The 113,385-nt window shown below is 68.0% G+C and carries 102 protein-coding genes, 1 tRNA gene and 4 pseudogenes (1 of these 107 only partly in view); 57 read left to right on the top strand and 50 right to left on the bottom strand.

Annotated elements, in window-relative coordinates; translation table 11 throughout:
• Positions 1-242: the 3' portion of a phosphotransferase gene (locus ABZW96_RS23925; RefSeq protein ID WP_355077858.1), read on the top strand. Its footprint begins 649 nt before the window's first position; the window shows 242 of its 891 coding nt (coding positions 650-891); the start codon falls outside the window, past its left edge; it ends in the stop codon at positions 240-242.
• A gap of 389 nt (positions 243-631) precedes the next feature.
• On the opposite strand, the gene ABZW96_RS23920 is transcribed toward ABZW96_RS23925, so the two are convergent.
• Positions 632-1,384, bottom strand: coding sequence for an SDR family oxidoreductase (locus tag ABZW96_RS23920; protein WP_355077857.1), 753 nt, complete (start codon positions 1,382-1,384; stop codon positions 632-634).
• Between the two features lie 101 nt (positions 1,385-1,485).
• Between ABZW96_RS23920 and ABZW96_RS23915 the strand changes: the two genes are divergently transcribed.
• A complete protein-coding gene (locus tag ABZW96_RS23915; protein ID WP_355077856.1) occupies positions 1,486-2,373 on the top strand; it encodes a helix-turn-helix transcriptional regulator in 888 nt (295 codons plus the stop codon).
• 14 nt (positions 2,374-2,387) lie between these two features.
• Here ABZW96_RS23915 and ABZW96_RS23910 read toward each other — a convergent pair whose 3' ends face one another.
• On the bottom strand, positions 2,388-3,293 hold the full coding sequence (locus tag ABZW96_RS23910; protein WP_355077855.1) for an EamA family transporter: 906 nt from the start codon (positions 3,291-3,293) through the stop codon (positions 2,388-2,390).
• 206 nt (positions 3,294-3,499) lie between these two features.
• On the opposite strand from ABZW96_RS23910, the gene ABZW96_RS23905 reads away from it, so the two are divergent.
• Positions 3,500-3,898 (top strand): hypothetical protein, encoded by a 399-nt coding sequence (locus tag ABZW96_RS23905; protein ID WP_355077854.1) that lies wholly within the window; start codon positions 3,500-3,502, stop codon positions 3,896-3,898.
• A gap of 73 nt (positions 3,899-3,971) precedes the next feature.
• The gene (locus ABZW96_RS23900; RefSeq protein ID WP_355077853.1) at positions 3,972-4,877 is read left to right on the top strand and encodes a universal stress protein; all 906 of its coding nucleotides are present in this window, start codon (positions 3,972-3,974) and stop codon (positions 4,875-4,877) included.
• 3 nt (positions 4,878-4,880) lie between these two features.
• Here the strand turns inward: ABZW96_RS23900 and ABZW96_RS23895 are convergent, their stop codons facing one another.
• Positions 4,881-5,336: a hypothetical protein gene (locus tag ABZW96_RS23895; RefSeq protein ID WP_355077852.1), complete on the bottom strand. Its 456-nt coding sequence runs from the start codon at positions 5,334-5,336 to the stop codon at positions 4,881-4,883.
• 153 nt (positions 5,337-5,489) lie between these two features.
• Between ABZW96_RS23895 and ABZW96_RS23890 the strand changes: the two genes are divergently transcribed.
• On the top strand, positions 5,490-6,437 hold the full coding sequence (locus ABZW96_RS23890) for a helix-turn-helix domain-containing protein (RefSeq protein WP_355077851.1): 948 nt from the start codon (positions 5,490-5,492) through the stop codon (positions 6,435-6,437).
• 66 nt (positions 6,438-6,503) lie between these two features.
• Positions 6,504-7,118 (top strand): dihydrofolate reductase family protein, encoded by a 615-nt coding sequence (locus ABZW96_RS23885; protein ID WP_355077850.1) that lies wholly within the window; start codon positions 6,504-6,506, stop codon positions 7,116-7,118.
• A gap of 86 nt (positions 7,119-7,204) precedes the next feature.
• Here the strand turns inward: ABZW96_RS23885 and ABZW96_RS23880 are convergent, their stop codons facing one another.
• On the bottom strand, positions 7,205-8,131 hold the full coding sequence (locus ABZW96_RS23880) for a hypothetical protein (protein WP_355077849.1): 927 nt from the start codon (positions 8,129-8,131) through the stop codon (positions 7,205-7,207).
• 70 nt (positions 8,132-8,201) lie between these two features.
• On the bottom strand, positions 8,202-8,717 hold the full coding sequence (locus ABZW96_RS23875) for an ester cyclase (RefSeq protein WP_355077848.1): 516 nt from the start codon (positions 8,715-8,717) through the stop codon (positions 8,202-8,204).
• 300 nt (positions 8,718-9,017) lie between these two features.
• Between ABZW96_RS23875 and ABZW96_RS23870 the strand changes: the two genes are divergently transcribed.
• Complete coding sequence (locus tag ABZW96_RS23870) at positions 9,018-9,245, top strand: hypothetical protein (RefSeq protein ID WP_355077847.1); 228 nt, start codon at positions 9,018-9,020, stop codon at positions 9,243-9,245.
• Here ABZW96_RS23870 and ABZW96_RS23865 read toward each other — a convergent pair.
• From ABZW96_RS23865 to ABZW96_RS23855, 3 genes are all read right to left on the bottom strand, one after another.
• Positions 9,226-9,774 (bottom strand): thioredoxin family protein, encoded by a 549-nt coding sequence (locus tag ABZW96_RS23865; RefSeq protein WP_355077846.1) that lies wholly within the window; start codon positions 9,772-9,774, stop codon positions 9,226-9,228. The genes ABZW96_RS23870 and ABZW96_RS23865 overlap by 20 nt on opposite strands.
• A gap of 105 nt (positions 9,775-9,879) precedes the next feature.
• Complete coding sequence (locus ABZW96_RS23860; RefSeq protein WP_355077845.1) at positions 9,880-10,818, bottom strand: threonine/serine dehydratase; 939 nt, start codon at positions 10,816-10,818, stop codon at positions 9,880-9,882.
• A gap of 23 nt (positions 10,819-10,841) precedes the next feature.
• Entirely contained in the window at positions 10,842-12,236 is a 1,395-nt protein-coding gene (locus ABZW96_RS23855) for a phosphatidylglycerol lysyltransferase domain-containing protein (RefSeq protein ID WP_355077844.1), read from the bottom strand.
• 707 nt (positions 12,237-12,943) lie between these two features.
• Here ABZW96_RS23855 and ABZW96_RS23850 point away from each other — a divergent pair.
• Positions 12,944-13,438: a hypothetical protein gene (locus tag ABZW96_RS23850; protein ID WP_355077843.1), complete on the top strand. Its 495-nt coding sequence runs from the start codon at positions 12,944-12,946 to the stop codon at positions 13,436-13,438.
• A gap of 25 nt (positions 13,439-13,463) precedes the next feature.
• Here ABZW96_RS23850 and ABZW96_RS23845 read toward each other — a convergent pair whose 3' ends face one another.
• Complete coding sequence (locus ABZW96_RS23845; protein ID WP_355077842.1) at positions 13,464-14,633, bottom strand: FAD-dependent monooxygenase; 1,170 nt, start codon at positions 14,631-14,633, stop codon at positions 13,464-13,466.
• Positions 14,634-14,718: 85 nt separating this feature from the next.
• Here ABZW96_RS23845 and ABZW96_RS23840 point away from each other — a divergent pair, with 85 nt between their 5' ends.
• Positions 14,719-15,420, top strand: coding sequence for a TetR family transcriptional regulator (locus ABZW96_RS23840; RefSeq protein WP_355077841.1), 702 nt, complete (start codon positions 14,719-14,721; stop codon positions 15,418-15,420).
• Positions 15,421-15,493: 73 nt separating this feature from the next.
• A complete protein-coding gene (locus tag ABZW96_RS23835) occupies positions 15,494-16,198 on the top strand; it encodes a helix-turn-helix transcriptional regulator (protein ID WP_355077840.1) in 705 nt (234 codons plus the stop codon).
• Here ABZW96_RS23835 and ABZW96_RS23830 read toward each other — a convergent pair.
• The 3 genes from ABZW96_RS23830 to ABZW96_RS23820 form a co-directional block, all read right to left on the bottom strand.
• Positions 16,195-16,584, bottom strand: a complete 390-nt coding sequence (locus tag ABZW96_RS23830; RefSeq protein ID WP_355077839.1) for a VOC family protein — start codon at positions 16,582-16,584, stop codon at positions 16,195-16,197. The genes ABZW96_RS23835 and ABZW96_RS23830 overlap by 4 nt on opposite strands.
• Before the next feature lie 54 nt (positions 16,585-16,638).
• A complete protein-coding gene (locus tag ABZW96_RS23825; RefSeq protein WP_355077838.1) occupies positions 16,639-17,052 on the bottom strand; it encodes an arsenate reductase ArsC in 414 nt (137 codons plus the stop codon).
• A gap of 602 nt (positions 17,053-17,654) precedes the next feature.
• The gene (locus tag ABZW96_RS23820; RefSeq protein WP_355077837.1) at positions 17,655-18,566 is read right to left on the bottom strand and encodes an oxygenase MpaB family protein; all 912 of its coding nucleotides are present in this window, start codon (positions 18,564-18,566) and stop codon (positions 17,655-17,657) included.
• Positions 18,567-18,673: 107 nt separating this feature from the next.
• Here ABZW96_RS23820 and ABZW96_RS23815 point away from each other — a divergent pair, with 107 nt between their 5' ends.
• Positions 18,674-19,429: a Sir2 family NAD-dependent protein deacetylase gene (locus ABZW96_RS23815; RefSeq protein ID WP_355077836.1), complete on the top strand. Its 756-nt coding sequence runs from the start codon at positions 18,674-18,676 to the stop codon at positions 19,427-19,429.
• Between the two features lie 19 nt (positions 19,430-19,448).
• Here the strand turns inward: ABZW96_RS23815 and ABZW96_RS23810 are convergent, their stop codons facing one another.
• Both ABZW96_RS23810 and ABZW96_RS23805 read right to left on the bottom strand, forming a co-directional pair.
• Complete coding sequence (locus tag ABZW96_RS23810; RefSeq protein ID WP_355077835.1) at positions 19,449-20,747, bottom strand: D-arabinono-1,4-lactone oxidase; 1,299 nt, start codon at positions 20,745-20,747, stop codon at positions 19,449-19,451.
• Between the two features lie 54 nt (positions 20,748-20,801).
• On the bottom strand, positions 20,802-21,482 hold the full coding sequence (locus tag ABZW96_RS23805; RefSeq protein WP_355077834.1) for a TetR/AcrR family transcriptional regulator: 681 nt from the start codon (positions 21,480-21,482) through the stop codon (positions 20,802-20,804).
• A 117-nt stretch (positions 21,483-21,599) separates the two neighbouring features.
• Here ABZW96_RS23805 and ABZW96_RS23800 point away from each other — a divergent pair, with 117 nt between their 5' ends.
• The 7 genes and pseudogenes from ABZW96_RS23800 to ABZW96_RS23770 all read left to right on the top strand — a co-directional run bounded on the left by ABZW96_RS23800 (position 21,600) and on the right by ABZW96_RS23770 (position 29,740).
• A complete protein-coding gene (locus ABZW96_RS23800; RefSeq protein ID WP_355077833.1) occupies positions 21,600-23,099 on the top strand; it encodes an MFS transporter in 1,500 nt (499 codons plus the stop codon).
• Between the two features lie 742 nt (positions 23,100-23,841).
• A complete protein-coding gene (locus ABZW96_RS23795) occupies positions 23,842-24,204 on the top strand; it encodes a DUF190 domain-containing protein (protein WP_355077832.1) in 363 nt (120 codons plus the stop codon).
• Positions 24,201-24,500, top strand: coding sequence for a hypothetical protein (locus tag ABZW96_RS23790; RefSeq protein ID WP_355077831.1), 300 nt, complete (start codon positions 24,201-24,203; stop codon positions 24,498-24,500). Before ABZW96_RS23795 ends, ABZW96_RS23790 begins: the two co-directional genes overlap by 4 nt.
• A gap of 47 nt (positions 24,501-24,547) precedes the next feature.
• Positions 24,548-26,191, top strand: coding sequence for a phosphoglucomutase (alpha-D-glucose-1,6-bisphosphate-dependent) (pgm, locus tag ABZW96_RS23785; RefSeq protein ID WP_355077830.1), 1,644 nt, complete (start codon positions 24,548-24,550; stop codon positions 26,189-26,191).
• Positions 26,181-27,356: pseudogene (locus tag ABZW96_RS23780) on the top strand (MFS transporter); the annotation flags it as partial. The gene pgm and the pseudogene ABZW96_RS23780, both read left to right, overlap by 11 nt.
• Positions 27,357-28,283: 927 nt before the next feature.
• A complete protein-coding gene (locus tag ABZW96_RS23775; RefSeq protein ID WP_355077829.1) occupies positions 28,284-28,985 on the top strand; it encodes a thioredoxin domain-containing protein in 702 nt (233 codons plus the stop codon).
• Between the two features lie 682 nt (positions 28,986-29,667).
• Positions 29,668-29,740, top strand: a tRNA-Ala gene (locus ABZW96_RS23770).
• Positions 29,741-30,222: 482 nt separating this feature from the next.
• On the opposite strand, the gene ABZW96_RS23765 is transcribed toward ABZW96_RS23770, so the two are convergent.
• From ABZW96_RS23765 to ABZW96_RS23755, 3 genes are all read right to left on the bottom strand, one after another.
• Positions 30,223-30,486 (bottom strand): hypothetical protein, encoded by a 264-nt coding sequence (locus ABZW96_RS23765; RefSeq protein ID WP_355077929.1) that lies wholly within the window; start codon positions 30,484-30,486, stop codon positions 30,223-30,225.
• Positions 30,487-30,547: 61 nt separating this feature from the next.
• Positions 30,548-31,042, bottom strand: coding sequence for a hypothetical protein (locus ABZW96_RS23760; RefSeq protein WP_355077828.1), 495 nt, complete (start codon positions 31,040-31,042; stop codon positions 30,548-30,550).
• Between the two features lie 331 nt (positions 31,043-31,373).
• Positions 31,374-32,255 (bottom strand): SDR family NAD(P)-dependent oxidoreductase, encoded by an 882-nt coding sequence (locus tag ABZW96_RS23755; RefSeq protein WP_355077826.1) that lies wholly within the window; start codon positions 32,253-32,255, stop codon positions 31,374-31,376.
• Positions 32,256-32,317: 62 nt separating this feature from the next.
• Here ABZW96_RS23755 and ABZW96_RS23750 point away from each other — a divergent pair, with 62 nt between their 5' ends.
• The gene (locus ABZW96_RS23750) at positions 32,318-32,935 is read left to right on the top strand and encodes a helix-turn-helix domain-containing protein (RefSeq protein ID WP_355077824.1); all 618 of its coding nucleotides are present in this window, start codon (positions 32,318-32,320) and stop codon (positions 32,933-32,935) included.
• A 377-nt stretch (positions 32,936-33,312) separates the two neighbouring features.
• Positions 33,313-34,128 (top strand): hypothetical protein, encoded by an 816-nt coding sequence (locus ABZW96_RS23745; RefSeq protein ID WP_355077822.1) that lies wholly within the window; start codon positions 33,313-33,315, stop codon positions 34,126-34,128.
• Between the two features lie 460 nt (positions 34,129-34,588).
• Here the strand turns inward: ABZW96_RS23745 and ABZW96_RS23740 are convergent, their stop codons facing one another.
• Positions 34,589-35,164, bottom strand: coding sequence for a helix-turn-helix domain-containing protein (locus tag ABZW96_RS23740; protein WP_355077820.1), 576 nt, complete (start codon positions 35,162-35,164; stop codon positions 34,589-34,591).
• 95 nt (positions 35,165-35,259) lie between these two features.
• On the opposite strand from ABZW96_RS23740, the gene ABZW96_RS23735 reads away from it, so the two are divergent.
• The 3 genes from ABZW96_RS23735 (at position 35,260) to ABZW96_RS23725 (ending at position 38,847) form a co-directional block, all read left to right on the top strand.
• On the top strand, positions 35,260-36,402 hold the full coding sequence (locus tag ABZW96_RS23735; RefSeq protein ID WP_355077819.1) for an FAD-dependent monooxygenase: 1,143 nt from the start codon (positions 35,260-35,262) through the stop codon (positions 36,400-36,402).
• Positions 36,403-36,848: 446 nt separating this feature from the next.
• The gene (locus ABZW96_RS23730; RefSeq protein ID WP_355077817.1) at positions 36,849-37,433 is read left to right on the top strand and encodes a GNAT family N-acetyltransferase; all 585 of its coding nucleotides are present in this window, start codon (positions 36,849-36,851) and stop codon (positions 37,431-37,433) included.
• 235 nt (positions 37,434-37,668) lie between these two features.
• Positions 37,669-38,847, top strand: a complete 1,179-nt coding sequence (locus ABZW96_RS23725; RefSeq protein WP_355077815.1) for a cytochrome P450 — start codon at positions 37,669-37,671, stop codon at positions 38,845-38,847.
• 175 nt (positions 38,848-39,022) lie between these two features.
• On the opposite strand, the gene ABZW96_RS23720 is transcribed toward ABZW96_RS23725, so the two are convergent.
• On the bottom strand, positions 39,023-40,225 hold the full coding sequence (locus ABZW96_RS23720) for an epoxide hydrolase (RefSeq protein ID WP_355077813.1): 1,203 nt from the start codon (positions 40,223-40,225) through the stop codon (positions 39,023-39,025).
• 103 nt (positions 40,226-40,328) lie between these two features.
• Between ABZW96_RS23720 and ABZW96_RS23715 the strand changes: the two genes are divergently transcribed.
• From ABZW96_RS23715 to ABZW96_RS23685, 7 genes are all read left to right on the top strand, one after another.
• Positions 40,329-40,898, top strand: coding sequence for a CGNR zinc finger domain-containing protein (locus ABZW96_RS23715; RefSeq protein ID WP_355077811.1), 570 nt, complete (start codon positions 40,329-40,331; stop codon positions 40,896-40,898).
• Between the two features lie 231 nt (positions 40,899-41,129).
• A complete protein-coding gene (locus ABZW96_RS23710) occupies positions 41,130-42,920 on the top strand; it encodes a choline/carnitine O-acyltransferase (RefSeq protein WP_355077809.1) in 1,791 nt (596 codons plus the stop codon).
• A gap of 66 nt (positions 42,921-42,986) precedes the next feature.
• Positions 42,987-44,459 (top strand): MFS transporter, encoded by a 1,473-nt coding sequence (locus ABZW96_RS23705; protein WP_355077807.1) that lies wholly within the window; start codon positions 42,987-42,989, stop codon positions 44,457-44,459.
• 79 nt (positions 44,460-44,538) lie between these two features.
• Entirely contained in the window at positions 44,539-45,720 is a 1,182-nt protein-coding gene (locus ABZW96_RS23700; RefSeq protein WP_355077805.1) for a pyridoxal phosphate-dependent aminotransferase, read from the top strand.
• Positions 45,717-46,754, top strand: coding sequence for an NAD(P)-dependent oxidoreductase (locus ABZW96_RS23695; RefSeq protein ID WP_355077803.1), 1,038 nt, complete (start codon positions 45,717-45,719; stop codon positions 46,752-46,754). The genes ABZW96_RS23700 and ABZW96_RS23695 overlap by 4 nt, the downstream gene beginning before the upstream one ends.
• Positions 46,755-47,357: 603 nt before the next feature.
• Entirely contained in the window at positions 47,358-47,954 is a 597-nt protein-coding gene (locus ABZW96_RS23690; protein WP_355077801.1) for an MAB_1171c family putative transporter, read from the top strand.
• A gap of 222 nt (positions 47,955-48,176) precedes the next feature.
• Complete coding sequence (locus tag ABZW96_RS23685; RefSeq protein ID WP_355077800.1) at positions 48,177-48,998, top strand: DUF1206 domain-containing protein; 822 nt, start codon at positions 48,177-48,179, stop codon at positions 48,996-48,998.
• Positions 48,999-49,001: 3 nt separating this feature from the next.
• On the opposite strand, the gene ABZW96_RS23680 is transcribed toward ABZW96_RS23685, so the two are convergent.
• Together ABZW96_RS23680 and ABZW96_RS23675 are read right to left on the bottom strand one after the other, a co-directional pair.
• On the bottom strand, positions 49,002-49,892 hold the full coding sequence (locus ABZW96_RS23680; RefSeq protein ID WP_355077798.1) for a class I SAM-dependent methyltransferase: 891 nt from the start codon (positions 49,890-49,892) through the stop codon (positions 49,002-49,004).
• Between the two features lie 3 nt (positions 49,893-49,895).
• Positions 49,896-51,260: an FAD-dependent oxidoreductase gene (locus ABZW96_RS23675; protein ID WP_355077797.1), complete on the bottom strand. Its 1,365-nt coding sequence runs from the start codon at positions 51,258-51,260 to the stop codon at positions 49,896-49,898.
• Positions 51,261-51,493: 233 nt separating this feature from the next.
• On the opposite strand from ABZW96_RS23675, the gene ABZW96_RS23670 reads away from it, so the two are divergent.
• A complete protein-coding gene (locus ABZW96_RS23670) occupies positions 51,494-52,741 on the top strand; it encodes a cytochrome P450 (protein WP_355077795.1) in 1,248 nt (415 codons plus the stop codon).
• Positions 52,742-52,943: 202 nt separating this feature from the next.
• Here ABZW96_RS23670 and ABZW96_RS23665 read toward each other — a convergent pair whose 3' ends face one another.
• Complete coding sequence (locus ABZW96_RS23665; RefSeq protein WP_355077793.1) at positions 52,944-53,594, bottom strand: TetR/AcrR family transcriptional regulator C-terminal domain-containing protein; 651 nt, start codon at positions 53,592-53,594, stop codon at positions 52,944-52,946.
• A gap of 138 nt (positions 53,595-53,732) precedes the next feature.
• Here ABZW96_RS23665 and ABZW96_RS23660 point away from each other — a divergent pair.
• The 4 genes and pseudogenes from ABZW96_RS23660 to ABZW96_RS23645 form a co-directional block, all read left to right on the top strand.
• Positions 53,733-53,897, top strand: a pseudogene (locus tag ABZW96_RS23660) (AMP-binding protein); the annotation flags it as partial.
• 77 nt (positions 53,898-53,974) lie between these two features.
• Positions 53,975-55,222, top strand: coding sequence for an AMP-binding protein (locus ABZW96_RS23655; protein ID WP_355077791.1), 1,248 nt, complete (start codon positions 53,975-53,977; stop codon positions 55,220-55,222).
• 163 nt (positions 55,223-55,385) lie between these two features.
• Positions 55,386-56,516, top strand: coding sequence for an alpha/beta fold hydrolase (locus tag ABZW96_RS23650; RefSeq protein ID WP_355077789.1), 1,131 nt, complete (start codon positions 55,386-55,388; stop codon positions 56,514-56,516).
• A 26-nt stretch (positions 56,517-56,542) separates the two neighbouring features.
• Entirely contained in the window at positions 56,543-57,622 is a 1,080-nt protein-coding gene (locus ABZW96_RS23645; RefSeq protein ID WP_355077787.1) for an ADP-ribosylglycohydrolase family protein, read from the top strand.
• 45 nt (positions 57,623-57,667) lie between these two features.
• Here the strand turns inward: ABZW96_RS23645 and ABZW96_RS23640 are convergent, their stop codons facing one another.
• Positions 57,668-58,570, bottom strand: coding sequence for a LysR family transcriptional regulator (locus tag ABZW96_RS23640; protein ID WP_355077786.1), 903 nt, complete (start codon positions 58,568-58,570; stop codon positions 57,668-57,670).
• A gap of 48 nt (positions 58,571-58,618) precedes the next feature.
• Between ABZW96_RS23640 and ABZW96_RS23635 the strand changes: the two genes are divergently transcribed.
• Positions 58,619-60,124, top strand: coding sequence for an MFS transporter (locus ABZW96_RS23635; RefSeq protein WP_355077785.1), 1,506 nt, complete (start codon positions 58,619-58,621; stop codon positions 60,122-60,124).
• A gap of 87 nt (positions 60,125-60,211) precedes the next feature.
• Here the strand turns inward: ABZW96_RS23635 and ABZW96_RS23630 are convergent, their stop codons facing one another.
• From ABZW96_RS23630 to ABZW96_RS23615, 4 genes are all read right to left on the bottom strand, one after another.
• Positions 60,212-61,165 carry an alpha/beta hydrolase family protein gene (locus tag ABZW96_RS23630; protein WP_355077783.1) on the bottom strand — a complete coding sequence of 318 codons (954 nt, stop codon included), beginning with the start codon at positions 61,163-61,165 and terminating at the stop codon, positions 60,212-60,214.
• A 328-nt stretch (positions 61,166-61,493) separates the two neighbouring features.
• Positions 61,494-62,027, bottom strand: a complete 534-nt coding sequence (locus ABZW96_RS23625) for a hypothetical protein (protein ID WP_355077781.1) — start codon at positions 62,025-62,027, stop codon at positions 61,494-61,496.
• Entirely contained in the window at positions 62,024-62,470 is a 447-nt protein-coding gene (locus ABZW96_RS23620) for an ABA4-like family protein (protein ID WP_355077779.1), read from the bottom strand. The genes ABZW96_RS23625 and ABZW96_RS23620 overlap by 4 nt, the downstream gene beginning before the upstream one ends.
• Positions 62,467-63,429 carry a hypothetical protein gene (locus ABZW96_RS23615; RefSeq protein ID WP_355077777.1) on the bottom strand — a complete coding sequence of 321 codons (963 nt, stop codon included), beginning with the start codon at positions 63,427-63,429 and terminating at the stop codon, positions 62,467-62,469. Before ABZW96_RS23615 ends, ABZW96_RS23620 begins: the two co-directional genes overlap by 4 nt.
• A 37-nt stretch (positions 63,430-63,466) precedes the next feature.
• Here ABZW96_RS23615 and ABZW96_RS23610 point away from each other — a divergent pair, with 37 nt between their 5' ends.
• Together ABZW96_RS23610 and ABZW96_RS23605 are read left to right on the top strand one after the other, a co-directional pair.
• A complete protein-coding gene (locus ABZW96_RS23610) occupies positions 63,467-64,198 on the top strand; it encodes a MerR family transcriptional regulator (protein WP_355077775.1) in 732 nt (243 codons plus the stop codon).
• 60 nt (positions 64,199-64,258) lie between these two features.
• Positions 64,259-64,825: a type 1 glutamine amidotransferase domain-containing protein gene (locus tag ABZW96_RS23605; RefSeq protein ID WP_355077773.1), complete on the top strand. Its 567-nt coding sequence runs from the start codon at positions 64,259-64,261 to the stop codon at positions 64,823-64,825.
• 17 nt (positions 64,826-64,842) lie between these two features.
• On the opposite strand, the gene ABZW96_RS23600 is transcribed toward ABZW96_RS23605, so the two are convergent.
• Positions 64,843-65,514, bottom strand: coding sequence for a TetR/AcrR family transcriptional regulator (locus ABZW96_RS23600; protein WP_355077771.1), 672 nt, complete (start codon positions 65,512-65,514; stop codon positions 64,843-64,845).
• Between the two features lie 110 nt (positions 65,515-65,624).
• Between ABZW96_RS23600 and ABZW96_RS23595 the strand changes: the two genes are divergently transcribed.
• The 3 genes from ABZW96_RS23595 (at position 65,625) to ABZW96_RS23585 (ending at position 68,304) form a co-directional block, all read left to right on the top strand.
• Complete coding sequence (locus ABZW96_RS23595; RefSeq protein ID WP_355077770.1) at positions 65,625-66,770, top strand: acyl-CoA dehydrogenase family protein; 1,146 nt, start codon at positions 65,625-65,627, stop codon at positions 66,768-66,770.
• Between the two features lie 144 nt (positions 66,771-66,914).
• Entirely contained in the window at positions 66,915-67,379 is a 465-nt protein-coding gene (locus tag ABZW96_RS23590) for a YiiD C-terminal domain-containing protein (RefSeq protein ID WP_355077768.1), read from the top strand.
• Between the two features lie 595 nt (positions 67,380-67,974).
• Positions 67,975-68,304 (top strand): transglycosylase family protein, encoded by a 330-nt coding sequence (locus ABZW96_RS23585; RefSeq protein ID WP_355077766.1) that lies wholly within the window; start codon positions 67,975-67,977, stop codon positions 68,302-68,304.
• Positions 68,305-68,511: 207 nt separating this feature from the next.
• On the opposite strand, the gene ABZW96_RS23580 is transcribed toward ABZW96_RS23585, so the two are convergent.
• The 3 genes from ABZW96_RS23580 to ABZW96_RS23570 all read right to left on the bottom strand — a co-directional run bounded on the left by ABZW96_RS23580 (position 68,512) and on the right by ABZW96_RS23570 (position 71,785).
• Complete coding sequence (locus ABZW96_RS23580) at positions 68,512-69,252, bottom strand: SDR family oxidoreductase (RefSeq protein WP_355077765.1); 741 nt, start codon at positions 69,250-69,252, stop codon at positions 68,512-68,514.
• Positions 69,249-70,418 (bottom strand): thiolase family protein, encoded by a 1,170-nt coding sequence (locus tag ABZW96_RS23575; RefSeq protein ID WP_355077763.1) that lies wholly within the window; start codon positions 70,416-70,418, stop codon positions 69,249-69,251. Before ABZW96_RS23575 ends, ABZW96_RS23580 begins: the two co-directional genes overlap by 4 nt.
• Positions 70,419-70,537: 119 nt before the next feature.
• On the bottom strand, positions 70,538-71,785 hold the full coding sequence (locus ABZW96_RS23570; RefSeq protein WP_355077761.1) for a helix-turn-helix domain-containing protein: 1,248 nt from the start codon (positions 71,783-71,785) through the stop codon (positions 70,538-70,540).
• 275 nt (positions 71,786-72,060) lie between these two features.
• Here ABZW96_RS23570 and ABZW96_RS23565 point away from each other — a divergent pair, with 275 nt between their 5' ends.
• The 6 genes from ABZW96_RS23565 to ABZW96_RS23540 all read left to right on the top strand — a co-directional run bounded on the left by ABZW96_RS23565 (position 72,061) and on the right by ABZW96_RS23540 (position 79,124).
• Positions 72,061-73,200 (top strand): alpha/beta fold hydrolase, encoded by a 1,140-nt coding sequence (locus tag ABZW96_RS23565; protein ID WP_355077759.1) that lies wholly within the window; start codon positions 72,061-72,063, stop codon positions 73,198-73,200.
• A gap of 152 nt (positions 73,201-73,352) precedes the next feature.
• The gene (locus ABZW96_RS23560; RefSeq protein WP_355077757.1) at positions 73,353-74,741 is read left to right on the top strand and encodes a lipase family protein; all 1,389 of its coding nucleotides are present in this window, start codon (positions 73,353-73,355) and stop codon (positions 74,739-74,741) included.
• Positions 74,742-74,883: 142 nt separating this feature from the next.
• The gene (locus tag ABZW96_RS23555) at positions 74,884-76,248 is read left to right on the top strand and encodes a glutamine synthetase family protein (RefSeq protein ID WP_355077756.1); all 1,365 of its coding nucleotides are present in this window, start codon (positions 74,884-74,886) and stop codon (positions 76,246-76,248) included.
• Positions 76,229-76,975: a gamma-glutamyl-gamma-aminobutyrate hydrolase family protein gene (locus tag ABZW96_RS23550; protein ID WP_355077754.1), complete on the top strand. Its 747-nt coding sequence runs from the start codon at positions 76,229-76,231 to the stop codon at positions 76,973-76,975. Before ABZW96_RS23555 ends, ABZW96_RS23550 begins: the two co-directional genes overlap by 20 nt.
• On the top strand, positions 76,972-78,330 hold the full coding sequence (locus tag ABZW96_RS23545) for an aldehyde dehydrogenase family protein (protein ID WP_355077752.1): 1,359 nt from the start codon (positions 76,972-76,974) through the stop codon (positions 78,328-78,330). The genes ABZW96_RS23550 and ABZW96_RS23545 overlap by 4 nt, the downstream gene beginning before the upstream one ends.
• 29 nt (positions 78,331-78,359) lie before the next feature.
• Positions 78,360-79,124, top strand: a complete 765-nt coding sequence (locus ABZW96_RS23540; RefSeq protein ID WP_355077750.1) for a 3-oxoacyl-ACP reductase — start codon at positions 78,360-78,362, stop codon at positions 79,122-79,124.
• Between the two features lie 3 nt (positions 79,125-79,127).
• Here ABZW96_RS23540 and ABZW96_RS23535 read toward each other — a convergent pair whose 3' ends face one another.
• Positions 79,128-79,847, bottom strand: coding sequence for an SDR family oxidoreductase (locus ABZW96_RS23535; RefSeq protein WP_355077749.1), 720 nt, complete (start codon positions 79,845-79,847; stop codon positions 79,128-79,130).
• Between the two features lie 72 nt (positions 79,848-79,919).
• Between ABZW96_RS23535 and ABZW96_RS23530 the strand changes: the two genes are divergently transcribed.
• Positions 79,920-80,507 (top strand): TetR/AcrR family transcriptional regulator, encoded by a 588-nt coding sequence (locus ABZW96_RS23530; RefSeq protein ID WP_355077747.1) that lies wholly within the window; start codon positions 79,920-79,922, stop codon positions 80,505-80,507.
• A gap of 305 nt (positions 80,508-80,812) precedes the next feature.
• Positions 80,813-82,096 (top strand): MFS transporter, encoded by a 1,284-nt coding sequence (locus tag ABZW96_RS23525; RefSeq protein WP_355077923.1) that lies wholly within the window; start codon positions 80,813-80,815, stop codon positions 82,094-82,096.
• A gap of 107 nt (positions 82,097-82,203) precedes the next feature.
• Here ABZW96_RS23525 and ABZW96_RS23520 read toward each other — a convergent pair whose 3' ends face one another.
• From ABZW96_RS23520 to ABZW96_RS23510, 3 genes are all read right to left on the bottom strand, one after another.
• Positions 82,204-84,735, bottom strand: coding sequence for a tetratricopeptide repeat protein (locus tag ABZW96_RS23520; protein WP_355077745.1), 2,532 nt, complete (start codon positions 84,733-84,735; stop codon positions 82,204-82,206).
• 134 nt (positions 84,736-84,869) lie between these two features.
• Positions 84,870-85,241: a hypothetical protein gene (locus ABZW96_RS23515; protein ID WP_355077744.1), complete on the bottom strand. Its 372-nt coding sequence runs from the start codon at positions 85,239-85,241 to the stop codon at positions 84,870-84,872.
• 86 nt (positions 85,242-85,327) lie between these two features.
• The gene (locus tag ABZW96_RS23510; protein ID WP_355077742.1) at positions 85,328-85,897 is read right to left on the bottom strand and encodes a WHG domain-containing protein; all 570 of its coding nucleotides are present in this window, start codon (positions 85,895-85,897) and stop codon (positions 85,328-85,330) included.
• A 99-nt stretch (positions 85,898-85,996) separates the two neighbouring features.
• Here ABZW96_RS23510 and ABZW96_RS23505 point away from each other — a divergent pair, with 99 nt between their 5' ends.
• A complete protein-coding gene (locus ABZW96_RS23505; RefSeq protein WP_355077740.1) occupies positions 85,997-86,434 on the top strand; it encodes a hypothetical protein in 438 nt (145 codons plus the stop codon).
• Between the two features lie 65 nt (positions 86,435-86,499).
• Here ABZW96_RS23505 and ABZW96_RS23500 read toward each other — a convergent pair whose 3' ends face one another.
• The 7 genes from ABZW96_RS23500 to ABZW96_RS23470 are packed head-to-tail and all read right to left on the bottom strand — an operon-like array spanning position 86,500 to position 99,735.
• Entirely contained in the window at positions 86,500-87,303 is an 804-nt protein-coding gene (locus tag ABZW96_RS23500; RefSeq protein WP_355077738.1) for an SDR family oxidoreductase, read from the bottom strand.
• A 9-nt stretch (positions 87,304-87,312) separates the two neighbouring features.
• A complete protein-coding gene (locus tag ABZW96_RS23495) occupies positions 87,313-88,275 on the bottom strand; it encodes a DUF1702 family protein (RefSeq protein WP_355077736.1) in 963 nt (320 codons plus the stop codon).
• 34 nt (positions 88,276-88,309) lie between these two features.
• Positions 88,310-88,804 (bottom strand): flavin reductase family protein, encoded by a 495-nt coding sequence (locus tag ABZW96_RS23490; RefSeq protein ID WP_355077734.1) that lies wholly within the window; start codon positions 88,802-88,804, stop codon positions 88,310-88,312.
• Entirely contained in the window at positions 88,801-89,991 is a 1,191-nt protein-coding gene (locus ABZW96_RS23485; protein ID WP_355077732.1) for an enediyne biosynthesis protein, read from the bottom strand. Before ABZW96_RS23485 ends, ABZW96_RS23490 begins: the two co-directional genes overlap by 4 nt.
• The gene (locus ABZW96_RS23480) at positions 89,988-91,949 is read right to left on the bottom strand and encodes a CRTAC1 family protein (protein WP_355077730.1); all 1,962 of its coding nucleotides are present in this window, start codon (positions 91,947-91,949) and stop codon (positions 89,988-89,990) included. The genes ABZW96_RS23485 and ABZW96_RS23480 overlap by 4 nt, the downstream gene beginning before the upstream one ends.
• 47 nt (positions 91,950-91,996) lie before the next feature.
• Complete coding sequence (locus ABZW96_RS23475) at positions 91,997-93,415, bottom strand: aminotransferase class I/II-fold pyridoxal phosphate-dependent enzyme (RefSeq protein ID WP_355077728.1); 1,419 nt, start codon at positions 93,413-93,415, stop codon at positions 91,997-91,999.
• A complete protein-coding gene (locus ABZW96_RS23470; protein ID WP_355077726.1) occupies positions 93,412-99,735 on the bottom strand; it encodes an SDR family NAD(P)-dependent oxidoreductase in 6,324 nt (2,107 codons plus the stop codon). The genes ABZW96_RS23475 and ABZW96_RS23470 overlap by 4 nt, the downstream gene beginning before the upstream one ends.
• A gap of 454 nt (positions 99,736-100,189) precedes the next feature.
• On the opposite strand from ABZW96_RS23470, the gene ABZW96_RS23465 reads away from it, so the two are divergent.
• Positions 100,190-100,738: a nuclear transport factor 2 family protein gene (locus tag ABZW96_RS23465; protein ID WP_355077724.1), complete on the top strand. Its 549-nt coding sequence runs from the start codon at positions 100,190-100,192 to the stop codon at positions 100,736-100,738.
• Positions 100,739-100,751: 13 nt separating this feature from the next.
• Here ABZW96_RS23465 and ABZW96_RS23460 read toward each other — a convergent pair whose 3' ends face one another.
• Entirely contained in the window at positions 100,752-101,480 is a 729-nt protein-coding gene (locus ABZW96_RS23460) for a TetR/AcrR family transcriptional regulator (RefSeq protein WP_355077722.1), read from the bottom strand.
• 636 nt (positions 101,481-102,116) lie between these two features.
• Between ABZW96_RS23460 and ABZW96_RS23455 the strand changes: the two genes are divergently transcribed.
• Complete coding sequence (locus ABZW96_RS23455; protein WP_355077721.1) at positions 102,117-103,241, top strand: MAB_1171c family putative transporter; 1,125 nt, start codon at positions 102,117-102,119, stop codon at positions 103,239-103,241.
• Here ABZW96_RS23455 and ABZW96_RS23450 read toward each other — a convergent pair.
• The gene (locus ABZW96_RS23450; protein WP_355077719.1) at positions 103,238-103,639 is read right to left on the bottom strand and encodes a PaaI family thioesterase; all 402 of its coding nucleotides are present in this window, start codon (positions 103,637-103,639) and stop codon (positions 103,238-103,240) included. The genes ABZW96_RS23455 and ABZW96_RS23450 overlap by 4 nt on opposite strands.
• 179 nt (positions 103,640-103,818) lie before the next feature.
• Here ABZW96_RS23450 and ABZW96_RS23445 point away from each other — a divergent pair, with 179 nt between their 5' ends.
• Positions 103,819-104,676: a cyclopropane mycolic acid synthase family methyltransferase gene (locus ABZW96_RS23445; RefSeq protein ID WP_355077717.1), complete on the top strand. Its 858-nt coding sequence runs from the start codon at positions 103,819-103,821 to the stop codon at positions 104,674-104,676.
• Positions 104,677-104,709: 33 nt separating this feature from the next.
• Here ABZW96_RS23445 and ABZW96_RS23440 read toward each other — a convergent pair whose 3' ends face one another.
• Together ABZW96_RS23440 and ABZW96_RS23435 are read right to left on the bottom strand one after the other, a co-directional pair.
• The gene (locus tag ABZW96_RS23440; RefSeq protein WP_355077715.1) at positions 104,710-105,459 is read right to left on the bottom strand and encodes an SDR family oxidoreductase; all 750 of its coding nucleotides are present in this window, start codon (positions 105,457-105,459) and stop codon (positions 104,710-104,712) included.
• 57 nt (positions 105,460-105,516) lie between these two features.
• A complete protein-coding gene (locus ABZW96_RS23435) occupies positions 105,517-105,888 on the bottom strand; it encodes a hypothetical protein (protein ID WP_355077714.1) in 372 nt (123 codons plus the stop codon).
• A gap of 437 nt (positions 105,889-106,325) precedes the next feature.
• Between ABZW96_RS23435 and ABZW96_RS23430 the strand changes: the two are divergent.
• The 3 genes and pseudogenes from ABZW96_RS23430 to ABZW96_RS23420 form a co-directional block, all read left to right on the top strand.
• A pseudogene (locus ABZW96_RS23430) lies at positions 106,326-107,108 on the top strand (N-acetylmuramoyl-L-alanine amidase); the annotation flags it as partial.
• A gap of 670 nt (positions 107,109-107,778) precedes the next feature.
• Complete coding sequence (locus ABZW96_RS23425) at positions 107,779-108,813, top strand: CobW family GTP-binding protein (protein ID WP_355077712.1); 1,035 nt, start codon at positions 107,779-107,781, stop codon at positions 108,811-108,813.
• A gap of 185 nt (positions 108,814-108,998) precedes the next feature.
• Positions 108,999-109,190: a hypothetical protein gene (locus ABZW96_RS23420; RefSeq protein WP_355077710.1), complete on the top strand. Its 192-nt coding sequence runs from the start codon at positions 108,999-109,001 to the stop codon at positions 109,188-109,190.
• Here the strand turns inward: ABZW96_RS23420 and ABZW96_RS23415 are convergent.
• The 4 genes from ABZW96_RS23415 to glp all read right to left on the bottom strand — a co-directional run bounded on the left by ABZW96_RS23415 (position 109,180) and on the right by glp (position 112,999).
• The gene (locus ABZW96_RS23415; protein WP_355077708.1) at positions 109,180-110,193 is read right to left on the bottom strand and encodes an AraC family transcriptional regulator ligand-binding domain-containing protein; all 1,014 of its coding nucleotides are present in this window, start codon (positions 110,191-110,193) and stop codon (positions 109,180-109,182) included. The two genes, ABZW96_RS23420 and ABZW96_RS23415, sit on opposite strands and share 11 nt — an antisense overlap.
• 121 nt (positions 110,194-110,314) lie before the next feature.
• Positions 110,315-110,749, bottom strand: coding sequence for a molybdenum cofactor biosynthesis protein MoaE (locus tag ABZW96_RS23410; protein WP_355077707.1), 435 nt, complete (start codon positions 110,747-110,749; stop codon positions 110,315-110,317).
• Positions 110,736-111,758 carry a bifunctional molybdenum cofactor biosynthesis protein MoaC/MoaB gene (gene moaCB, locus ABZW96_RS23405; protein WP_355077705.1) on the bottom strand — a complete coding sequence of 341 codons (1,023 nt, stop codon included), beginning with the start codon at positions 111,756-111,758 and terminating at the stop codon, positions 110,736-110,738. Before moaCB ends, ABZW96_RS23410 begins: the two co-directional genes overlap by 14 nt.
• Positions 111,755-112,999, bottom strand: a complete 1,245-nt coding sequence (gene glp, locus ABZW96_RS23400; protein WP_355077703.1) for a gephyrin-like molybdotransferase Glp — start codon at positions 112,997-112,999, stop codon at positions 111,755-111,757. Before glp ends, moaCB begins: the two co-directional genes overlap by 4 nt.
• A 231-nt stretch (positions 113,000-113,230) precedes the next feature.
• Here glp and ABZW96_RS23395 point away from each other — a divergent pair.
• A pseudogene (locus tag ABZW96_RS23395) lies at positions 113,231-113,385 on the top strand (cyclic pyranopterin phosphate synthase); the annotation flags it as partial.

Genomic DNA, 113,385 nt, shown 5'->3' with positions numbered 1-113,385 from the left:
GGACCGCCAAAAAGATCACCGCCTCGGAGTACGCCGAGTTCTGTACCGGATACGGCCGGGATGTGATGCGGTGGGACGGCTTCTACCTGCTGCGCGACATCCAGGAGTTCCGGATGGCCTTGCAGTCGTTGCGGGCCGCCGCCGTCGACCCGAGCCATCAGCGGTTGGCGCTGCGCCGCCTCGCATACATCCGCGGTGACGAGGGCATGCGACCGTGGCCCGAGTGGGCGGACACCGACTAGTCTGCCGCGACATCCCGGTGCGTCTGCCGGGTACGACAGTGCGTCGTCCGCAGCAATCGCGAGAGCGGTCAGGGCAGCTTCGTAGGGCGGTGGGCGGGAACCAGGACCGGATCAGTGGGGCCAGGAGCCGCCTGGGTGAAGACGCCTTCGCCGGTCCAGCCCTGGTTCGTAGGGAAGGCGGCGGGCGCGGGTGTCGCCGACGAGCTCGGCCGCGGACTCGAACGAGTCGCGCGGACGCACGGCCGGGATGTCGGGGGACGTTGCCCCGATGCGCGTCGCGCCAGCCGAGGTATCCCATCTCGGCGGCCGCAGCGGCGTCCTCGGGCCTGGCGCGGCGCCGGGGCAGTGTCGGTCATCCGCCAGGGTGGTAGCGGCGAACGCGTCGGCGATCAGCCCTGCTGGGTCGGGACGACGACGATCTCGGCGATGTTGACGTGCCGGGGTACGTCGACGGCGTAGGCGATCGCGTCCGCGATATCGCCGGGTTCCAGGATCTCGATCGCCGTGCGCCACTGCGCCAGGCCGGAGCGCTGTTGCTCGTCCTGCATCCCGTCGCCGAGTTCGGTGCCGACGAAGCCCGGTTCGATGTTCTTGATCCGGACGCCGCGCGGCCCGAACTCGGCGCGCAGGTTGCGGGTCAGGTGTGCGACCGCCGCCTTGGTGGCGGTGTAGACGGCGTAGTTGGGGAAGACCGTGTGCCCGCCGATCGAGCCGACCAGCACCAGATCGGCGCGCTTGCCGTCGGTCGCGGCCGCGAGCAGGTCATCGATGAACGCTCGTCCGGTGTAGAGCAGCCCGGTGACGTTGGTGCCGACCATCTGGTCCCACTCGTCGGTGAGCGCGGACTCGAACGGCGCGGCGAGCATGACGCCCGCGTTCGCGACGACGAGGTCCACGGGCCCGAACGCCGCACGCACCGTGGCGGCGGCATCGCGCACGGACTGCTGATCGCCGACGTCGGCGACGACCGCGAGGGCGTCCGCGCCGAGTTCGGCGGCGAGTTCTTCGATGCGATCCTTGCGCCTGCCCAGCAGGGCGACCTTGGCGCCGCTCCGCGCGAGCCGCCGTGCGGTGGCGGCGCCGATTCCACTCGATGCTCCGGTGACGACCGCGACGCGGCCGGTGAGGTTGTCGTTCGTCATGTCCACTACTTTCCGGCCCTTCGCGTGCGCCTGACAGGCTGCGGACTTCCTGGTAGTCGCGGGGCCACCCAGGAGCGGCGCCCCTGACCTACGCTCGGGTCATGGACTCCGACAATCGACTGGGCGCCTACCTACGCGCGCGCCGCGAATTGGTGCGACCGGAGGATTTCGGGTTGCCGGGCGGCGGCCAGCGGCGGGTCGCCGGTCTGCGCCGGGAGGAGATCGCGCTGCTCGCCGGGGTGAGCGCCGACTATTACGTGCGACTGGAGCAAGGGCGCGACCGGCATCCTTCCGAACAGGTCATCGCGTCGCTCGCGCGGGTGTTCGCGCTGGACGAGGAGGGCACGGCGCACCTGCGGGAACTGGCCAGGCCGACGGCCAGACGGCCGAGAGCGCCGCGGCGGCCCGAGCGTGTGGCGCCCGGCTTGCTGCGCCTGATGAACGCGTGGCCGCACACGCCGGCGCTGGTGCTGGGCAGGTACCTGGACGTCCTGGCGGCGAATCCCTTGGCCGCGGCCGTCAACTCGTGTTCGGTTCCGGGAGTGAATCAGGTGCGCATGGTCTTCCTCGACCCGGAGGCGCGCGACGTCTACCTGGATTGGCCGACCATCGCGGCCGACACCGTCGCCAGCCTGCGGGCGACCGCGGGCGCGGACCTGGACGACCCGCGATTGACCGAGCTGGTCGGCGAGTTGTCGCTGAAGAGCGAGGAGTTCCGGCAGCTGTGGGCCCGCCATGACGTCCGGGCGAAGACCGGGGGCGTCAAGGAATTTCGCAACCCCATGGTCGGGGACCTGACCTTGTCCTACGAGACGTTCAGCGTGAACGGCGCGCCGGGCCAGATACTCATCGCCTACCACGCGGAGCCGGGATCGCTCTCGGAGCGATCTCTGGCACTGCTCGGCAGTTTGATCGCCGACAACCCGAGGACGGCAGATGATGCGCAGCGTCCCGCCGGTCAGCCGGACGTGACGCGGCAAGCGCGCTGAGCGGCCCGGAGCCGTCAATCCTTCGCTTCGGTCCGCGTCGCCCCCGCCGACGCAGCCACCACACACGCGACGCCCGCCCACTGTCCGAGATTCATGATCTGACCGAGGACGACCAAACCCGCGATCGCCGCGACCGCTGGCTCCAGACTCATCAGCACACCGAAGACGCGGGGCGGGATCCGCCGCAGCGCTTCCAGCTCCACCGAATACGGAAGCACCGACGACAGCAACGCCACCGCGAATCCGGCGGCGAGCACGCCGGGCTGCAACAGCGCGGCGCCCGCGTCGATGACGCCGACCGGCAGCATGACCAGGCCGCCGAACGCCATGGCCAGTGCCAGACCGCCGCCGCCGCTGGTCTGTTTGCCGAGTGCGGCGCTCAGCAGGATGTAGCCTGCCCAGCACGCCGCCGCGGCCAGCGCGAACAGCACTCCGGCCCAGTTCACGTCGCCGTCGGCCCGGGTCAGCAGCAGCACTCCCGCCCCGGCGAGCATCGCCCACAGCGGGTCGATCCAGCGCCGCGATCCGGCCAGCGCGACGCTCAGCGGTCCGAGGAACTCGATGGTCACCGCCATGCCGAGCGGAATCCGATCGATCGCTTCGTAGAACGAGAGGTTCATCAGCGCGAGCACCGCGCCGTAGCCGAGGACGACCGGCAGCGCGCCGCGTGCCACCCGCAGCGACGAGCGCCAGATCACCAGCAGGACGATCCCGGCGAAGATCAGCCGCAGCGTGACCGCACCGGCCGCTCCGGTCGCCGCGAACAGTTGCTTCGCCACCGCCGCGCCCACTTGCACGCTGACGATGCCCGCCAGCACCAGCGCCGTCGGCGGTACGCCACCGAGCCCCTGAGCGGCGACCGAACGCCGGACCGAGACCGTCCTCGCCCCGCGCGCCCTCCGCTCGAAGTCGATCGCCACCACGCCGCACCTCCGTTGTCTCGGGAAGACCTCCGGACACCCAACCACGCCGGGGCGACACGACCGTCAGGCGGTGCGGGCCCCACCGAGATTCCGCGGTTTGCCCCCGTCGAAGCCGTGGGGGAGTGAGTATCTAGTTATCGCGCCGGTGCGCGGCCGGCGTCCGTTCGACGAAGAGCGACTCACGACCGATAGGACCACTCCGCATGCGAAAAGGAGTTGCCGCGATAGCGGCGGCGATCGGAACCGGCGCGGCAGTCGCGCTGGCTTGCCCACCCCTGGCCGGAGCCACGGTGACCCAGGTGGGGATGTATCCCGGCATCAATTTCGGCTTGGCGACGAACTACGGAACAGGCTGCACCTACACCGCGCGAGCGACGGTGACCGACATCGTCACACCGGTGACGTTCTACGACAACGGCATCCCGTTCGGCGTGGTCCGCCCGTCGGGCGGCGTCGCACTGATCGACTGGGTGCCCGCGACACCGGGGCCGCACACCGTCAGCGCGGTACAAGAGCCGTACGCACCGTATGTGGCGGGAATCGACCTGCGGGTCGGTGAAGGCGTCCACCTGGGGTACGCGTGCGTCGTCCTCGGCGGTTGACGGGTCCGCCGCGCCGGTAGTGTCGAAATCGGCGGTGCTGAGCTCGATCTTTTCGTCGGGAAAGGAAGTGAGCATGCGAAGCAACGGGCCGATCGTGGTCGGTGTGGACGGGTCCGCCGGATCGGCGGCGGCGGTCGCGTGGGGAGCGCAGGCGGCCGCGCAGCATCGGGCGCCGCTGTGTCTGGTGCACGTGCTGGATCCGGTCGCCGACTACGGGCCCGGCGTCACCGAACCGCTCACCAGCACCGACTACGCCCGATTGGAGGGGCACGGTCGCTGGGTGCTGGACACCGCGACCGAGGAGGCGCTCATCGCGGTCCGGGCGTTGCACGACATCGAGATCACCACCGAGTTGGTGTACGAGCCGGTCGGTCCGGCGCTGCTGGACCGTACCCGCGGAGCGCGGATGATGGTGGTCGGAACCCGGGAACGCGGGACCGTCCGGCGCGCTCTGCTCGGGTCGGTGAGCGCGGCGCTGGCCCGCCGGGCGCGCTGCCCGCTGGTCGTGGTCCGGGAGGGCGCGCCGCTCAGCCCGGAGGCCAGGAAGCAGCTGATCGTGGTCGGGGTGGACGGTACGGAGGTCAGTGAACCCGCCATCGAAGCGGCACTGCACGAGGCCTCGGCGCGGGATGTGCCTCTGCTGGCACTGCACGTGTGGACCGGCGTCGAATTGCCGTCGGCGAGGGCGGAGCTCGCAGGTGACACCGAAAAGCAGATCGTGCTCGCGGAGAGCCTCGCCGGATGGCAGGAGCGCTTTCCGGACGTCGAGATCCGGCGCGAGATCGTGACCGATCGGCCCGAGCGCTGTCTGCTCGAACGCTCCGAGCGAGCCCAGTTGCTCGTGGTCGGTAGCCGGGGCCGAGGTGGGTTCGCAGGCATGCTGCTCGGCTCGACCAGTCAGGCGCTGCTGCTGTCGGTGGCGTGCCCGATCATGATCGTCCGCGACCTGTCGATGGTGGTCCGCCACCTGCCCGACTGAGCGTTACGCTCCGGTCGTCGAACCCGGCCGGACGATCATCAGAACGGTGACCGCCGCCCACAGCAGGTTGAACACCCCGGTGTCCATGGCGAGACGGCGGATCAGCGTCGGTGTCGTCCCGGTGAGGTCTGCCAGGATCTTCTGCTGTCCCGGCAGCACGAGCAGTGCGAGCACACCCGCCGCGGCGGCCGTCAACCCGATCGACACCATCAGCCATGCGTCGCTGAGCACGCCGAGACTCAGCGCGGTGAGCAGACCGAAGGCCGGGACGAGCACGCCGAGCAGAGCGTAGACCCGGCAGATGCGATGCAACGTGCCGAGGACGGCGCGGCTGTGCTCGGCTCCGGATGGGGCGAGGGCGCGGCGGGTGGTGGCGGGAAACATGCTGGCAGCCACCGTCACGGGTCCGACGGCGATGATCACGGCGAGCACGTGGACCGAGAGCAGGAACTTCGTCACGGCGGTCGACACTAGTAAGCGCGGCGCGTACGAGAAATTGGCGAAAGTGCCATATAGCGATTGATTCTCGCCATTAGCCTTGAACTGCCCACTCCTCCCAGGGCGCACTAGATCGGCATTGGCTGAAATCGACCGGATAACTACGCTATTGCCATGCACACCGTGGTCGTACTCGCGCTGGACGGAGTGATCTCGTTCGATCTGGCCACGCCGGTGGAGGTGTTCGGGCGAACCTGCCTGCCCGACGGACGCCCCGCCTATCGCGTGCTGGTCTGCGCGCCCGCGCCGACGGTCGACGCGGGCGTGTTCACGCTGTGTGCGTCCCGGGGGCTCGACGCGCTGGCCGAGGCCGACACGATCGTGCTGCCCGGCTGCGCCGATCCGGGCCTGCCGGTGCCGGCCGAGGCGATCGACGCGCTACGCCGGGCCGCCGCCGCGGGCACCCGTATCGCGTCGATCTGTTCCGGCGCCTTCATCTTGGCGGCGACCGGATTGCTGAACGGCCATCGCGCGACCACGCACTGGCTCGCCACCGCGGAACTAGCGGCCCGCTACCCGGAGATAGAGGTGGACCCCGGCGTGCTGTACGTGGACAACGGTTCGTTGCTCACCTCGGCGGGCGCCGCGGCCGGGATCGATCTGTGCCTGCACATGGTCCGCCGCGACTACGGCTCGGCGGTGGCGGCGGACGCGGCCAGGAAATCCGTCGTGCCGCTGGAGCGGGAAGGGGGACAGGCGCAGTTCATCGTGCACGACCAGCCACCGACGCCGCGCGGCTCGGTGCTGGAGCCGGTGCTGCGGTGGATCCAGGACAACTCCGCGCGCGACCTCTCCCTCGACGAGATCGCCGTACAAGCCGGAATGAGCACCCGCACGCTCAACCGGCGGTTTCGCGAGCACACCGGAACGACGCCCCTGCAATGGCTGTTGCGTGCGCGCATCCGGCAGGCGCAGCATCTGCTCGAAGTCACCAGTCACCCGGTGGACCGGATCGCGGGCCAGGTCGGTTTCGGGTCGCCGACCGCGTTCCGCGACCGCTTCAAGCGAGTGGTCGGGACGAGCCCGCACAACTACCGGGCAGCCTTTCACGCCGACCGATGAGTTCTCGCGCGTCACCCCGTCGGATCAAGCGACCGAGTTCGCAACACCGATCCAGGAGCAACGCGCATGAGGAAAATCACCGCAGGCCTGTTCATCGCCCTCGACGGCGTCATCGAAGATCCGCAGAACTGGCACTTCCCGTATTTCGACGACGCCATGGGGGCGGCTGTCGACGCCCAACTCGGCGCCGCCGACACCCTGTTGCTCGGCCGCAGGACCTACGAGAGCTTCGCGGGCGCATGGCCGGAGCGCGAAGCGGCGGGCGGCCCGGACGCGGCGTTCGCGAAGAAACTGGGCGATGCGCGCAAACTCGTGGTGACGCGGCAGAACCTCGAATTCACCTGGCGCAACTCCGAAGTGATCGACGGCGACCTGATCGAGGCGGTGACGGCATTGAAGGGCGAGCCGGGCGGGGACATCGGCATGAGCGGCTCGGTCTCGGTCGTCCGTCAGTTGCTGGCCGCCGGGCTGCTGGACGAACTGCACCTGCTGGTGCATCCGATCGCGGTCGGCAAAGGCGAGCGCCTGTTCCAGGACGGCGCAACCACTGTTCCGCTGCGCCTGCTGTCCTCGGAGACCTTCGACACCGGGGTGCTGCACCTGGTTTACACCCGCGACGAGGCCGCGCTCGCCGGAACGTACGAAGACGCGAAAGTGCATCTGTCCCAGAGCGTTCGGTAAGCGTCGGCTCCGGATCGCGCAGGGGGTTGCCGCTGAGTTTCGGTCCAGCGCTCGCCATTTCGAAACTCGGACAGTGTCAATGCGAACTATATGGAGTGTCCGAGCGCTTTCGTGACGATGCCGCCGGTGACCGATTTGACGAGGTAGCTCGTGGAGTCGTGCGGCGACGCGCCGTTGTCGAAGTGCGGCTCGGTGACCGGAGCGACGGTGCCGCCGGGATACGGCGGGAAGAACACGGTGAGATCGAGGTGCGCCGCGACGAGATCGTCCTCGTCCACCAGGTTGTGCCAGTTCGTCACCGCCTTCGGCACGGTGCTCGGCTGCGGGCGCAGCCGGTCGTACACGACCGTGCGCAGGCCCAGTGGCGAGCCCATGGTCAGCAGGGACACCGGATGGTCGGTGCGGTGCAGCGCCTCGTAGGCCACCACGCTGCCGAGCGAGTGCGCGATCACCAGGCGCGTTTCGGGGCCGATCTGGTCGAGCACCTGCCGCTGGGCGTACTCCCGCACCTCGTCGTCGGTGAAGTACCGGGTGACCTGGGACAGTGCCGCTATGACGAACTTCTGGGCCAGCCCGAACCCGAACGGCGCGAACCAGCGCAAGCGCATCAGCGCGTTCAAAGCGGGCCGCAGCCTCGCGTTCGCTCCCTGCGCCACCGCGTCCGGCGGCGGGGGAGTGCCGAGTCGGCGGGCCGTCGCCCGATCGCGCTGGTCACCGGCGTGCTCCACGGCTGTCGCGAGCCACGTGGCCGCGAGTTGCTCCATCAGGTCGAGTTGCTCGTCGTCGAGTTCGGTCCCCGCACCCTGGGCGCCCTCGACCAGGAACCGATTGCCGTAGAACGCCATGCGGGTCGACAAGTCGCCGGGAGTACCGTTGCGCCACAATCGGTCCGCCAATTCGGGTGCGCCGTAGTTGCGTACGCCTCCGGCGAGTCCGGGCAACCAGCGCGCCTCCAGCGTGTCGGCCGATTCCTGTTCCTGCGCGATGCCGTGCACGAGGACGATCGTCGCCAACGTCCCACCCCTTTCGATCCCCGGTGTCGGGAACAGTGTCCCTCATCGGAGGCGGGATCGGCAGCGTGGCTCATCGTCCGGAACGGTTCCGTGCGCGAATCGCTTTGCCCAGTGGGGCAATCGAATTGGCGAGTCCGAACAGCACCCGCTCGGCGATCGAGTGCTGCGGGGGCAGCACGGCGAGTTGGCGGGCGAGTTCCAGCCCGTTGACGATCGCCGTGTTCGACTCGATCAGCCCCTCGCGCACGACGAACACGTCGGTGCCCAGCAGATCGAGGTGTCTTCCGTTGGGGGCCAACCCGATCAGCGGCGCGGTGCCGTCGAACCGGCCGTGCATGCGCCAGTGCACCACGGCACGCTCGTCTTGCGCTGTGACCGAGAGGATCTCCACCGTCAGGTCGGGGACCGCGGCGTGCACGTCACGGAAGAAGGCCACGACCTCGCCCGGAGCGCGCAGATCGGCGACGCCGACGAACACGTCGATCGCACCCGGCCGCCAGCAGTCGGAGACGGTTTGCCAGTCCTGCTCGCCGATGGCCTCGACGTAACGACGCGCCACCGAGCCCGGGTCGCCTGAGTTCGTCAACGGTAATCCTTTCGTCATCGCGATAGTGACCTATTCGGGGATGACCGCGCTCCACGCCCACGCCCGACATCCTGCTCGTCCCGACGGGCCCGGCCCGGCGGCGGCCGCGGTCGACGACGCGCTGCCGGCCTGGCTGCGGCGAGCGCACCGGAGCCCCACCCGGTGGACGAGCTCGGTGTGCACGGGTTCGCTGGTACTGGCCGCGGCCGGACTGCTGGACGGACGCCTGCCACGACGCATCGGCCGGCGCAGTCGGCATTGCGCGCACTCGGCGCGGACGTTCGCCCGGAGGAACGAGTGGTGCGTAACGGGAGAACAGCTACGGCCGCAGGAGTCTCCGCAGGCATCGATCTGGCGCTGTGGCTGGTCGGGGACGTCTTCGGCGCGGAGCAGGCACAGATCGCTCAATTGATCATCGAGTACGACCCGCAGCCGCCGTACGACGCCGGTCACGTCGGCAAGGCCTCGCGCGCCGTGCGGCGGGCCGCCACCGCCCAGTGGGAAATCTTCAGGCGTCCCGCCATTTGATCGAGCAACCCATGCTCGGCCGGTGTGGTTCGGGCGCGGGCTCGCCCGCGAGCACGGCCTCGACGGCCGTGCGCAAGTCGTCCCCGGTCAGCGGCTTGCCGTTCCCGGGCGTCGATTCGTCGAATGCGCCGCGGTAGGCGAGTCGGAGGTCGGCGTCGTAGAGGAAGAAATCGGGAGTGCATGCGGCGCGGAAGGCCCGCCCCACGTGCTGCTCCTCGTCGACGAGATAGGGAAACGTCCAGCCCGCGCGGATCGCTTGGTCGCGCAGCCGCAGCGGTGCGTCGTCCGGGTAGGCGGTCGCGTCGTTGGTGCAGATGGCCACGGTCGGCATGGACGGCAGCGAGTCGACCAGTTCGCCGAGCGCGGCCTCGATGTGCTTGACGTAGGGGCAGTGATTGCACGCGAAGACGACCAGCAGACCGGGTCCGTCCGCGAAGTCGTCGCGGGAGTAGATCCGCTGGTCGAGATCGGGTAGAGCGAAGTCGGGTAGCGGTGTGCCGATGGGAACCATGTGTGAGGTATGCGCCATGGTGTGCCTTCCGTCGGGATCGCAGAGGACAGCGGGAGCCTAACCCCGTGTCGTCCGATTCGTCGGAAATACGCCGATGAGCGGTCAGTCGGCGTGGCGGGCTTCTCAGCAGGTCAGATCGGCCGGATCAGTGTTCGCTCCGCACAGCACCACGCACACCCGCTCGCCGGGCCTAAGTCGGAACGCCGGCTCCGCGCCGCGTATCGCCGCCAAGGCGGTCGCCGCGGCGTGCTCGACGGCGAGGCGGCGCTGCGCCCACAGCTCGCGGCGCGCGGCCACGATCGCGTCGTCGTCGACCAGCACCGAGGCCACGTCGTAGCGCTGTGCGGCCGTCAGCGCCAGCTGCGAGGCGCGCCGGGCGCCGAGCGAGTCGGCGGCGATCGAGTCGACCTCCACGTCCACGACCTGCTCGGCCTCGATCGCGGCGTGCAGCGCGCGGCAATGAACCGGTTCGACGGCGACGGTCCGGACGCCGTAGTGATCGGCGGCGGTGGCCACACCCGCGAACAGCCCGCCGCCGCCGACCGCGACCACGACGGCGCCGAGATCGGGGATGCGCTCGTGGATCTCGGTCATGAGCGTGCCCGCACCCGCGGCGATCAGCGGGTTGTCGTAGGCGTGGGAGAGCAGGGCGCCGGTGGCGTCGGCGAATTCGCGACTGGCCGCGAGCGCGTCGGCGTATTGCGTCCCCACCAGGCGGACGTCGGCGCCATAGGAGGTCAACCGGTCCACTTTGACCCGCGGCGCGGTGGTCGGCAGGAACACCGTGGCGGGAATCCCCTGGCTGCGCGCTGCCCACGCGCACGCGAGTCCGGCGTTGCCACCCGAGGCGATCGTCACGCCTACCCGGGGTAGCGTCCCGTTCTCGCGATGCGTGAGCAAGAAGTTCAGCGCACCCCGGGCTTTGAAGCTGCCGGTGTGCTGCAGGAACTCCAATGCGAACCACAGCTCGCCCGTGTGGTCGGCCTGCGCCACGGCCACCGGTCTGACCAGCCCGGCCACCCGTTCGGCAGCGGCCTTCACGTCGCTGTGCGTCAGTTCCATCGAACTCCTCGGTACCGTGCCGCTCAGTACTCGCGGCGGTGCGGGGCGAACTCCAGGGTGAGCAGGGCGGCGGCGGCGATGACCACTTCGCGCCAGCGGATCAAGGCGTAGCGCTGATCCGACAGCGCGTGGAATTTCCGCAGGAAGCGGTAGAGCGATTCCAGCCGGATCAGTGGATCGGCGAGGTGCACCAGCACGTAGAGCAGCGTGGCCGTGCGCGATTTGTCCTTCTCGGCGAACAGTTCCGGGAAGGGGGCGAAAGCCAGCGAGATCCGGTGGATATCGTGCGCGGCGGCGTAGTCGACCAGATCGACGATCATGCGTTCGTCCAGGCCGTTGGGTGCGTCCTTGCGCCGCCACGGCACGTCGAGGCTCAGTTCCCGGCCCCGGTCCGAGATGCCGTAGCGCTGGAAGCCAACGGGATTGCCGTCGGCGTCGCTGGCGATGACCACCAGCATGTTGGGATTCCGTCCGTCGAGCAGGTGGTCCAGGATCATCGAGAAGCCACGGGTCTGCCTGCCGCGCCGCCATTCGTCGACGATGGCCAGCAGTTCCTCGCGTCGTTGTTCGGTGAGGGCCGACTCGTACACCACCTCGGTGGTGACGCCGAAATTCTTGGTCCGGCTCACGGCTTGGCGCAGGTTGCGGAACTTGCGGCCGACGAGGTCGAACTCGTCCACATCGAGCACCACGTCGCGGCCGATCGGTACCGCGTGCAGCCCGCGATGCTCCAGCGCCCACACCTGCCACAGATCCGCTAGTTCCGGGCTCGCGCCCAGCACGGCGACGCGCCAGCCCTGGTTGACCGCGAAGTCGGAGAAGGCGGCGACCAGTTCGGGGAAGGCCGCGCGATCACCGATCGGGTCGCCCGCCACGGCGGCGATGCCGAAGCGAGCGCGATAGCCGATCGCGGCGGTCGACGACGCGTTGAAGAAGTAGGTCTTCGACGAGTGCAAGGCGAACGGCGCCAGCGCATCGCCCTCGGTGCGGCCGACCAGTTCTGCCACTCGGTACAGCTGGTCGGGCTGCGGTTTGCTGGCTATCGGCAGCACCAGAACGAAGCCGGTGGCGGCCAGCAGCACGAATCCGGCGCCGGGATGCTCGGCGCGGTAGGCCAGATGCGCGACGGCCAGCACCAGCACCGCGGCGGTGAGGTGCGGAAGCGTGATCGGCCTGCGCAGGTGCAGCCCTCGCGCGACGAAGACGCCGGACAGCGCGAGTGCGACGAACCAGCCGTGGTCGACGGTCTCGTTCGAGGTGGCGTTGGCCTCGTAGGCCAGGATCACCGCGATCAGCAGCGCCAGGGTGATCAGCGTGGCGCGCGCGGCGGGCGTAGTGGTGAAAGCGGCTTCCCGGTAGCCGCTGAGGGTGGTGGCGCGCAGTGTGCGCGAGCTGGAGGTTCCCTGACCGTCAGGCACGAGCGGGCTCCGCTCTGCCCGCGCGCTTCGCTACCCACGACAGTTTCGCCATGGTGGCCCTCCAGATGATCGCCTACCGAACACACTATGCGCACCGGACGGTCCAGGGGAAATGCCTTTCCGAACCGTCGGGTAGCCCGGGGGCACGAACCGAGCCGGACGCAGGGCACGTGCCGCCCCCAGGGGCAAACATCGGATGAATCCCGTTTTATTCCTTCGCCAGGGCCGCTTCCAGTCGTGCGATCTGATCGGGTGGCGTGGACCGTCCTGATCGGCGTGAGCGACCAGCAGTTCCGCCGTGATGCCCGCCGCGTGGTGGCGCGGGCTGTCCGGGCGGGCCGCGATCCGATCGCCGAAGGTCGCCGCCGACGTCACGGGCGAAATCATCGGGGCTCCGAGGTCGGATTTCGGCGGTCAACCGGTGCGATGCCGGCCGCGCGATGTGCGCCCGCGCGACGACATAGGAGAATCCTCGGCTGCAGACCGATTGCCCGAATGTGCGCGGAGCATGATCGAAGCAAATCGACAATTCAACCCTATTTCTTTCTCTTGGGGGCTGATTCGGTCGATTGCAGCCCGATTGCTGATTCCTCGGCGTGTATCCGCGATTTTCCGCTGTCCCGTTGTCATGCTCAGTGCCTGGCTGATCCGAACCAACCGCCTGAGGAGTGGGCGCGACGAGAGGTCCGACTGTGAAACTGAGCTGGATGGCGATTGCCGCGCTGGTAGTCGCTGCTGTGTCCGGGTGTTCCGACGATCCTTCGGAGGGGTCGGCGGCGACCTCGACGACCGTCGGTGCCGCCTCGAGCGCTCCGGCCACGACGGCCGGAGCGCGCGACGACGAGGCGGCGGACGGCGGGCTCCGGATTTTGCTGGGTGAAGTAAAGAAAGTTCCGGTGCCCGCCGATGCGGTGCTCGATATCCGGGCTCCCGCCGCTTGGGGTCAAGCCGTCGGTGGTATTCGCTGCACAGTCACCGATAGTTCCGGCCGGAATGAAGATCTGCGCTCGTCGGACGCGAAGAAGACCGAGACGTTCGGCGGGACGGAATGGGTGACGGTGTGGACGTTCTCCTCCGCCCCGAACAGCGACGTCACCGTGGGTTGCCGGGACGCGGAGTCGAAGATCGCTGCCGCTCATCGTGATCCGTATCTGCGCGTCGTGCCGCGCGAGATCGTGCCGATCGCGCCGCCGCAGCGCTGATCGCACCGGCGCGGTGCCCGGCTGTTCAGGCGGCGGCCCGCACCTCGACCGGCCGGTAGACGCGAGACGCGAGGGACTGCAACACCATCAGGCGAGTCAGTTGGTTGCGCAACCAGATGCGACCGCCGGTGGCCGGAATCAGCATGGAACTGCTCGCCCGCACCGAACGCTGTGCCCGCAGCACGGTCGGACGCAGGGCTTGCTCATAGCGGCGGAAGGCGATCCGATGGTCACCGCCCGCTGCGGCCAGCTCGGTCGCGAGCAGATGTGCGCCCTCGATGGCCAGCGCCGCGCCCGCGCCCGACAGCAGCGTCGCGCAGTAACCGGCGTCGCCGACCAGCGCGACCCGCCCCTTCGACCAGGCCGGTATGCGGACCTGGCTCACCGCGTCGAAATAGAAGCCGTCGTCGGCGGCGGCCTGGTCGAGCAGGGTGGGCACCTGCCAGGCCTGGTCGTCGAAATACCCGCGCAGCAGGGCTTTCTGGGCATCCTGGTCGCGGTGGTCGACCTCGAGCACGCGGTCCTCGCGGAAGGCGAAGAACGCCGTCGCGGTGTCGTGGGCCCCCGAGCGGTAGACGCCGGCCACCTTCCCCGGCGTGTTGTAGAGCGTCACCGAGTGCGGACGTCCGAGCTCGGTGTCGATACGCGCGGTGGCGAAGTACACACCGAGGTGGTGCAGCGCGTCCGCCTCGGGTGCCACGGCGAGATTCCTTGTCCGCGAATGCAATCCGTCGGCGCCGAGAACCAAGTCGAATTCGGCCTGCTTGCCGCTGTCGAAGGTCACCTCGACGCCGCCCTCGTGCTGATCGATCGCGGCGATCGAATCTCCGAAGCTGAACTCGACGTCGTCGGCGGTCGCCTCGTACAGCACCTGGGCCAGGTCGCCGCGCATGATCTCGAGGTCGCCGTCCCCGTTGAAGGTGCTGGTGCTCATGCCCGCGACGCGGCGGTCGGCGGCGTCGACGAAGGTCAACTCGCGGATGTCGGTGGCTCGTTCGCGCAGCCGCGGCAGCACACCCATGCGCTCCGCGATCCGCACCGAATTGGCCCGGATGTCGACGCCGTTGCCGCCCGGGCGCAGTGCGGGGCTGCGCTCGACCACCGTGGGCCGGAAGCCGTTGCGCACCAGCCAGTACGCGAGCGTCGGTCCGGCGATGCTCGCGCCGGAGATGAGAATGCGGGGTTCGTGGGCCATGAGTGCCTCCTTCGTCGACTGACCGTTGGTCAGTCATGAATGTAAGACACTGACCATCGGTCAGTCAACAGGTAGGATGTGTACCGTGAGCGACGAGACGACCACCCGCGCGCGCATCCTCGAGGTGGCCATGGACCTGTTCGGGACGCATGGTTACCACCGCACCTCGGTACGCGCGATCGCCGAGCAGCTGGGCATCTCCAAGGCGGGCGTGCTGTACCACTACCCGAGCAAGTACGACATCCTGGCCGGTTTGGCCGAACCGTTGCTCGTCACCATGGAACGCGTCGTCGCCGAGGCGGCCGATCCCGATCCGTGCGAGGCGCAACGTCGCGTGATCGAAGGGTTGCTCGACGTGTTCCTCACGCATCGCTACCTGCTCCGGCTCAATGTCCGAGACCTGGCATTGGTTGCTCCGGGAACCATTTTCGAGCGGTTCAGCAAGACCATGATGCAGGCGAACATCCTGGTGGCTGGGCCGGACGCCACCTTCGCGGAGCGCGTTCGAGCCACCCAGGCGGTGGCGGGGCTCAGTGACCCGGTGGTGCTGTACGCCGAGGCTCCGATCGAACAGTTGCGTGCGGAGGTGCTGGAAGGAGTGCGCCTGCTGTTGGCGCCCGCGGACCGGACGCGGCCCGCGTCGGCGTCCAGGGGAAGGCCCGCGGCGATGACCGAGGAGCGGATCGAACTCGCCCGGCGGATGCGTGACACGGAGCGCCGCAGCGTCCCGGACATCGCCCGGGAGTTGGGTGTCTCCCGGGCGACGCTGTACCGCTATCTCAAATAAATCGTCTTATTGAGACGATATTTTTGAGACGCGCCGCTCGTGTTCGTCGGAGGCCCGGGGTAGCGTCGGCGGCATGGACGATGCCGCCTACCGCGAGCGGCCGTCGAGGTACGCGGGCGCCGTGTTGTGGACCAAGACCGTCGACGCCAGTGGCTCCGCGCTGCCGGTGCTGCCCGACGGCTGCATGGATCTGATCTGGATGAACGACCGGTTGGTCGTCGCGGGACCGGACACCCGTGCCCACCATCCCGGTGGAACGTCCGGCGATCGGTATGTCGGCGTCCGGTTCTTCCCGGGAACCGCGCCCGCGTTGCTCGGCGTCCCGGCGTGCGAGTTGCGTGACCGGCGAGTCGATCTGGCTCAGCTGTGGCCGTCGGCGATGGTCCGGCCGCTGGTCGACCGGATCGCGGGTGCCGGAGATCAGGCGGCAGCGCTGGAACACATCGTGCGCCGGCGCGCGGCCGAGGTCGAACCGGCAGATCCGCTCCTGCGGAAGCTGGTCGGCGCGCTCGACGCCGGGTGGCCGGTGGCGGCGGTCGCCGACGCGGCCGGGCTCGGCGAGCGGACCCTGCGCCGCCGCTGCCTGGATGCCTTCGGCTACGGCCCGAAAACCCTTGCGCGGGTGCTGCGCTTGCAACGCGCGCTGGGGACGGCACGCCAGGGCGTACCGCTCGCCGAAACCGCGACGCGAGCCGGTTTCGCCGACCAGGCGCACCTGTCGCGCGAGGTGCGCGCGCTGGCCGGGATCCCGCTGGGAAAGCTCCTCGCCCAGTCCTAGAGAGCGGCGTACAGGTCGACGCCGTTGCCGTCCGGGTCCTGCACCACCGCGTAGCGCTGCCCCCAGAAGGCGTCCCACGGCTTCAGTTCGCCGTGGTATCCAGCGTCCACGAGTTCGGCGTAGACGGCGTCGACTTCAGCGGGATCCGAGCAGCGAAAGGCGATTCCGAGTCGGCCCGCTCCGGTCGATGGCGTCCAGTCGGCATGGAAGGAGCGGATGACGGTTTCGGTGTCCAGCGTGAGCCGCAGGCCGTTGGGCAGAGCCGCCTCGGCATGCCCCTCGTGTTCCGAGCCGTCCGGGAAGTCGAGACCGAGGCGGCGGTAGAAGGTCACCGCGGCGGCCATATCGCGGACGACGATGCCGATCACATCCAGTTGTGGTGTCATGCCGGCAGCGTAGGCAGTGCCGCGCGGGCGCGTCTTGAACGAATCGGACAGCGCCTACCGCGCGGGTGCGGGGACCAGTTCGGCGATGAGATTCTCCACCAGGATGCGAATGTGGTCGCGGATCGTGCGCACCACATCGATGGTCTGGTCGGCGGGATCCGGCAGCATCCAGTCGCGGTAGCTGATGCCGGGGAAGAACGGGCAGGCGTCGCCCGCGCCCATGGTGACCACCACGTCGGAGATGCCGATCGCGTCCATCGTGAGCGGCTTGGGGGTGTGTCCTGAGATATCGATGCCGATCTCGGCCATGGCGTCCACCACCGTGGCGTTCAGGGTGTCGGCCGGTGCGCTGCCCGCCGACCGCACATCGAACCGGTCGCCCGCGAGGGCGGTGAGGAACCCGGCGGCCATTTGCGAACGGCCCGCGTTGTGTTCGCAGACGAACAGCACACTGGGCTTGTGGGACATGGGAACGCCTTTCGATGTGCAAGGTGGAGCATAAGTGTGCTGGGCTGGCGGACCGGCCGCCCGGCTGGGTGAGCCGAAACGCTTTCGGAGCGTATGAGATACGTATACCAGCGAGCCGTGAATCGTTACGGCGCGCCGTGCCTTCGTGTGCGCGCGCGTACGGTGATCGCAGGTCAGAGCCCGAATCCGAGATCGCGCCGCCGCCGCGTACTCGCATGCCGGAGGGGACTGGACGGTAGTGCAGGAGTGTTCGCCCGAAGGGGCGCACCGGAAGGCACGAGGAAGGCCCGGCATCCAGAGACGTTGCGGTTCGCGAGCTTTCGGCAGTGCGGGACGATACGCGATTCGATCCGGCGAGCGCACAGGCTCAGGACGTGCGGGCATCACCCCGGTAGCCGCTGTTATGCGGATCACCACGCAACGCGCGATATCACATCGCCGAACGCGCTTCGGTCTCTTGCACCGCCGACACGTGTACCCCGGTCGATGCGAGGTCGACCGGGGTACACGCGCGAATCAGCGGAATGTCATGGCCGCGGGGATCGAATCGTCTCGCCCGCCGCGCATGTCCACCGGAGAAGGGATTATTTCCCGGAGGCGGATCAGATCGGACGCAGGTCGATCATCTTGCGCAGCCGCTGACGATCGCGTTCGAGGCGGCGGGCTTCATAGGCGATCGGGAAGTAACGCAACCGCTCCGGCAGCAGCGGCACCAGTCGCGCGATCAGCCGGCCGAGCATCCGGAGCTTGCGCTCGTCGGCCGTGGTCCAGGTCAGGCCGAGCTTCTGGCGCGCAACCTCGGGCGTGGTGCCGACCGTCACGAAGTACTGCAGCCAGCCGATCGGCGCGGCCGCCGCTTTCCAGGCCGGACGCAGCACGCGCGGCAGTTGCTTCGGCGGCGCGACGGAGCGGATCACCCGCAGGTAATCACGCGCGGTGTCGGTGGCGACCAGATGGTTCGCGACGGTGTCGTCGAAGAACTTCTCGAATTCGGTGTAGTTCGCAGGGATCTCCTTGGGCGCCACCGAGAAATTGCGCAACAGCTGCAGCGTCTCCTGGAAGTACGCTTCCTTGTCCGCCGCGGTGAGCGGGCGCTTGGCGAAGTACTTGGCGCTTTCGGTGAAGGCGAACGTCCCGGTGTGCAGCACCCAGGCCCACGGGGCGCTGGACAGCGCGGTGTGGCGCACGCCGTTGGCGTCGGTGGTGTTCAGTGACGCGTGCAGCTCCCGCAGGCGGTCGGCCTCGGCGAGCGCCTCGTCGCCGCCGTAGACCCACATCATCACCGAAGCCAGGCTGCGCGTGGCACGTCCCATCGGATCGGTGCGGAAGGTGGAGTACTCGTCCACCACCGCGGAGATGGTCGGTTCCATCGTTTGCAACAGGAAGGCCGAGCCCGCGGTGAGGGAGAACGTGATCAGACCGGTCTGTTCCCACATGCGGGTTCCCGGTTCGATCGGGCGGCGGGGCGGCAGCATACGCGCGCCGGTGGATTCGCGTGCGACGGACGCGGTCATCGTGATCTCCCTTGATCGGCCGAACTCATACAATGAGATAATAACCCTAACAATCTCTCATCGTCTATCCGTGTCCGATCTCGTCGCTGCCCCTAGGCTGTGCAGATATGACGACCGAGTGGCGCAGTCGTACCGGCCGGATCGGAGTACTCACGGGCGCGGGCATCTCCACCGATTCCGGCATCCCGGATTTCCGCGGCCCGCGCGGGATGTGGACGAAGGATCCGATCGCCGAATTGCTGTCGACCTATCAGAACTACGTGGCCGACGGAGGCTTGCGGGAACGCGCCTGGCTCGCGCGGCGGGACAATCCGGCTTGGCAGGCCGTCCCGAACGCCGCGCACAACGCGCTCGCCGACTTGGAGCGGGCCGGGCGAGCGGTCACCATCATCACCCAGAACATCGATCGCCTCCATCAGCGGGCGGGGTCATCGCCGGATCGGGTGATCGAGATCCACGGCAACATGTTCGAGGTGGTCTGCATCGAATGCGATTACCAGACCTCGATGTCCGCCACCTTGGAGCGAGTGGCCGCGGGAGAACCCGACCCGCCGTGTCCGGACTGCGGTGGCATCCTCAAGTCCGCCACCGTGATGTTCGGCCAGCAGATGGACCGCCGCACCATGACCAAGGCCGCGCTCACCGCGGAGACGAGCGACATCTTCCTGGCTATCGGAACGTCGTTGCAGGTCGAGCCCGCCGCGTCGATGTGCTCCATCGCCGTGCGCAGCGGCGCGGATCTGGTGATCGTGAACGCCGAGCCGACGCCGTACGACGCCATGGCCACCGAGATCATCCGCGAACCCATCGGCACGGCCGTGCCCCGTCTGGTCGCGGAGCTCCTCGCCGATCCACCGGAGTGAAGCCTGCGGTGCGCCGGGTTCAGCCGACCGGGCCGAGTACCCGGTCGAGATAGGGATTGGCGAAACGCCCTTTCGGGTCGAAGCGGCGGCGCACCTCGGCGAACCGATCCCAGTCGGGATAGCGGCCGCGCAGCGTCGCGGCGGTCTGGAAGTGGCGTTTACCCCAGTGCGGGCGGCCCTGGAAGCGGTCGAAAACCGCTTCGCAGGCGCGGAAGTATGGCTCGAAGTCCATGCCCCGGTACTGGTGCACCGCGATGTAGCAGGTGTCGCGGCCGGCCGCCGGGGACAGGAACGCGTCGTCGGGCGCGACCCACCGCACCTCGATGGGCATCGGGGTGTCGAATCGAGTGGACAGTTCCTTGATCTCGCGGATCGCGTCGACGGAGTGCTCGCGCGGGATCGCGTACTCCATCTCGGTGAAGCGGATCAGGCGCGGCGACGCGAACACCCGGTAGGAGCGGTCCACCTGACGCCGGTAGCTGCCCGCGTAGGCGGCGCTGCGCTGGATCAACGGGAGCAGGCGCGGCTGCCTGCGGCTCAGGCCGCACAGCGCGTCGAACAGGTAGTTGGACAACAAGATGTCGGTGAACCAGTCCACCGCTCTGGGGCGCGGCTGTTCGGGCAGGAGCACGCGGTTGTTGCGCTTGGTCATGGCGAGCGGGCTGTGCGCGAACATGTAGAACTCGAAATGCTCGTTGCCGTCGACGAACGAATCCAGGTCGGCGAGCACGTCCTCCACCGGGATCGGTCGCTCGATGCCCTCCAGCACGAAGGACGGCGCCATCCGCAGCGTCAGGGCGGTGACGACGCCCAGTGCGCCGATGCCGACGCGCGCCGCGCGCCAACCGTCGGGATCGGTCTGCTCGTTCAGTTCCGCCAGGGTTCCGTCGGCCTGCATCAGTTCCACCGAATGCACCGCGGCGGAGAGGTTCTGCAAAGTCGCGCCGGTGCCGTGGGTAGCGGTGGCGATGGCGCCCGCGACGGTCTGCACGTCGACGTCGCCCAGATTCGGGAAGGCGAGGCCGTGCTCGTGCAGGGCGGTGCTGGCGGCGTTCAGGCTGATGCCCGCCTCCACCCGGACCAGGCCGCTCGCCCGGTCGACGTCGAGCACGCGGTTCAGGTTCGCCAGGCTCAGCAAGGTGCCGTCGGTAAGGACGGCGTCGGTGAACGAATGCCCGCTGCCCGCGACGCGCACGGTCCGGTCGTCGGCTTCGGCGTCGGCGAGCAGGCCGGCCAGTTCGTCGACGGAGCGCGGCGTGGCGAGGAGTGCGGGTGCGCAGCGTTGATCGCCGGCCCAGTTCACCCACGAATTGGTCATGTGTCCAACTCTACGGGAGTGTGTGTGACCCGCGCTACTTACGGTTCGTTTTCGCTACCTCTTGCGCCAGCTGCAGGTCAGCTGTTGCTTGGCGTGCTCGACCTCGTCGTCGCTCAGCGGGGGGACGACGAGATGCTGACGCGGCGTCTTGTCGCCGCGCACGCCGTTCAACATGATGGCCATATACCGCTGCCAGACATCGGGATTGACCGGCCTGGCGAACTCGGCGAGACCGTCGACCATGTGCACCAGCGCGAAGAAATCCGAGGGCTCGATGCCGTCGGCGAGCACGCCCGCGTCGCGGGCGCGTGCGCAGATGGCGTGCACCTTCGGCTTGATGCGATCGCGCACGACCGCGAATCGGTCGGTCTCGTCGTCTTCGAGTTCCAGCATGACTTCGCTGAATCCGCGATTCGTGGCCATGTGCCGACACGCGTATTCGAAGAACTCGACGAGTCCGAACCAGGGATCGGGATGCCGGTAGGCGGCGTCGGCCGCGTCGGCGAAATCGTTCAGGTTCTGGTCGAAGACTTCGACGATCAGTTCCTTCTTGTTCGCGAAGCGGCGGTACACCGTGCCGACACCCACACCGGCGCGCTCGGCCACGTCGTCGAGAGTGATCTCGAGTCCGTGATCGGCGAACAGTTCCCGCGCCGCGGCGATGATCCGCTGCTGATTGCGCGCGGCATCGGCCCGCAGGCGCCGGGGTGGAGAGGCGACCGTGGCGTGATTCACACCGCCATTCTATCAACATCGGGGATTAACCGGAGGTGTTGTCTCCGTTATCGTGATAGCTTCTTCGAGTAAGCGGAGGAGCATTCTCCGGATCAATGCTCGAGACAAAGGGTACACATGACTACCGCGATCGACCGCGGGGCCCCGGCCCCGGAGCGAACGGGAAGTGGGCGGCGCGGCTCGCACGCCCTGCGCTGGTGGGTGCTGGCCGTCCTCGGCGTCGCTCAGCTCATGGTGGTGCTGGACGCGACCGTGGTGAACATCGCCCTGCCCGCTGCCCAGCAGGACCTCGGCTTCAGTGACGGCGACCGCTCCTGGGTGGTCACCGGCTACGCCCTGGCGTTCGGCAGCCTACTGCTGCTCGGCGGACGCCTCAGCGACCTGTTCGGCAGGCGCACCACCTTCATCATCGGACTGGTCGGCTTCGCGGTCGCCTCCGCCGTCGGTGGCGCGGCCACCAGTTTCGAGATGCTCGTCGCGGCTCGTGTCGGACAGGGTGTCTTCGGCGCGCTGCTGGCTCCCGCCGCGCTCTCGCTGCTCACCGTGACCTTCACCGAACCGTCCGAGCGGGCGAAGGCGTTCGGCATCTTCGGCGCCGTCGCCGGCACCGGCGGCGCGATCGGGCTGCTGCTCGGCGGCGCACTGACCGAATGGGCCTCGTGGCGCTGGGTGATGTTCGTGAACCTCGCCTTCGCCGCCGTCGCCCTGGTGGGGGCCGTGCTGTTGCTGGCCAAGCACACGAGCACCGAGCGGCCCAAGCTCGACATCCCCGGCACGGTGGTGGTCACCGCGGGCCTGTTCGGTATCGTCTACGGGTTCTCGCACGCGGAATCGGACGGGTGGACCAACGGCGTCACCCTGGCGTTCCTGCTCGGCGGTGCGGCGCTGATCGCGGTGTTCGCCTGGTTGGAGACCCGGGTCGCGCACCCGCTGCTTCCGCTGCGGATCGTGCTCGACCGGATGCGCGGCACCTCCTACCTGACGGTCTTCGTCATGGGCATCGGGATGTTCGCGATCTTCCTCTTCCTCACCTACTACATGCAGCTGACCCTGGGCTACTCGCCGATCATGACCGGCGTGGCGTTCCTGCCGATGGTCGCCGCCATGGTGGCCTCCTCGACTACCGGCCCGTCGCTGCTGCTGCCGAAACTCGGCCCGAAGGTCGTGGTCAGCGGTGGCTTCCTGATCGCGGCGGCGGGCATGGCGTGGCTGACCCGGATCGGATTGGACACCGGCTACGTCACCCACATCCTGCCCGCGCTGATCCTGCTCGGGTTCGGCCTCGGCGGTTCGATGTCGACCGCCTTCCAGGGCGCCACCTCGGGCGTCCAGCACGAGGACGCCGGCGTGGCTTCGGCCATGATCAACACCAGCCAGCAGGTCGGTGGATCGATCGGCACCGCGCTGCTGAGCACCATCGCGGCGTCCGCGGCCACGGACTACCTGTCCGCCCGCACCCCGGACCCGCTCACCATCGCCCAGTCCGCGATCGAGAGCTACACCACCAGTTTCTGGTGGGCCACGGCGATCTTCGTGGTGGGCGGCATCCTCACCGCGGTGCTCATGCCGAGCACGGCGCCGGTGCCCGCCGAGGGAGAGCCGGTGCTCGCCCACTGAACCGAGTGCGGCACCGCCGATCCGGTTTCCGGCACAGCGGCCGCCGTCCCCGCGATTCCGTCGCGGGGGCGGCGGCCGTCGTCGCTGTCCGAGCCGGGCGATCGCGGGTTCGTCGGCGAGCGCGGCGGTGCCCTCGCGAGGAGGGGTGGCGGGACTGTGCTCTGCGGTTGCCCGATCGGCCACTCCTGGCGCTCTACTCCGGTGTGGGGACGAGTCTTCCGCCATGGGCTGCGGCAATGATCCGGATCGCGGAGCCCTTCGCCGATTATCGCGCACGACACGCGGTGCTCGTCCGCCGCACACGGCAAAGCGCTCCCGAATCACCATTATTGGTGCAAAATACGAGGTAAGTAGATGTGGCGGGCTTTGCTGAACGCCATCGGCATTGTGCTCGATCCGGTCTCGTGCAGAGGTGGGCGGTCCACTACCCGGCGTACGCGGTAAATGTCATGGGATGCTTTGCAATCGGAAACCCGATGATTCCGACCGCTTCGGTGTGGGTAGCCAAAGGGCTGCTGTGCACCCTTCTCGGTATCGGCGCACCCGGCGGTCGCACCACCTTCTCCACCCCACCCGCGAGGTTCGTAGACTCCTCGGACCGGGCGCGGCACTTCCCGCGCTCGTCCGCCTCGGGGGTGGCGGTGGCGTAGCCGGGGCGTCGGAGCCCGGCGCGGGCATGGCACGGTGAGTACCTGGTTCGGCTCGGCGATCGACGGGAACGGCACGACGGAAGGGGGCAGGCATGAGTGGTTCGCAAGCGGATGCCGCCGCGGCGGGACGGTGGCGGCCCGCGGCACGGCTCACCGTGCTGCTCGACGAGGACGACAAATGGCGGCACACGCCCCTGTATCACGAGATCGTGCGCCGGGCCAGGGACAGCGGCCTGGCGGGCGCCAGCGTGTGGCGCGGCATCGAGGGATACGGCGCGTCCTCGCATGTGCACACCACCCGGATCCTGGATATCGCCGACCACCTTCCGCTGATGCTGGTGCTGGTCGACGATTTCGAACGCCTGCGCGCCTTCGTCGAGCGGAACGCCGAACTGTTCACCTCGGTCAACGTCACATTGGCACCGGTGGACCAGTGGCAGGAAGGTGAGCGATGACCAGACCCCGCGGCAAGCCCGATGCCCCGGCCGGTTCTGCCGTAGCCCTCGCGGCACCAGCGGATTTCGCCTCGCCGATGCCGCCGGGCACGTCGGCCGTTACCATTGTCGGTTCGGCGCGGCTCGGCGATCTGAGCGGCGCGCCGGCGGGTGACCGACCGCTCGCCGCCGCGGAAGCGGGCTTCCGCACCGTGCCGACCACGTTCAGCATGGAGGGCTGCGAGGCGTTCCGGCCGGCGGCCGATATGAACGACGTGGCCGTGGGGTCGGCGGTGACCGGGCGGTCGTGGACATGATCCTGATGACGAGCCGGGCGCAGCCGATACGGAAGGGAGACCCGAGCATGGCCCACGATCGAGCCGGGCGTGCCGCACGTCCCACCGATCTGGAAGACATCGCACACCTGGTGACGGCGTACTACAGCCGTGTTCCGGATACGGACGATCCGGCCCAGCGGGTGACGTTCGGCACATCGGGACATCGCGGCTCCAGCCTGGACGGCGCCTTCAACGAGGCGCACATCCTCGCGATCACCCAGTCGATCGTGGAGTATCGCGCCACCCGCGGCATCACCGGGCCGGTCTACCTCGCCAGGGACACGCACGCGCTGTCCGAGCCCGCCTGGACCACAGCGCTGGAGGTGCTCGCCGCCAACGACGTCACCGCGGTGATCGACGCGCGCGACCGCTACACCCCCACGCCGGCGCTGAGTCACGCTGTGCTGCGCCACAATCGGGGCGGCGCCAAGCATCAGGCCGACGGCATCGTGGTCACCCCGTCGCACAACCCGCCCCGCGACGGCGGCTTCAAATACAACCCGCCGCACGGGGGCCCGGCCGACAACACGGCCACCGACGCCATCGCCGCACGTGCGAACGAACTGCTGCGCGACGGGCTCACCGGGGTCAAGCGCACCACGCTGGAGCGCGCGCTGGCCACCGGCGTGGAACGCTACGACTACCTCGACCACTACATCGACGACCTGCCCAACGTGCTGAACCTGGACGCGATCCGCGGCGCGGGCATCCGCCTCGGCGCCGACCCGATGGGCGGCGCCAGCGTCGACTATTGGGAGGAGATCGGCCAGCGCTACGACCTCGAGCTCGAAGTGGTCAATCCCTTCGTGGACCCCACCTGGCGGTTCATGACGCTCGACAGCGACGGCAAGATCCGGATGGACCCGTCCTCCCGTTACGCGATGGCCTCGCTGATCGCGATCAAGGACGACTACGACATCTCCACCGGCAACGACGCCGATGCCGACCGCCACGGCATCGTCACGCCCGACGGCGGGTTGATGAATCCGAACCACTTCCTCGCGGTGGCCATCGAATACCTGGTCGCCAACCGGATGGGGTGGGACGCGCTCACCAAGATCGGCAAGACCGCGGTGACATCGTCGATGATCGACCGGGTGGTCTCCGTGCTCGGGCGCGACGTGCACGAGGTGCCCGTGGGGTTCAAGTTCTTCGTTCCCGGATTGTTCAGCGGCAGCCTGGCCTTCGGCGGCGAGGAGAGCGCGGGCGCGTCGTTCCTGCGGATGGACGGCACGGTCTGGACCACCGACAAGGACGGCATCCTGCTCGCCCTGCTGGCCGGCGAGATCGCCGCGGTCACCGGGCAGAGCCCGTCGGCGCGCTACGTCGAACTCGAACGCCGCTACGGCAGCCCCGCCTACGCGCGGATCGACGCACCGGCCACCGCGGAACAGAAAGAGCTGCTCGCGAAGTTGACTCCGGACATGATCACCACGAAGGAGGTCGCCGGGGAGCCGGTCACCGCCGTGCTCACCAGGGCGCGGGGCAACGGAGCGCCGCTGGGCGGTCTCAAGGTGACCACCGAGAACGCGTGGTTCGCCGCTCGCCCGTCCGGCACCGAGGACAAGTACAAGATCTACGCGGAATCGTTCCACGGCCCGGAGCACCTCGCCGAGGTGCAGACGGCCGCGGAGGAATTGGTGGGGCAGGCGCTGTCCGGTGACCGGTAGATCCAAGCCCCTGCCCACCGAGATCTGGGTGCTGGTCGGGGGCGCGTTCGTCATCGCCATCGGGTTCGGTCTGGTCGCCCCGGTGCTGCCGCAGTTCGCGCGCGGCTTCGGCGTCGGCGTGGCGGCCGCCTCGGCGATCGTGTCCGCGTTCGCGCTGATGCGGTTGCTGTTCGCGCCGCTCAGCGGACGGCTGGTGCAGCGGCTGGGGGAGCGCTCGGTCTATCTCGGCGGGCTGCTGATCGTCGCGGTGTCCACCGGCGCCAGCGCGTTGGCGCAGAGCTATTGGCAGCTCATGCTGTTGCGGTCGCTCGGCGGCATCGGATCGACCATGTTCACCGTGTCGTCGCTGGCGCTCGTCATCCGCATCTCCCCGCCCGAGCAGCGCGGCCGGGTCTCCGGGTTGTGGTCCACCAGCTTCCTGGTCGGCTCGGTGAGCGGGCCGCTGGTCGGTGGCGGGTTGTCCGGACTCGGGCTGCGCTGGCCGTTCGTCATCTACGCCGTCGCGTTGCTCGCCGTAAGCGTGGTGGTGTACCTGAGCTTGCGGCATTCGGAACTGGCCGCGCCGGAGCCCGTCGGCGGTGTTCGCATGATGTCCTTCCGCGAGGGGTTGGCGCGGCCGGAGTACCGGGCGGTGTTGCTGTCGAATTTCGCCAATGGGGCCGCCGTGTTCGGTGTCCGGATGGCGTTGGTGCCGCTGCTCGTCGTCGAGGTGCTGCACCAGGCGCCGGGTATGGCCGGTGTCGCGTTGACGGTGTTCGCCGCGGGGAACGTCACGGTGCTGTTCGCCTCGGGGCGGCTGTCCGACCGGTGGGGGCGCAAACCATTCGTGATCGTCGGCTCGCTGGTGTGTGCGGCGGGAACGGCGGGGCTCGGCCTGGCGACCGACCTCCCGTGGCTGCTCGCCACCTCGTTCCTGGCCGGGCTCGGGTCCGGCATGTTCACGCCGACCCAGCAGGCGGCCGTCGCCGACATCATCGGGCCCAAGGCGCGCGGCGGCCCGGTGCTCGCCGGTTTCCAGATGGCCGCCGACCTCGGCACCGTCATCGGTCCGGTCGCCGTGGGCGCCCTGGCGCAGCAGGTGTCCTACGAACTCGCGCTCGGTGTGACCGGCGCTTTGCTCGCTGTCGCCGCGCTCGTCTGGGCTGTGGTGCCCGAGCCGTTGCGGCGGGGAAGTTCGGTTCCCTCGGAGATCCCGTCCGAACGTTCCGGCGGAGCGGACGACACCGAACGGCGCGCTGCTCGTATCGAGCGTGCGCTGAACGAGATGTCCGGCGCGCCGGTCGCCGACAGCCCGGTGCCGGCGGTGGCCGAGTCTGCCGAGCTTCCGGGTGATCGCGCAGCGGGCGTCAAAGACGCCCGTGCGGTGGCTGGTCGTCGCCGATCGACGGCGAATGGCGTCGGGACGGCTGCTGAATCCGATGGAACGGGGAGCCCTCCGTCGGTTGTGAGCGGTGATCGTCGTGGTACGGCGGCCGATACCGGACCGTCGCGGACCGCGCCGGGTACGGCGGTCGCGGACGGAGCCCCGTACCCGAGCACCCCGGGGCGACCGATGTCCCGTGGCAAACGTCCGCGGCCGGTGCGGCGAACCCGCCGCAGGCGCTGAAGCCGTCACCTGCGGCACAGCGCCTGTCGAGGCGGGACCGCTTGGCGTCGCCAGGCGCTGGGAGGCGAGCGTCCGGTCGGTGATATGCGGTCACCAGCGCAGTCGCGCGCAGGTCGCCCAGGTCTCACCCGCGCAGCGGCCGATGCCATCGGCGAACCCGCCACGGTCGGGACGTAGACGAAGCTCGCAGGGTCGCGACGAGTGCCGCGCCGCTGAGCACCGAAGCCCGGCCGCCGGAACCATCGCTGCCGAGCCGGCACGAGGTCGGCGACGACGGTCGCATTCCATCCGCTGTCGAGCGATCGAAGTGCGAAGCCCATGCGAGGACAGAACCGAACGCGTGGCCGTGCCGTTTGCGGCTGGCCAGGTCCGGCGCGCACGGGTGGTCGGCGGAGATCGGATCGGTGGCCCGGCGGCGGGGATGACGGTTCGTTGCGGCAAAGTGTCAATGTGAGCGAATCGCGTTCGAAGTACACACCCCGGCCGATGTCCAGTGCGACCACCTATGCGCTCGGTGCGGTCGCTCTCGTGTTGATCGTGGTGATCGTCATCGCGGCGATCCGCTGGGGGCGGGACGACGCGGCCGTCCGCAACGACGGCTACGGTTCGGTGCGGAACGAGGCGGTGCACTCGGTGCTCGAGCAGAACGGTTCGATCCTGCTCGGCCGCCCGGACGCGAAGAAGACCATCGACATTTTCGAGGACCCGCTGTGCCCCGGCTGCGGCAGTTTGGAGCGCATCTACGGTCAAGAGATCGCGCAGAAGATCGATGTGGGCGCGCTGGCGGTCCGTTATCGCCTGGTGAACTTCCTCGACGCCCGCTCGCGGAGCAAGGATTACTCCACCCGCGCCATCGCCGCGAACCAGTGTGTGGCCGAGGCGGGTTCGGGCCCGATCTACTCCAAGTTCCACACCGAACTGTTCACTACCAAGCGCCCCAGCGAAGGCGGCGCCGACCTGAGCAACGAGGAACTCGCCGCTATTGCGGGCGACGCCGGGGCCGCCGAGTCCGTGCGGCAATGCATCGCCATCGGCGCCAAGGTCGAGTCCGCCCGCAGCAGCGCCATGGCGCAGACGGCGGCGCTCGGCGCGGCACTGGGCGGCTCCGCGGCCACACCCGCGGTCTTCGACGGCACGACCAAGGTCGACACCAACGACGAGAACTGGGTGGCCTCGCTCACCCGTTGAGCAGCGGACGCCTGCGCTGTCCCCGGTAGAGCGGGCTCCGGTGATTTCCCCACGAAGCGCCGATCCGCCACGGACTCGGCAAGGCGATGCGGTCTCGCGGCGAACGGAAGGGCCGGAACGCCGACTCCACCAAATCGACGCCCCGGCCCACTCGACGGCGCGACCCGACATCCCCAGCCCCCGAGATCGCCATCGCCGAGCTTTCAGTTGGCCTGGGGCCGGGCAACGGCTCCACCTGCCGCCACCCGGCCCGCGCACTCGACAGCGCGATCCGGCCCCCTGTCCTGGACCGCGCCTCGAGATGTCTCCATGTCCAGTGACGAGACCGGCTGTGCCGCTGGCTGTTTCGGCATTCGTCCCGATCCGCGAACGTGCCGACCGATCGGCACATCCCTGTCCGGCACTGCAACGCCCACACCCTCACGTACATCCGACTCGCACCAGACGACCGCTGGACACTCGGGAAAGAACAAACCAGCAACCCCATCTGCTCTGCCCAACCCGAGCGTCCAACTGCCTACCTCCCCACACCCCGCACGATCGAAATCACTTCGAACACATGTTCGATACTAACCTCAACCGCCGCCTCCTGCCACCCCCGAATCGAGGCGATTTGGTTGCCGACACACCGTTGGTGTAACTTCATTCAAGCGCAGCGGGGACACCCGGAGCGAAACAACCAGGGGCTATGGCGCAGCTGGTAGCGCACCACACTGGCAGTGTGGGGGTCAGGGGTTCGAGTCCCCTTAGCTCCACTTAAATAGCAGGTCAGGCCCGGTCTACGACCGGGCCTGACCTGTTTTATTTGTCTAGCCCCGCGTTTACCCCCCGTTTTCGTTTTAGGTCCCGTTCGCCGGTGCTGCCTATCGCGGTCCTGCTCTGCCGCTGTATCCGCCGCAACCAGGTGTCCCGATCGGTAGCTGATTGCCGTCACCAGCCGCACGGATGCCGCGCGGTTGTGATGAAACAATGTCACTGGCAGACGAGCGGGTATGGATGTTGTTGGTGCGTTCCCCATAGGGCTCCGCACCACACCCGTTGTGCTGTTGGACGGGCTACCCACGCTGAGCGTGGGGTCCGGTCCAGCAGTCCGGACAGGGATTGGTACGCGCGTTGGCGCGAAACCCGCTGCCGCTGGCCGGCCCCCGACACTGCGGCTGATCTACCAGCCCAGATGAATTGCCTCCTCTGGGACTCGCACCCAGACTCGACGCGTGTGCAGTCATTTCCGTCGCCGTTACTCGCTGGCGCGTTCTCGCGTCCCCTCGATCACCGCGTCCACGCAGTGCTGCAGCACCATCATGTCGAGCGTGAAAACCTCATCTGGATCGACGTCCGCCGGATTGTCGATCGTCGTGTACGGCATCCCCCGTCGGCGGATGACCGCACGGCCGCTGTTCGCGGGCAGGTCGATCGGCTCGTCGGCGAGGAACTGCTCGGCGTTGCGGGCGTAGGAGCGGTAGATCTCGGCGGAGAAGTCGACAATCCGCGGTGCCGTCATGACGAAACATACTGCGCCGCAACGATAATCACCGCCACTCAAACGAACCTGTCAGGCGCTCTCAGGTGGCCTTGTTGCCACGGCGGTGCTCGATCCAGGCATCCAGCGCGTTCCGGAAGAACTCGACCTCCTTGGGGGTCAAGTCGAAGTCGACTACCCAGTCCTCGGCCATGATGAGTGCGCTCAGGATGTCGCTGTCCTCCGATTCGCCGACGATCTCGAAGTGGTGTCCATCCTTGGTGTCCATGGACAGACAGAAGCCGTCGCCCTCGGGTACTTTCACCTCCTGGTTCAGAATTTCGGCCATGGCCAGCCCCGCCTCGATGTCGAGTACTTCGCCGATCCCCCTGGCGAAGTCCGCGTGATGCTCCTCCACCCTTCGCGCGGAGCCATACTCGAGAAAGGCGTCCACTACCTCGCGGTTCTTTTTTGCTAGCTGGGCGTTGGCGAAGCTGACCAGGCATGTCGTGCAGAAGCGGACTAGCCCCAGGTCGGCGCCGGGCTCCTGGACCGAAAAGACGGCTGGCTCGCTGCATCTTTCGCATGGTGGTGTCACTTCTTCTCCTCACTTCCGAATGGGATTCTTTCGATGCCGTAGACGGCAATGGGGTCGGGCCCCGGGTTCGAGCAATGAAGTGTCCGTCGCCGTCGCCCTCCGAGAACAACAGCCCCGAGGAGTTCTCTCCGATCCACTGCGGCGGACTTCTTGGCAGGGCTCGCACAGGGCTGTCAGCGGGGAAGAGTTGGGGTACGAGCCAGATGTGCTTCACCCCTTCTTCTCCTCTCGCGGGGTGATGCGGCTCTGCTCCCAGATCACAAGCACGTCCCCGGGCCTGAGTATCCGGAGAAGCGCGCGGTAGACCTGGCCGGTCTTTTGGGGAGTACTGTTAGCCGCCCAGGAAGCGCTGGGTGGCGTCGTAGACGTCGCGTTGGTAGGCATGATCGCGGGAGCGGGCCGAGGACAGCTTCGCGCGTCCGGTGTCCACGGCGCGGACCGCACGGATATAGCTGCCGCTCGGGTGGGCGGGTCGGGTGGCCGTCGCGACCACCGTGCGCGCCGGCTGCTCCGGTGAGTTCATCAACGGTGCGCCGACGAGGCCGATCAGGTGCAGCGGACCGCCCGCGCTGCGCTGGAATCCGGTGCGCACGGCCCCCGGGTCCACCGCGAATACCTCGATCCGGTCACGCCACCGCTCGGCCAGCGCGTAGGTATAGGCGAGATTGGCGAGTTTGCTCGACGCGTACGCGCGCATCTGTGTCCACTCCCCCGGCAATGCCCAGTCCTCGATCGGGCGGGCCCGCGCTTCCAGATACGAGGTCATCATGATCACCTTCGGCAATGAATGAGGCTGTCCGCCAATCGGTTTCATGATCGACTCCAGGCTGTGGGCAAGTCCGGCGGCCGCCAGGTGGTTGACGGCGACGGTCCGTTCCACGCCGTCCGCGGTGAGGCCGTGCCGATCGAACGCGGCGCCCGCGTTGTTGACCAGGACGCCGAGACCGTCCGGTGCGGCGCGGTGCACTTGATCGACCAGTCGCCGCACTCCCGACCGTGTTTCGAGGTCGGCATCGACGGGGATCAGACCGCCGGGCGCGTCGCCCATGCGCGCTGCCGCCTCCCGCGCACGCTCCCCGCTGCGCCCGTGCACCAGTACGGTCCAGCCGAGCCGCGCCAGCGCGCGACCGGCCGAGAATCCGATACCGCTCGTCGCTCCGGTCACCAGCGCGGTCGAAGCCGACGGGACCGCCAATGGATTCGTTGTGTCCATTGCTCTCATTCTCGGAGCGCAGAATGGAATGGCAATACCAAAATCGAGTCCGGAGATTCCCAATGCCTGCGTCCACCGAAACCCTGACCGCCAAAGGACTGCGTAGCCGCGCCAGGATCGTCGACGCCGCCGCGCGCCTGATGCTCGCGAACGGTGCGCACGGCACCACGATGGAGGCGATCCAGTACGAGGCGGGCGTCAGCGCCTCGCAGCTCTATCACTACTTCGACAACAAACGGGACCTGCTGGCGGCGGTCATTCAATCGAGCACGGAGGTCGTGGTCGCCAACAAGTGGCTGCTCGAGATGCGCTCGCTGCATGATCTGCGCGCGTGGCGGGATGCGGTGGTCGCCGCCGCGCGCGCGACCGGCTGTCGCACGGGGTGTCCGCTGGCCTCGTTCGCCGAGGACATCCCCGATACCGATCCGGAACTCCTCGAACTGGTGGCCGCCGGATTACGCCGCCTCACCGCCGCCGTGGCCGATGGCCTCACCGCCATGCGCGATGCGGGAGAACTGCGCGAGGACACCGATATCGACCGCCTGGCGCTCGTCGTCGTCACCGCCTACGAGGGCGGCATGCTCGTCTCCCGGGCCCAGCGCGAGCCCGCACCGCTGGAGGCGGCCCTCGACGCCGCCCTCGCCTGTGTCGAGACACAGGCTGCTCGCACGGATCGATGACGCCGAACGGATCGCGGCCGGCAGCCCACACCGACCCGCGACCACCTACTTCGCAACACGACCTACGTGTGAATTTGCGCGGCGACGGCTTCGTTGGAAGATTGTCGTGTTCCACATAGAGCGGAACATGGCCTGCCAGCATAGCTTGCGTTGTTTCCGTCAGTCGGCGAGCTGGTCTAAGAGCGGCGGGGCCGTGCGAGTAAAATGGCTCAGAACACACTGAATTCGCCATTTGCGTGCGTGCGAGGAAATGGTGGAGGCCCGCCGGGGTGGTTCCCTGGCGGCCGGGAACGATCCAGAGCGCGGTTCGAGCGTCACGGTGCACCGATGTAGCCACAGTCGCCGATATGTCAGCCCTTGGTCCTACGGTGGCGCCTATGTTTGGTGGGCGATATCGCGGGCCGTTGAGTGGGGGACCGAAGCCTGGAGCGTCGGTCTCGGAGATCGATGTCTTCGCCGCGCTGAACGTGATCCTCGGAAAAGGTGTCCTCGGACCACCGGGTTGGGTGCGGCCAGACATGGTGTTCTCGATCGAGGGCGAGCGCCTGCGACGCATCGGTGAGGGCTGGCGAAGCCTCGTCGGCAACAACCGCCGGTACGACCTGATTATCGAGTACGACGGAGAGTATTGGCACCGCCACCACGAGCGCCGTGACATCACCAAGTACCCCGACGTCGGGAGGGGCTACGAGGTGATGCGGCTGCGCATGCAGCCATTGCGCAGGCTGCGGCCGGCCGACATCAGCGTTCCGAGCCGCGCTGATGCGACGACGTGTGCGAGGCTCGCGCTGCTGCACCTCGCTCACCGTCCACGCCCCTTCCTCATCTCCGAGCCGCTCTTGGAGAGGATCGGTTTCTACCTGCAATTCTGCGCCACGCCGCTCGCGGAGGGCGATATCGCGTGCGGGCTGTGCGCTGAGCTCGACCACATCCTGCAAGGCGGCCTTGAGTTCTATCCCACGGGCAGTTCAACTTTCCAGGCGAATCGTTCATCGCTGGGGGATTTCGTTCAGCGTGCTCGAGAGTTGTCGGAGAGGAGCGAGTTCATAGAAGGTCTATGGGTGCCAGACCCGCACCAGCGTGGTTGGGAACAGAACGAGGTGGAAGCGGTGTCTCCGGAATTCAGACAGCGTCACCAGATCGCGCTCGGACATCACGAAGCCCAGGACAGGCAGAGTGCATTGACTGAGTAGTCCAGTCCCCGAGCTTGTGCCGAGACAGCCGGTGGGCCGAGCATCTGCTCGACGCCACCGGCTGTTCGCTGTTCGTCTATTGCGGGGCCTATTTGGTGCGATCGATGGCCTGTTCGATCCAGCCGGTCTGCACGGGGGCGGCGGTGTCGGGTTCATAGCCGGTGGCCGGGAACGTGGCCGTGTCGCCGTTCCGGGGGGCCGTATCGCGGGATCGAGCAGGTCGTGATCGACCCCGAGGACGAATACCGTCGCCTCTGCGAGTCCGTGGGCGGCACCAACCGAAAACGCGCTCATCACCACCGATCCCAGCGAATTAGACCGAGTTTGTGTCAGTGCGCCGGGACCGCACGAAGGTGAGTTCTTCGCCGGACAGTGGCCCGGTAGCCCATCGGCTGCCGACCCGTAGTCGGGGAGGTTTTCGGTGGTTTTGGGACATGATGAGACATTCGTGAGGCAGGGTTCAGGGGTGCGTCGCACTCCTGATGCCGTCCAGTAGCAGATCGACGACGCGCCCCACTGCGACGGTGCGGTCTTCGGTGGGCCGTGTGTAGATCTGCACGGTCATCAGCCGGGCGATATCGGCGGCGTCGACGTCGGAGCGGAGTGTGCCGTCGTCGTGGGCTCGCGTCACGAGTCGAGCGATGGAGTCGGTGACCGTCGCGCGCACCTGAGTCGATACGGGATCGGCCTGTATGCGCGTGTGCAGGGCGGGTTCCACCGAGGAGGCGAACGCGCCGACGTCGGCGAGGGCGCATTCGCGCAGGAAACGGCCCAGCGCCGACCAGGCGTCGCGCTCCTCGCGGGCCGCTGCGGCGCAGCGGTCGGCGAGATCGGTCAGGTAGGCGTGCGCGGCGGCGGAGATGAGTGCGTCGCGGTCGGGGAAGCGGCGGTAGAGCGTGCCGACGCCGACACCGGCATGGTCGGCGACCTCTTTCATCGACACCTCGATACCCTTGTCGCGGAACAGGATCAACGCCGCCGCGACGATCTGGTCGCGGTTGCTGCGGGCATCGGCCCGCAAGGTCTCGGCCGCCATGCGCGCCTCCCGGTAATAACTGGACGAATATCTTCCGCTTATGCTACCTTCTGGAAGTGGACGAAAATCGTCCAGTTATTCGAAGGGTGTGCGACATGGACAAGAAGGTGCTGATCTCCGGCGCGGGCGTCGGCGGCGCGACGGCTGCATACTGGCTGGCCCACAAGGGATTCGACGTGACGGTTGTCGAGCGGGCCGCAACGGAGCGCTCCAGTGGCAATCCCGTCGACGTGAAGGGGCCGGCGGTCGAGGTGGTCGAGAAGATGGGCGTGATGCCACGGCTGCGGGAGGTCGCCTCCGCGGTGGACCGGATGACGTTCGTCGATGCGGCAGGCCGGCGGGTGGCCGGTGTTCCGCTGCGCATGTTCCAGGGCGGCGCCGGCGAGCGGGAGGTCGAGGTGCCGCGCGCCGACCTCGCCTCGATCCTGCTCGACGCCGCCCGCGACCGCGTCGAATTCCTCTGGGGCGACACGATCACCGACCTGTCCCAGGACGCGGCGGGCGTCGATGTCGGTTTCGCTGCCGCTCCACCCGCACGGTTCGATGCGGTGATCGGCGCCGACGGTCTGCACTCGGCCGTGCGGCGGCTGGCCTTCGGGCCGGAACAGCAGTTCGTGCGCCATGCCGGAATGTATGTGGCGACCCTGCCGATCGGCGTACCGTTCGGTGACGACACCGAAGTCATCATCTACAACACACCCGGCCGGGCGGTCTCGATACACCCGACCAAGGGACATGCGATCGCGACGTTCATGTTCCGCGGTGACGCGGTGCCCGGCTACGACCACCGCGACCTGGCTCAGCACAAGAACCTCGTCGCCGAAGCATTCCCCGACGCCTCATGGCGACTGCCGGAACTGCTGGACCAGGTACACACCGCCGAAGATCTGTACTTCGACTCCGTGAGCCGGGTCCGGGCGCCGCGCTGGTCCACCGGGCGCATCGGACTGGTCGGGGACGCGGCCGCCGCGGTGTCGTTGTTCGGCGACGGCTCAACCCTGGCCATCGCCGGCGCCTACCGGCTCGCCGAGGAATTGAGCCAATCACCGACCGACATAGCCGACGCGCTGCGCCGCTACGAAACCGGCCACCGACCCCTGGTCGATTCCAAACAACAGGGATTCCGCGCCGCACGCGCCATGCTGCTACCCGGCACCCGGACCGGCATCGCGTTGCGCAACACCGCCGCCCGGCTCGCACCCGCACTCGCCGGGATCAGGCGAACGCGTACCGCGTAATTCCAGGCCCGCCGCGAGAAACCAGCGAGAATACTAGTGCCGTGTCCGGGAAGGTTGACGCTGTAACCCGCGGCCCGGGGTGGCGGGTTGATCATCGGCGGGTGACCGGTGATGCTGCCGGTGGAGGCGATGACCTGTTTTGTTCGGCCCGACCCCACGGAAACGCACGGTTTGCATTCTGGTTTGTATCGGATGGGCCGGTGGGTGTGGTGATCCTGGGCCGATACCATTGGCGACTTGCCGCCGGGCGAGGTGACGTTCGCCCGGATCGAAGTAGCGCCTTTCAGCCCGAGGAGTTCGGTACTACCTATCGCGCGGTGAACCGGCCGATGCCTGCCGGAGGCCATCGAATTGCGGGGGTGGGCGTGTGCATGCGGTACTCGGGAATGGAAGTGGTAAGGGTGACACCGGGCCGATATCCTGTGCATATTGTGGGGAGGTCGACCATGGACGATGCTCTGCAAATACCGCATCTGAGAGCCACCGCAGACTTGGAACTCCGCCCGTGGTCGTTGTCCGCGGCAGACCTCGAGCTTGTGAGGGAAGCTTCTGCCGACGACCTGATTCCTATAACCACGGTGCCTGCGACCTTCTCGCTCGAGGCCGCAACGAGGTTTGTCGAACGCCAGCGGCAACCAGCGACCGATCGAACCGGATACCCGATGGTGATCGTCCGGCGACCGGACAACGCACCACTGGGAAGCATCGGCCTGTGGTTGAAGGACATCGACGAAGGCCGCGCATCGCTCAGCTACTGGGTGGTCCGCTCTGCCCGCGGCCATGGCGTCGCCGCGCATGCTCTGGCGGCAATGGCTACCTGGGCGCTGGAAGAGTTGCATATCCCACGACTACAGCTCTATGTGGAACCTTGGAACCGCGCTTCGATCCGCACTGCGGAGAGAGCCGGTTTCGAATGCGAAGGGCTCCTCAGATCGTGGCAGAAGGTCGGCGATCGACGCCGCGACATGTTCATGTACGCGCGCGTGGCAGCGGGAGCTCTCGCCGAGGCGGATGGAGTTCACATCGGTTAGACCTCGATGGCCGGTTGCCCGGCCGTCGCGGGTGATCGTGAACCGATATCACTGCTGGCACAGTGTTCGATACGCCCGGTGGTGCCGGGTACTCACCTCATGGTCGACCCCCACGGCCTCGCTTGCAAAATTACTCGAGACTATGCTTGATCTGCGTTTGTACGCACCGCCAGTGGATAAATCCGCTCGAAAAAATCTGATGAATCGCTCACCCTCTCTATGAGAGGACCGTCCGATGGGTTTTGCAGAGATGCGCCGGTTCCGGCGTGATCCGTTGGGTTTCCTCGAGAATCTGCGCCGGACCAGCCCGGTAGAGGTGTTCGGGCTGCCGTGGGGCGGGTGGTGTGTCGGCGATACGGGTCTGGCGCTGACGGTGCTGAGTGACCGCGCTTTCCATGCGGGGAAGTCCGGGTTCTTCGGTTCTATGCTGCCTTCGCGGTCTGCTCAGGTCGATTTCGGCCGTGCGGTGCGCGCGATTCTGCGGACGCATACGCCCAAGTATCGCGAGTCCCTGGCGGCGGCGGTGATGGAAATGCCCTCCATCACCCGCTGGCCCGCAGCGGGGGTCGAGCTGGTGTATCGGTGCACCGCGGACCTGTTGCTGCACCCCGATGGTTCTCCCGAGTTGCGGCATTTACTGGAGCGAAACGCACGCGTGGGCGCGCTTCGCCCAGCCCGAATGGCGCAGCGGGCGCGGGCGCAGCTGTTGCGCGTCAAGCTGTCCACCGCGCTGAACGAGCAGATCCGGGACCGGCGCAGCGCCACCGGCCGCAGTGCGGCAGCCGAACCACGGGATCTGCTCGATGCCGTGATCGGTGCCTGTCCCGACGGCGTCGCCGATACAACGGTGGCGCGGCTGTATGTGCTGATGTTCCGGTCCATTGTGGGACCACTGGGCTACTCGCTCGCGTGGTCGGTGCTGCTGGGCAGTCTCCACTCTCCCGGCGCACCATGGCCATGGCCCGTCGACTGGGTGGTACGTGAGGCCCTGCGGCACCGGCCGGTGTCCTGGATGGTCAGCCGTCCCGTCCCCTATCCCGCCGAGTTCGGGGGGATCGCCTTCCAGACCGGCGACCTCCTATCCGTCAGCCCCTATCTGCTCCATCACGACAACAACCACTGGACCAGACCAGGAGCATTTCAACCCGACCGCTGGATTCGACCGAGCGAGCACGGCCCATTTGTGCCCTTCAGTTCCGGCCCCTTCACCTGCGCCGGCGCCGCGGTCGCCCACGATCTGGTCACCGATGCGGCCACCGCCCTCATCGAGAACACCGCTATGCGCGTCATCAGCGGAGGTGATACCCGCCCGATCGTGACCAATGCCGCGACCCCCAGGCCGTTCACCCTGCTGCGTACCCCCACAAGCCCTGGCCACGCCCGACCGAGCCCCAGGAAGGAGGTGACATCATGATCAAGGCATTGCTGTTCATCATCACCAACAAGCCGACCCGTACCTGGGACCCCGCTCAATACGGATGATTCTGCTACCGGCTGGATGGCTCGACCAACGCTACGAGGTCTCCGCCGGCCTGGACGCGCTCGGCCGGCGGATCGGTGTGGGCGCGCGCTCGGCACCCCAGTCGCGTTCACCGATTGGCGTCCAGCACTGCTGCGAGGCCTTCTTGTAGGTCCTTGACGAAATACTCGGGAACCTCGAGTGAGGGGAAATGTCCCCCGGCTTCGGGCGAGTTCCATCGGACGATCTGTCGGTACCGCTCCTGTGCCCAGGGGCGCGGGCACTTCTCGATGTCGCGGGGATACACGGTGATCGCCGACGGGACGTCGACCCGAAGTTCGGGGTCGAGCGAGTCGTGGCTCTCGTAGTAGATGCGGGCCGACGATGCGCCGGTCCGCGTCAGCCAATACAGGGTGACGTCGTCGAGAACGCGGTCTCTGGAGATCGTCTCGAACGGGCTGTCTTCGGTATCTGTCCACTCGGCGAACTTGTCGAGGATCCAGGCGAGAAGCCCGACCGGTGAGTCGACGAGCGAGTAGCCGATGGTCTGCGGTCGGGTCGCCTGCTGCTTCGCGTACGCCGCGTGGTGGCGCCAGAAATCGCGGGTTTCCTCCGTCCATTCGCGCTCGGTCGCCGTCAGTCCTTCCGTTGTCAACCCGGGCGGTGCCTGCGCGGTCGTTGTGTGGATGCCGAGAACGTGCGCCGGGAACCTGCCGCCGAGGACCGTGGTGATCACACCTCCCCAGTCGCCGCCGTGGGCTACGAACTTGCTGTAGCCGAGCCTTTCCATGAGTTGCACCCATGCGGCCGCGATCTTTTCGGTTCCCCAGCCGGTGGTGGCCGGCTTGTCGCTGTAACCAAAGCCTGGCAGCGACGGGGCCACGACGTGAAACGCCGGCGTGTCCGCGTCTTTCGGATCTGCCAGCTCGTCTACTACGTCGATGAATTCGGCAATGCTGCCCGGCCAGCCGTGCGTCAAGATCAGGGGAGTGGCATCTGTGCGCTCGGATCGGCGGTGCAGGAAGTGGATTCCCAGATCGTCGATGGTCGTGCGGAACTGGCCGATCCGGTTGAGGCGCGCTTCGAACGACCGCCAGTCGTACCCGGTGCGCCAGTAGTTCACGACGTCGACGAGGTCGGCGAGCGGAACGCCCTGTTCCCATCTGCGAGGGCCGGGGGCGGCGCGATAGACCGTCTCGGCCTCCGGTAGCCGCGCTGTGGCCAGTCGCGTGCGTAGATCGTCGAGGACGGCGTCGGCCGCGTGGGCTTCGAATACTTGCACGTCGACGGGGTCGGGGGTGAAGACCGGATCGAGGTGGCCAAGTGCAGGCATGAGACCTCCTGTTCATCGCGGAACCGGCTTCGGCCTATCGAGAACCGGCTAAGACGGTTCTAGCATGGCTCCGCATCGGCCGGCAACCAGCTAAGGTGGTTCCATGCCTGCTGGGCTCCCTGACTTTCGCCTCGGTAACGTGCTAGCGACCAGCTTCACGGGGACTCTGTCCGAGCGCCATGGCGACCGTGTGGAACGCATTCCCACGCCGCAGCGACTCGTCGACTGGCTGGTCGTGTACGGCCTGGCCGTGGACTCCTGCACTACCGCCCAGCTGGAACTCGCCTGGGAACTGCGGGAATCGATTCACGCCGTCGCGACAGCGGCGGCGCTCGGAGACGCTCTTCCCGCACCTGCTGTCCAAGTCATCAATGACAGCAGCATTCGGGGTCGGGCGGCGGCCGTTCTGACATCCGAGGGCAGGCGTCGATGGCGACTCGGCTCCGCTTCCTGCGTAGAAGATGCCCTAGGCGTGATCGCCGCCGATGCGATCAGCATCGTCGCAGGCGAACGGAACGGAAGACTGGCCTTGTGTGCCTCGCCAACCTGCCGAGCGGCCTTCTTCGACACCAGCCAAAGCCGCACCCGCAAATGGTGTGACATGAACACGTGCGGGAATCGTCAGAAGAAGGCGCGTTTCAATGCCAATCAGCGCAAGGACATCCAAGGCTGACTGCAGTCGGCCGTAGTATGACTTGAATCGAGAGCGGATCTCCGGCGCGGCGCGGGCCGGTTTCGCACCGTCTCCGGCCGAGTGGAGCACCTCCGCTACAGCCTGGCGTCCCATGCCGGTGACTTCGAATCTCGAACCGTAGTTTATGGTTCGGTACTCCGCCATAATGGCCGCGCCCGGCATTCCCACCACTGGAGCCAGTCGTTGCGGTGGCGATGAGACACTCTGACGGTGAGCGAGAAACCCGTCGGCGAGATGTCCAGCAGCACATTCGATTACGACGACGAATTGCCGCGACTCCCCATCCCGACGTTGGAGGAGACGTGCGAACGGTTTCTCGAGCGATGTTCGCCGTTGCTGACCGACGAGCAACTGATGGTCACGACAGCGGCCGTGGATCAATTCCTTGCGTTGGACAGTCCGGCCCGGACGTGGCAGGCCGAGATAGAGCGATTCGATCGGACGCCGGGCGTCCACAGTTGGCTCGACGCCTTTTGGAGATCTCGCCATCTCGGCTACCGCGACAGTATCGCGCTCAGTGCGAATTCCTTCTTCTTGCTCACGGACTCGGAGCACGGTCAACTCGAACGCGCCGCCGAACTGATCGCGCGCGCCACCGCGTACAAACTGGAACTCGACGCCGAGATGATTTCGCCCGTGATTCTTCGCGGCCGTCCGGTGTCCATGCACCAGAACAGGTGTCTGTTCTCCACCACCAGAATCCCCGGCATCGAATTCGACGCCGTGCGCTCCGCTCACAGTGCCGGAGAACCAGGCTCGTCAACGGTCCGGCACATCGTCATCCATTTCCGTCGTCAAGCGTTCCGAATGGATGTCCTCGCAGCGGACGGTACCCCACATCGCATCGAGGACCTGATCGCCGGGCTGGATGCGATCAGGGGAGCCGATCCGGCCGCGGAGCCGTCGCCGGGAGCGCTGACAACACAACCGCGCGCGGCATGGGCGAGGGCCCGCCAGGCTCTCCTCGAAGATCCGGACAACGCCGCCGCGCTCGAGACGATCGAGACGGCACTGTTCTGCGTCGCGCTCGAGGACTTCGCGCCCCGAGACGAACGCTCGGCCTGTAACGCGCTCCTGCATGGTGACGGCGAGAACCGCTGGTACGACAAGGCGTTGACATTCATCGTGTTCGCCGATGGTCGCGCGGGCGTCAACATCGAGGAGTCCGGCCTGGACGGAACCACGGTTGCCGGCTTCTGCGACGCGATTCTGGCGAATGCGCCAGCCATCTCGGCGGACCGGCCCGGCCGAGCGCCCGAGATATCACCGATCGAATTCCGTTTCGATGAGGACCTGCGGCACGAGATCCGGCAAGCCGCCGCCGACTTCGGCAAACAGGCGGGCGAGATCGCCACGGAGGTGGTGACATTCGACGACTTCGGCTCGGACACGGCCAAACGTCTCGGAATATCGCCGGATGCGTTGGTGCAAGTGGCTTACCAACTGGCTCATCAACGGTCCAGGGGATTCCTCGGCAGCACCTACGAATCCGTAGCCGTGCGACATTACCGCCACGGCCGTACCGAGGCGCTCCGGGCGGTCACCCCCGAAGTCGTTCGTTTCGTGGCATTGATGAACGACTCGACCGCTACGCACACCGCTCGCGCCGAAGCGCTACGTGCCGCGGCGGGAGCACACGTCGCCAACACCAGAGAATGCCAGGCGGGGCGCGCTCCCGAACGGCATCTCGTGGAGCTACAGCGAATTCAGCGTCAGCACGGCGAAAAGCCGCTCGCGATCTACGAATCTCCCGGCTGGCGGATTCTGCGTGACGACTATCTCAGTACCAGTGCTGTGTCGTCGGTCAATGTTCGGTTCTTCGGTTTCGGGCCGCCGACCGCCGATTGCATCGGGATCGGCTATATCCTGCAGCCCGGCAGCTTCGGCGTACACCTGAGCGGTTCCAAAGGCATCGAACAACACATGCTCGAATTCGCACACGCCCTCTCTGTCGCCGTCCCGGAGTTGTGCGCCCTGCTCGAGACGACATCCGTCGGCTAGCTTTGCGTATCGATGACTGCTCGTCCGATAGCCAGGAGTAGATATTCCACCCGAAAGTGAGTGGGAGTGAAAGCCTACCGAGAGCTTCTGGCAAATCGGACAGTATGCAATATGGTGCTGATCAGTCTGCTGTTCCGGACTGTTCTCAACTCCCAATCCCTGCTGTTGGTAATGCATGTGCGGCACACGTTGCACCTTTCCTACGGTGCTGCGGGCTTGTTGAGCACTGTGGTCTACCTGTGCATGGCCGGAACCGAGCTGCGGCGCGGCCCGCGTCTCGATCGATTGGGCTTGCGCCCCACCATGGCTCCATCGATCCTGGTAAACGGGATCTGCTGGCTCATCGCGCCATTCGCTCCGTTTCCGGTGTTGCTGTTGCTCGCGGCGTTGGCGGGATGGTTCGAAATACCGGTCATCAATGTCGCGAAACAGGCCATTACGGTCGCCACGACCGAACGGGAGCGAAGGCCGGCGCTCGCCGCGTACGAGGTGACCGCGGACGTGTCGCTGTTGGTCGGGCCGCCGCTGGGCGTCGCGGTGATGAATATCTGGGACACGGCGATGGTGCTGCTCGTGGTCCGGTTGGTGGCCGTGGGTTGCGGTGTCCTGTTGCTGAGACAGAACCCACCGCTGCGAACCGAGACGAGCGAAGTGTCACGGCGGGTCCCACGGCGATCCTGGTTGCAGACCGGCTTCGTGACAGCATGTGTCGGATACGCCGCGGCCGCCGCCGTCCTCTGTGCGGAGGAACTGAGTGTCATCACGGCCATGCACGACTTCCATGCCAAGCATGCGATCGGACTGGTGCTGGCCATCGGCGCAGCCGGTGCGGTGGCCGGTGGGTACGGGTACGGCGCGATCTCCAGAACCATCTCGCCATACGTTCTGCTGGTCGGACTCGGAATCGGCGTGTCGCTCTGCGCCCTCGCGGTCGGCCCGGTTTCGCTGGCCATAGCCGTTTTCGCGGTCGGCGTGCTGGCTGGTGCTGTTTTCCCGGCCTGCACCGATCGGATGAGTGCTGCTGCTTCTGAGGACGCCCTCGGGGAGGCCCTCGGCTTTCATTTCAGTCTGATGTGGGTCGGCGTAGCCATGGGAAGTATCGGGGCGAGTCAGTCCGTCGACTTCGCCGGTTCGTCAGGAGGCATCCTGGCCGCAGCCACGATCGGTATCGGCGCCGGAATCGGGCTGGGCCGAATCGCGGCTCGTGCGGGCCCCACTCCCGGGGCGCCCGGCCAAGTGAATCGAGCATTCATCGTCACCGCGACCAGGCGGATACTGGATATCGCGCAGATCACCCTTGCTCGAAATACCGATGGTTCACTCGACGTCCGACTCGGCGGAATTTACGCCTTCGAGAGGAAGGTGAAACAGCCGGTTACCGGACATCACAACGGAAGCGAATCCGCAGCCGTATCGTCAATGGATTCCGAGGCTGCCGACCCCGGTCGAACCGGAATGCGACAATTCCCGACGCCTTGGACCGAAACTCCTTCACCTCCTCAGCGAAAAGGCTCATCGTGGAGCCGGCCACCCGCTTGAACTCCGCGGTTTCGTCAACTGCTGTGGCTGCCCGGCTATCGCATCAGCATGTAACTAGTATTTCGGAGGTCGACCAACCGTGACACTTATCCGTACGCACAGTTCGAATCATCCGAATCCGCTCGGGCGCACAACCAGCACCACCTACGAGAGGCGTAGTCTCGATCGCGCCGTAAACCTATCGGATGCGCATTGCCGTCAACCGCTGACGCCCTCCCAGATCGAAATTGTCGAACGATTTCCAGAGCTGTTCCACGAGGCGCGAAATCAATCGCAGTCCGAGCTGGAAGAGGCGTTCCTCACCGCCTTTCTGCGCCTGGCGGGCGAGCCGATGCATCAGGATGCATCCAGATATATGCTGTCGTATTCCGCATCATCCGCGATAACAATGGTGGTGAGTTACTGCGCTCGCGCGGGAAAGCGAGTCGCCTTGATCGAGCCGGTGTTCGACAATATCTCCTCGATCTTGCGCCGAGAGAATGTCGAGCTCGTGCCGCTGCTGGAACAGGATTGCACCGTCGAAGACCTGCCCGCGGCGATGGCTCGGCTCGATCCTGCGGTGGTCTGGCTGGTCTCGCCGAACAACCCCACCGGATGGACGCTGTCCGAACCGGGGTTCAGAACGTTGGTGCAGTGTTGCGTCGACCGTCGTTGCACCCTGGTTCTGGACTCGTCTTTTCGATTCTTCTCACCTCTGCCGAGCGGTTGGTCGCAGTACGAGGTCCTGGAGGAATCAGGAGTCTCCTATATTGTGCTCGAAGACACAGGCAAGACCTGGTCCACCAGCGAGATGAAAGTCGGATTGACGGTATGCAGTCCGGATATGTACGCAGATATGTACCGACTGCACGACGATCTGCTGCAGAGTGTCTCTCCTTTCCATCTCCGGGTGCTGACAGAATTCATCGAGGACAGTTCGAAGCATGGCATCGAACACAGCATCCTTCCTTCCGTGCTGGAAAATCGGGCTATCCTCCGCTCGATTCTCGCGGACGGGGGATTGGAATTCGTCACCGAATCACGATCGCCCGTCTCGGTGGACTGGCTCCGGCTCCCCGAAGGACTCGAGTGTGAGAATTTCGTCCATGAGGCGATCTGGGAGGGAGTGCACGTGCTACCCGGAACGAACTTCTTCTGGAATCAGCCGGAGCGCGGGAGAAAGTTCGTCCGCGTCGCCTTGGCTCGCGATCCGCAACTGATGTCGGAGGGTGCGCAGTTGCTGCGAGACACCGCAGTCCGGCTCGCCGCGAAGGATGCATGACCGTGCGCGGTCGATCGAGCCGTTATCGCGCCTTGCTCACCGGGGCTGAATTGAAGGCAGCCGAGATCGAATGGCTTCGTCAGCGGAATATCGAGGTAGAAGTCTGCCGTCACGACCTGTCCGAAGTCGAATTGGCGCGCGCTCTGCTGGGCAAGGACGCTTACATTCTCGGTGGTGTAGAGCGTGCGACCGCTGCCGCGTTGTCCACTGCCGACGACCTCAAAGTCATAGCGTTCATGGGTGTCGGGTATCACGCCTACGTCGATACCGCGGCGGCGACCGCGGCGGGAATCGCGGTGACCAACGCGCCCGGAGCCAACGCACGCGCGGTCGCGGAATTCGCGATCGGTCTCATGCTCGATGCCTGGCGCGGCATCACAGACCTGACGATGGAAACGAAGGCCGGTCGATGGCCCGAGACCCGGGCACGCGACCTTTATGGGAAGACGCTGGGCATTGTGGGAATGGGGACCATCGGCACCATCGTTGCCCGGATAGCGGTCGGCGGGTTCGGGATGCGAGTGGTCTACGTGAGTCGAACAGCCAAACGGGAACTGGAACGAGACATCGCCGCTCGCCGGGTCGAGCTACCCGAGCTGCTCGCCGAGTCCGATGTCATCAGTCTCCATGCTCCATACGGCCCGCAGACAGCCCGGATGATCGGCGAAGCACAACTCGCTGCCGTCAAGCCCGGCGCGATTCTGATCAACACTTCCGAAGCGGAGCTCGTAGATCCGGCGCCGTTGCGAACCGCGTTGCTCGACGGTCGCCTCGCGGCCGCTGCCATGGACGGCTACTACGTCGTGCCCGCGCCCTCCGACCAGAACGATCCCTTCGGGCTGATCGCGTTGGGCAATGACAAGCTTCTCGTCACGCCGCACGCGGCCGGCGCTACCGAGGAGTCCTACCGCGCGATGCTCGCGGCTAATGCCGAGTCGGTCGAGAACATCCTCGAAACAGGAGAAGACCCAAGAGTCGTAAACCCTGGCTTCCGCGATCATGCCCGTTGGCTGCCGGTGCGCCACCGCCGCTAGGACGTCGGCACAGCCGTCGTAAGGACATACGACTCGGCCGGGAGGGGCGACGGCTCGTTCAGGTGGAGATATGCTCGCGGGCGCTGGGTGAGCGGTCGGTGGAGCCGAGGTGGAGTGGTTCGATGATGTTGTCGCCGCTGCCGGGGATCATCGCGTGGCCGGTGCTCGGGTATACCTCGGTTCTGATCCTCGGAAGGCTGCTGCTGTTCCGCGACACGATCGCCGATCAGTTCCTGAACCGGATATTGCTGTGGTGCCTACTCGGACTGGCGTTGTATCGGTGCACCTGGACGCCCGCTGTCATCGAGTTGGCGCAGCTACCAGCCCTCGGCTGTCTTGTCGCGATGTCCATGTACATGCTCGGTCTCGCTCGATTCTGGGATGCCGACAGCGATGTGACGGCGATATGGCGACGCCAGCGCGTCTACTCCCGCGTCGCGGTGGTCTCGGCGGTCGCCATCCTCGTCGCGGGTTGCCACGCCCACGCTCGGGGGCGCGCCATCGACATGGGTTCCGATCTCGACGGGACGGTGCTGGCGATCGCTTTCGGCGGACCGATGGCGATCAGCGCGGCGATGCTGCTGTGGGTCGGCAGCCGGTGGAATGCAGGTACTCACCGGATGGCCCGAGCTGGGGCCACATCTTCCGCGCGTGGAGTTCATCACCGTCGTCTGTTTCGTTTCGAGTTCGACGCTGCTCGCGGTACCGCTGGGGACCTGGCTGATCGAGCGGGTAGGCCTGGACCGGCCTACCCGATCCTGCCGCAGGCTGCGACCGTTGTGGCGCGATCTCACCGAGGCGGTGCCGGAAATCGTGCTCCTGCCGGACACCGACTCGCGGGAACCGGTGCTCCCGGCGACGCGCTTGCTTCGGATGGCGGTGGAGGTTCGCGATGCCCTTCTGCATCTGCGGCCGTATTTTCCGGAAGAACCGGGTGATCCGTGGGCGGACGAATTGCCGCTCGACACCGAGCGTTACGCGCACAAACTCGCGTACGCCGTGCGCGCCAGGAAGGCCGGTGTGCCGCCGGTCGGAGCGGAGGTCATCCCGGGTTCGCCCCTCGGCGCACGAGATTTCGACACCGATCTGCAGCACCTGCTCGCCTTGGCGCGAGTTTGGCCGCGAGCCCATGCCACTTTCGGTAAGGGCGAGCAGTGGCCGGGCGGTCCGCGAAACGGTGTTCCGGCAGCGACTCCGTGATGCTCGTGTTGCGCACACCCCGCCCCTTTGCACCCGGGTGGCTGTCGCGCGAAGCGCGCACCGGCCTTCGCGCGACGAGCACCCCTGAGCCGCTGACCCCCGCGTGTTGAAACCGCGGGGCATCCTGCCGCCGCAATGGACAGGTGCTTTCTCCACGGACTTGGGTATCCGGTCGGTGTCCTGCGGCGGTCTCCGTCGTACTACCTGGGACGGAGGAGCAGCATGACTCACACGACTCACACCGGTCTTTCCGGCACCGCCGGTCGTATCGCCCAGAACAGCGTGTTCGCGCGGTTCGCCCGCGCGGGCTACGTCATGTCCGGTCTCGTGCACCTGCTCATCGGCTACATCGCCATCCGGCTCGCGTTCGGCGGCGGGGGCAACGCCGACCAATCCGGGGCGATGGCCGAACTGGCCGATAAACCGGGCGGTGGGCTCACCCTCTGGGCGGCTGTGGCCGCGTTCGTGGTCATGGCGCTGTGGCGGCTGGCGGAGTCGGTCTTCGGCAGCGCGTCCGAGCAGGGGGCCGGCGGCGATCAGCCAGGAGTGTTCGACCGCGTCAAAGCCTTCTCCCTGTTCGCGGTCTACCTGGGACTGGCCGTCACCGCGTTCCGATTCGCCCGCGGCAGCGGGAAGTCGACCAGCAGTCAGAGTGTGGGGCTCACGGCACGCCTGATGCAGCACACCGCGGGAACGATCGCGCTCGTCGTGGGTGGGCTGGTCATCATCGCGGTCGGCGGTTACCACGTGTACAAAGGCGCCACCCAGAGCTTTCTCGACGACCTGCGCGGGACTCCGAGCGCATTCGTGCGGCGACTCGGCACGGTGGGTTACATCGCGAAGGGGCTGGCCGTCGCCGCGGTCGGGTTGCTGGTGATCCTCGCCGCGACCGAATCCGACCCGAACAAGTCCGCAGGACTGGACGGAGCCATCAAGACGCTCGGCGCGCAGCCCTTCGGTGTGGTTCTGCTCCTGATCGCCGGCCTCGGCATCATCACCTACGGTCTCTACAGCTTCGTCATGGCTCGCAGCGCCAAGATGTAGCGCCTACCGCTCGGCGGTCAGAAGCCTTGGTTGCCGCCACAGCTCGTCGAGCTCCTCCGGCAGATCCGGGACCGATCGCCCGTAGGACGCGGCGAGTTCGCTCGGACTCTCGCTCCGCACCGACCAGCCGTGTCCGGCCAGCCACCGGGCGGGATCGGCTCGCTCGTCGTCGTAGAACAACTCGGCCGGATCGATGTCGCCGAACGGGTTGCAGCGGTCGAAATACTTCTTCTCGATGTTCGCGAAGCGTTTGACGTCGGTTCCCGCTACGAAGCTCTCCACGGCCAGCTCGCTGCCAGGGGCGGACCATGCGTCGATGTGCTCGAAGAGCTTGTCCTGCGCGGCCCCGGGTAGATAGGGCAGCAGGCCCTCGGCCGACCATGCGGTCGGTTCGCCGGGTTCGAAACCCGCGCTGCGCAGCGCGGCAGGCCAGTCCTCGCGCAGGTCGACGGCCACCGGGCGACGATCCGCCTTCGGCCGCGCGCCGTTCTCGGTGAGGACTTTCTCCTTGAATTCCAGAACTTTGGGCTGGTCGATCTCGAACACCGTGGTACCCGCGGGCCAGTCGAGGCGGTATGCCCGCGCGTCCAATCCGGCGGCGACGATAACGGCTTGCCGAACGCCCCGCGCCGCGGCCGACGAGAAGAAGTCGTCGAAGAACTTCGTGCGGAAGCCCATGAACCCGGGTACCAGCGGGATGTCGTCCAGTTGGGAAGGGTCCGCCAACAGTCCGTTGAAATGTCGATGGCCCGAGGCCGCGACGAACAGGGGCGCGTAATCGTCCCGGATCAACGGATCGGGAGCGGATGTCTCCAGCGCCCGGAACGTCGCGACGCCCAATGCGGTGAGTCCGACACTACTGACGATGTCCCATACGTCTCCCTCGGTGCGCATAGGTCAGCCCACCACGGCGGTCTCGTGCTCCAGCACTTCGCTGGCCGCGCGTTCGCCCGAGCGAATGGCCCCGTCGATCCAGCCGCACATGACCGCCGAACTCTCGGTGCCCGCCCAGTGGACGCGGCCACACGGCTCGCGCAGAGCGTGGCCGAATTGGGTGAGCACACCGGTGGGCGCGTGGCTGAGCATCCCGCCGCCGGAATAGCGCTCGGCGCTCCAGTCCTGCTCGATGTAGTCGACGGGTGAGCCGGCCTGCCGGCCGAATCGCTCGACGAGTGCGTCGAGGATCGCGCTGCGACGCTCCGCGTCGTCGAGTCGGGCCAGCTGCCGTGCGATCGGTCCCTCGATGATGACGCACAGGACTCCGGGCCGCCCGGTGTCCGTGCACGCATCGATGGTGATCGTCGCGGGCGAACCCGGCGCGGCGGACTGTCCCGACAGCCCGTCACCGCGCCAGAACGGCTCGTCGTACACCACGGAGACCTTGATGATCGAACCGCTCGGCATGCGCTGATGCAGGAAAGCGCGATCGGCGGGCAGCATCGGCCGGTACGAGATCTGGCCGGCGATAGCGAGGGGAACGGTGACGATCGCCCGGCGCGCGCGCAGCCGGAGGTCGGTCGCGCGGACGGTCACCCCCGAGTCGTCCTGATGGATGCAGCGGACCGGCTGCGAGAGGTGGATCGCATCGCCGAGCTCGGCCGCCATCGGACGGTAGATCGCGCCCATGCCGCCGACCGGCCGCGCGTCCTGCGCCGCGTCTTTGACGCCGAGGACGAAGCTCGGCCCGCCACCCGAAGCCATCTGGTACAGGACGAACAGCAACGAGACCTCCGAAGCCGCCGAGGTGTAGCAGCCCGCGATGGCGGTCTCGAGCAGATCGTGCGCGGGCTTGGAAAGGACATTGGCTTCCAGCCAGTGCGCCAGGCTTACCTGATCCCATTTGTCGGCTTTCTTCGCCGCCCACGGCGCTTCCAGCGGAACCGACTTGCACATATGTCCCAGCTCGAGGAATACCGCGCCGAGGTTCATCGACGCCCACGGGCTCATCGTCCACGGGATCGTGCCCGTGTAGCGGTGCTGCTTGCCGTCGACGACCATCATGGCCTCGCCGTCGGTGTACTGCTTGTAGCTCGGTACGCCGAACTCGGTCATCAGCGCTTGGATGCGGTCCTGTCCCGGCCCGATCCAGGCGCCGCCGCGATCGATCCACGACCCGTCGTCGCGTACCTGGGTGAAGGCGCGGCCGCCGAGCCGGTCCCTGGCTTCCAGCAGCGCCACCGACCGACCCATCTGTTTCAGCCGCAGCGCGGCCGTCAATCCCGCGAATCCCCCGCCGATTACGCAAAAGTCGACGTCTGTCATGGCGTGCCGTCCTCGGGTTGCAGTTTCGCGCACGGCCGCCGTGCTACTGCGCTCGACCGGCGCACTCGACACAGCGGGTGCGATTCGCCTTCGATCAGGTCAACGCGTCGAATATCGGGGCAATTCTATAGCAACTTGCAGTGAGGGGTCATCTCGAGTCGTTTCCGGTGCAGAGGGCGTGCGAGCTGCTTAGGCTCACGAATCTTGCTGCCCGATCGCCTGGAGCCTCCTCGATGACGACGTCCCCGCCCTCCGCACACAGCCGCGCACCGCACGGTTCGCCGATCGACACCGACGGCCCGCGGATTCCTTTGTTCGCCGCGGAATTCGCCGCGGACCCGCACAGCGCCTATCGCGAGATGCGGGAGCGTTACGGATCGCTGGCGCCGGTGGAATTGGCCCCGGGTGTACCTGCCACCTTGGTGCTCGGGTATCACACCGCCGTGCGGATCTTGAACGATCCGGAGCACTTTCCGGCCGACCCCCGCACGTGGCAGCAGGACATCGCCGCCGACTGCCCGGTGCTGCCGATGATGCAGTGGCGGCCGAACGCGTTGCGCAACGCCGGAGCCGAGCATGCCCGCTATCGGCAGGCCAACGTCGCGGGTCTGGCCAAGGTCGACCTGTACGGCTTGCACGACACCGTGGCGCAGCTGGCGACACCGTTGATCAATTCGTTCTGCGCGGACGGGTCGGCGGATATCGTGCGCCAGTACGCTTTTCCGCTCGCTTTCGCGGTGCTGAACGCCATGCTGGGTTGCCCGGCCGAGATTGCGCAGCGCGCCGCGACCGGTATGGCCGCGATCTTCGAGGGCATCGACGCGGAACGCGGGAACAAGATGCTGACCGATTCGCTGGCCGAGTTGACGGTACTGAAGCGGGCCGATCCAGGCGACGACATCACCACGCGCATGCTCCGGCACCCATCCGGGCTGAACGACACCGAGATGGTCCACCAGCTGGGCACGCTCTACGGCGCGGGCATCGAGCCGCAGCAGAATCTGATCGTCAACACCCTGCTGCTGATTCTCACCGACGAGCGGTTCGGCGGCAGCGTGCTCGGTGGCAGTCTGTCGACCCGGGACGCGCTCGACGAGGTGCTGTTCAACGACCCGCCGATGGCGAATTTCTGCTTCAGCTTCCCGAAGCAGCCGATCCTGATCGACGACGTCTGGTTGCCTGCCCATCAGCCGGTCGTGATCAGCATGGCCGCCTGCAACACCGATCCGGCGATCCGCGCCGAACGCTACACGGGCAACCGCGCCCATCTCGCGTTCGGCGGCGGGCCGCACGCGTGTCCGGCGAACTCGCTGGCTTACCTGATCGCCCAGGACGCGATCGATCAACTGCTGGACGCGCTGCCGGAGCTACGTCTCGCGGTGCCGGTCGACGAGCTGACCTGGCGTCCCGGTCCGTTCCATCGAGCGCTGACCGCCTTGCCGGTCGTATTCCCTGAGTCGCAGGCGCTGCCGCTGCCGTAGTACCCGGGCCGGGTCGGAAACGTGAAAGCCGGATCGCTGACCATCTCGGTGACGTGCACGGTGGGCCGATATCCGAGCTACCACCCGGACACCGCGCCGGGAGGCATGGTCGCCGCGGTCGGCGGGCTGGTCTGTCAGGCCCGGGTACCTGTTCGCGCCGAGGCGTACGGGCGACGGGTGTGCTTCGGTGCGCGGGTCGGAGTTACCCGGCATCCGCGAGCAGCCGGTAACGGATCTCCAGCCCGTCCAACAGGGATTCCAGACCGACTTCGAAGGCGTCCCGATCGATTCTCTGCTGCCGCTCGGCCAGCAGGTGCGCCTCGTTCAGGTGCGGATAGGCGTCGGCGTATACCGCGACGTCGGAGGGGAAGCCCGCGGCGAACGATCCAAGCGACGCTCCGGTGAGGAAGTAGCGCATGGTCGTGCCGACCGTGGTGGCCTCGCGGCGCGGCCAGCCCGCCGCGACGAGGCCGCCGAAGACCGCGTCGGCCATGCGCAACGCGTTGGGTCGATGACCGGGACCGCTCGCCAAGGCGGGAACGATGTGCGGGTGTGCCGCCATGGCGGTGCGGTAGGAACGGGCCCAATCGCGCAGTGCCGAGCGCCAGTCCCGATCCTCGGCCGACAATCCCTCGAACATCGCGATGTCGACTTCGCCGAGGACGGCGTCCACGACGGCATCGATCAGGTCGTCCTTGGTGCGGACGTGGTTGTACAGCGAGGGGCCCTGCACACCCAGCTCGGTGGCCAGGCGCCGCGTGGAGACAGCGGCCAGACCCTCGGCGTCGACCAGGGTGAGGGCGGTGTCGATGATGCGATCGCGGGTCAGCAGCGGTCGGCGTGGTCGTGCCATGGGCTCTCCTTTCGGTCCTCGCATTCTCGCAGGCGCGGGACGCGATACTTGCGCCGCTAGTTTCGGTGCCCTACGGTGAGCGGAAAACTTGCGCTGCTAGTTTTGGAGAGCGATGTCGAGATTCACCAGGCGGTCGGCATGAACGCGACACTGTCGGTAGCCAGCATTCCGGCCGAGCAGGCCAGACGGCGCCCTGACCGGGTCGCCCTGATCGACGGGGCGCGGCGGATCACTTTCGCCGAGTTGTGGCTTCGGGCGCGGGCCCAGGCCGCGGCCTTGATCGGGCTCGGTGTGCGGCCTGGTGACCGGGTGGCGCTCATGTGCCCGAATGTCGTCGACTTCCCGGTCGCCTACTACGGAATCCCGCCGCGGGAGCAGTGGTGGTGCCGGTGCACCCGTTGTCCACGTCCGCCGAGGCCGAATACATGCTGCGCGACAGCGCGGCGCGGCTTCTGCTGTGCCATCCGGTTTTCGCCGAAGCGGGCCATCCGGCGGCCGCCGCCGTCGGCCTTCCCTGCCGTGCGCCGGATTCCCTTGTCGCGGCACCGATCGCCTCGTTCGTCTCGCGACAACCCGCGGACCCCGCGGTCGTGTTCTACACCAGCGGCACCTCCGGCAGGCCGAAAGGCGCCGAGTTGAGTCACCTGAACCTGGTGATGAACGCGACGGTCAACGCCTTCGACGCGAACGACGTACGCGCCGACGACGTGGCACTGGGCGCGTTGCCGTTGTCGCACGTGTTCAGCCAGACGGTCTCGATGAACTCGACCTGGCGCGCGGGCGCGGCGCTGGTGCTGATGCCGCGCTTCGAGCCGGCCGAGGCCATCCGGCTCATGGTCGAGCACGGCGTCAACACTTTCCACGGTGTGCCGACGATGTACGTCCGGTTGATATCCGCCGCACGCGAGCGCACGAGCCTGCCGCGGCTGCGGCTGTGCATCTCCGGTGGCGCGTCGCTGCCGCAGCCGGTGCTGGAGGCGTTCGAGGAGACGTTCGGCGCGCGAATCCTGGAAGGCTATGGCTTGTCGGAGACCTCGCCGACCGCGGCGGTCAACCAGCCGATATTCGGTTCTCGGGTGGGTACCGTCGGGCATCCGGTCTGGGGTGTCGAGGTGGAGATCGCCGATCCCGCCCTGGCCGAGCGGATCGCGTTGCTGCCGGCCGGGCAACTCGGCGAAGTGGTGATTCGCGGTCACAATCTGTTCAACGGGTACACGGGCAATCCGGATGGCACGGCCGCGGTGGTGGTCGACGGCTGGTTTCGCACCGGAGATCTGGGCGTGAAGGACACCGACGGTTATCTCCGGATCGTCGACCGGATCAAGGAGATGATCATCCGCGGCGGGTACAACGTGTATCCCAGCGAGGTGGAGGCGGCGCTGCTGCGGCATCCGGGTGTCGCCGCCGTCGCGGTCATCGGCATCCCGGACGAGGTCTTCGGTGAGGAGATCTGCGCGGTCGTAGTGCCTTCCGGGCCGATCACCGCCGAGGACGTGCTCGCCTTCGGACGTGAGCACCTGGCCAAGCACAAATCCCCGCGCCGAGTGGAATTCGTCGCGGAACTGCCGCTCGGGCCCAGTCACAAAATCATGAAACGAAAATTGAAAGAACAGTTCGCCGCCCGCTGACCTCAGGTGGGCCGATTCCGGCCCGCGGCGGAACTTTTTGTATCCGGAGCCCAATTATGTCCGGCAACTTATGTGTCGAGCGCAGTGACAGTGCTCCACAGCTGCTTCAGGATGAAAGTGTTCGTATCAAGAGAATGCGAACACATCTATGGAAGGCTTTGCAATGAAGCACAGGATTCGTCGCGGTCTGCTCGGTGTGGTTGTCGTGGCACTTTCCATGAGCGTGGGAGCGGGTGCGGTACACGCCGAACTCGAAACGCCTACCGTGGAGCAGCAACTCGTCGACGAACTGAACGCGGGCCTCTCGCCCACGCCGGACGGCAGGCAGCCCAAGGCGATCGTCGACTCGGGCAGCAGTTCCGGTTCCGCCTCGCGCAGTTTCGCCTCCGCCGCGGTCGGCGAAGGGCCGGAGATGCCTGCCTACCTGGCCGCCTTCCTGCACGGAGTCGGTCATCCCGACGCATCTCCGCCGGGAGCGAATCGGCCGGACTGCACGCCTTCGGCCGCGCACCCGCGGCCGGTCGTCCTCGTCCACGGAACCTGGCTCAACGCCTATGACTCCTTCGCGTACCTGTCACCGCGGCTGGCACGGGCCGGTTATTGCGTCTACGCCTTCAATTACGGCCGCTCCGGCGTGCTGGAAGGCGGTGGTATCGGTCCGATCCTGCCGGGCCGGTACGGCGTCGGTCCGATGGAGGATTCCGCGCGACAGTTGCGCGATTTCGTCGAGCAGGTGCGCGCCGCGACCGGTGCGGATCGGGTGGATCTCGTCGCGCATTCTCAGGGCGGGCCGGTGTCGAGCCAATACCTGAAATTCGAAGGCGGCGCCGAAAAAGTCGGCAAGCTCGTCACGTTCGGCGCCACCCATCACGGCACCTCGTTGTTGGGAATGGCTACTTTGGGGCGGCTGATCACCAATCTAGGCGTCAACATTCTGGGATTCTATGAACCGATCATCGGTCAGGCCAATATTCAGCAGGCGGTGGGCTCGGCGTTCTACGCGAAGCTGAACGAACACGGTGACACCGTCCCCGGTGTCGAGTACACCTCGGTCGGCACCAGTCACGACGAGATCTCCAACCCGTACGAATGGACCTTCCTGACTCCGGGGCCGGACGCGACCGTGCACAACATCACCCTGCAGGACGGCTGCGCCCAGGATCTGTCCGATCATCTGACGATCATGTACTCCCCGCGTGCGGCCTCGATCGCACTGCGTGCGCTCGACCCGGAGGCGAACTCGCCGCTGGATTGCGCGTTCAATCCATGGATGATCGGCGGAGCGGATCACTGATCAGCCATGCGCAATGATGGTGTCTCGTGGCGGATTACATGGCGGTCTTCGATCGGGTCAGGGGTTCTCTGCTGGGCGGGGCGGTGGGTGACGCGCTCGGCTGGCCGGTCGAATTCCTACGGCTGGAACAGATTCGGCAGCGGTACGGCTACGAAGGCGTGACGGGCTTCTTACCCCAGCACGCCCAGGACGCGCCGCAACAGATCACCGACGACACTCAGATGACACTGTTCACCGCGGAGGGACTGTTGCGCTCGGGGCCCGGCGCCGATCCGGTGCCGGCCTTGCGCCGAGCCTATCTGCGCTGGTTGCAGACTCAGCGGCAGGAGGCGCCCGCGCCACACGCCGACGGGTGGTTGGCGAGTCTGCCCTTCCTGTACGCGGTGCGGGCGCCCGGGAACGCGTGCATGTCCGGTCTGGGACAACAGTCCCGGGGATATCTCGCACCGGTCGCGTTCGGTGCGAGCGGGCCGGTGAATCCGCATTCGAAGGGGTGCGGCACGGTCATGCGGTCGGCGCCCTTCGGATTGTCCGGGATGGGGCCCGATCTCGCGTTCACCACCGCCGCCCGGGCCGCGCAGCTGACCCACGGGCACCCCACGGGATATCTCGCCGCGGGGGCGTTCGCGGCACTGGTCGATCGGGTCGTGAGCGGAACCGAACTGCCGATCGCGTTACGGGAGACGATCACCCAGCTCGCCGCCGTCCCTTCGAGTGCGGAGACGGTGGCGGCGCTGACCCGTGCCGCGGAATTGTCCGAGCATCCGGTCTCCGCCGAACAGGTCGAGCACGTGGGGGAGGGGTGGGTCGCCGAGGAATGCCTGGCCATCGCGGTGTACTGCGCCTTGTACGCGGCCAGGACCGGAGATGCCCGCGGCTCGCTGCTGCTGGCGGTGAACCACTCCGGCGATTCCGATTCCACGGGCGCGGTGGCGGGAAACCTGGTCGGCGCCGTCCACGGTGTCTCCGGACTGCCGATGGAGTGGGCGGCGGCGGTCGAGGGACGCGACGTGCTGGTGCAGGTCGCCGACGACCTCGTCATGAATTTCGGGCTCGGCGACCGGTCCGGACTCGCCGCCCGCTATCCCGTCGACGAAGGCTTGTGAGCACCCCGCGTCCCTGACCGCGAGGACGCGGCGCTCACTCGTCCTTCACGGTCCGGCCGATCGCGCGCACACATCGAGCACGCGGCCGCGCAGCCATCGATGAGCCGGGTCCGCGTCGAGCCGGACATGCCACAACAACGACACGGTCACCTCCGGAGCGCGGAACGGCAGATCGAACGAGTGCATGCCCTGCCGCAGGATCACGGTGTGCTGCTGCGGGACCGTCGCGACCAGGTCCGAGGCCCTCGCCAGCGCCAAGGCCGCGCCGAAGCCGTCCACGACGGTGACGACGTCGCGCCGGTGGCCGGTCGGGTGTAGCGCCTGGTCCACCAGTCCCTCGCCCATGCCGCGCCGGGAGACGTGCACGTGCCGTGCGGCGGCGTATCGGGCCGCGGTGATCTTCCCCGCACGGAGCGGATGTTCGACACGTACCACCCCGATGAAGCGGTCGGTGAACAGCGGTCGGCTCACGATGTCGGGCGGCAGCGCGCGCTCGATGACTCCCGTCTCCAGGTCGATGGTGCCGTCTCGCAAGGGATCGGTGTCCTTCTTCGTCTTCCGCACGAACCGCAGTCGCACCTCCGGCGCCGCGTGGCCGATCTCGGCCACCAGTTCGGGTCCGAACCGCTCCACGAACCCGTCGCTGCTGCGCACGGTGAACGTTCTCGAAAGCTCGGCCGGGTCGAGGTGATCGGCGGGACGCAACACCTCTTCGGCCTCCCGGACCAGGCCGCGCACGCGGTCGCGCAGCTCCACGGCGCGTGGCGTGGGCACCAGCCCCCGGCCCGCCCGTACCAGCAGCGGATCGCCGGTGGCCCGGCGCAATCGCGCGAGCTGACGGCTCATCGCCGAAGGGCTGAGCGCGAGCCGCTCGCCTGCTCGCGTCACGCTGCCCTCCTCGAGTAGAACGTCCAAGGTGAGCAGCAGATTCAGATCGGGCCGCGCCATGGGCACACGATCTCACAGTGCTCCTGGGATATGGCGTTCAGTGCACAGATGAGTTTCCATCTTTGCGTCTTCCGCCAGGTGAAAGCGGGGCCTAGCGTCCAGAGCGTCATCCATATCGAAGAGGTCGTCTTGAAATCAGCAGAACCCCGTCTACGGACGTCGTACGCCCGTCGTCCCACCTTGCCTCGGACGCTGCTCGCGCTGTCGTTGTCCATGCTGTTGCCCTCGCTGAGCATCAGCATCGCGAATGTCGCCCTACCGACCATGGCGGTGGCGTTCGACGCCTCCTTCCACCAGGTGCAGTGGGTCGTGATCGCCTACCTGCTGGCCACCACGACACTGGTCGTCGGCGCGGGCCGTCTCGGCGACGTCGCAGGCCGGCGCCGCCTGCTGCTCGGCGGTATCGGGGTGTTCACGGTCGCGACCATGTTGTGCGGTCTGGCTCCGGATCTCGTCTTCCTGGCCGCTGCCCGCGCGCTGCAAGGAGCGGGCGCCGCATGCATGATGGCGCTGACGATGGCCTTCGTCGGCGAGACCGTGCCGAAGCACCGCACCGGCAGCGTCATGGGACTGCTCGGGACGATGTCGGCGGTCGGGACCGCGCTGGGTCCCTCGCTCGGTGGAGTGCTCATCGCGGCCTGCGGCTGGCGTGCGATCTTCGTCGCCGTCGCGCCGCTCGGGTTGCTCACCCTGGTCCTGGCCAGGCGCCTGCCGACCGGCGCCGCACCGGAAACCGGAAGCGCGCGTTCGCGTTTCGACATCTCGGGTACAGTGCTGCTGGCGCTCGCGCTCGGCGCCTACGCCCTGGCCATGACGATCGAAGGAAACGCGGTCGGCCCGCTCGGTATCGGATTGCTGCTCGTCGCCGGAACGTGCCTCGCGTTGTTCGTCCGCACCGAAACCCGCGTTTCCGCGCCGCTGCTCAGGCTCGGGATGCTCCGCGATCCGCTCCTGACCGCGGGCCTGACGACCAGTGCGCTGGTCTCGACCGTCATGATGACCACGCTCGTCGTGGGTCCCTTCCACCTCGCCCGCGCTCTGCACCTCGATCCGGCCGCGGTCGGTCTGGTGATGTCGGCCGGTCCCGCGGTGTCGGCCCTCACCGGCGTGCCCGCGGGACGCGCTACGGATCGCTTCGGAGCGAGGACCATGGTGAGCGTCGGGTTGGGCGGTGTCATCGGCGGCACCGCCGCGCTCGCGCTGCTGACCGCGAGCGCCGGGGTCATCGGCTACGTGCTGCCACTGGTGGTCACCACCCTGGGCTACGCCCTGTTCCAAGCGGCCAACAACACCGCGGTCATGCGAGACGTCGACCCGCGACAGCGGGGCCTCGTCTCGGGCATGCTGAACCTTTCTCGCAATCTGGGTCTCGTCACCGGTGCGTCGGTCATGGGCGCGGTCTTCGCTCTCGCGGCGGGAACCGGCGACGTCATCGGCGCCGCGCCGGAGCAGGTGGCCCGGGGAACACACGCGACCTTCGCCGTCGCCGCGCTGCTCGCCACTGCCGGTCTGGCGATCGTGACGGGCCTTGGACTCACCCGCTCGAAAGCGTGAATTCCGGCGCGCGCGTGACGAAGAGGCGTTCACCCGGCACGGAGGCGCCCGCCGCGGTCACGAAGGCGACCTCCGGCGGCCGAATCCTCACGCGGCGAGGGCGTGCGCCAGGTGCGGCCACGACTCGTGGAGGTCGGTCTCGAACAACCCCCAGGTGTGCGAGCCTTCCGCGCGATTCACGTGGACAGCGGGCAGCCCGAGTTCGTCGAGACGATCGGCGAAGGCCGCCGTACAGGAGCTGGCGATCGCCTCGATGGGCGGAAAGGGCAGGCCGCCTCGATCGATGGCACCGGGAGTGCCGGAGGCGGCGGACAAGTAGATGGTCTTCCCGGCCAGAGCGGGCGCGTTGGCGAAAGCGTCGTGCGCTCGCCAGATCACGTCGCCCGGAGCGCCCCACATGTTCGCCGGATTGCCCCCGCCACGGATGACCTGGGCGCTCACCATGGCCGCGCCGACGGCGTCCGCGGCCCATGGGCATCCGCTGTAGGCCGCCACCGCGTCGTACACGTCGGGCGCCTGGATCGCGAGGTCGACCGCGGATCCGGCGCTCATCGACACCCCCGCGATCGCGTTGCGCCCGGTCGTGCCGAGTTCGGCGTCGAGCGTCGCCGGAAGCTCACGCGTGAGATAGGTCTGCCATCGGTTGCGCCCGACCGCCGGATCATCGGCGCGCCAGTCGGTGTACATGCTGTAGGCGCCGCCGACCGGCATCACCACGTTGATGTGCTTGTCCGCGAAGAACTCCCGGACGTCCGTATCGTCCCACCAGGAGATTCCGTCGACGCCGCCGCCGATACCGGTGAGCAGGTACAACGTCGGCGCGGGTGCGCCGCCCGCCGCCCGGATCACCCGGTTGGTGACCACTTTGTCCATCGACGGCGAGTAGACATCGATCTGGGACACCGATCCGCCGAGCGGGGCCTCCCCCACCACGCGCGCCCGCGCGGACTCGGCTTCGGCGGGACGAGCGGAGAAGGAGGACACCGCGACAACTGTCGCCAGCGCGCTGACGAGCGCGCCCAAATACCTAGAAGCACTCACGATTCCGTTGTACCCGGCCGCGCGTGGATCATTCGGCGAAATCGATCCATTTGGAAGGATTGCCTGCGCGAAAGCCACGCTCGAGCAGCATGTTTCGTTCCGGTGCTGCGTCGGGCGGTCGAACGACCGCTCACTCGTGGCGATTCCGGGAAGGCGTGTACCGGAGCTGGAGCCCATGTCATGGCGGTCAGGGCCGGTTCATCTCCGCACGATCGCGTTCGAAGGCGGAGCGCTCGGGCCGTGAGGATCACGGTAAGGGCTGGAGCCGGCAAGCGCACTTCGATCGAGGGCGTTCCTCTGACCGGCCTGTCGATGGTCGTCATGCCGCTCACTGTTTCGAAATCACCGCGGTATGGGCGATTCGGTCACCGGTCGCTCGTCGCGGGAAGCGCAGCATCCCGGCGGCCCACAAGGCGACGCCGATGTACAGTGCCTGCTCCGGAACGCGCTCCCACAGTGGCGGTGCGGGTGCGTCGTTGAACGGGATGCCGGAGAGCGCCACGTAGATGTTGGCGGGCAGCATCACGACGAACAGGGCGGTCAGCCCGAGACCGGCGGCGCGGCGAGTGCGGGCGAGGAAGAGGCCCGCCGCGCCGAGTAGTTCCAGTACGCCGGTGAGGTAGACCATCGCGCCGGGGAACGGGACGAACGGCGGCACCATCGGGAGCAGATCGGCGTGGGTCGGAACGGGGGTGTCCGCGAACGACTCCGGCAGGAAATGCGTTGTGCCGGTCATGATCAGCATCACGCCCAGCGCATAGGCGGCGCAGGTGGGCCATGCGGCGAACCGGCGCGCGCCGAGGGCACCCGCAACGCGCAGCGACAAAAGGGTGGTGAGCAGAACGATGAGGGTTTCCATCATGCCTCCATGGGGACGGTCCGGCCGGGCGCCGGTGTCGTGGTGAATCGGATGAGCAGGTAGAGCAGCACGCCGATCGGCGCGAACAGGATGGTGAGGACGAGCAGGGGGCTGATCAGCAGCGGCGTGTGGCCGCGCGCGCGACTGTCCAGGTAGATCCAGCGCCCGAGGAACAGGTCGAAGGCCACGAAGTGCGCCCATGCCGCCGCGGCCCCCGACCCCTGGCCCAGTATTTCTCGCAGCCCGGCGAGTTCCGGATCGACGAGCGCCGCTGCGAACGAGCCGAACTCGGGCAAGACCAGCGCCGCGTAGACGAGCAGTGGAGGCAGGCAGATGAGCGGTGAGGCGACGATCGCGCTGGTCCGTCGCCATCCCGGGGCCAGGATCATCAGTGCCCAGAAGGGGGTCGCGAACCAAAAAGTGATGTCGAACAGCAGCTCCGTCATAGTCCCGCTCCTATCGGGACGCGTTGCACGACAAACTTTTTCGTCCGCAGCGCGACAGCGGCCGACAGGGCGGCTCCGAGGGCGATGGCGGCGAGAGCCAGCAGGGTGGCGACGTCGAGATGGACCACCGATTGTCCACGCAGCGCCTGCCAGGTCAGCACCGCGAGCAGTGCGGCGTAGGCCGCCGCGGCGATCACGACGAGCGTTCGCCTGGTGGCCGCCGAGCGCATGGCCGGAATCCGGCGCGACCCGTACTCCACGGCGAGTAGAACCAGCGGAAACACCTGCAACGCATGCATTCCGAGGAAATGCGGGACACGCAGATCGCCTCCGGCCGTGCTCCAGCCGAGGATGGGCAAGCCGGGTCCGCCGTCGGCGAGCCCGACGGTGTGGGCGCCCCTGATCGCGCTGCCCGCCGCCCGCTGTTCGGCAGTCGGCGGCACCATCAGCATCCCCAGCGCGGCGCCCGCGAGCGAGAGCGCGGCGCCGTAACGGATCGCCGCGTTGCGGGCGGGGTCAGCCGTCGGATCGGCGAACAATGCCGCCGAGGCGACCAAGGTGGCGATCCAGACCACCACGATGGACGACCCCATGACCTCCCACAGTGCCGCGTTGAGCGGCGTCGTGAAATTGAAGTGGCTGGTGGTGCCGCGCACGATCTGCGTGGTGATGACGATGAGCTCCACCGAGAGGCCCAGCGCCGCCACCGTCCCCGCCCACCAGGCGACGCGCTGCCATCTGGTGAGCTGGGCAAGCAGCCACGCCCAGGTCAGGGCATAGATCAGCACCGAAAACGCGAACTTGGCGGACTTGGCCCAGATCGGCAACCCGGTCGAGGTGCGGTCGTCGATGATCATGCCCCCGATCGACCAGGCGACCAGGAGCGCCATGGCGACGGCGAGAAGCATCAGTGGCCGATGCCAGGAGAGTGCGGGGAATCGCTGGGAGAAGGCGGTCACGGGAGGCTGACCTTTCGGGAACTCGAAGTATAGATAGTTGCACTATCAGCAGATATTATGGATAGCTGTACTATCGACTGTCAATACGTCGACCGAGCCGAGGAGTCCGATGCGGATCGCCGAACTCAGCCGCGCCAGCGGCGTTGCTCCCGCGACGATCAAGTACTACGTGCGCGAGGGGCTTCTGCCCTCTGGCGTGCGGACCCATCGCAATCAGGCCGAATACAGCGATGCCCACGTCAGCAGACTGCGGCTGATCCGGGCGCTGGTGGATATCGGCGGCGTGTCCATCGAAGCGGCGAAGGAACTGCTCGCGGCGCTCGACAGCGGCAGCCTGTCCGCGCGGGACGCGCTGGGCCACGTCCAGTACGCGCTGGGCGGCCGGCGGTCGCAGGTCGGTGAGGAGCAGCGGGAAGCCGCCGCCGAGGATGTCGCGGCACTGCTGGACCGGCGCGGCTGGCGGATCGATGACGACAGCCCGGCCCGCGACACCCTCATCGATGTCTGCGCCGCGCTGCGTCTGCTCGGCCACGGTGACGTGGTCGCCGCGATGGACGACTACGCGGGTGCCAGCGAGGCCATCGCCGCCACCGACATCGCCCTGGTCCGCAACGAACCGGTCCTCGAGCGGATGACCGAAACCGCCATTGTCGGAACGATTCTGGGCGACACGCTGCTCGCCGCGCTGCGCAGGCTGGCGCAGGAGCATCTGTCCAGCACGCTGCTGTCGGCGGACGACGCCGCGGATCGCGCCTCCGGCGAGGTTTAGCCCGCCCCTCGCGCGGCATGCCGGAAACAGGACCATCCCGAGGCGAAAGGAGAGCGGCTCATGACCGATCAACTGAATGGGACGCGCGTGCTGATCATCACCTCGAATACGGGAGTGGAGCGGGACGAACTGCTGGTGCCGCGCGACGAACTCCGCAAGCGCGGGGCGCGCGTCACCCATGCCGCACCGAAGCGCGAGGAGGTGCAGACCTACCTGCACGACACGGAGAAAGACACCGTCGTGCAACCGAATGCGTCGGTGCACGAGGTCTCTGTCGACGATTTCGACGTGCTGGTCGTCCCCGGCGGCACGGTGAACGCGGACAAGCTGCGGGTCACCGACCGGGCGATCGAACTGGCCAAGGAGTTCGCAGGCGCGGGCAAGCCGATCGCCGCGATCTGCCATGGCCCCTGGCTGCTCGTGAACGCCGAACTGGTCCGCGGCAAGACGCTGACCTCCTACTTCTCGCTGCGGACCGACATCGTCAACGCGGGCGGCGAGTGGGTCGACGAAGCGGCGGTCCGCTCCGTCGAGGGCGGGTGGACCTTGCTCACTTCGCGCAACCCGGGTGACCTATCCGATTTCGTGCACGCGATCACGCGCGAAGTGGTCCCTGCCTCGCGCTGACCTCTGTGGGGCTCGATTCAGTTGCCAGGCAATGATTTTCGCGGATCGAGCGTAATGCCCAGATCGCGCAGCCGGTTGTCGATGAGCAGCCAGCACTCGGTGGTCAGGCGGTCGACCAGGGCGGCTTCGGTGGTGTCGTGGTGTTCCAGCCACCACCGCACCGAGGCATCCACCAAGCCGAGCAGGGCGACCACCACCCGGTCCGCGGCCAGCGGGTCGGCCCCGAATTCCGGCAGGTAGCGGGTCGCGGCGGCGGAGATCTCGGCGGCGAACGCGCTGCCGCCGACGCGCGGTTCGTTGCGGCCGCGCCGGTAGTCGCGTCCGACCAGGAAGCGATAGAGATTGGGATGCTCGGCGGCCCACCGCACGTGCTGGGTCAAGGGTGCACGGATGATGTCCAGCGGCGTGCCGTCCACCGCCAGGCGCGCGCGAATCCGTTCGGTCAGATCGTGGTGCGCGTGCCGGGCGACCGCGAGGTCGAGCTCCTCTTTGCTGGCGAAATGCCGGTAGACGTGCGTGCGGGCCAGTCCGGCGCGGTCGGCGATCCGGCCGGTCAGCGCGTGCGGGCCGTCTTCCTCGATCGCCGCGATCGCGGCTGTCACGATGGCCCGGCGGCGTTCGTCGCGGCCGGGCCGATCACTGGTGGAACGCCGCGCGTCGGCGGTGTCCACCCAAGGTCGTCGTGCCACGCGGCTCAGCGTATCGGCAGGCGAATCGGGTGGTACACCTTGTACCCGGCAGTTCCGTGGTACACACTGTACCCGTAACTGTCGGTATCAGACTTTCGCAAGGACACCCGATGACGACCTACCGGTCCGCCTGGCTCGACGACGACCTGGACGCCCTGCGCGAGCTCGCCCGCTCGTTCTTCGCGAAGGAGTTGACGCCGAACATCGACAAGTTCATCGAGCAGCACCACGTCGACCGCGACTTCTGGAACAAGGCGGGCGCGCTCGGCCTGCTGTGCGCATCGATCCCGGAGGAGTACGGCGGTGGCGGCGGCACCTTCGCGCACGAGGCCGTGCTGATCGAGGAGCAGGCCAAGGCGTTCGACACCTCCTGGGGCGCCACCCTGCACAGCGGGATCGTCGCGCATTACCTGCTGCACTACGGCACCGAAGAACAGAAGCGGAAGTGGCTGCCCAAGATGGCCACCGGCGAGGTCGTCGGCGCGATCGCCATGACCGAGCCCGGCACGGGATCGGACCTGCAGAGCGTCAAGACCAAGGCGATCCGCGAGGGCGACGAGTACGTGGTGAACGGCTCCAAGACCTTCATCACCAACGGCAGCCAGGCCGATCTCATCATCGTGGTCGCCAAGACCGACACCAGCGAGGGCGCCAGTGGCATCTCGCTGATCCTGGTCGAGGCCGACCGGCCGGGCTTCCGCCGCGGCCGAGTGCTGGACAAGGTAGGGCAGAAGGGGCAGGACACCTCCGAGCTGTTCTTCGAGGACGTCCGGGTCCCGGTGTCGAACCTGCTGGGCACGCAGGAAGGACAGGGCTTCGTCCAGTTGATGCAGCAGCTTCCGCAGGAGCGGTTGATCATCGCCGTCGGATCGGTGGCAGGGATGGAGGCCGCGCTCGAGGTCACGCTGCGCTACACCAAGGAGCGGCACGCCTTCGGCAAGCCGCTGTTCGCCTTCCAGAACACCAAGTTCACCCTCGCGGAGGCGGCCACCGAGACCCGGGTGGCCCGGGTGTTCCTGGACGACTGCATCGTGCGGCATCTGCGTGGGGAATTGGACATCCCGACCGTCGCCATGGCCAAGTGGTGGACCACCGATCGCGCGATGTCGGTGGCCGACGAGTGCCTCCAACTGCACGGCGGCTACGGCTATATGAGCGAATACCCGATCTCGCGGATGTGGACCGACAGCCGTGTCCAGAAGATCTACGGCGGCACCAACGAGATCATGAAAGAGATCATCGCCCGCAGTCTGTGAGCCGAGCGGCCGACTGTGTTGGCAAACTGCCAACACCCTGTCGGGCCGCGCCGGTCAGGGCCTACGCTTCGGTGACGTCCACCGAGGTGGCCGTGGCAGAGACAACGAGGTGCCGGCCACCTCCAGCGTGAAGGGACGGTTGCGATGAGCGACGTCGAGACTCCTCCGTTCAAGGACATCGTCAACGGGGCACTGGAATTCACCATCCCGATCGCGCACAAAATGGGTGTGCAGGCGGTGGAGGTGCGGCGCGGTTTCGCGGCGACCTCGGTGCCCGTCGAGGGCAACGGCAACCACTTCGGCGTGATGTACGCGGGAGTGCTGTTCACCGTGGCCGAGATCCTCGGCGGCGCGATCGCGGTCGCCACATTCGACAACTCGGCGTTCTATCCGCTGGTGAAGGATCTGCACGTCTTCTTCCGCAAGCCGGCCAAGACGGATGTGCGCGCGGAGGCGACGTTGTCGGAGGAGGAGATCACGCGCGTCGGCGCGGAGGCGGCGGCGAACGGCAAATCCGACTTCACGCTGCGATCCGTGGTCACCGACGCCGACGGCGTTGTGGTGGCGGAGACCGAAGGCCTCTACCAATTGCGGGCGCACGGCAAGTAGCCTGCCTCGGCGCCGGAGCGGGGCGTTCGGCACGCATCCGGCGCCGGTCGGCCGCGCGCTGTGGCGAGCCGGCGGGGGGCCGACGACGGTGTCCGGCCAGGTCGCCGTGCCCGCGCCGAGATCACGGACCGGTCGCGGGGCACCGGTTCGGCCGCGGCGTCACGCGGATATCTCCGGTTCTTCGATTTGGTAACGGCTCGGTAGCTGATGCCCAGAGTGGCGGCGGGCGAGGCCGGGGTATGCCTACTACCGCAAGTCGTGGACCTGCGAAAATGCGATCCGCTTCACCATATCGCAGTGATCTCGGCCACATAACGAAGCCATAACAGCGGATCTGTATCGGTCGATTTTTCGCGATCGACCTGGGTGAACGGCGCGAAGTCTCGACCAAGGGTCAAACCTCTGCCGACGTTATTCGAGCGTGATCTGTCGCGACATCTCCGCTAACGTCGGTCACGGCTCGGGGCAACACCGAGATCGAGCTCGAATCGCAGAACGCCGGAAACCCTGTCCCGCGATTCGAGTGTCCACGAACTTCCCTGGGGACAGGGGCGCGGCGAATTCGCCGAGCCGGTGGGCGCAGGCGGGAAATCTCATGTCGCAAAACCGTAAATTCACCACTCGTGTTCTCGGCTTCACCGCGGCTGTCGGCGCCTTCGTCGCCGTGCCGTTCGGCCTGTCCACCGCGACCGCTTCGGCCCACAACTGGGACGCCGTCGCGCAGTGCGAGAGCAGTGGCAACTGGTCCACCAACACCGGTAACGGCTTCTCGGGCGGCCTGCAGTTCACCCAGAGCACCTGGGAGGCCAACGGCGGCAGCGGCAGCCCGTCGAACGCCAGCCGTGACGAGCAGATCCGCGTCGCGGAGAACGTCCTCGCGACCCAGGGTCCGGGCGCCTGGCCCGTGTGCGGCTCTTACCTCTGATGCGTCGCCGGCGCCTACCGCGAATTCGCGGTAGGCGCCGAGCTATTTACCGGCAGTAATAAATTTCGCGAAATGTCGGTTTATTCGGACAATCGCATCTGTAATTCGATATCCGATCATCCGGTCCGAATTAGGATTCACCGAACGCCGATTCGCCCGCTCTCCAGGGGTCGGATCCACGCGCCAGTCGCTGTCAGGTAACGGTGCTCAGGCCCGCCACAGTTGATCACCGGCGCGCGACAGGACGATGTTCGGCACCACCGCGTTACGCGACAGCCGCGTGACCGCCAGGACCATCTCGGCGATGTCACCGGTGGTGAGCATGGCCGATCGGTCCAGGACAGCACGCTTCCACGCGGTCATGTCGGTGTCGACGTAGCCAGGGGACACCGCCGTCGCGCTGACGCCGTTCGCGGATTCCTCCAGCGATACCGTCTCGCACAGCGAGATGAGCGCCGCTTTGGTGGCCCCGTAGGCGGCGAGGCCCGCTTCTCCGGCGACGCCGGTGATCGAAGCCAGCGCGACGATCTTCGCGCCGCGCTCCCGATCGTCGGCCGCGCTCTTGCGCAGCAGCGGCAACGCGGCCTGGACGAGCGTCAGCGGCGCGCGAAAGTTCACGTCCAGCATGCGTTCGTACGCCTTCGCGGGCAGGTCCGCCACGGCGCCCGCCGTGCCGGTGCCCGCGCTCAGCACCAGCGCGTTCATGCCGCCGAACCGTTCCTCATGCGCCTTGACCAGGGCGCGCACCTGGTCGAGGTCGTTCATCTGCGTGACCACCGGCTGCACCTCGGCTCCCGTTTCCGCGCGCACGCGGGCCGCGGTCTGCTCGAGCGTGTCGAGCGTGCGCGCGGCGAGGGTCAGGTGATAACCCTCGCCCGCCAGGCGGCGCGCCACCTCGGCGCCGATGCCGCGTGACCCTCCGGTGATCAGTGCGGTGCGGACGCTCATCCGAGGCGTTCGATGATCGTCGCGTTGGCCAGGCCGCCCGCCTCGCACATCGTCTGCAGGCCGTAGCGGCCGCCGGTCTGCTCCAGGTGGTTGACCAGCGTCGCCAGGATGCGGGTGCCGGAGGCGCCCAGCGGGTGGCCGAGGGCGATCGCGCCGCCGCGGGGGTTCAGCTTGGCCGGATCGGCGTTCAACTCGTGCTGCCAGACCAGGGGCACGGGTGCGAACGCTTCGTTCACCTCGTAGGCGTCGATGTCATCGATGCTCAGCCCGGCGCGATTCAGCACCTTGCGGGTGGCCGGGATCACGGCTGTGAGCATGAGCAGGGGGTCGTCGCCCACCACGGCGAACGAGTGGAACCGGGCGCGCGGACGAAGGCCCAGTTTCGTGGCGGCCTCCTCGCTCATGATCAGTGCGGCGGAGGCGCCGTCGGTCAGCGGCGAGGAGTTGCCCGGCGTGATCGACCACTCGATCTCGGGGAAGCGCGCGGTGTACTGGTCGTCGACGAAGGCGGGCCGCAACTTCGCCAGACTCTCGCCGGTGGTGGCGGGCCGGATCGTCTCGTCGGCCGTCAGGGCGCCCGCCGCGACCAGTTCGTTGTCGAAGCCGCCCCGCGCCGCGGTGTCGGCGGCGAGCCGATGCGAACGAGCCGCGAACTCGTCGAGCGCTGCGCGGTCGAACTTCCACCGGGCGGCGATCACCTCGGCCGCGATGCCCTGCTGGATGAGGCCGTCCGGGTAGCGGTGGGCGAGCGGACCGCGGTTGGCGTCCTTGCCCTGGCCGTTGGAGAACATCGGCGCCCGGCTCATGGATTCGACACCACACGCGATCGCGACGTCGTAGGCGCCCGCGATGACACCCTGCGCCGCGAAGTGCGCGGCCTGCTGGCTGGACCCGCACTGCCGGTCCACCGTGGTAGCGGGCACCGAGTCCGGGAATCCGGCGGCCAGCGCGGCGGTCCTGCTGATGTTGAACGCCTGCTCCCCGCTCTGCGTGACGCATCCGCCGACCACGTCGTCCACCACGGCGGGATCGAGGTCGTTGCGGGCGACGAGTTCGGCGAGCACACCCGCGAGCAGGGTGGCCGGATGTACGTCCGACAGGCCGCCGCCTGCTTTGCCCTTACCGGACGGTGTACGGACGACATCGACGACGACGGCGGACCTCATGGCCATCTCCGATCAGTTAAGTTAACTGGCATTCGCAGTTAAGTTAACACAGATTCTCCGTCGTGGGCCATGGCGTGCCCAACGGTCTGGCCGCGATCGACCGCAGGGAGTTCCCGTGCCTAGGCCTTGGCCTCACCGGGCGGCCTGCCCGGATACAGGCGCTGAATCGTCAGCGCGGCCGCCAGCAGCCGGGAGTCGTGCGGGTCGGTGGGATCGACGCCCGTGAGTTCGGCGATGCGGCGCAGGCGATAGCTGAACGTGTTGGGATGCACGTGGATCTCGGCGGCCGCGGCCTTGCGGTCCGAGCCGTGGCGCAGGTGCGCGTCGAGGGCTTCCATCAGGTGCGGGCTGTCCAGGATCGGGGCGATCCGCTCGGCCAGCCGGGTGCGGGCGGTGCCCGGCCTGGTGAGCTGGTACTCCAACAGCAGATCGTCGAGTTGGTAGACGCCCGCCGGACGGCCGAGCAAGCGCGCGAGTTCGGCGAGGTCGGTGGCTTCCTTCGCGGTGTGCGGAATGGCGTCCTTCGGCACGGACGGATACTCGGCGAGGAATACCGGAACCCCGAAGTTCTCGGCCAGCTCGGTGGCAAGCCCGGTGTGGCGCGCGTCGTCGAGTTCGGCGTCGGAACCGCTGGGCAGCAACGCGATTCCGCTCCAGCCGTCGAAGGTGGCCAGCGCCGTGGTGCCCGCGAGGGCGTCCAGAGCACGGTGCAGCAGGCGGATGCGGCGACGTCCGACGAGTGTGGCGACCTTGCTCGGCTGATCGTCGGGCCGGATGTGGATGGCGAGCACGGTGTAGTGCTCCGCGAGGGCGGTGTCAGCCCGCGCCGCCAGCTCCGCCGCGGGGAACCCGTTCAGCAGCGCCGAGCACAGCGCCCGGCGCGCCTCCCGTTCGGCGTTGTAGATGGACTGCTCGACCTCGGTGTAGGTCTCCACGACCGTGATGTTGATCTGCATGAGCAGGTCGAGCAGTCGGCTGCCGACCAGCACGAGGTCGTCGAGCTCCTCGCTGGAGGCCAGCGCGGCCGCCTCGTGGAGCACCGACTGCGCGGAGCCGTGAATGGCCTCGATCAGCACGGGCAGGGGGAACCGGTCCTCGGCGTGCCGCTCGGCCACCGGGGCGACGAACGTCGCGACTTCGGCCTTGGTGAAGCTGCGCTGTTCACCGATCGCCTGGAGCACGGCGCGGCCGCACGCGTAGATCGCCGGAAGCACCTCGGCGGTGAAATGCCCCTCGGGCAGATCGGCGGCGGGCGAGGTGGTGCCGAGGCCTGCGGCGAGCATGCGCTCGGCGATCTGCGGCCAGCGGGTGAGCAACCGGGCGACGAGCGGAGCGTCTCCGGCCACCGGGGACAACGCGACGGACATGGGCCGATTGTTTCCGACCACAGGAAACCGCGGCAAGGTCGCGGGCCCAGTCGCGCGAATTTTGGCTTCGGGGCCAACATTCCAGACGGAATCTTCTCCTCGGCGTGCAGTGACACCGCCCCGGCGCGAGTCATACATTCGGAAAGCGGCTCGCATCTATGTCCCCGATCACATTCGAATCCGAATGTGGCGTAGGAAACATTCTGTAGCGGTGTTCGATTCACCGCCGGGCCGCCTGTGGTTCGGCGTGAATGGAAGTGAACTCGATGTTGGCAATGATGCACAACGCTCGACGGGCGATTCTCGGGGCCGCGGTGATCGCGGGCGTGACGATGGCCACGGCACTCGGCAACGGACCGGCGCACGCGCGGGAGGAGATCGAACCGACCCAGCAGGCCCTGGCCGATTACATCAGCGCGGGCCTGGCGCCCGCCCCGGACGGCAGGCAACCGCGCGCGATCGTGGACAGCGGCAGCTCGTCGGGATGGCCGACCAGCGTCGCTTCCGACGCGTTCGGTGAAGGCCCGGAGATGTCGGCGTATCTGGCGGCCTTCGCCTACGGCCTGACCCACCCGGACGCCGCCCCGCCCGGCGGCAACCGCTGGAACTGCACCCCCACCGCCGAACACCCGCGACCGGTGGTGCTGCTGCACGGCACCTGGCTCAACGCCTACGACACCTTCTCCTACCTGTCCCCGCGCCTGGCCCGCGCCGGTTTCTGCGTGTTCGCCTTCAATTTCGGGCGTTCCGGCATCCTGGAGGGCGGCGGTCTCGGCCCGATCCTGCCGGGGCGCTTCGGCGTGGGCCGGATGGAGGATTCGGCCGTGCAGTTGCGCGATTTCGTCGACCGGGTCCTGGCCGCGACCGGTGCGCAGGCCGTCGACATCGTCGGTCACTCGCAAGGCGGGACGGTCGCCGACCATTATCTGAAGTTCGAGGGCGGCCAGGGCAAAGTGGGCAAATTGGTGAGCCTGGGAGCGACACACCACGGCACGTCGCTGATGGGTATCGCCACGCTCGGCCGGATCATCAACAATCTGGGCGTCAATATTCTCGGGTTCTACGAGCCGCTGGTCGGACTCGCGAATATCCAGCAAGCGGTGGGCTCGCCGTTCTACGCCAGTCTGAACGCCCAGGGTGACACGGTGCCCGGAGTCGCCTACACGGCGGTCGGCTCGCGGCACGACGAGGTGACCAACCCTTATCAATGGACGTTCCTGCAAGCGGGGCCGGACGCGACGGTGGACAACGTCACGCTGCAAGACGGGTGCGAGCAGGACATGTCCGACCACCTGACGATGATGTATTCGCCGCGGGCGGCGTCGATCGTCCTGCACGCGCTCGACCCGGTCGCCCAGCCGTCGCTGGAATGCACTTTCAATCCGTGGATGGTCGGCGGCAACGGCAGCTGGTGAGCCGCTGTCACTGCATCGGCACGAGAATCCGCGCGCGTCTAATTGGTACCCGGGACAATTCTTTTCCGGGCGCGACCTTGGTTGGGTGAATATGGGCGATCCGGCGCGGGATGCCCGCGATCACGGCCGTGCCGTCGGAAAGGAAGAACCGGATGAGTGTGCAACTCGAATGGGATGGCGGTACAGTGCCGCCCGATCCGGCCCCGTTCGCGCAGCGGCCGATACTGCCCGAAGACGATCCGTTCTACGTCCCACCGCCCGCGGTCGGGCGGTTGCGTCCCGGCGCGATCGTTCGCGCGCGTGCGGTGCGGATCGGCTTCTTCGGTCTTGTGCCCCAGCGCATCTCGGCCTGGCAACTGCTCTATCGGACGTGTGATCTGAACGGGGTGCCCGAGGTCGCGGTGACCACCGTGCTGTTGCCGTGGGGCGCGGATCCGGCCGAGCCGCGCCCGCTGGTGTCGTTCCAGTGCGCGATCGACGCGGTGGCCTCGAAATGTCTTCCGTCCTATTCGCTCCGGCGCGGCGCACGGGCGGCGGGGTCGATTCCCCAGCTCGAGCTGCCGCTGATCGCCAGCGCCCTGGCGAGGGGCTGGGCGGTGTCGGTGCCGGATCACGGTGGAACCGCGGGCCGGTTCGGCGTGGCCAGGGAGCCGGGATATCGCGCGCTGGACGCGGTGCGCGCCGCGCACGCCTTCGTTCCGCTGGGACTGGACCCGACCACACCCGTGGCGCTGTGGGGTTATTCGGGCGGGGGATTGGCCACGGCCTGGGCCGCGGAAATGGCCGCCGAATACGCGCCCGAGCTGAATATCGTCGGCGCGGTCGCCGGGTCGCCGGTGGGGGATCCGGCCGCCGCGTTCGTCCGGCTCAACGGCACCCTCTTCGCGGGATTCGCGGCCGTCTTCACCGCCGGGCTGCGCCGCGGCTACCCGGATCTCGACCGCATGCTGCGCGCGCATCTGGACGCGCGATATCTCGGCTGGCTGGCCGAGACCGAGACCACCGCGACGTTCCCGCTGCTGTATCGCTTCGCCCGGCGCGACATCGACAAACACAGTGACGCGGGACTGGCCGCCATGCTCGAGCAGGACGGGCTGCGGCGGATCCTCGACGACATCCACCCCGGCGGCCGAGCGCCCGCGATGCCCATGCTCGTGCTGCAGGGCGTGCACGACGAGGTGATCGCGACCGCCGACGTGGACGGCCACGTCGCGCGCTACGTCGCGGCGGGCGTCCACGTGCGCTACTTGCGCGATCGGCTCAGCACCCATCTGCTGCTGCAATTCCTGGCGCTGCCGGTCATGGTCGACTGGCTCGCCGGTCGCTTCGCCGGTCGTGAGCTGCCCGCGCCCGGTACGCAGACGCGTTGGTCGCTCGCCTTCGCCGGTCCGGCGCTGCGCGGCCACCTGCGATTCGCGGCCTTGCTCGTGCGCATGTGGCTCGGACGGCCGATCCGCGCGCCGCGCCCGCCCGCGCTGTCGCGTCCCGGCCCGCGCCGCCTGTCGGTCTTTTCCGCGGCGCTGCGCAATCCGTTGTCCTGATCTTGCTCGGCCACCACCGAGACGTTGCTGAGCTGGCCTGATCGCACACCGTTACGCGCCGGGAACGAGATTCCGGTGTCACGTCACAAAGGTGTCCGTTTTGCTCTAGCGTGAGCACGGTTGGTGCCGAGAGGGGTCGTGGATGCGTAGCGGGATGCTGAGTGTGGCGCAATTGCGGGACCAGGTCGATACGGGTGAGATCGACACGGTGCTGGTCGCCATGACCGACATGCAGGGGCGACTGCAAGGGAAGCGCTGCGCGGCACGCTATTTCCTGGACGAGGTGCTCGAGCACGCCACCGAGGCCTGCGGCTACCTGCTCGCGGTGGACGTGGACATGACGACCGTCGACGGATACGCCCTCTCGTCCTGGGAGACCGGGTACGGAGACGTCGTGCTGCGGCCGGATCTGCGCACGCTGCGGACGGCCCCGTGGTGGCCGGGCACCGCGCTGGTGCTCTGCGACGTCGAGCACGTGGTGCCGGAAGGGCGGGCGGTCGCGGCTTCACCGCGCCAGGTGCTGCGCAAACAGTTGGACCGGTTGAGCGAGCGCGGCCTGCGCGCGTTCGTCGGGACCGAACTCGAGTTCCTGGTGTTCGACGACAGCTACGAGGCGGCCTGGAACGCGGGGTACCGCGGGCTGACGCCGGCCAATCAGTACAACGTCGACTACTCGATGCTCGGCACCGGGCGGATCGAGCCGTTGTTGCGCCGTATCCGCAAGGAGATGGACGGCGCGGGGATGTATGTCGAGTCGGCCAAAGGCGAGTGCAACCCCGGCCAGCACGAGATCGCGTTCCGGTACGACGAAGCTCTGGTCACCTGCGACAACCACAGTATCTACAAGACCGGTGCGAAGGAGATCGCGGCGCAGGAAGGGCGCAGCCTCACCTTCATGGCGAAATACAATGAGCGGGAAGGCAATTCCTGCCATATTCATTTGAGCCTGCGCGGCGAGGCCGGCGAGCCGGTCTTCGCGGGGGACGGCGCGGACGGCATGTCGCCGTTGATGCGGCACTTCATCGCGGGCCAGCTGGACTGCTTGCGCGAGTTCACCTACCTGCTCGCGCCGAACATCAACTCCTACAAGCGATTCGTCGCGGGCAGCTTCGCGCCGACCGCGATCGCGTGGGGCCGGGACAACCGGACCTGCGCCATCCGCGTGGTCGGCGAGGACCATGGGCTGCGCTTCGAGAACCGGGTGCCCGGCGGTGACGTGAACCCGTACCTGGCCGTGGCCGCGCTGATCGCAGCGGGACTGCACGGCATCGACCGGCGGCTGCCGCTCGAGCCGGAATTCCACGGCAACGCCTATCACTCCGAGCGCCCCCGTGTGCCGCGTACGCTGCGCGAAGCGGCCCAGCTGTTCGGCGACAGCGCGGTGGCCCGCGCGGCCTTCGGTGATGATGTAGTGGAGCACTATCGCAACGCGGCGCGGGTCGAACTGGACGCCTACGACGCCGTGGTCACCGACTGGGAGCGTATCCGTGGTTTCGAACGACTCTGAGGTCGCGGGAGCCCGTCCCGTGATCGGCCTGCCCACCTATGTGGAGCAGGCCCGCTTCAACGCGTGGGATCTGCCGTGCGCGGTGCTGCCGCACGCCTACGTCGAGATGGTGGCCGCCGCGGGTGGCATCCCGGTGCTGTTGCCGCCCGCCGGCGTCGCGCGTCCCGAGCTGGTGCGACGGCTCGACGGGTTGGTGCTGACCGGCGGCGCGGACGTCGATCCAGCGCGCTACGGCGGCCCTGCCGCCGGAATACCCGGCTACACCAGGCCGGACCGGGACGAGTCGGAGTTCGGCCTGTTCGACCTGGCCAGAGCCGCGGGCATGCCGATTCTCGCGGTGTGCCGCGGGCTGCAGCTGGCGAACGTGGCGCTCGGCGGCACGCTGATCCCGCATCTGCCCGATGTGGTCGGGCACGAGGAGCACTCCGGCGTCGAGGGCGGGTTCACCGCGACCAGGGTGCTGACCATCGCGGGCAGCCGGGTCGCGCGGCTGGCCGGTCCGGAGGTGAAGGTGAACTGCCACCATCACCAGGCCGTCGATCGGCTCGCCGAGGGCCTGACCGCCACCGCGTACGCCGCGGACGGCACGATCGAGGCCGTGGAGGCCACCGACGGGTCGTTCCTGGTCGGCGTGCAGTGGCATCCGGAGGCCGACGCCACCGATCGCGGGCTGGTGCGGGCGCTGGCCGAGGCGGCGGACACCTATCGAAGGGAGCGGGACTCGTGACGACAGCGCAGGTGCTCAACCCGGCGACCGAACAGGTGGTCACCACCGTCGAGCTCGTCGGCGAAGCCGAGACCGATGCCGCCGTCGCCGCGGCGCAGCGCGCGGCGGCCGGGTGGCGCGAGGTGGCGCCCGGCGATCGGGCGAGATTGCTGCGCCGGTTCGCCGAGGCGGTCGACGCGGATGTGGAGCAGCTCGCCCGGCTCGAGGTCGCCAACGCGGGGCACACCATCGGCAACGCGCGTTGGGAGGCGGGCAACGTCCGCGACGTGCTGCACTACGCGGCCGGAATGCCGGAACGGTTGCTGGGCAGTCAGATTCCGGTCGCGGGTGGAGTCGACATCACCTTCCACGAACCGCTCGGCGTGGTCGGCGTGATCGTGCCGTGGAATTTCCCGATGCCGATCGCGGCCTGGGGTTTCGCGCCCGCGCTCGCCGCGGGCAACACCGTGGTGCTCAAGCCCGCCGAGCTGACGCCGCTGACCGCGCTGCGACTCGGTGAACTGGCGCTCGAGGCGGGCCTGCCCGAGGGTGTGTTCCAGGTGCTGCCCGGCAAGGGGTCGGTGGTGGGAGAGCGCTTCGTCACCCACCCGGCCGTCCGCAAGGTGGTGTTCACCGGTTCCACGGAGGTGGGCACGCGGATCATGGCGGGCTGCGCTCGGCAGGTGAAGCGGGTGACGCTGGAACTCGGCGGCAAGAGCGCGAACGTCGTGTTCGCCGACGCCGACCTGGAACAGGCGGCGGCGACCGCGCCCTACGGCGTCTTCGACAACGCCGGGCAGGACTGCTGCGCCCGCTCCCGGATCCTTGTGCAGCGCAGTGTGTTCGACCGGTTCCTGGAGTTGCTGGAACCCGCTGTGCAGGGGGTGCGCGTCGGCGACCCGTCCGACGAATCCACCGAGATGGGCCCGCTGATCTCGGCCGCGCACCGGGAGCGAGTGGCCGAGTTCGTGCAACCCTCGACCAAGGTCGCGTTCACCGGAAGCGCGCCCGACGGTCCCGGATTCTGGTATCCGCCGACCGTGGTGCTGCCCGGCGCGCCCACCGACCGGGTGCTCACCGACGAGGTGTTCGGGCCGGTGGTCGCGGTGGTCCCGTTCGAGGACGAGGCCGACGCGCTGCGCATCGCCAACGACACGAATTACGGCCTCTCCGGCTCGATCTGGACCCGCGACGTCGGCCGCGCGCTGCGCGTGGCCCGCGGTGTGGAGGCGGGCAACCTGTCGGTGAACTCGCATTCGTCCGTGCGGTACTGGACGCCGTTCGGCGGCTTCAAGCAGTCCGGGCTCGGGCGCGAACTCGGCCCGGACGCCGCGCTCGCCTTCACCGAGACCAAGAACGTCTTCCTCGCCACGTAGTGATACCCGCACATCCGACAGGAGATACGTTGCAGCGCTTACAGGATCGAGTCGCCGTCGTCACCGGCGGCGGGAGCGGTATCGGTCTGGCCACGGTCCGTCGCTTCGCGGCGGAGGGGGCGAAGGTGGTGGTCGCTGACATCGACGCCGGGACCGGCGAGGCGGCCGCCAAGGAGGTCGGCGGCCGGTACGTGCACGTGGACGTCACCGACGAAGACCAGGTCAAGGCCCTTTTCCAGACCGCGGTCGACACCTACGGCGGGCTGGACATCGCGTTCAACAACGCGGGCATCTCCCCGCCGGAGGACGATTCGATCCTGACCACCGGCATCGACGCGTGGCGGCGGGTTCAGGAGGTCAACCTGACCTCCGTGTACCTGTGCAGCAAGTACGCCATCGAGCACATGCTCGAGCGCGGCAAAGGATCGGTGATCAACACCGCCTCGTTCGTCGCGGTCATGGGTGCGGCGACCTCGCAGATCTCCTACACCGCCTCCAAGGGCGGCGTACTGGCGATGAGCCGCGAACTCGGCGTGCAGTTCGCCCGCGACGGCATTCGGGTGAACGCCCTGTGCCCCGGGCCGGTGAACACCCCGCTACTCCAGGAACTGTTCGCCAAGGACCCGGAGCGCGCCGCCCGCCGCCTGGTGCACGTGCCGCTCGGCCGGTTCGCCGAACCGGAGGAGATCGCCGCTGCCGTGGCCTTCCTCGCCAGCGACGATTCCTCGTTCATCACCGCGTCCCAGTTCCTGGTGGACGGCGGCATCGCGGGGGCCTACGTGACGCCGCTGTAGGACCTACTTCGGCGCGCCCAATCGTGCGCCGCCGTCGACGCGCACCACGATTCCGGTCGTGAACGCGTTGTCCACCAGGAATTCGATCGCGTGGGCCACGTCGTCGGCGGTGCCGACCCGCCCCACCGGCGTGGTCGCGGCGATCTGGTCGAAGACCTCGGTGCGCGCGCCGTCGGGCAGGAAGCTCCACCATTCGGTGTCGATCACGCCGGGGGACACCGCGTTCACGCGCAATGGCGAGAGCTCGACCGCCAGCACCGGAACCATCGCCTCCACACCGGCATTGACCGCCGCCAGCGCCGCGGTGGCGGGCATCGAGCCGCCCGCCGAGGCCGCCGACACCAGGGTGATCGAACCGCCCTCGTTCAGGTGCGGCAGCGCGGCTTGCATCGCGGCGGTGTGCGGGAGCAGTTTGCCCTCGACGTGGCGGCGCAGATGCTCGAGTTCGAGCTCACGGAACGGCGTCGTGCCCGACGGTCCGGTCACGGTCACCACCACATGGTCGATCGGCCCGATCTCCGCGAAGAATCGGGTCAGTTCCGCCTCGTCACGCGCGTCCACGGTACGGCCGGTGACGTTCTCGCCGAGATCGGCCAATGCGGCCTCGAGCCTGCCCTTGTCGCGACCCGCGACGATCACCTCGTGCCCGTGGTCGGCGAGCCTGCGCGCCGCGGCCAGGCCGATGCCCGATGTACCGCCCACGATGACGACCCGGTTGCCCACAACATCCTCCTGATTTTCGAAGCTCTGTGTCTCGAAATATAAACGAGGCATGGTGTCTTGTAAAGTGTCGGCATGACCGGAACCCGTGGCCGCCCGCGCAGCGAGGAAACCAGGCGCGCCATCCTGCGCGCCGCGCTGGAACTGTGTGAACGGGACGGCTACCAAGACCTGACCATCAAGGCCATCGCCGACGCCGCGGGCGCGGGCAGGCAGACGGTGTATCGCTGGTGGCCGGACAAGGCCGCGGTGCTCATGGAGGCGCTGGCCGGGCTCGTCGAGGAGAACCCGGCATTGCGTGTGCGCGCCGAGTCCGCCGACGTGCTCGCCGAGGTCGAAGGCTTGCTCACCGCGACCTACGAGCTCACGCGCGAGCTGACGGGCCAGGCTCTGGTGGGACTGATGGCCGACGCGCAACGCGATCCGGCGCTGTCCGAGCGATTGCAGGACGCCGTGATCGGCCCGCGTCGTGAGGTGTTGCGCACGCTGCTGCGACGAGGTGTGGACAGTGGTCGGTTCACCGGGGCGGTGTCGTTGGACCTCGTGGTCGATTTCGCTTTCGGAGTGATGTGGTACCGCCTGCTCGGGCGGCACGCTCCGGTCGACGGGGCGTTGGCGAGGGAAGTCGCCGCGGGTATCGCCGCCATGCTCGGGCCGAAGTGAGCGCGAGCGCCGTCGTATCGCGACCGTCGTGGAGGCGGTGACCGGTGCGATTCGAGCGCATATGTGACCGGCATCACAATTGCTAGTTGAGTCGCAGGTCAGCGCAGATGTGTTCGCCCTCTTCCTGTTACGTGACTGTTTGCCCGGGGCGAATCCTGGGTATCGGTCTGTTTCGTGCCACACCTTCGGTTCTCGCGGCCGGAGGTGGAACGAACCGAGGTCCGTGACGGACTGGAGAGGACGTGCACGTGACCGATCGAACTTCCGAGAGTTTCCCGCTGCGACGTTCCGTCGCGGCCTCCGCCATGGGCAACGCGACCGAATGGTTCGACTACGGCGTCTACGCGGCCACCGCGACGTATCTGACCGATGCCTTCTTCCCCGGGGAACTGGGCACGCTCGGCACCATGCTCGGCTTCGCCATCTCGTTCGTGCTCCGGCCGCTCGGCGGCATGGTGTGGGGCCCGCTCGGTGACCGCATCGGCCGTAAAGCCGTGCTGGCCACCACGATCCTGCTCATGGCCGCCGCCACCGGCGCCATCGGCGTGTTGCCCACCCACGCGTCCGTCGGCGTGCTGGCACCCATCCTGCTGATTCTGCTCCGCGTGGTGCAGGGCTTCTCGACCGGCGGCGAATACGGCGGCGCGGCAACGTATCTCGCCGAGTGCGCGTCCGACCGCAAACGCGGATTCCTCGGCAGTTTCCTCGAATTCGGCACGCTCGCGGGCTTCGTCGGCGGCTCCGCGACGGTGCTGGCCTGCCAGCTCGCGCTCGGTTCGGACACCATGCACGACTGGGGCTGGCGCATCCCGTTCCTGATCGCCATCCCGCTCGGCCTGACCGGCTGGTACCTGCGGGCCCGGCTCGACGAGAGCCCGGTGTTCACCGAGGTCGCCGAGCACAAGCGCCCGCCAGGCGGTCTGCGTGAAGTGGTGACCACCTACCGGCGCGAGACGCTGACGCTGGCCGGACTGGTGGTCGCGCTCAACGTGGTCAATTACACGCTGCTGACCTATCAGCCCACCTATCTGCAGAAAACGATCGGCTTGGGCGAATCGGCCACCACCGCGATGATGCTGCTCGGTCAGTTGGTGATGATGCTGGTGCTGCCGTTCTTCGGCCGGCTGTCCGACAACGTCGGCCGCCGTCCGATGTGGTTGTTCTCGCTGACCGGTCTCAGCGTGCTCGCGGTGCCGATGTACTGGCTGATGGGCCAGGGCACGGTATGGGCGATCTTCGGCTTCATCGTGCTCGGACTGTTGTACCTGCCGCAGTTGTCCACCATCAGCTCCACCTTCCCCGCGATCTTCCCGACCCATGTCCGGTACGCGGGCTTCGCGCTGGCCTACAACGTCTCCACCGCGATCTTCGGCGGCACCGCCCCGCTGATCAACGAGGCCGTCATCGAGGCAACCGGTTGGTCGCTGTTCCCCGCCGTCTACATGGTCGGCGCTTCCCTGATCGGCCTGGTCGCCTGGAACTACCTGCGCGAAACCGCCGGAACCTCGCTGCGCGGCACCGAAGTTCCCGACGCGGGTGAGTCGAGTCCGGACCCGAATCCTGACCTCCCCGCCCAGCCCGCGTTCTGAATCACGGCGTCGAAACATCCGGTGGGAGTGTGCGCGGTCGTATCGGCCACCTGAATGCCGAGCCGCCACGAGCCTGTGCGTCGATCGATGACGGAACATCGTTGATCTCAGCGGACACCGCCCGCCAAGTCGGCGAGACGTTCGTACATCAGGGCCAGATCGCGCTGGTAGCCGAAATCGGATGGCGCCGAGCGCACCAGATGGTCGGCGACAGCGAGTCCGCGGCGGAAATGCTGGGCCGCGCCGGCGATATCGCCGGTGTCGCGAGCGAGGCTGCCCAGTTTGTCGCAGCAGGACAGCAGATCGCGGCGATAGCCGAGGTTGCCCGGGTCGGCGGCCGACAGTTCCTCGGCGATCTCGGCCGAGCGGTTGTACCAGTCCCGCGCGGCATGGTGGTCGCCGCTCGCTCGCGAGAGAGTGCCGAGGCGGTCGTAAGTGACCGAGAGGTCGCGGCGGTAAGACGGGTTGGACGGCTGAGAGTCCACCAGAGCGAGATCGATGGTCATGGCGTTCCGGTACGCGCGATCGGCTTCGGCGAGGTCGTTCCGTGCACGGGCATGGTCGCCGAACCGGTGGTAGCAGAACGAGAGATCTCTGCGGTAGGTGCTGTTGTCCGGCGCGGATTCGACCAGGCTCGCGGCGACCGCGATGGCGTGCTCGTACAGTCGCGTCGCCTCTCCGTGATCTCCCTGGGCGGCTACGACTCTGCCGAGCGCGTTGTAGGCCAGCAGCAGATCACGCCGATACCGAAGGTTCACCGGGTCGGCGGCCGACAGTTTCTCCGCATGAATCAGGGCAGGCCTGCAGTGGGTCGCCGCGCCGTCGTAGTCGCCCTGATCCATCGCCAACGAGCCCAGCGCATCGTGGACGACCAAGAGATCGCGACGATATCGGAGATTGCCAGGTGCGCTCGCGGCCAGTTCCTCCGTGCCCTCCAGCGCACGTCGGTAGAACCGGGCGGCTTCGCCGAAGTCGCGCCATTCTCTGGCGATGTCGCCGAGCACATTGCACGTGACGACGAGGTCGCGGCGGTACTGCGGATTGGTGGGGTCGGCGGCGAGGAGTTCCTGTGTGAGAGCGAGGGCGCGATGGTAGTGCCGGATGGCCTCGTGCGGATCGCCGTTCGCGCGGATCGCCCCGCCGAGCCGGTCTACGGTGATCGAGAGGTCGCGTCGGTATCCGAGGTTCGAGGGTTCGGCAGCGACGAGCGCTTCGGCGATCTCCATCGAGCGCCGGTACAGGCGGATCGCTTCGTCCAGATCTCCTCGAGTCCGGGCCATTTCGGCGAGCTTGTCGTAGCCGATCGAAAGATCCCGCTGGTACTGGAGGTTGTCCGGATCGGCATCGACCAGTTCTCGCGCCATGCTGATCGCGAGCTGGTAGCGCCGAGCGGCCTCATCGAGGTCGCCGGTGGCCGACGCCAGATCGCCCAGCTTGTTGTAGGACACCGAGAGATCGCGTCGATAGAGCGTATTCCCCGGGTCGGCCGCGGCGAGTTCTTCGGTGAGGAGGAGCGTGACCCCGTAGTGGCGCGCGGCTTTGTCGGCATCGCCCGCGGCGTGGGCGATGTCGCCGATCTTCTCGTTGACGACAGCGAGATCGCGGCGATACACGCGGTTCGCGGGTTCGGCCTCCGCGAGTTCTTCGACGATGGCGAGCGCGCAGTAGTGCAGTCTGGTCGCCGTGTCGACCGCGCCCGCTTTCCGTTCCAGATCGGCCAGTTTGCCGTACGACACCGACAGATCGCGGCGGTAACCGGAGTCGGCCGGTTGCGCGGTGGCGACACGTTCCCCGATGGCGACGGAGCGTCGGTACAGGCGTCCGGCTTCGGCCGCCCCGCTCGCGAGCGGGGTGAGTTCACCGTCGGAATCGCGCTCCTCGGCGAGGGGGCCGTCGAGGTCGTCATCGAGACCGAGGAGGAACGCGCGGCGGTACAGTCGCCCGGCTGCCCGCGTGTCGCCTGCGGCACGGAGACGATCGCCGATCTCGATCAAGGAGAGCGTCAGCTGTCGCGTGCTCCCGGAGTTCGACCCGTCGGCCGGACTATTCGGTATCGAGCTGAGGAGGAGATGGGTGATCGAGCCGGGAAGCCGGACTTCCGGGTCGCCCTTGGAGGAATCCGCGATGTATTCGGCCAACCGGCGATGATGAGCGGCGACATACTTCGCGCAGGTGGAGGCGATGTATTCGTCTGTCGTGCGGAGCCGGGAGAGGATTTCGAAGCATCGCTCGCGCTGGCGGAGAGAAGCGCTGTGCACGCCGTCGGCCAGCAGCCGTACCCCGGCGTCTGTTTCCGCGCGCAGCGCCTGACCGACGAGCGCGTCGCCGAGCGGGCCGGGCGAGGGATCGAGATACCGCTCGCTCGGGAACTGGGACCGCAGCCACTGGACGACCGCCACCCGGTCGGCGGCGGTATCGGGTCCATTCCCGAAGACGACTGTCATCAGTTGTTCCGCCTCGGCGGAATCATCCGCGCCGAACAAGGTCGCCACTGCGACGGCACGGCGCAGGTCGGCTTCGGGGACTCCGTCCGGAGCGGTCTCCTGCCACTCGCGAAACGGATCGAGCGCTTCCGCGGAACTCTGCGGACGGGGCGTCGGAGCCGGTCCGGTGCCTTCGAGCGTTTGATCTTCGAACATGCGATCCCCCAATGGATTTCGTGGGCGAAAGAGCGCCGATCCTGGTGCTCAGGCTAACAGCGGGGTCCGACAGGTTCGGGCTCGTCGTTGTATGGGATCGCGTCGTGGTCGAGCGTCGTGGATGTGGGACTCGGTCACGCCGAGGAGGGTGACTCGTCGTCCTCCGGCCAGTCGTCCTCGATGACCAGCGTCCCGTCGCGCAGCGCGGTCGCGTACTGGTCGGCGACCAGGTCGGCGGGGTAGGTCGGCCAATAGGAGACCGCGCCGGTGGGCTTGTCGATGACGCAGACGGAGCCGCCGACGATCACCGGCGGACTGTCCGGGTCGACGTGCGGCGAGCGGGGGAAGGTGGCGACGGCGACGAAGCAGGTGTCGAACTCCGCTAGCTGATAGGTGATGCCTCGATCGGCGTAATCGCCGTTGGTGAGATGCCGCTCGGCGATCCGGTGTGCCTCGGTCGGGTCCACCGGTGTGGTCGCGTCGGTGGGGTAGGCGTGGATGTCCATGTGTCGATGGCAGCGGGGGTGTGGCCGCCTGCTCCTTCCGGGTCTCTGGATAGCACGATGGCGGCTCGGCGCAAGCCGGTTTGCGGTCAGTCGAAATGGATGGTGGACAGCATCTTGCGGGCCAGGATCTCCGGATCGGAGTCGGTGGCCAGTGCTGAATTATGCAGTGCGCCTTCGCGCCACAGCGAAGCGAAGCCGTGCACCAGCGACCACGCGGCGAGTCGGGTCGACAACTGACGGTCTTGACTGTGGCTCGGCTGGATGCTCGAAACGCCGGAGCGCAGCGCCGACCCGGATCGTTCTCGCGCGGCGCGCAGAGTCTCGTTCTCCGCGTGGAGAAGGCTGTGCCGGAACATCACGTCGAAGTGTCCCGGATGCTCGCGCGCGAAGCGAATGTAGGCCACCGCGACCTCGCGAAAGTCCGAACCGGCCTGCGCGAGCTGTTCGGCCAGCAGTTCGAATCCCTCGGTGGCCAACGCGGTGAGCAGTCCTGCTCGATCACCGAAGTGGTGGGCGGGTGCGGCGTGCGAGACGCCCGCGTGCCGGGCCAGGTTGCGCAGGGAGAGAGCGTCGACGCCGTCGGCGGCGATCCGTTCGGCGGCGGCGGTGAGCAGTGCCGCGCGGAGATCTCCGTGGTGATAACCGTCCTTCGCCATACCTCGATGGTGACCCATCATCTAGACATTGACAAGTTCATGACCGCGGCCGTATCTTTCCACTGTCAAGATTTGCTCTTCGATCCACAGGAGATCCCGATGGCACCGCTGGTCGTCCTCGTCGCCGTCACCGCACTCGCCCGGCTCATCGGCTGGCTCACCGGCAACGGCTGGCTCGATTCGTGGGCGCACGCGACCGCGCTCGGGCTGGCCGCGATGCTCGCGCTCACGTCGAGCGCGCACTTCCTCCAGCCGCGCCGCGACGCTCTGGTCGCCATGGTGCCGCCCCGGCTGCCGAACGCCCCGGCGCTGGTGACGTTGACCGGTGTGCTGGAACTGGCGGGTGCGGTCGGCGTCCTCATTCCCGCGACCGCCGACCTGGCCGCGGCCTGCCTGATCGCGCTGCTGGTGGCGCTGTTCCCGGCGAACGTCCGCGCCGCCCGCGCCGAACTGGGCATCAAGACCATGCCGCTGCCGCTGCGGGCGCTGGTTCAGGTCCTGTTCATCGCGGCCTGCGTGGTCATAATCGTCGGCTGAGAACGGCGAAAGGCCCGCTCACGCATCGCAATCGATGGGTGAGCGGGCCTTTGCCGGGTCGGCGTTCAGCTGCCCCGCAATGCCTTGGCTATGGTGCGGCGCATGAACGGCCGCGCGATGTCCTCGGGCAGGTTCGCCCAGGCCAGGAAGAACCGCGTGAGCGGGTCGAGCGCGATGTGGTGGCGGCCGCGTTCCAGGCCGCGCACGGCGGCCTCGGCGACGCGCTCGGCAGGCATCGGCTCGATCGACCCGGTGATCGCCTTGGTCTCGACCGGCTTACGGGTGTTCTCCATGGCCAGCCCCGGTGTGTCGGTGTCGGCCGGATAGATCACCGTGACGTCCACGCCTTTCGGCTCCACTTCGTAGCGCAGGCACAACGCCAGCTGCCGGATGCTCGCCTTGGTCGGTCCGTAGGCGGTATACCCGGTGATGCCGAGAAACGCCGACGTGGAGCTGACCAACAGGATCTTTCCCCTGGACCGCTCCACCATGCCGGGCAGCACCCGCCGCACCGCGTGCACCGCGCCGAGATAGTTCGCCGACATCTGCGCCTCGAACTCGTCGGGCCGCACTTCGAGGAACCGCCCGGGCAGCGCGAGACCGGCGCAGCAGGCGATGACCTCGCACGGTCCGTTGCGCTGCTCCAGTTCCGTGATGGCCGAGGCGAGTTGGTCCGCGCTCGTGACGTCCGCGGCGGCCCAGTCCGCGCCCAGTCGTTTCGCGGTGTCGCGCAGCGGAAGCTTCCGCCGCGCGATGAGCGAGACCTGCGCCCCACGCCCCGCGAAGGCCTCCGCCACCGCGGCGCCGATCCCTTCCGATCCTCCGGTGACGATGACGTGCTTGCCGACCCAGTCCTTGACCCGTGCCATCGCGGCGACTCAGGCTCGACTGGCGGTGACGATGTCGGCGATCCGGTCCCGCCACAGCAGATAGGTGGCGGAGCTGCCGTCGTCGGGCAGATCATCGAGCGAACTCTCGATCAGCGCGTCGGTCTTCGCCACGGTGGTCCCGCAGAAGACCTGCGCCGCCGCTTCGCTGTGCTCGTTGACGCTGTTGGTCTGCTGCCGGATGCGGGCGACCATGGCCGAGCCCAGCGACAGCTGCGGCCGGAACTCGCCGGCCACGTCCCAGAGTTCCTCCATCGCAGCCGATTCCACGCCGCCCGCGAAGGTGACGGCGATGCCGACGCCGCTCCACAGATCGGCGTGCCGTTTCGGCTCGAACTCGCCGATCAGCCGCACGACACCGGCCGGGCTGCCGCCGCCGATGAACCACAGCGCGCGGCCCATGCCCTGGTCCGCGATGCGCTTCAGGTTGTCGCGGTCGCCGAGCCAGCCGGGGTAGCGGGTCTCGACGTGCTTGTCCCGCACGTAGCGCTGCATCTGGAAGAACGCCTTGTAGAAGCCGTAGCCGTCGATGGCGAGCCAGCGGAACAGCGGGTGCTGCGGGAACAGCTTCTTCCACCGGAACTTCGGGATCTTCGCCATGGCGAGGCCGACGCCGACGTACATGGTCAGCGCGTATTCGCCGGCCGGGCCGTCGATCAGGTCGGCGGCGCGCCGGCCGGGCGAGAGCGAGTCGACAGCGGTGAGGCCGACTGCCGCGCCCTCGTAGGCGAACCCGCGGTACTTCGGCGGCACCCGCAAGAGGGTGGCGATCAGCTCGTCGTTGTCGGAGCTGCGGACCGCGGAGTCGATGCCGCCGACCAAATGCATCGTCACCTGCTCGAGTTCGAGCGCGGTGTGCTGGTCGGGCTGCTCGAACCCGCTGAGCACCTGGCGGACACTGGCCGGACTGGGGACGAACAGGGCCGCGCGCAGCGGACCCAACGGCGAGGGCATGGGGTTCTCCAATCGTCGGAGGAGTGGGGGATCGTCACAGGATCAAGCGACGGAAGCCGCCGTCGAAGAAGGTCAGCGTTCCCGTGGCGGCCAGTTCGGCGTCGCGTTCGGCGTGTACGACCTCGCCGACGACGATGCTGTGGTCGCCGCTGTCGAATACGGCGTCGAGCTTGCACTCCAAGCCCGCGGCCGCGTGCGCCAGCATCGGCGCCGCGGTGTGCGGTCCGGGGAACCACTCGACCTGGTCGAATTGCGCGCTGCCGTCGGGGCGCGCCGAGTCGGCGAAATACCGGGCCACCGGCTCCTGGTCCGCCGAAAGCACCGAAACGGCGAACGCGCCCGCCTCGTGGATCGCGCGGTGGAGGCGCGCCGTATGGGCGACGCACACCAGGATCAGCGGGGGATCCAGCGAGACGGACGTGAACGCGTTGGCGGTCATGCCGTGCGGCCGTGGCCACCCGGTGGTGACCACGGTGACACCGGTGGTGAACGCGCCGAGCACGCGGCGCAGCTCGGCGCGGTCGGTCATGAGCGGGCGGCCTCCTTCTCCGGTTCGGGTTCACCCGCGATGTCGGCCTCCAGGTCGTCGGCCACCACGGGCTGCTCCGCCGCTTCCGGCGCGGCGCCGCGTTGCCGCCACCATTCGGCGATGCCGCGCACCCACCAGTAGACGCCGCGCGCGCCGCAGACGATGACCAGCGCGATGAACAACCCGTAGGAGATGTGCAGCGCGGTGACCACGCCGTACATGATGCCGACCGAGGCGCCGAACATGATCTGCTGCTTCTTGCCCGACGGGGTGGTGCCAGGGTCGGTGACCATGTAGTTGGTGAACAAGACGAACGCCAGACCGGTCATCATGCTCAGGCCGGCCAGGATCGAGATGTTCGGTTCGATGAGCCCGCGCACGATGGCCTGCAGCGCGAACGCGCCCACCCACGCCATGATCAGCGGCATCTTCAGCGTCAGCTTGGCGTTGAGCATGGTGCCGGTCGTGAGCAGGCCGAGCACGATGAGCGCGTCCGCCGGTCCGGTGATGTATTCGGTGAAGTGGTACGGCGGTGCCACCGCGATCATCGGGAACACCAGGAAGCACACCACGACACCGAAGTTCGACGGGTTCATGAAGTGGCGCATCTTGCCGTTGATCTTGGCGCGCAGCACCCACTTCGTGCCGACCGCGACCACGATGCCGAAGATCACCGGCCACAGCTTGTCGTGCGCGAAGGTCAGGAAGTTGAACGCCAAGCCGGTGATGTGCGCGGGCAACAGGAATTCGAACAACCCACGCGGTCCGCGGCCGCGGAAGGCGGGCGCACGCTTGTACGCCCAGGCCGCCAGGACCTCCAGCCCGATTTCGGTGGTGTAGGCGGTGGCCAGTGCGATGAACGGCCAGAGGAACGGCTGCTCGAAGCCGAGCAGCGGGAACCCGATCAGGTTGAAGATCGTGATCGAGATGGCGAAGTTGCGCAGCGCCAGGTAGCGCGGATCCTTCGTCGCCGCGGGCTTTTCCATCCATTCCTTGGCGAATTCGGTGCCCGAGCGCTGCATCGACGAGATGCGTTCGGCGGTGGTCGTCGGTGCGGCCGTGCCGTTGCTTTCGGGAGCGGCGCCGTTGCCGTTGGCCGCGCCGTTGCCGTTGGCCGCCGATGTTTCGTGATGACCGTTCGAGGCGGCTTTCGCCTCGCCCGGATCCTTGTTGTCGTTGTCGCTCATCGCTGCTTGACCTCCTGCGCGTCCGAGGCGAGGTTCACGGTGTGCCAGCCCGGCGCGAGCTGGAGGGATTGATCGTGCGGGGTGCCGTTGGTCTCCCGCCAGCGGAGCGTGACGTTCAACGGGGCGGCCGGATCGACCTCGCCGAGGCCGATGTGCACCTCGGTGGCCCGCTTGCCGGTGTGCCCGCTGCCGCCGTCGAGGTGGCTGGTGAGCAACCGGCCGTCCGGGGTGCGGACCTCGACCTGGGCGTCCACCGCCGGAACGCCCTGCGGGGGCAGACCGGCGACGGTGGTCGTGGCCGCGTTGCCCTCCCAAGCCTGCTTGAACAGCTTCAGGCCGAGGAACTGGCCGCCCTTCGCCTTGTTGTTGTGGTAGAAGGTCGGGTCGCCCCACTGGCGGGCGACGGCGAAGCTGAGCGCGCCGTTGCCGGAGGTGTCGCCGACCGCGATGCCGCGCGAGGGTACCGGGGTGTCCATGCCGAGCGCGTGGGTGAGGTTGGCGAACTTGCCGTCGTCACCGCGGCTGAAGAAGCCGACCGGATTGCTGCCCGCCAGATCGGCGTCCGAGCTGATGATCGGCCAGGCCCAGGGGTACCTGGTCAGGTCGTCGTTCATGGTGCCGAGTTCCTGGATCTGCGGCCACCGGTTGGTCTCGCCCTTGATCATGCCGGTCGCCTGGATCAGTTCGTTGCGGCCGTCGTTGTCGAAGTCATCGATCTTGGCGTCCCAGCCCCAGGTCTCCCAGGCCAGCCCGACGTCAGTGGCGCGGTTCTTGAACGGCGCGACGCCCTCGGCCAGTTGACGTGCCGCGTCGGCCGTGTCTTTGGCCGTGTTGTAGAACGCGAAGTGGCCTTCCATGAGCGCGAAGCGCACGGCGATGTTGCTGACGAACAGGTCGGGCATGCCGTCGCCGTTCAGGTCGCCGAAGTCGGCCGCCATGCCCTTGTCCGAATCATGGCCCATCACATAGGACTTCGGCTCGGTGATGCCGCGTTCGCCCTCGGCGTAGCCGAAGCGGATCTGGCCCGGTGTGGACTTGTTGACGAACAGGCGGTCGCGCCCGAAGTCGTTGGCCACGTACAGCTCGGGAAGCTGATCGCCGTTCAGGTCGGCCGCGGCGGCGGCCAGCGCCCATCCGGTGTCCATGCCGATCGGGAACGGGTTGGCCACCTCGCGGTACTCGGCGGTCGGCTCGTCACCCGATTTGGCGGAGGCGAGGGTGAAGATGCGATCCTTGCCGCCGTTGCGCGCGTTGGACAGCGAGTCGGTCATCCACAGCGCGAGCTGGCCGTCCTTGGAGAGCACGTCCATGTCGTTGAAGTACTGGCCCAGGTAGATGTCCGGCTTGCCGTCACCGTCGAAGTCGGACACCGAGACCGCCGCGGTGATCCAGCGCTGGCCCTCGTAGTGCCCGTCCGGGGTGTTCGGGGACGGCACGATGTCCACCGGGCGGAACGCCTTGGCGTCCAGGTGGGTCGCGTTGGCGCGCTGCAGGTACAGGATCGGCGTGCGGCCGTAGTACGACACCAGCGCGTCCATGCGGCCGTCACCGTTGAAGTCGCCCGGGATGCAGCCGGACGGAACCGTGGAGGAGTCGGCGGGCAGCGGCCGCGGATCGAGCACGAAGGGCTCGTACCGGGCGGTGTTGCTGTCCGGCGTCGGCGTGATGAAGGCCGTGTCGGAGCGGGGGTCGACCACGCACAGGTCGTCGGCAAGCCGGTTGCCGTCGAAGTCGTTCATCGCGATGGCCGCGCCGACCGAGGAGATCCAGGCCGACAGGTGCTTGTACGGTTCGCGCAGCTCGCGGATCTTGCGGTCGGTCGGCAGGCCCTTTGGCAGCGCGATCGGCATCGCGGTGAAGTCGAACTTGCTCGCGATGGGGCCGCCCGCCTCGTCGTAGGTGGGCAGCAGCGCCGACCGTGCGGGAATGAACAGCGAGCCCATCAGCAGCAGTGCCACCCCGGGCACCACCGCCTTTCGGAGGAGGGATCGATTGATGGGAATTTTCACGAGTGCTGCTCCTCATGGGCGAGTGTGAATTGCTGTCCCGCGGTGTCCGCGAGTCCGTCGAGCACCTCGCGCAGCGTGGCCAGCGCCTGGTCCATTTGCTGCTCGGTGTGCCTGCAGTTGATGAAGAACCGCAGCCTGGCCTCTCCCGCCGGGACGACCGGGTGGGTGATGGCGTTCACGCTGAAGTCGCGTTGCAGCATGGCCAATGCCGCCAGCACGGCGGGTTCGTCGGCGCCGGTCATCACGGGGATGATCGGCGAACCCTCCGACGTGCCGATGTCGAAGCCGTAGTCCTTGGCGCGGCGGTGGAAGTACTCGCTGTTGTGCCGCAGCCGCGTCACGCGTTCCGGCTCGTCGCGCAGGACCCCGAGCCCGGCCAAGGCGGCGCCGATCGCCGACGGGGCCGGGGCGGCGGTGTACATGCTCAAACCGCCCGCGACGTACTTGAATCCGTCGACCAGTTCCCGGTTGCCCGCGAGGTAGCCGCCGACGCTGCCGAGCGCTTTGGACAGCGTGCCCATCCAGACGTCCACGGCGTCGCCGGGCAGGTCGAACAGCTCGCGCACACCGTGCCCGGTGGCGCCGAGGGTGCCGAACGAATGCGCCTCGTCGATCATGATCGAGCAGTCGTAGCGCCGGGCCACCTCGATGATCTCGGGCAACCGCACCACGTCGCCGTCCATGCTGTAGAGGCCCTCGATGATCACCATGGCCCGGTCGAAGCTGCGCCGCGACATCTTGAGGATCGTCTCGAGCGACTCCGGATCGTTGTGCCGGAAGGAAACTCGCTTGCAGCGCGACCACTCCGTGCCGGAGACCACGCTGTGGTGGATCAGCGCGTCACAGACCGCGAGATCACGCTTGCCGAGCAGGAATCCGACCGCGGCGGCGTTGGTGAGGTAGCCGCTCGCGGTCACCAGCGCCGCCTCGGTGTCGTAGATGCGCGCGATCTCGGCTTCCAGTTCGCGATAGATCGGCAGCTCGCCCGCCACGATCCGGACCGCGGCGGCGGAGGTGCCGTACTGATCGATCGCGTCCTTGGCGGCCTGTCGTACCCGGGGGTCGGCGGCCAGGTCCAGGTAGCCGAAGCTGCTGAAGTTCACCACGTCCCGATCGGCCATCCGGGTCACCGCGCCGCTGATGCCCTCGTGCGGCAGGTAGTACGGGTTGACCAGACCGACCTCGTTGACCCAGGCGTCGAACCGCCCGAACCGCTGCGCGGCCTCGAGCACGCCGGGGTGGTCACGGAACGACGTGTGCGCGACTCCGCGCGACGCGCTGTTGCCGGTCGCCGCGGTAGGGACGGCGGGACCGTCCGCGGCACGCGCGCCGTTGCCGGTCGCCGGGGCGGTGTTCTCGCCGTTGGCGTGCCTGGCCAGCAGTGCGCGGGCCAGTTCCCTGTTGTTGCCGGTCATTCGTCCTCGCTCCTCGCCGCGCGCTCTTCTTCCTGGACAATCTGCTCGGCAATTCGCGCGCCGAGCCCGCGCAACGTCAGTCCGATCACGGCGAGCACCGACAGCTGGGTGCCGAGCACTTGCACCACGCGGGCGCCGAACTCCATGCCCATCAGCGAATCCATGCCGAGCTCGGGCAGCGGGGTGTTCAGATCGATCGTCTCGGCGTCGACGCCGAGCACCGCGGCCAGCTGCTCGGCGAGCAGGTAGGCCACCACCTCGCCGCGCTGCTCCACCCCCAGTTGAAGGATCTCCGCCCGCAGCGCGCCCGCGCCCGACGCCCCGCCGCCCGCGGCCGCCACCTGGTCGGCGAAACGCGGTGTGCGGGTGGACGGGCGATGCGCCAGCGCCCACTGACTCCAGTCCACGTCGAACAGCACGATCTGCGGCAGGTTCAGCCGCAAGCACTCGCCCAGCAGATCGGTGGCCACGTCCATGTCCACCGAGCGGTAACCGGTCATCTCCGCATATCGGCTGACCGCCTCGTAATCGGCCATGCCGCCACCACCGCTCATGAAGCCCCAGTTCACCGCGAGTGCGGCAGCGCCGCGGGCCCGGCGGGCGGACGCGATCATGTCCAACACGGAATTCGCTGCCGCGTAGCCGAATTGGGGCGAGATGCCGACGATGCTGCTCGCCGAGGAGAACAGCACGAACATGTCGAGGTCGATATCGGCGGCGGTGACGGCGGTGTCCAGGTTGACCGCACCGGCGACCTTGGGGCCGAAGATCTCCGCCAGCGACTCGGCGGTGATCTGCGGGACCTCGAGGTTGTTCACCACGCCGGCCGCGTGGAACACCCCGCGCAGGGGATGTCCGCTGGCCTGAATGCGTTCGACCAGCGCGGCGACGGCGTCGTAGTCGGCCATGTCGAGACGCTCCTCGACGACCTCCACGCCCGTGGCGGTGAGCTCGGCGACCGCGGCGCGGGCCGCGTCACCGGTCGCGCCGCTGCGTCCGGCCAGCACCACGCGCCGCGCGCCGATCCGCACCAGCCAGCGCGCGGTGGCCAGACCGAACGCGCCGAAGCCGCCGGTCACCAGGTAGCTGGCCGCGGGGTCGATCGGCAGACTCGGCCGCTTGGCCAGCACGGTCGGTTCCGGCTCCCGCAGATCGAGCACGACCCGGCCGATCTGCTTGGACCGCACCACGGTCTCGAACGCCTCGGCGGTCGACGTGAGCGGGAACGCGGTGTACGGCAGGTACTCGTAGGTGCCGTCGTTCAGCGCGTCCATCGCCCGGCGCGCCGCGCGGCGGACCAGTTCGGGGCGCACGGCCAGGGCGCGGTCCATGTCCACGGCGAAGAACGACAGGTTCCGGTCGAAGGGGCGCAGGTCGATCGCGCCGCCGCCGTAGATGTCGGCCTTGCCGATCTCGATGATCCGCCCGAACTCGGCGGCCGCCCGCAGGTTCTGCTGAAGGATCTCGCCGGGGGAGGAGTTGTAGACCACGTCGACGCCACGTCCCGCGGTCAGGCCGAGTACGTCGTCGACGAAGCTGATCGAACGCGAGTTGACCACCTCGTGCGCCCCCGCCGCCGCGGCCACCGCTCGGCGCTCTTCCGAGCCCGCCGTCGCGATCACCCGCGCACCGAGGCGCACCGCCACTTGGACCGCGGCCATGCCCATGCCGCCCGCCGCGCCGTGGATCAGCACCGTCTCACCCGGTCGCAGGTGCGCGAGCTCGCCGAAGGCGAATTCGGCGGTGAGGAAGGGCAGTACCGAGCTGGAATGGCACGGGTCGAGCTCGGTGTCCGGGTAGTCGAGTGGCATCGTGGCGCCCTCGTCGGGCCGGAGGGTGACGTACCTGCGAACCAGGTCCCTGGCACACACCGACATCTCGTCCCCGACGGCGACCTCGGTCACTCCCGGGCCGACGCGCTCGACCACGCCGAAACCGTCCATACCCAGGTCGGTGCCGAAATACGTGCCGGCCAGCTCCTTTTCGGTGAGCACACCGAGCACCTTGAGCGCGTCCTTGTAGTTCAGGCCCACCGCGTCCATCCGGATCTCGACCTCGCCCGGCCCCGGCGGCACGCGATCGACCGCGCGCCACGCCAGGTCCGACAGCAATCGGGAGCGCGGAACCTCCAGGCGGAAAGAGGTTTCCGGGTCGGTCAGCGGCGCGGCCTCGTCCCAGACCGCCAGATGGTCGCGCAGGGACTTGCGCAGATGCAGCGCCCAGCACGCGCCCGCCCGCAAGGCGACCTCGTCGGCTCGTCCGTCGCCGAACACCTGCTCCAGGATGTCCGCGGCGCGCGTAGTGGATTCGGTGTCGACCAGTCGCCACTGCACCGCGGGCTGCTCGTTGCGCAGCGTGCGCCGGGCGCCGGTGAGCGCGGCCTGCGCGGGATGGGCGAAGGCGTCGACCGGCAGGCAGAACGCCTGCTCGGTGACCACCACCGCGCGCACCTCGGTCGCCGGGGCGTCGTCGTCCTCCTCGCCGACCACCAGTTCGCCGACCGCTTTGGCGACCTGGGCGAGCCCGTAGGCGTTGGGCACCGCGTCCAGTTCGGCGCCGGACACCACGACGAGGCGACCGCGCGTCACGCCGGGCCGCTCCTGCGCGGCGCGCAGGGCGGCGAGGACACGATCGGAGGCGTCGGCCTCCTCCGGTTCCAGGGTCAGGATCTCCGCCGACGCTCGCGCGCTGGCGATCTCCTTCGCGCGCTGGGAGACGGTGCTGCCCAGGCTGACCACGAGCAGGAACTCCTCCCCGTCCGCGGGTTCGTCGGCGGTCGCGGTGTCGTCGACGATGGACCACACCGGCTCGTAGAACAGCCCGTCGAGCTGCTCGTGCAGATCCGGATCGCCCCCGAGGGCGGCAAATCGTACACCTGAAAGATGCAGTGCCACGGCACCTTCCGGCGAAGCGACGGTGATGTCCGCGCACAGCGGGTCGCCGTCGACGCGGCGGACGAGCACGACGGCCTGCTCGGGCAGCGGGCCGGTCCAGCGGACCCCGGCGACCGAGGACGGCACCACGACGCTCGCGCCGTGCGCGGTCTGCGCGTACAGCGCCGCGAAACATTGCAGCGCGGCGTCGACCGCCGCGGGATGGGCCAGATGCGGCAGGCTCGGCGCGCTCCCGGCCAGCGGCGTGAGATCCAGCCGGGCCAGCACGGAGTCGGAACCCACGCTGGCGGCGGTGATCAGCCGGAAGCTCGGTCCGTAGGCGAGGCCGTGCGCGGCCAGGCCGTCGTAGAGCGTCGCCGCGGACACCTCCACCGCGTCGGCCGCCGGGGTGAGGTCGACGGAGCGCGCGTCGACGTCCGCCTCGATCAGCCTGCCGTACGCGTTGACGGTCCAGGTGGTCGCGGTGGCGGCGCGCGAACGCAGGGTGAACCTGTGGGTGGTCTCCTCGACGGTGAGACGCAATACCGGCACGTCGTGCCTGCCGATCACCAGCGGCGCGACGAACTGGACCGACTCCAGCCCGAAGCAGGCGCGACCGGTCCGCACCGCGACGGCGCTGAGCGCGGCGTCCAGATAGGCCGCGCCCGGCAGCACGACGGAACCGTCCACCACGTGATCGGGCAGCCACGGCAGCGCGGCCACCGACAACTCGACTTCCCACTCCGGCGCGGACGCCGCGGTGCGCTGGCCGAGCATGACGTAGCCGTCGACCGCGCCGACGCGGTCCGCCTCGATCGCCGGGTCCTCGGTCCACAGCGTGCGGCGCTGCCACGGGTAGCGAGGCAGATCCAGATGCGCCACAGGCGTTTCCGTCGCGCCCGGTGCGTGCGCCGTGTCCAAGCCGCCCGTCTGGTACAGCTCGCCGACCGCGCGCAGCAGGTTGTCGCGGTCGTCGGCGTTGCGGGACAGCGTGCTGATCGCCGCGCCGTCCAGGCCGCGGCGCACGAACGCCTCCTTGATGTTGCCGCTGAGCACCGGGTGCGGTCCCACCTCGAGGAAGACCCGGTGGCCTGCGTCGAGCAGGCTGTCCACGGCCGCGCCGAACCGCACCGGCTCGCGTACGTTGCGGCACCAGTACTCGGCGTCCCAGTCGGGGCCGGACAGTTCCCCGCCGGTGACGGTGGACCAGATCGGCACCCGCGCGGGTCGTGGCGCGAGTCCGGCGAGCACGGTGGTGAGTTCGCCGAGGATGGGGTCCATCAGGTGGCTGTGGTAGGGCACCTCGACGCGCAGCGCCCTGGCGAAGACGCCTTCGGCGGTGAGTTCCTCGCGAATACGGTCCAATTCGGCCGAGTCGCCGGACAGCGTCGCCGCGGAGTGGCTGTTGATCGCCGCGACGCAGACGCCCGCCACGCCCGCGAGACGCTCGCGCAGTTGGTCTTCCGACAGGCCGACGGCGAGCATGCCGCCGGTGCCCGCGGTGGTGGCCTGCAACCGGGCGCGGTGATAGCTCACCAGCAGCGCGTCGTGCAGCGACAGCGAGCCCGAGGCGTAGGCCGCGGCCACTTCGCCGACGCTGTGGCCGACCACCGCGGCGGGGTGAATGCCGAGTTCGGCGAATTCGGCCAGGAGCGCGGCCTGGACCAGGAAGTTCGCCGGCTGCGCGTACGCGGTTCTGGTGATCTGCGACTCCGCCTCGGGGCGCAGCAGTTCCTCGACGATCGACCAGCCCGCGATGTCCTGGAAGATTTCGTCGATCGATCGCGCGGCGGCGGCGAAATGCCCGTCGGCCTCGAGCAGGCCACGGGCCATGCCCCACCACTGCGGGCCCATGCCGCTGAACACGAACACCGGCTGGGTGGAGCCGTCGGTGAGCGCGCGGGCGGGTGACTTGCTCGCGCCCGCGGCGAAATCGGCCAGTTGCGCGCGGAGGTCGTCGGTGTCGCGGTAGGCGAACGCCGCGCGGATCGGATGGTGCGCCCGCTGCGTCCACGCCGCCTCGGTCACCGCGTCCGCGGGGATGGTCTCGGTCAGGTCGTGCACCTGGGTGGCCATCGTGCGCAACGCGGTCTCGTTGCGGGCCGACAGCGGCAGCACCGTGATCGGCCCGCGCGTCCGCTCCTGCGCGGGCGCTTCCGGCGCGCGGGTGAGGACCGCATGGGCGTTGGTGCCGCCGTAGCCGAAGCTGTTGACCGCCACCGCGGCCCGGCCGTCGTCGTTGGGCAGCGGTTCGGTCTCCAGCGGAATGCGCACTCGCAGTTCGTCGAACCGGATCTCCGGGTTCGGGTTGTCCAGCCGCAGTTGCGGTGCGATGACGCCGTGGTGCAGCGTCAGCGCGGCCTTGATGAGACCCGCGACGCCCGCGGCGGCCTCGGTGTGGCCGATGTTGTTCTTCACCGAGCCGACCGGCAGCGGTTCGTCGCGGCCCTCGACCGCGCCGTACACCGCTCCGAGGGCGGCCAATTCGAGCGGGTCGCCGACCGGCGTGCCGGTGCCGTGCGCCTCCACATAGCGGACGTCGTGCGCGTCGATGCCCGCCAGCCGGTGCACGCGCCGGGCCAGCGCCTCCTGCGCGGCCGGGTTGGGCACCGGGATGGCCAGCGTACGGCCGTCCTGGTTCACGCCGCTGCCGCGCACCACCGCGTAGATCCGGTCGCGGTCGCGGACCGCCGCGTCCAGCGTCTTCAGCACCACGGCGCCCGCGCCCTCACCGCGCCCGTAGCCGTCGGCGGCCGCGTCGAAGGACTTGCACCGGCCGTCGACGGAGAGGAAGCGGCCCTTGCACATGGAGATGAACGCCTCGGGGCGCAGCATCGCGTTGGCGCCGCCGACGATCGCCGTCTCGCACTCGCCCGACTCCAGCGCCAGCACCGCCTGGTGCAGCGCGACCAAGGAGGAGGAGCAGGCGGTGTCGATGGTCATGGTGGGTCCGAGCAGATCCAGCAGGAACGCGATGCGGGCCGACAGCAGCGTGTGCGACGAGCTGGTCGGGCTGTGGCTGTTGATCGAGGCCCTGGCCACCGAGCCGCTGCGCACCAGCGCGTTGTCGTTCATGAAGCCGCCGACGAACACGCCGACCTCGCGGCCGCCGACCCGGCCCGCCATCCCCGCGTCGTCGAGCGCCTCCCAGGCGACCTCGAGCAGCAGCCGCTGCTGCGGATCCATGATCGACGCCTCACGCTGGGAGATGCCGAAGAACTCGGCGTCGAAGTCCCACAGCGACTGGGTCAGGAATCCACCATGCCTGGTGTACATCCGCCCCGGGGCGTCCGGGTCCGGGTCGTAGAACTTCGCGAGGTTCCAGCGGTCCGCCGGTACTTCCACGATCCCGTCGCCCTTGTGCACGACGAGATCCCAGAAAGTGTCCGGTCCGTCGATGCCGCCCGGAAAACGGCAGCCGATACCGACAATTGCTACATTGGGCATGAAAATCCCCTGATGCTCGGGCATTCGGAAACGCAGACGGTTTCACGTCGGCGTCGTCGAATCAGCGTGGAGACAGCCGGAATCGCGGCGCCGGTAAACCTGTTCGGCCATGGCGTCGTCCGGCGGTGAAGTGGTTCCGCGGTAGGAGGTCAGTGTCCACCCATGGTAGGAGCGGCGATTCGCGAAGGTCAATACGGAATCGTGCGGGCGGTTACCGAAAACCATTGCTGGGCAAGTAATGCCGAATTCGTCATCAACGCAGTTCAGAGGGGGTATGACGGGATTATTCCGGCGTTATTACAGAGTTATCGAGCGGTGGAACGGGTGTGAATTACATCGTTATTCCGATGTTATTCCGTACCGTCCGGCTCCGGAGCGCCGGAAGATGTTGAGCGCGCGGTCCATTCGTGGCTACGATGGCTCGTCGAAAAGCACTGGCTGAAAGGCGATGGGCGTGGATTCGTACAACACCGGGCAGTTCCGTATCGAGGCGGAGGCCGAACCCATCGAAAGCCTGGAGTGGCTGCTGGCGTTCACCGAGCAATACATCGCGGGGTGGAACAGCGGTGACGGCGCGGCGGTCGCGAAATGCGTCACCGAGGACACGATCTGGCACGACCCTTCGCTGGACGCGCCCGCGCGCGGCCGGGCGGGTGTGGAGAAGTTCGTCGCCGACACGGTGCGCTCGTTCCCGGATGTCGCCTACGCCAACCCGTTTCCGCCGGTACTCGCCGCGGACGGCCGGCTGGCCTTGGTGCCGTGGCGGATGACCGGCACCCATCTCGGCCCCATCGACCCGCCCGGTTTCGGCCCGACCGGCAAGAAGCTCGATCTGCTTGTCATCGACGCGTGGCAGTTCCGTTCCGGGCTGATCTGGCGCAGCCAGGCCACCTGGGATCTCACGGAGATGCTGCTGCAATTGGGTCTGATGCCGCCGCGCGGAAGCGCCGCCGAGCGCGCGATGGCGCGCGCCCAGCGATTCCGGTCCAAGCTGCCCTTCTGATCCGGGCGGGGGCTCACTCGCCGAACAGCGTGGCGAACCGCTCCACCGCGAGCAGGACCGAAGCGCCGACGGATTCCAGCTCGGCGCCCATGCCTACGAGCAGATTCACGATCGCGGGCACCAGCACTTCGAGCAGACCGTCGTCGCCCAGATGACCGGCCATCTCCAGTTGGACGAAGCCGAACAGTCCCATCCACAGCTGCGCCGCGGCGGACCGCACGTCCGGGGTGTTGATCAGCCCGGCGTCCTGCGCGCGCTGCACCGCCCCGACCACGTGGTCGAAGGTTTCCGCGTAGTGCTCGAACTCCGAATCGTGCCCGGCCACCAGCACATTGCCGCGATTGATCTTCAGGTCGATGCGTGTCCCGGTGCCGAACATCAGCTGGAAGAGTTCCGGCCGCCGCTGGGCCTCGTCGCGGAACACCAGGCCGAGCACGAGCAGGTCGGTGATCGGCTCGTCGCTCACCCCGGCCGCGGTCATACGCTCGGCCAGTTGCGCGAAGCCCGCGGAACCCGCCGCCCGGATCAGGCCGGGCATCCCGCCGAAGTTGGAGTACACCGCCATCGTGGAGACCCCGCACATACGGGAAACGCGGCGGACGGTGAGCGCGTGCAAACCCTCGGTCGACACCACCTCGACGGTCGCGTCGATCAGGCGATCGCGCAGCGCGGTGTTCATCGTGTCCGTCCCGGCGGCCGGGCGCACGGCTAGTTCGGTTGTTCCGGCAGTCTGCTTGCTCATCGCTTCCGTTTCCCCGGCGCCATCACGCCGTGACGCATAGATGCACTGGTGCGCTGTCTTCCGGAAGGCGGTATCGCCGCTCGACCGCGGGCGCCCCGATCCTGATCACCGCGCGGGCCACCGGGCTCGGCGCCGGGGGAACGAAGTCGATTTCGATCGATGCACCATCGATTCGCTCGGGCCGGAAAGCTGATCGTGGTTCATCGCGCACAGATATCTCCGTTCTTGCCGCACGAACGGGCGGGCAGAGCATGAGGTAGAGCCGCGTTCGCGGGCTACGAAGAGCAGGCGCACCCGCCGGGAGGTGCGTGTCGGAGGTGAGTGTCGTCACTGAAACTCTATGTGATACAGCGTAACATCCACAGCGATTCCGCCGAATGTTTTGTGTCCTTATGGAATTGGCTGTTCGGCACGCTGTTGTGACATTCGCCGACGGCGCGGCGGAAGTTCTGGGGCCGGTGACAAACGATGTCCGCCCCGAGCTCGGCACGCGATGTCGATAATTGGACAAATAAGACATCGGTTCGGTGCATGCCTCGGCTATCGGTTGCCGCCGATTCTTGTTCCGCGTGGTCACGAACACGCGACAACGTTATCGTTCGCAAAGGACAGTTTCGTGGGTGGGGAGGTCGGCCGATGGCGGCATCGATTCCGGGAATCATCGCGTGGCCGGTCGTCGGCTTCGTCGCGGCCGTCTTCGCGGGCCGATGGTTGCTGGTACGCGACACGATCGTCGACCGGCTGCTGAACAAGCTGTTCGGGTGGGGATTGCTGAGTCTGCTGCTGTATCGCTGCGGCATGACGCCCGGCATCGCGAGTCTCGCCCATCAGCTCGCGCTGGGTTGCACGGTGATGTCATCGATGTGCTTGCAAGGGATCGTCCGTATCTGGGCGTTGGGCGCGGAACCGGCCGCGATCCGGCGCAGGCACCGCGTCTGCTGCACGCTGGCGGCCGCGTCCACCGCCGCGATCCTGCTGGCGGGCACGTCGGCGCGACAGGACGGCAGGCTGGTCGAGCTGACCCTCGACACCGAGGGCGTGGTGGTGTGGACCGCGTTCGGCCTCCCGCTGCTGCTGAACGTCTGGCTGCTGGCGCGCATGTGCGCGCATGAACTGCGGGCCGGTGGCATCGGATTGGCGGGAAAGCTGGTGTGTGGCACGCTGATCTGGGCGGCGACCCTCTTCGGGGCGAATCTGGTGCTGTCGACGGTGTGGGTCGTCACCGGATGGCAAGGCTTGGGCGCGCAGATGGTCAGGGTCGAAACGACGGTCACCCTGTGCCTGTTGGTCGACGCGACGTTGGTCGCGATTCCGCTGGTCCAGACATTGCTGGCGATGGCGGAACTGGATCGGGCCGGACGCGCCGGTCGCAGGCTGCGCCCGCTGTGGCGGGATCTCACCACCGCGGTGCCCGAGATCGTGCTGCGGCCCGCGGCCGGTGAGCAGGCCGACCCGGAGACCCGGCTGATGCGCATGACCGTGGAGATCCAGGACGCGCTGCTGCAACTCGGCCGCTACGCCCCGACGTCGGCGATGGCAGGCTCGGGATGTCCGCTGACCGACTACGCGCACCAAGTGGCGTGCGCGGCGCTCGCGCGCGAGGCGGGAGCGGCCCCGATCGGATCGTCCCCGGCCCGGTTGCCGGTCCCGGCGCCGGATTTCGACGCCGGGCTGCGGCAACTGCTCGATCTCGCCCGGGTGTGGCCCGTGGCCCGCGCGGCGGCGGGCGAGCGGGTCCCCTCGACCGTCGGCGTCGGCTAGAGCACCGCTTGGGTCTGGGTGACCTTCGCGACCAGCTTGTCCGCGTCGTCCCGGATCACCGTCTCGACCACGACGAACGAGCGTCCGGCGTGCAGCGGCATGGCCGACGCGACGGCGTACCCGGAACGGACCGCGCGCAGGAAGTTCGTCTTCGACTCCACCGTGGTGGTGCCCTGCTTGCCCTCCGGCAGGTTGAGGAACGCGCAGACCGCGCCGGTGGCGTCGGCCAGCGACATCAGCACCCCGCCGTGCAGCACGCCGCCCAGCGTGCACAGCGATTCGTCCCAGGCCAGGCGGCTGCGCACCAGCTCGGGCCCGTGCGCGAGCACCTCGACGCCGAGGCGTTCGGTGAACGGCATGGTCTGGTGGAACAACTTCGTGCCCGTCTCATCGATCATGTCCGCGATCCTGCCTGCCGCGGGTCACGGAGTCGATTACCTCGCGGGTAATCGACCTTCTTCCGCCGCCGTTGCCGAACGGTGACCCGCACATCGGTTGCGTATCGGTCCGCGTGCGGCGAAACGCGGCGGCGGCGCGCGGGTATCAGCTGATGAACCCGATGAACAGGAGAAACGCGATGACCAACCTCCAACCGTTCTATCGGCAGGTGCAGGCCCACTACGACCTCTCCGACGAGTTCTACGCACTCTTCCTCGACCCGACGATGACCTACAGCTGCGCCTGGTTCGAGCGACCGGACATGACGTTGGAGCAAGCGCAGCGCGCGAAGATCGACTTGGCCCTGGGCAAGCTCGACCTGCGGCCGGGGATGACCCTGCTGGACGTCGGCTGCGGGTGGGGGTCGACGATGCTGCGCGCCGCCACGGCCTACGGCGCCACGGTCGTGGGTCTGACGCTCAGTCGCAACCAGTACGACTACGTCAGGGACAAGATCGAGCGCGAGCGCATCCCCGGTGTGCAGGTCCGGCTGCAGGGTTGGGAGGAATACGAGGGCGAAGTCGACCGGATCGTCAGCATCGGCGCGTTCGAGCACTTCCGGCGGTCGCGCTACGAGACGTTCTTCCAGCGGTGTCACCGGATGCTGCCGCCGGACGGCAGGATGCTGCTGCACACGATCGTGGGGTGGACGTTGAAAGACTTGCGGCGCATGGGCATCCCGGTGACCCGGGACGACGCGCTGTTCCAGATCTTCATCAAACGAGAGATCTTCCCCGGCGGGCAGCTGCCGCATCCTGCCGAGGTCACGCGCCTGGCCGGGCGCGCCGGGTTGGGCACGGAGAAGATGCAGGAATTGCGGCCGCACTACGCGCGCACCCTCGACTGCTGGGCCGAGGCGCTGCGGGCGCATCGGGAGGAGGCGGTCGCCCTGGCATCCGAGGAGGTCTACCAGCGGTACATGAAGTATCTGACCGGGTGCGCGGCGCAATTCCGCGCCGGTCGCATCGATATCGTGCAGTTCACGCTGGTCAAGTGACGCTAATTCAGAGCCGCCCCGGCGGGGGCCGGTTCAGCTCATCCGCGCCACCACGGCGTCGGGGAGATGGGGGAGCGCGAGGTCGATCAGCCGCCACGGCCACCCGGGGACGCAGGCTCGGCGTCGCTCCTGCTCGATGGCGGCCACCATCGCCGCCACGCCCTTGTCCAGGGGCGCGACCATCCGCGCGTCGCCCGCCTTGGCCGCCATATCGGTGGCGATGAAACCCGGCAGCAGGGTGGTCACCCGGATCGGCGAGCGTGCCAATTCGGTGGACAGTGCCTCGCCGAGCGCGGCGAGCCCCGCCTTGCTCGCCGAATAGGCCGCCTTCTTGCCGGGCAGCCCGCGCACCGCGCTCATCGACGCGACGAGTACCAGGTGCCCCGCCCGCTGCGCGCGGAAGATCTCCAGCGCCGCTTCCGCCTGCGCGAGCGCGCTGACGAAGTTCGTGGTGGCCGTCGCGAGATTCGCGTCGGCCCGTCCGGTGCCGATCAGCGCTCCCTTGCCGATCCCGGCGTTGACGATCACCCGGTCCAAGCCGCCGAGCTCGTCGCGCAGTTCGCCGAAGACGGCCGGCACCGCCGCGTGGTCGTCCACGTCGAGCGCGCGCACCGCTATGTTGATTCCGGGATGACTCGCCACCAGCTCGTCGCGCAACTGTGTGAGCGCGTCCAGCCTGCGGGCGCACAGCGCGAGGTCGCGGCCATCGGCGGCGAAATCGCGCGCCATGGCGGCCCCGAGGCCCGCGCTCGCGCCGGTGATCAGAATCCTTTTTCGCGACATGCGGCTGACCTTATAAGGCACAGTCGGACGTCGTCCGTCGAGTGCGCCTCCGTCGTTTCAGTCGCCGGAGGAGCCGGTCGGCGGCGCTGTCGACAGCAACCGCCACGGCCCGCAGTTCTCGGTCTTGAACCCGACGTCGGTCGGCTTGATCCGCACCCGGACCGGGCCGAGCCGGGTGTAGTTGTTCGCGATGATGTACCGCATGTTCGTGTTGTCGCCCTCGACCTTCCACAACCTGCGCCAATCACACGCGTAGGCGGGGTCGCTCGTGCCGGGCGCCTCCCAGAGACCGGGGACGATATCGACGCCGACCGAATAGACGCCATCCTGCGAGATGGTGTTCGCGGGTTCGGCCGTCGCCGTCGCCGCCGCGAGCAGGGTCACCGCGGAACCCATGGCTCCCGCGAGGAGGAGCGCGCTAGCACGCATACCGGTTCTCCTTGACTTGTACTCCCGCCGCGTCCACGGGTCGTCGTGCTCCCGCCGTCGCGGCCGACTCGAGAGATCCTCCGCATCTCCGCGGCAAGCATTACCAGAACCGACCAGGTGGTGTGCCGGAATCCGCGTTTCCGGACCGGACCACACGGACATCGCTATCGCCGAGAAAATGCCGGGCAATCCCGACGTATCGGGAAGTCGCCACGGATTTCGGCGTGCCGATCGAGACAGTGCCGACCCACGTGCATTACGCTCTGCTATCTCTGCGCAAACCGCCGGGGCGGATCTGACCGCCGGGCGTCGCGCATGCTGTAACACTTCGATCACGCACCTTGCTTTGCTGATACATGCGTTGCCAGAGTGACCATTGGGTTTGGTGTTACAAGTGGGAAGGGAGGGGTGCTCCGTCCCGGGGCACCGACCGCACTATGAAGCCAAGCATCGTCAAAGCCGGTATCTGCACCGCGGTCACGGCCGCGGTAACGGTGACGTTGTCCGGATTGCTTCCGGCCAGCGCGCAGGCGGCGCCGTCGCCGCTGGACATGTCGAAGAAGCTCGCAGGCAAGACCGTATTCCTGGACCCCGGCCACCAGGGGTCCAACCACTCCCAGGACTTGGCCAGACAGGTCAGCGATGGTCGCGGCGGCACCAAGGACTGCCAGACCACCGGCATGACCACGATGAACGGCGTTCCCGAGCACACCATCACCTGGAACGTCGCGCAGGTCGTCAAGACATCGCTGGAGACGCTCGGCGCGCACGTCGTGCTGAGCCGCCAGGACGATATGAACTGGGGCGGCTGCGTCGACGAACGGGCCCGCGCGGCGAGCCAGTCCGGCGCCGACGTCGCCGTGAGCATCCATGCCGACAGCGCGCCCGCGCAGGATCGCGGATTCCACCTGATCATCCCGGAGCTGCCCATCCCGAATCTGATCGTCGATCAGGTCCAGGCGGGAGCGGGACTCGCCGCGTCCAAGTCGGTGCGCGACGCGTATCGCGATGCGGGATTCCCGCCCGCAAACTACGGCGGGGTGGTGGACGGTCTGCAGACCCGCACGGACATCGCCGGGCCCGCGTTGACCACCGTTCCGCTCGTCTTCCTCGAGATGGGCAATGGCGCCAATCCCGAGGACGCGGCGTCGCTGGAGACACCGGACGGGCAGCTCAAGCACGCGATCGCGCTGACCACCGGCGTGGTCGGTTACCTGCTCGGCACACCGCAGCCGAGTGCCGCGCCGGATCAGCAGGGCGGCCAGAGCACGCCGCAGGGTGCGTCGTTCGACCATCCCGCGGCCGCCCCGGAAACGCCGCAGGCTCCGACGCCGGGAACGCCGCAGGCCCAGACGAACCCGTTCGCCCCCCAAGCCCAGACGAACCCGTTCGCTCCCCAGGCTCAGACGAACCCGGCGGTACCGCAGGCCCAGGTGATTCCCGCGGTGCCGCAGAGTTACACGACTCCCGGTGTGCCGCAGAGCCCTGCGGCACCGGCGGTGCCGCAGGCGCAGTCGGTTCCCAGCACCACGACGCCGAAACCGGCTCCAGGAACGGCGACACCGCAGTCACCCGGTGCGTCGGCGGCGCCGAAATCGCCGGGTGCTTCCGGAACCCAGTCGCCGGGCACGCCGAACGCACAGCAGTCCCCCGGGGCCGCCGGGGGCAACGCTTCGATCATGGAGTTGCTGATGCCGTTGGCGAAGATGCTCGGGCTGGACAACAACGCCATCAGCACGGAGTTGATCAATCTCGGTTACAGCCTGGCGGGCATGCTGCTGGGCCCCGCGAAATAGTCCGCGCACCGAACCCACCGGACGCCACCCTCACCACGGCGAGGGTGGCGTCCGGCTTTTCCCGCGGGTCTCGCGGCGCACTAGGGTGAGCGGAATGGCTGACCGGATTCCTGTTGTGCTCGTCGCGGGGTTTCTCGGTTCGGGGAAGACCACGCTGCTCAATCATTTGCTGCGAAACAACCGGGGGACCCGGATCGGCGTGGTGGTCAATGACTTCGGGGCGATCAACGTCGATTCGATGCTGGTCGCCGGGCAGGTCGACGCGATGGTCTCGCTCGGCAACGGCTGCGTGTGCTGCGCCGTCGACGTCACCGAACTGGACGAGCTGTTCACCCGGCTGACGCAGCCGCGCGCCGGAATCGACGTGATCGTGGTGGAGGCCAGCGGCTTGGCCGAGCCGCGCAATCTCATCCGGATGGTGGTCGGCAGCGACAATCCGCGCCTGCGCTACGGCGGCCTGGTCGAGGTGGTCGACGCCGAACAGTTCCCGGACAGCAGTGCCCGGCATCCGGAGCTGCGCACTCATGTGCGGCTGGCCGACCTGGTGGTGGTGAACAAGGCCGATCGGGTGGCGCCCGAGCAGCTCGCACGGCTGCGTGCGGACATCGCGGCGCTGGTCGGCTCGGTGCCGGTGTACGCGACCACCCACGGCCGGATCGATCCCGGACTGCTGTTCGACCGACCGCGACGCGAACGCCAGCTGGTGGCCGAGCAACTGAGCTTCGACGAACTGCTGGTCGAGCACGAGCACCACGACCACGCCGGGCACCGCCATCTGCACGACGACTACACCAGCGTCTCCTTCGCCAGCGACCGGGAGCTGGACCCGCGCAAACTGATCGGCTTCCTGGAGGACCCGCCACCGGGATTGTTCCGGGCCAAGGGCTTCGCCGCCTTCGGGGTGGCGGGCGAACGCAGGAAATTCGTCCTGCACATGGTCGGCCGCCACATCGTCTTCGAGCCGGGTGGCTGGTCGCGCGGCGAATCGCGGGGGGCGCAGCTGGTGCTCATCGGTGCCGGTCTGCACACCGACAAGGCCATGGCGCGCCTTCGTGACACGGTGCACGACGACGCCGAACCGCTCGATTCGCAGAGCATGCTCGGGGTATGGCGTTATACGCCGCACTGAGCGCGCAGATTGGCGCGTTCGGTCGCGACATGTCGTGTTCGGTGCTGGTGACAGAGCGGTCTTTTCATGAGACTGGATGCGTGTCCGCCGGTCGGTGGGCACCGGGAGCGTATTGCCGCGCGCGGCGCCGCTCGGCAGCCGATCCGTTACCGACCGAATCGTCCTGCGACCGATGGGAGTTTCCCGTGTCAGATTCCATGGAGAGCGCCACCGCGTACGTCATCGAGGTGCTGGAGGCCAAGGGCACCGCCACCCGCGACGACTTCGACGTTCCCGCGATCGTCGCCGAGACCCACGCACTCACCAACAGCTGGGATTTCCGGGCGATCGAGGACGCGACCTTCTGGTCGATCGCCGCGCGTTTCCTCAGGCCGTGAAGCTCCGCTCGGTGCGCGGCGCGTGGGTGGCCAGCGACCAGCGCCGAGCCGCGCGCCGCAGCGATCCCGGGTCGGAGTAGCCGAGGATCTCGGCTTGGCGCGAGGGGCTCAGCGGCCCCGTGGCGGTCGCGGCGACCAGCCGCGCGCCGCGCGCACGGTCCAGCTCGGCGCGCCACGTGGTACCCGCCTCGCGCAACCGCCGCTGGAGCGTGCGCGGGCTGGTGGCCAGCCTCCGCGCCACCCGCTCCAGGGACGCGTCGCCGTCCTCCAGGCAGTCCGCCAGGGCGGCCGCGACGCGTTCGGGCCATGCGGTGGCCAGCGGCGGCGGTGGCGGAAGCGCGGCGGCCAAGGGTTGCAGGATGCCGGCCAGGACCGGATCGCTGGTGGTCAGCGGCAGATCCATGTCCGAGGCGCGGAAGGTCATAGCGTCCACCGGCGCGTCGAACTCGATCGCGGTGGTGCCGAACACCTCGATGAAGGTGTGGATCTTGGTGGGCGCGTGCTGGCGCAGCGCGACCCGCACCGGGGCCAGCGGTTCACGCACCACGCGCCGCGCCCGGCTGAGCACCGCGCTCAGCCCCCAGAGTTGGGTGAGATCGCGGCCGCGGCCTTCCCCGTCGATCATGTCCAGATACAAGGTGACTTCGTCGTCGTTCTCCGCGACCAGGTCGAACCGGTGGTTGGTAGTCACCGCGGTGACGTACGGACCGCAGGTCGCCAGTCCGGCCCCCAGTGTCGGCGCCGAGGAGAACAGATAGTCGTAGAGCCCCAGGCAGGTCAGTTCGTAGCGGCTCGCCACGTTCAGGGCGACGTCCGGATCGCCGAGTTCGAGTTCACCGATCTCCCACAGCCGGGAGAACATCTGGCTGGGCAGGTGCAGGTCGTCGCCCGCCATGGTCCACTCCGGCAATCCGGTTTCCCGGAGCAGCCGGTCGCGGTCCACCCCGGCCGCGATGAGTTGCGAGATGACGAACCGGTGGAGCAGAACCTGATCGGTTCCCATCGCGTGCTCCCTTCTGCCACGCGACCGATCGGCGCACCGTCGGTCTCCGAGTGAAGCGATACCGCGCGCACACGCTATACCGGACGTGTTGATTCGTCATGAGATTCACGTCACGGTCAGATCACCCGCAGGCGTTCACCCATTCCGACAGTCCGTCGGCGAACAGCTGGCGCTTCCAGATCGGAACTTCGTGTTTGATCCGGTCCACCAGTTCCGCGCACGCCGCGAACGCCGCGCCGCGATGCGCCGCCGCCACCGCGACGACGATCGCGCGGTCACCGATGTCGAGCGAGCCGACGCGGTGCACGGCCGCGACCGGCAGGCCGTGCGTGGCGGCGAGTTCGGCGCAGACGGTGTGCAGGAACCGCTCCGCCTGCGGGTGCGCGGAGTATTCCAGGGCCGAAACGGCTTGTCCGCCATCGTGGTCGCGGACTTTCCCGGTGAACACCACGACAGCGCCGTAATGCGATCCGGACACCGCCTCCTCGACCTCCGCTGGGTCCAGCGGCTGGTCGCTGATCCGGGCGAGCCGGACCGTAGCCTCAGCCGTTGTCATGACTTCCACCTCCGGCGACTTGTGCGAGCAGATGATCCAGCAGCGGTTCCAGCACCGCGATGCCGTCTTTCACGCCGCCCGGCGACCCGGGCAGATTCACGATCACCGAGCGTCCCGCGAGTCCCGCCACGCCGCGGCTCAGCGCCGCCAGCGGGAACTTCGCGGTGCCGCGCTGCCGGATCGCCTCCGCCACACCGGGTAGTTCGCGATCGAGCAAGGCGAGGGTGGCCTCCGGGGTGGCGTCGGTGGGGGAGGCGCCGGTCCCACCGGTGCTGATGACGAGTGCGGGTTCGAAGCGCAGCGCGTCGGCGAGTCCGAATTCGATCTCGGCGTCGGCGTAGACCAGCGGGCCCCGCACCGAGAAGCCGAGGTCGGACAGCCAGTCCACGAGCACCGGACCGGTGGTGTCGACACGGGTGCCCGCCGCGACCCCGGTCGACGCGACCAGCACCACGGCCGAGCGTTCCTCCTCGTCGAATTCGGGCTCGGCGTAGTCGGCGGTGACCGGCTCGTCCTCGCTCTCGTCCGAGGCCGCGTCGTCGGGGCGCTCCCAATGACCGTGTTTGCCGCCTTCTTTGGTCAGCAGGCGCACGCCGGTGAGTACTGCCGCGGGGTCGACCGCCTTCACCATGTCGTGCAGGGTGAGACCCGCGACCGCGACCGCGGTGAGCGCCTCCATCTCGACACCCGTCGGACCCTTGGTCTTCGCGGTGGCCTCGATGGTGATGGCGGTGTCGGTGAAACCGAACTCCACCCGCACCGACGACAGCGCCAGCTGATGGCACAGCGGGATCAACTCGGAGGTCTTCTTCGCCCCCGCGATGCCCGCGATGCGGGCGGTGGACAGCACGTCCGCCTTCGGCATGTCGTCGGCCCGTACCAGCGCGACCACCTCGGCCGTGGTGCGCAACTCGCCTGCCGCGACGGCGATCCGGGTGGTCTCGCTCTTCGCGCTCACATCGACCATGCGGGCGCGACCTTCGTGGTCGACATGGGACAACTCGCTCATAAGGTCCACACTCGCACAACCGCGCCCGCGGGCAGAGCGGTGACCTCGGCGGGTACATCGATCAGCACGTCGGCTTTCGCCATGGCCGCCACGAGATGCGAGCCCGGACCGGACACCACCTCGACCGCACGCGGCCGTCCGGACGCGGACGACTCACTCGAGTGCCCACGGATCAGCCTCCCCCGCAGGAACTGACGCTTGCCCTCCGGCGAGCGCGGCACGGCGTTGAACAGGGGGAGCTCGTAGGTGTCCACCTCGGGCAGACCGGCGAGGCGCCGCAGGATCGGGCGGGCGAACACCTCGAACGACACCATCGTGCTGACGGGGTTGCCGGGGAAACTGAGCACCGGCACACCGTCGACGACGGTCAGCCCTTGCGGGCCGCCCGGTTGCATCGCGACCGAGCCGAACCGTCCGCCCATCGGTTCGAGCACGTCCTTGACCACCTCGAAGTCGCCCTTGGACACACCACCGGAGGTGAACACCACATCGGCGCGCTCCATCGCGTCCGACAGCAGCCCGCGGAAACGCGCCGGATCGTCGGTACTGTGCGCCACCGAGACGACCTCGACGCCGTTCGCGGTGAGCGCCGCGGCGAGGGCGACGCCGTTGGAGTTGTAGATCTGGCCGGGGCGCAGCGGCTTTCCGGCCGCGACCAGCTCGTCGCCGGTGGTGATCACCGCGCCGCGCACCGCGCGGAAGACCGCCACCGCGGACAACCCGACCGCGGCCAGGGCGGCGACATGCCGGGGCGCGAGCGTGATGCCCGCCCGTGCGAGCAGGTCACCGGTCCGGACGTCCGTGCCCGGTTCCCGCACGAATTCCCCCGCGCTGCGGCCGCGCTCGATGGTCACCGTGCCGTCGCCGACGCGGGTGTCCTCCACCGGAACCACGCAGTCCGCGCCGGGCGGGATCGGCGCACCGGTCATCACCTTCATCGCCGCACCGGGCGGCAGCGGCGCGCGGCCGGCGGCTCCCGCCGCGACGACGCCTGCCAAAGGCAGGGTGACCGGCGCGACCAGCACCGATTCGGCACGCACCGCGTACCCGTCCATCGCGGAGTTGCGGAACACCGGCAGATCGATCGGCGAACGGACGTCTTCGGCCAGCTGCCTGCCCAGCGCCCGCGGCACCGCGACGGACTCGACCGCGCGCGCGGCCAGTGGCCGCAGCAGCTGTTCGATGCTGTCGCGATAGTCGTCGACGGGCCTGGCCGAGACGCCGGCGGGCCGAGGGTTCATGCGAGTCAGCCTAATGGGTGCGGTCGGACGTAGTCCGTCCTCAGCCTGCGCATGGCCGGAGCGAAGGCGGAGGTACGCCTAACGCCCGGTCCGGGCGGTTCTCCGCCTCTGCCGCCATGCGCAGGTCGCCGGACGCCGTGGCAAGGCCTCACCGCCTGTCCGCGGCCGAAGTGAGCCGAAATCGAGCATTCCGCCCGCGAACGAATTGGGGCAGGCGGTCATAATGGACGTGTGACTCTGGTCGAGATCGGGATTCCGGCCGTGCGTTCCGGGCGTCCCTCGCTCGCCGGCCGTCCCGACACCCCCTATTTGCTGGATCGTTTCGGACGCGTCGCCCGCGACCTACGTGTGTCCATCACCGAGAAGTGTTCGCTGCGCTGTACCTA

This window comes from Nocardia sp. NPDC004168, from assembly GCF_040610355.1.
In the GTDB taxonomy this organism is placed as follows: Bacteria; Actinomycetota; Actinomycetes; order Mycobacteriales; family Mycobacteriaceae; genus Nocardia; species Nocardia sichangensis.
Note: the sequence above shows the minus strand (reverse complement) of the source record. Positions and strands in the feature narration are given on the sequence as shown.

Coding starts and splice junctions, on each gene's coding strand:
- ABZW96_RS23885 (WP_355077850.1), top strand. CDS start 6,504: ATGAGGAAAATCACCGCAGGCCTGTTCATCGCCCTCGACGGCGTCATC.
- ABZW96_RS23445 (WP_355077717.1), top strand. CDS start 103,819: ATGACCAACCTCCAACCGTTCTATCGGCAGGTGCAGGCCCACTACGAC.
- ABZW96_RS23670 (WP_355077795.1), top strand. CDS start 51,494: ATGACGACGTCCCCGCCCTCCGCACACAGCCGCGCACCGCACGGTTCG.
- ABZW96_RS23765 (WP_355077929.1), bottom strand. CDS start 30,486: ATGACGGCACCGCGGATTGTCGACTTCTCCGCCGAGATCTACCGCTCC.
- glp (WP_355077703.1), bottom strand. CDS start 112,999: ATGAACCCTCGGCCCGCCGGCGTCTCGGCCAGGCCCGTCGACGACTAT.
- ABZW96_RS23695 (WP_355077803.1), top strand. CDS start 45,717: ATGACCGTGCGCGGTCGATCGAGCCGTTATCGCGCCTTGCTCACCGGG.
- ABZW96_RS23440 (WP_355077715.1), bottom strand. CDS start 105,459: ATGTCGCGAAAAAGGATTCTGATCACCGGCGCGAGCGCGGGCCTCGGG.
- ABZW96_RS23505 (WP_355077740.1), top strand. CDS start 85,997: ATGGCACCGCTGGTCGTCCTCGTCGCCGTCACCGCACTCGCCCGGCTC.
- ABZW96_RS23795 (WP_355077832.1), top strand. CDS start 23,842: ATGAGTGGTTCGCAAGCGGATGCCGCCGCGGCGGGACGGTGGCGGCCC.
- ABZW96_RS23585 (WP_355077766.1), top strand. CDS start 67,975: ATGTCGCAAAACCGTAAATTCACCACTCGTGTTCTCGGCTTCACCGCG.
- ABZW96_RS23565 (WP_355077759.1), top strand. CDS start 72,061: ATGATGCACAACGCTCGACGGGCGATTCTCGGGGCCGCGGTGATCGCG.
- ABZW96_RS23525 (WP_355077923.1), top strand. CDS start 80,813: ATGGGCAACGCGACCGAATGGTTCGACTACGGCGTCTACGCGGCCACC.
- ABZW96_RS23730 (WP_355077817.1), top strand. CDS start 36,849: ATGGACGATGCTCTGCAAATACCGCATCTGAGAGCCACCGCAGACTTG.
- ABZW96_RS23845 (WP_355077842.1), bottom strand. CDS start 14,633: ATGGCCCACGAACCCCGCATTCTCATCTCCGGCGCGAGCATCGCCGGA.
- ABZW96_RS23775 (WP_355077829.1), top strand. CDS start 28,284: ATGTCCAGTGCGACCACCTATGCGCTCGGTGCGGTCGCTCTCGTGTTG.
- ABZW96_RS23450 (WP_355077719.1), bottom strand. CDS start 103,639: ATGATCGATGAGACGGGCACGAAGTTGTTCCACCAGACCATGCCGTTC.
- ABZW96_RS23470 (WP_355077726.1), bottom strand. CDS start 99,735: ATGCCCAATGTAGCAATTGTCGGTATCGGCTGCCGTTTTCCGGGCGGC.
- ABZW96_RS23620 (WP_355077779.1), bottom strand. CDS start 62,470: ATGACGGAGCTGCTGTTCGACATCACTTTTTGGTTCGCGACCCCCTTC.
- ABZW96_RS23735 (WP_355077819.1), top strand. CDS start 35,260: ATGGACAAGAAGGTGCTGATCTCCGGCGCGGGCGTCGGCGGCGCGACG.
- ABZW96_RS23435 (WP_355077714.1), bottom strand. CDS start 105,888: ATGCGTGCTAGCGCGCTCCTCCTCGCGGGAGCCATGGGTTCCGCGGTG.
- ABZW96_RS23515 (WP_355077744.1), bottom strand. CDS start 85,241: ATGGACATCCACGCCTACCCCACCGACGCGACCACACCGGTGGACCCG.
- pgm (WP_355077830.1), top strand. CDS start 24,548: ATGGCCCACGATCGAGCCGGGCGTGCCGCACGTCCCACCGATCTGGAA.
- ABZW96_RS23575 (WP_355077763.1), bottom strand. CDS start 70,418: ATGAGGTCCGCCGTCGTCGTCGATGTCGTCCGTACACCGTCCGGTAAG.
- ABZW96_RS23520 (WP_355077745.1), bottom strand. CDS start 84,735: ATGTTCGAAGATCAAACGCTCGAAGGCACCGGACCGGCTCCGACGCCC.
- ABZW96_RS23790 (WP_355077831.1), top strand. CDS start 24,201: ATGACCAGACCCCGCGGCAAGCCCGATGCCCCGGCCGGTTCTGCCGTA.
- ABZW96_RS23595 (WP_355077770.1), top strand. CDS start 65,625: ATGACGACCTACCGGTCCGCCTGGCTCGACGACGACCTGGACGCCCTG.
- ABZW96_RS23425 (WP_355077712.1), top strand. CDS start 107,779: ATGGCTGACCGGATTCCTGTTGTGCTCGTCGCGGGGTTTCTCGGTTCG.
- ABZW96_RS23745 (WP_355077822.1), top strand. CDS start 33,313: ATGTTTGGTGGGCGATATCGCGGGCCGTTGAGTGGGGGACCGAAGCCT.
- ABZW96_RS23635 (WP_355077785.1), top strand. CDS start 58,619: ATGAGTTTCCATCTTTGCGTCTTCCGCCAGGTGAAAGCGGGGCCTAGC.
- ABZW96_RS23830 (WP_355077839.1), bottom strand. CDS start 16,584: ATGACACCACAACTGGATGTGATCGGCATCGTCGTCCGCGATATGGCC.
- ABZW96_RS23800 (WP_355077833.1), top strand. CDS start 21,600: ATGACTACCGCGATCGACCGCGGGGCCCCGGCCCCGGAGCGAACGGGA.
- ABZW96_RS23810 (WP_355077835.1), bottom strand. CDS start 20,747: ATGACCAATTCGTGGGTGAACTGGGCCGGCGATCAACGCTGCGCACCC.
- ABZW96_RS23510 (WP_355077742.1), bottom strand. CDS start 85,897: ATGGCGAAGGACGGTTATCACCACGGAGATCTCCGCGCGGCACTGCTC.
- ABZW96_RS23915 (WP_355077856.1), top strand. CDS start 1,486: ATGGACTCCGACAATCGACTGGGCGCCTACCTACGCGCGCGCCGCGAA.
- ABZW96_RS23580 (WP_355077765.1), bottom strand. CDS start 69,252: ATGAGCGTCCGCACCGCACTGATCACCGGAGGGTCACGCGGCATCGGC.
- ABZW96_RS23605 (WP_355077773.1), top strand. CDS start 64,259: ATGACCGATCAACTGAATGGGACGCGCGTGCTGATCATCACCTCGAAT.
- ABZW96_RS23690 (WP_355077801.1), top strand. CDS start 47,358: ATGCAGGTACTCACCGGATGGCCCGAGCTGGGGCCACATCTTCCGCGC.
- ABZW96_RS23890 (WP_355077851.1), top strand. CDS start 5,490: ATGCACACCGTGGTCGTACTCGCGCTGGACGGAGTGATCTCGTTCGAT.
- ABZW96_RS23665 (WP_355077793.1), bottom strand. CDS start 53,594: ATGGCACGACCACGCCGACCGCTGCTGACCCGCGATCGCATCATCGAC.
- ABZW96_RS23555 (WP_355077756.1), top strand. CDS start 74,884: ATGCGTAGCGGGATGCTGAGTGTGGCGCAATTGCGGGACCAGGTCGAT.
- ABZW96_RS23755 (WP_355077826.1), bottom strand. CDS start 32,255: ATGGACACAACGAATCCATTGGCGGTCCCGTCGGCTTCGACCGCGCTG.
- ABZW96_RS23495 (WP_355077736.1), bottom strand. CDS start 88,275: ATGCCCTCGCCGTTGGGTCCGCTGCGCGCGGCCCTGTTCGTCCCCAGT.
- ABZW96_RS23815 (WP_355077836.1), top strand. CDS start 18,674: ATGACGACCGAGTGGCGCAGTCGTACCGGCCGGATCGGAGTACTCACG.
- ABZW96_RS23490 (WP_355077734.1), bottom strand. CDS start 88,804: ATGACCGACCGCGCCGAGCTGCGCCGCGTGCTCGGCGCGTTCACCACC.
- ABZW96_RS23590 (WP_355077768.1), top strand. CDS start 66,915: ATGAGCGACGTCGAGACTCCTCCGTTCAAGGACATCGTCAACGGGGCA.
- ABZW96_RS23410 (WP_355077707.1), bottom strand. CDS start 110,749: ATGACAACGGCTGAGGCTACGGTCCGGCTCGCCCGGATCAGCGACCAG.
- ABZW96_RS23860 (WP_355077845.1), bottom strand. CDS start 10,818: ATGGAACTGACGCACAGCGACGTGAAGGCCGCTGCCGAACGGGTGGCC.
- moaCB (WP_355077705.1), bottom strand. CDS start 111,758: ATGAGCGAGTTGTCCCATGTCGACCACGAAGGTCGCGCCCGCATGGTC.
- ABZW96_RS23560 (WP_355077757.1), top strand. CDS start 73,353: ATGAGTGTGCAACTCGAATGGGATGGCGGTACAGTGCCGCCCGATCCG.
- ABZW96_RS23475 (WP_355077728.1), bottom strand. CDS start 93,415: ATGACCGGCAACAACAGGGAACTGGCCCGCGCACTGCTGGCCAGGCAC.
- ABZW96_RS23835 (WP_355077840.1), top strand. CDS start 15,494: ATGGACGATGCCGCCTACCGCGAGCGGCCGTCGAGGTACGCGGGCGCC.
- ABZW96_RS23920 (WP_355077857.1), bottom strand. CDS start 1,384: ATGACGAACGACAACCTCACCGGCCGCGTCGCGGTCGTCACCGGAGCA.
- ABZW96_RS23415 (WP_355077708.1), bottom strand. CDS start 110,193: ATGGGAACCGATCAGGTTCTGCTCCACCGGTTCGTCATCTCGCAACTC.
- ABZW96_RS23685 (WP_355077800.1), top strand. CDS start 48,177: ATGACTCACACGACTCACACCGGTCTTTCCGGCACCGCCGGTCGTATC.
- ABZW96_RS23570 (WP_355077761.1), bottom strand. CDS start 71,785: ATGTCCGTCGCGTTGTCCCCGGTGGCCGGAGACGCTCCGCTCGTCGCC.
- ABZW96_RS23740 (WP_355077820.1), bottom strand. CDS start 35,164: ATGGCGGCCGAGACCTTGCGGGCCGATGCCCGCAGCAACCGCGACCAG.
- ABZW96_RS23680 (WP_355077798.1), bottom strand. CDS start 49,892: ATGCGCACCGAGGGAGACGTATGGGACATCGTCAGTAGTGTCGGACTC.
- ABZW96_RS23850 (WP_355077843.1), top strand. CDS start 12,944: ATGGCGATTGCCGCGCTGGTAGTCGCTGCTGTGTCCGGGTGTTCCGAC.
- ABZW96_RS23675 (WP_355077797.1), bottom strand. CDS start 51,260: ATGACAGACGTCGACTTTTGCGTAATCGGCGGGGGATTCGCGGGATTG.
- ABZW96_RS23640 (WP_355077786.1), bottom strand. CDS start 58,570: ATGGCGCGGCCCGATCTGAATCTGCTGCTCACCTTGGACGTTCTACTC.
- ABZW96_RS23625 (WP_355077781.1), bottom strand. CDS start 62,027: ATGATGGAAACCCTCATCGTTCTGCTCACCACCCTTTTGTCGCTGCGC.
- ABZW96_RS23455 (WP_355077721.1), top strand. CDS start 102,117: ATGGCGGCATCGATTCCGGGAATCATCGCGTGGCCGGTCGTCGGCTTC.
- ABZW96_RS23530 (WP_355077747.1), top strand. CDS start 79,920: ATGACCGGAACCCGTGGCCGCCCGCGCAGCGAGGAAACCAGGCGCGCC.
- ABZW96_RS23500 (WP_355077738.1), bottom strand. CDS start 87,303: ATGGCACGGGTCAAGGACTGGGTCGGCAAGCACGTCATCGTCACCGGA.
- ABZW96_RS23820 (WP_355077837.1), bottom strand. CDS start 18,566: ATGACCGCGTCCGTCGCACGCGAATCCACCGGCGCGCGTATGCTGCCG.
- ABZW96_RS23900 (WP_355077853.1), top strand. CDS start 3,972: ATGCGAAGCAACGGGCCGATCGTGGTCGGTGTGGACGGGTCCGCCGGA.
- ABZW96_RS23750 (WP_355077824.1), top strand. CDS start 32,318: ATGCCTGCGTCCACCGAAACCCTGACCGCCAAAGGACTGCGTAGCCGC.
- ABZW96_RS23460 (WP_355077722.1), bottom strand. CDS start 101,480: ATGAGCAAGCAGACTGCCGGAACAACCGAACTAGCCGTGCGCCCGGCC.
- ABZW96_RS23650 (WP_355077789.1), top strand. CDS start 55,386: ATGAAGCACAGGATTCGTCGCGGTCTGCTCGGTGTGGTTGTCGTGGCA.
- ABZW96_RS23825 (WP_355077838.1), bottom strand. CDS start 17,052: ATGTCCCACAAGCCCAGTGTGCTGTTCGTCTGCGAACACAACGCGGGC.
- ABZW96_RS23865 (WP_355077846.1), bottom strand. CDS start 9,774: ATGGCGCATACCTCACACATGGTTCCCATCGGCACACCGCTACCCGAC.
- ABZW96_RS23485 (WP_355077732.1), bottom strand. CDS start 89,991: ATGAGCGACAACGACAACAAGGATCCGGGCGAGGCGAAAGCCGCCTCG.
- ABZW96_RS23715 (WP_355077811.1), top strand. CDS start 40,329: ATGCCTGCTGGGCTCCCTGACTTTCGCCTCGGTAACGTGCTAGCGACC.
- ABZW96_RS23905 (WP_355077854.1), top strand. CDS start 3,500: ATGCGAAAAGGAGTTGCCGCGATAGCGGCGGCGATCGGAACCGGCGCG.
- ABZW96_RS23725 (WP_355077815.1), top strand. CDS start 37,669: ATGGGTTTTGCAGAGATGCGCCGGTTCCGGCGTGATCCGTTGGGTTTC.
- ABZW96_RS23720 (WP_355077813.1), bottom strand. CDS start 40,225: ATGCCTGCACTTGGCCACCTCGATCCGGTCTTCACCCCCGACCCCGTC.